Origin of the sequence: Alistipes timonensis JC136, from assembly GCF_900107675.1 — a bacterium.
GTDB classification, from domain to species: domain Bacteria; phylum Bacteroidota; class Bacteroidia; order Bacteroidales; family Rikenellaceae; genus Alistipes; species Alistipes timonensis.
The window spans coordinates 230,686-346,028 of record NZ_FNRI01000005.1; the positions used below are offsets into that span (position 1 = coordinate 230,686).

Below are 115,343 nucleotides of genomic sequence, written 5' to 3' on the forward strand. Positions count from 1 at the left end.
ACGGGCCTGGGAGCAGGTCCGGCACCGGATGGAGGAGCGCAAAGGGCAGCGCCGGCTGAAGCGTTATTCGCTGATGCTGCAAAGCGCCGCGAGCCTTGCGGCGGCGGTGCTGATCGCCTGCGGCGTCATCTACTACACGCACGTCGGGCGCCAGAAGCGGGTGATGGCTCAGATCGCGCAGATCAGGCCCGAGGGACAGCATGCGGTGCTCTATTTCGCCGACGGCGCGAGCATCGACCTCGGACTGCGGGATTCGCTGGCAGTCCGGACCGAAACGGGCGTCGATGTGGAAATGACCGGAGAGAACAGCCTCGCCTACAAGCCCCGGAAAACACAGACCCAAAAGCAGGAGGAGGTTCCCGAGGAGTACAACACGCTGGTCACGCCCCGCGGCAGCGAATACAGCCTTACGCTGGCCGACGGCACGCAGGTATGGCTGAACGCCGCATCGCGGCTGCGGTTCTTCACCTCGGACCGGGGCCGCGAACGCCGCGTATGGCTCGAGGGCGAGGCCTATTTCGAGGTGGCGCACGACGCCCGGCGGCCATTCATCGTCGAATCGGGCGGCCAGAGCATCCGGGTGCTGGGAACGCGCTTCAACATCAACTCCTACGAGGGCGACCGTGCCATATACACCACGCTGGTGGAGGGTTCGGTGGCCATAGCCCCGCTTGCGGGCGGCGGCGAAGTGACGCTCGAACCCGGCCAGCAGGCCGAATACAGCCGCCGGAACGGCGGCGCGATCGCCGTGAAGGCGGTCGACACATCGCTGGCGACGGCCTGGATGAGCGGAACCTTCATCTTCGAACACGCTTCCGTAACCGAGATCATGGAGAACCTTTCACGCTGGTACAGCTTCGAATTCGAGGTCTCGCCCCTGCTCGACGGCCTCCGGTTCAGCGGCCAGTTCCCGCGGTGCGAAAACCTCGACAGGATACTCTCGATCATCGCATCGACCGGAACGGGCATGCAGATAGACTACGACGGAACAAAGATCACGCTGAGATAGAAAATACCCATTTAAATCCTACGAATTATGACGAAACCTTTACAAACAAACGAACGGAAACTTCCGGGAGGGATTTCCGCGGTACGCCTGCTGCGGCCGCTGGCATTCCCGGCAGTCGTTTCGGTCATGCTATCCATGAGCCCATCCCCGGTGTTTGGACAAGGTAACACCCCCGGACACGAAGAGTTTGTCCGCGACAACTGCCGCACGGACTCCGCAGCGGCAGCCGAGGCCGGCTATTCGGGCGAGGAGCTGCGCAGGCTCCACCCCACCGACCTCGTGAGGGCCCTCCAACTGATCGATCCGTCGATCTGCGGCACCGACCCCGACGAACGATACGGTTCCGATCCCAATGCGGTTCCCGCCGCGATGAGCCTCCAGGGCGTAAAATCGTTTATCTGGGGAATGAGCGACGCCGACGCCCGGCCGCTGGTGATCGTCGACGGCCACAGCGAGTCGTTCGACCGGCTGAAAGATTTCGACATGCAGCGCATCGCGAGCGTCACGCTGCTCAAAAACGCCACGGCAACGGCCCTTTACGGCGTGAGGGCCGGGCAGGGAGCCATCGTCATCACGACGAAAGTCCCGGAGGCCCACCCCCTGCGGCTGACCTATAATTTCGACGGCACGTTCCAGCGCGCCGGCATGCGTGCGTTCGATCTGATGGACGCCGGGCAAAAGCTCGACTGGGAGAAGCGCATGGGCGCCTACGAGGGCAACGACGCGCTCTACCGGCAGCGCATGGCGGACGTGAAGGCCAACGGCTCGACCGACTGGCTCGACATGCCGCTCCGGACCTCGTTCTCGCACCGCCACCGCGTCTCGGTCTACGGCGGCGACAGCAGCCTGCGCTACCGCGGAGTGCTCTACATGAACCCCGTGAAGGGCGTGATGAAGGGCTCGAAGCGCACGATGTACGGCGCATCGGCATTCATCGGCTACACGACGCGCAGGCTGGAGATTTCGAACGAGCTGAGCGTGGACATGGCCGACGCTTCGGAATCGACCTACGGTCCGATGTACGAATGGGCACGGATGAATCCCTACTATGCCCCGGCCGACGAACGCGGCGTGCCCTACGACATATTGGGCGAAGGGACCTTCAGCGAGCAGTGGTCGCCGCTCTACGAGACTTCGCTCAACAGCTTCGCCGAGAACAAGATCGCACGGGTGAACAACAACCTCACCCTGCGTTGGAAGATCGACGAGCACTTCAGCGTGGCAGGCCAGTTCAACCTCACGCACGACCACGACAAGCGTTCGGAATTCACCTCCCCGATGTCACTCGTCTACAAGGATTACGAAATCGACGAAATCGACCAGAAAGGCAGCTACCGCATCCTCCGCAACCGGCTGGAAAGCTATCAGGAGAAGGTCTGGGCCGATTACCGCCTCGAACGCGAACGCCATACGCTGCGCGCCACGCTCGGCATGGAGGTCTACTCGGCGACGATGACCGACGACGCATTCCGCGGCGTGGGCATGTCGAGCGACCACATGGACTACATCTCCTTCGCACAGCGCTACGCGGCGGAGCGTCCCGAAGGCACCAAAACCTACGAGCGCGTGCTGAGCGGCTACGGCGTGGTGTCGTGGAGCCTGGACCGGACGCTGTTCGTCGACCTCGCGGGCCGCGTGGACAAATCCTCGATGCTCGCTCCCGACAAGCGCACGGCGGGTTCATACTCCCTGACGGCGGCTTACGACCTGAAAAAAGCCCTGCTGGACAATTCGGGATTCGTCGGACGGCTGATGCTGACGGCCGGGTACGGCAGCACGGCGGGTTACCAGTTCGACTACGGGTTCGTCAACCCGCTCTACGCCTACGACATCGACAACCCCTACTTCAACGGCATGGGATCGAATAATTACAGCAAGGGCCTCGTGTCGTTCTACAACATGAACAACTACAATCCGGCCCTGAAATGGAAAACGACGCGCAACGTGAACGTCGGCGTCAGCGGCCGTATCAGCACGGTGGATATCGCCGTGAAATACTACAACACGCTGTCGAAGGATCTGCTGACGCTCGAGGGACAGAACGTCGCCTTCGGATCGGGATTCCGTTATGCCAACAGCGGCGCGATCCGCAACTCGGGGCTGGAGTTCTCGGTGGCGGCGGGCGTCCTGCGCGACCGCAGCGGCCTCGACCTGACGCTCTTCGCCAAAGGCGCCGTCAACCGGAGCAAGATCACCGAGCTGCCCGACTATTCGGCAACGACGTTCAATTCCACGATGTTCGAATACGGATACCATTACGGCATGGCCGAGGGCGATGCCGCCGACGGCCTCTACGCCCTGCGCTCGGCAGGCATCGACCCGGCGACCGGGAAAGAGCAGTTCTACCTGCGCGACGGTTCGAAATCGTTCTCCCCGACCGCCGAAGACATGGAGTATCAGGGCAGCATGACCCCGAAACTGCGCGGTACGTTCGGCGTGACGGCCGCTTACCGCAACTTCGACTTCGCAGCGGTCTTCTCCTACTCGCTGGGCGGCAAGTTCTACGACCTCTACACCCAGCAGGCAGTGGACCTGGCCGGGTATTCGGAGAACGTTCCGACAGCCGCCGAGGGCAAATGGAATACGTCGAACAAAGACGCTGTCTACCAGGGTCTCGACAATTCGGGCGGCTACGCATCGTCGCGGTTCGTATCGACGCGCAACACCCTCTCGCTCTCGTCGCTGCGCATCGGATACGCGTTCCCGAAAAAAATCGCTTCGGTGATGCGCATGCAGGGGTTGAAAGTGAGCCTCACCTGCGACGACCTCTGGTACACGTCGTCGGTGAAGAGCCCCCGCAGCCTCTACTACCCCTACGCATCGAGCTTCATCCTCTCGCTTCAGGCAACCTTTTAAACACGCGAACACATGAAAAAAATCATATACACCGCATTCCTGCTCCTCGTTACCGTGTCATGCGACAAGTGGTTCGAGGCTGAACCCCAGGGAGGAGGACAGTCCGGGGCCAAGGTCTTCGACAACGAAGGCTCTTTCCGCGACTACATGAACGGCATCTATACCGGGCTTCGTTCCGCGGAACTCTACGGCTCGAACCTCACGCTGGGAGGCGTGGAATTTCTCGCCCAGAGTTTCAACCCCTATGCCGGGGCCGGGGCATGGGCCAAGATGGACTTCAACGACGACATGGCTCTGACAATCGCCCGGGAAGCATACACCAGGCTCTATGCAGCCATCTACCAGTGCAACGACATCCTCAGGCTCTTCGCTGAAAAGAAGGATGTGGACTTCATCGCCGGATCGCGCGAAATGATGGTCGCCGAGGCCCGGGGCCTGCGGGCGTTCCTGCACTTCGAGCTCCTGCGGCTTTACAGCCCCGCCTGCACGGTGGACAGCGGCGCGTCGAACATCCTCTGGATGGAGGGCACGCAGCCCAAAGGCGTGCAGATGACCACGGCGCAGCTGACCGACAAGATCATCTCGGAGCTGGAAGCCGCCGCCGCGGAACTCGCCAAATACGACCCCATCGTCACCGGCGTAGGATACGACGACTTGTCGCTGCTCGGGACCGCACCCATCGACCGCGTCTGGAAGCTCAACTACTACGGCTGCCTGGCCGCCGAGGCCCGTGCGCTGATGAGCCGCGGCACGGCCGAGGATTTCGGCAAGGCATACGGCCTGCTGACGAAGATCATCGGCGAAGGCGGATACGCTTTCGTGCGGACCGTCTCGGGAACCGACTACGAGTTTTCGGCGGAGTTCATCTTCGCGCTTCCCTCCCCCGAAACGGGATTCTGCGCCCTCTCGGAAGAGCTCTTCAACCCCGCCCCCGACGGCAAAGGCGTAACCCTTTCGGCACGGCTCGACATCGATGACCTGCACGCTGACGACCGTCGCCGCAACTGGTTCGACTCCGACAACACGATGCGCACGAAGTTCGCCCCGACGAGCAAGATCGACAAGTGGAAGACCGCACCGGCCATCCCGGTAATCAAAATCGGCGAGGTATACCTCATGGCCGCGGAGGCCGCCGCCAAGTCGGAGCAGCTACCGGCAGGTATCGGACAATTCAACGACTTCATGGTCCAGCGCAACAGCGAATCGCTGAAGCTGCCCGACACGGCCACGCAGGCACAACTGATGGAGGCCCTCGGCAAGCAGTATCAATACGAATTCCTGGGAGAAGGCGTGCGCTATCACTTCTGCAAGCGCCTTAACCTGACCGTTACGGCCTACGACGGCTCGCAGATAACCGATGTCGGCAAAAAGGCATTCCCCATTGTAAAATAACCTAAGATCGAGCAGATGAACAACATCACAAAACATATCGCCCCGGCACCGCGCAGCGCACGGCCTTTCAGGCTGCTGCGGATGTGCCTGCTGCTGGCCTTCCTGGCTTGTATCCCCGCCGGCGCACTCCGTGCGCAGGAGGCCAAAGTCACGTTCCAACTCCGGGAAAAGCCGCTTTCGACCCTGCTGGCCGAAATCCAGAAGCAGACCGGATACAAAATATTTTACAGCGACAACAACGTCGACGTTTCGCGCAAAGTGAACGTCTCGGCACGTCAGGTTCCGGTGAACAAGGTGCTCGAAAGCATCCTGCCCAAGCTGGGCCTCACCTACCAGTTCATCAACAACACCATCGTACTGTCGCAGGACCCCAAAGCCGCAGCCGCACAGGGAACCTCCGTCATGGCCAAGGCCGTTCCGGTACGCACGGTATCGGGTGTGGTCAGGGACGAAGCCGGCAAGCCGATGGTCGGCGTGTCGGTCATCTCGATGAAGGACAGGCAGCGCGGAACCTCGACGGCCGCCGACGGAACGTTCTCGTTCCGCGTGCCGGCCGACGAAACGCAGGTCACCTTCTCGATGATCGGCATGAAGACCCAAACGCTGCCCGTCGGCAGCGGGACGCTCGACGTCACGATGAAATCCGACGTCATCGAATCCGAAGCGCTCGTAATCACGGGTTTCGTACCCAAGGCCAAAAACAGCTTCACGGGTACGGCGACGCAGGTGAAAGGCGCCGACCTGGTGAAGGTCAACCCGACCAACGTGCTTCAGGCGTTACAGGTGTACGACCCCTCGTTCGTGATCTCGGACATCACCGGAGAATTCGGGTCGAACCCCAACCACATTCCCGACCGCATCGAGATCCGCGGCGCAAACAGTATGCCCGACATCTCGGAGAATACGCTCCAGACCTACACCTCGCTGCCGATCTTCATCCTCGACGGATTCCAGGTGGAGGTGGAGAAGGTCTACAACCTCGACATCAACCGCGTCGAGAACGTCACCATCCTCAAAGACGCCGCAGCATCGTCGATCTACGGTTCGCGCGCCGCCAACGGAGTCGTGGTCATCACGACCAAGATGCCCCAGAAAGGCAGCATACAGATATCCTACACGCTCAACACCAGCATAGAGACCCCCGACCTCTCGTCGTATAACCTGATGAACTCGAAAGAGCTCGTGCAATATTACGAGAAGATGGACATCTTCTCAGGGGGCTCGGGCTCTGTGGACCCCGAGCGGCGCAACCTGCTGGCAATGCTCAAAATGGAGGCCGCGAACGGCGTGGACACCTACTGGCTCGCACAACCCCTGCGCACGGCGTTCAAACACAGTCACTCGCTCGTCCTCGAAGGCGGAACGGATGTCGGCAGGCAGGGCAAGGACCGTACGCTGCGCTATCAGATCAACCTCAACGGCAACTTCTCGGACGGCGTGATGATCGGTTCGCTGCGCAACAACTACGGCGGCGGCGCGAAGCTGATCTACGACACCCACAAACTGCAACTGACCAGCGACCTGCAGGTGGGATTCACCGACACGAAGGATTCGCCCTACGGCGACTTCTCGACCTACACCCAGCTGCTCCCGGTGTTCCGCATCAAAGACAGCCACGGGGACTATTTCCCGAGCCTCTCGGCGAACAACATCCCGCTCTACGAAAACTACCCCTGGACCGGCATCGGCTCCAACGTCCTCGGCACCCAGATCAACCCGCTTTACGAGGCGAACAACCTGAACAACTTCTCGCGCGGCAACAACCTCAGCCTGACGTATCAGCTGGGCGCCAACTGGGAGATCGTCAGAGACCTGCGCCTGCGGGGAGAGTTCAGCTACAACCGGCAGGAGAAAGTCTCCGAAAGATATGTCTCGCCCTTCAGCTCGGCCATCACCGACGGGTTGGACAACAACTCCATCGAACAGCTCTACCGCCGCGGAAGCTATGACAAGAACAACGCCACGTCGACGAGCTACTACGGCAAGGCAAGCCTCTCCTATCAGAAGAGTTTCGCCCGCCACACCGTACAGGCCGTACTGGGCGGCGAAATCAAAGAGGACAACGCCGAAAGCGACAGCTATTCGGTGACGGGATTCCTCAACGACTCGCAGACCTATCCTTCCGACGGCGCGCAGTATCCGCTTTCGGGACGTCCCACCGGTTCGAGCAGCATCGTCCGCATGGCAGGTGCTTTCGCAACGGTCAACTACTCGTTCGACAACCGCTACATGGTCGACGGAAGCTACCGCGTGGACGGTTCGTCGAACTTCGCCAGCAAACAGCGCATATCGTCGTTCTGGGCCGTGGGCGTGCGGTGGAACGTGATGAACGAGAAATTCATGAACCGCAAGGTCTTCGACAACTTCGCCCTGAAAGCCAACATCGGCACCACCGGCAACTCGAACTTCGCGCTGAGTCAGATACTCAACATGTACAAGTACCTGACGATGTACGACGGAATCACGGGTGCGGAACTCATGTCGCTGGCCAACCCCGACCTCAAATGGCAGACGACGCTCAAACGCAACATCGGCCTCGAACTGGGATTCCTCCGGAACCGGATCAACCTGGAATTCAACTACTACTCGAACACCACGGACAACAACATCACCCGGGTAAATATCCTGCCCTCGACGGGATTCTCGTCGTACACGGCCAACCAGGGCGACGTCAGCAACAAGGGCTTCGATTTCAACCTCTCGGTAACGCCCGTCCGCACCAAGAACTGGCAGTTCAACGTCTTCGTGAACGGACAGCACAACCGCAACAAGCTGACCAACCTCTCGGAAGCCCTCAAAGACTACAACAAGCAGATCATGGAGGAGCAGACGACCACCGACAAGACCAAGATCGAGAACGTCTTCCTGTTCGAAGAGGGCAAGTCGCTCACGGCGATCTACGCCGTGCGGTCGGCCGGCATCGACCCCGGAACGGGACAGGAGATATTCATCACCAAGGACGGCAAACGCACATTCACGTGGAACTCGGCGGATCAGGTGGTCGTGGGTGACACGGAACCCGACCTGCGGGGCTATTTCGGCGTGAACCTCAGCTACAAGCGCTGGTCGCTGAACACCAGTTTCGAATACTCGTTCGGCGGCGAGATGTACAACCAGACGCTCGTGGACCGCATCGAGAACACCTCGATGAACAACTCGGTCAACCGGGTGGCCTACAACATGGACCGCCGGGCCCTCTACGACCGCTGGTCGGAGCCGGGACAGAGCGCCAAGTACCGCGGCATCAACGTCTCGGGCAAGACCTACGCCAGCTCGCGCTTCGTGCAGAAGAACAACTACCTGCGGATGAACTCCATACGCATCATGTACAACCTCAACAGCCCCGACAAGCGGCTGCTGGGCATGTCGATGCTCCGTATCGCGCTTTCGGCCAACGACCTGTTCTACGCCTCCACGATCCGGCAGGAGCGCGGACTCTCATACCCCTACGCACGCACGTTCACACTCAGTCTCCAGGCTAACTTCTAAAAACAGATCCCATGAAAATAAGATATATCGCAACCCTGCTGCTGTTGGCCGTCGGCACCGTATCGTGCAAAGACTGGCTCGACGTATATCCCCGTTCGGAAATCACCTCGAACAAGGTGTTCGAGAACGAGGACGGCTTCTACTCCGCGCTTGCGGGCCTCTACATCAAAATGGCCGACGACAAACTCTACGGATTCGACCTCACGTGCGGTTACCTCGACATGATGGGAGGCGCCGTATATACGGGCGGCGGCGCATACCTGACCTATTACGCCAATAACTTCTATAACGATCCGAGTTATGCCGTTACCGTAGCCCCGCTGCAATTCCCGGCGTTCAACCACACCCGGGGAGCGATCCGCACGGAAAGGACGGATGCCACGTACGAGGCTATCTGGACAAAGATGTACAACACCATCACCAACGCGAACCTGCTGCTTCAGGAGCTCAAAACCACCGACGTAGCGTTCGAAACGGGTGTCAAAGAGTTGCTGACGGGCGAAGCGCTGGCCGTGAGGGCTTACCTGCACCTCGACCTCGTGCGGCTGTTCCAGCCGCCCTACCTCTCGGAACAGGGCAGGACAGCCAAGCGCATCCCCTACATGGAGACGCTCGATGCCCTGAAATTCGTTCCCTCATCGACGACCGACGAGATCCTGGACAAGGTGGACGCCGATCTGGCCCATGCCGCCGAGATCATGAAGGACAACGATCCCATCAGCTCGAACAAGAGTTACCATACGCTGATGTTCACCACCAGCCGCCAGTACAAACTGAACTATTACGCCGTGAAACTGCTCCAGGCGCGGTCGTTCCTCTACCGCGGCAAGAATAAGGAGGCCTATGCGGCGGCCAAGGAGGTCATCGACAATGCCGCGGGAGCCGGCGTCCACTTCATCACCGAAGCCGAGCGCAACCGCGTCGACAGTTACGGAACTCCCGTGGACCGCAGCTGTCCGATGGAAAATCTCTTCGCCGTGCTGACGGACGATCTGGACGAAAACATGCAGGATGCGGTCAAGGCAAACGGCGGTACGAGATTGGGTGTGTTCGGCAAACTGGCGTCGAACAAATGGCTGAGTGCAACCTCCGGTCTGACGCCCGCTGCCTTCTTCTCGGCAGCGAGCGACATCCGCATCAATCTCTGGAAAAGGACGATCTACCCATCGGGAATGATCGGCAAATACATTCGTGAATCAAGCACGCCGGAAGACATCGCACTCTATCCGAAGCAGGCCGTGACGCTGCTCAAACTGGGCGAAGCCTACCTGATCGCCGCGGAAGCAGCCATCGAGGCAGTCGACCCGGGCGAAGGCCTGAGCATCCTCCAACAGCTCCAGACCGCACGGCAAGGCGGCATCTACAATTCGGCGGACCCTGAGGGGCTGAAAGCCGAGATCCTGCTCGAATACCGGCGCGAAACGCTCGGAGACGGGCAACTCTTCTATGCCTACAAGCGGCGCAACGAGGAGCGGCTGATAACGCTGTACCAAGTCCCGGAGTTGACCTACTATTTCACAATGGATGACAACAAGTATACGCCCGACATTCCCGACAAGGAGTACAACGCGGGCCGAACCTATTAAGAATGACAGCCATGAAAAAATACATTATTCCCATTCTGGCAATTACCATTGCTTTCGCAGCTTGCAAAAAGGAGGACATACCGGCATACGACTCGAAGCGCCCCGCGCTGAATTTCGTCAAAAACTATTTTCTCCCGACATTGAATGACAATGCAGAGCTGGATACACTGAGGATAAATACGGTATATTACACCGGACAGGACGAAATCGATTTCAAAATTCCGGTACGCCTGTCGGGAACCATTGCGGACCACGACCGGAAATACACCGTGCGCATATCGTCCGAAAAAAGCTACGGCAATCTGGTAGAAGGCGTGCACTACACACTACCAACGCAACAAATCCTCCATGCGGGACAGTATGCCGACTCGACGATCATACAAGCCAATCTCGCCAAACTGCGCGAAGATCATGCCATAGGCATGCTCGTCATCGAACTGGTCCCCGACGAAACCTTCATCGCAGGACTGGATACCTACCAGAGTATCGGAGTGGAAATGTCCGGAGGAGGATTTACGGTTCAACCTCCTTTTTGGAACAGAAATGATCTGAACACTTACGGCGGCACCTACTCCTCAATCAAAGCCGAGAAATACGCGGAACTGAACGGAGTCACGGACGACATGTGGCGCGAAAGCAATACGATCACACGATATGCATACGGCAAACGCACCTATGAATGGTTCCGCAACAACCCCACTTACGACAACGGAGTGCTGGTAGTGTTCAAAGGAACAATCAATTACGAATAAAGAAGAACAACCATGAAAATACTCAAATACCTGACGGTTATTCTGGCGGCCGCCCTCGCGGCAACGGGCTGCTACGACGACAAGGGCAGTTACTATACCGGCTCTTGGACCGACATCGCTGCGGTGGAGGGCATGAGCATACCCGGCATCGGAACGAACTACTACCTCAATCTGGTCGAAGAGGAGACACTGAGTCTCAACCCCACGGTCCGCTTCAAACCAGGCGTGGACGAATCGCTTTTCACCTACGACTGGGTCATGGGCGGCGACACCATTGCCTCGGGGCTCAAACTCAACTGGACGGTGATGCGTACCAACAAGATGGAATTCAACCAATCGGGACAAACTTCGTTCTGGCTGGCCATCAACAACAAGAAATCGGGCGAAAATTGGCGCTATTACCTCCAGAACGATGCAGGCAACCTCCTGAAAGTGACAATCGCCCAGGTCATGGCTCCGAAAGTCGGTGTTTTCGTCTATGAAAAGGAGGACGGAAGTGTCGAATGGGGTTCGGTCAAAGGGGCGAATGCGGCAACTCCGGAAGCCTTTACAACGCTCTACACAGACATATTTGCGCACTACAACGCCCCCTCCAGAATGGAAGGATCCGTAGTCGGGACCGCTTACGACGGTTCACAGCTCATCGTCTACACCAATCAAGGCCCGGATCACGGCGCGATGGTACAAACCTCAGAAGCGAGCACCAACCCATTGGGACTTTCCATCGGCACCGTCAGCAATCTGGTATTCGACGGAGTGCCCGAAGCCGGAATCAATGGACAGAGCTTCTACAAAGGAAACATGCAGGAAATGCTGGTCGGCAATTCGCTTTTCATCGGCCCGACCAATAATGTATATCAGATGATTCTGTCCGATGCCATTCCCACACAGGACGGCGTAGTTCAGATCATGGGCGCCAATCCCTATGCGAACCTGATGCATTTTTCGGTACAGCGCATGCCCTCGGGCGAACTCTGGTATTACCGCTACGACTCCAACCGGGGTTACCTGCGCCAAATACTGCCGGACGAAAACGGCACGGTGCTCAAAGCCGACCGGATCATCGGCGTATTCCGTCAGCCGACGTTCATCGACAAGCAGATCAAAATGTTCGTGGCCGTGAAAGCGGGCGCCGCCTATCAGCTCCACACCTATACGTATGAGCAGAAGACCAGCGGCAGCGACATTATCACCTACGTTGACAAGAAAGACATCACTTCCTGGGCCGGGGGCATGAGCGACGACTGCACGATGTTCACCAACGGCATCGAGGTCCCGCTCAACTACCTCTACATCGCCAAGGGACGCGACCTCTGGCGTACGAGCTACGAGTCGCAGGCCGACCCGCAGGTGGTAAAGAGTTTCCCGGCGCCGATCTCGGACGTCGAAGTGGTCATAACCTCCCCGAACAGGATCGATGTCGATACCAAGGAGTTATATACGGCGGTGTTCACGTACGACGCGGGGGCCAAAACCTCGAAAATGTACGTGCTGGACGCCAAAACCGACGATCTGAAAGCCTACTCCGAGGTGGAAACCGCAATCCCGGGCAAGGTGGTATGCTTCCGGGCCAACCAGTAAACACCCTATACGAAGGGATTATTTCCGGCGGTCCTGCACGGGAGTGCCGGAAATAATGCTTATCTTTCGATGATAATTCGCCTATGCAAACCATGAAAAGAATCCTGTTTATCCTGCTGCTCTTCGCCGCCGCGACCGGGTTCGCCCGGGAGCCGTTCCGGCTCGAGACCGGCGATCTGCTCTTTCAGGTCAACGGCCGGAGCGCCTACACCGAAGCCATCAAAAACGTTACCTCGGGCATCGAGCAGCTGGAATTTTCGCACGTAGGCGTCGCCTACATCGAGGACGGCGAGACTTATGTGCTCGAGGCCGTGCCCTACGGGGTCGTCAAAAGCAGACTGGACAAGTTCTTCCGCAACTCCCAGTTGGCCGACGGCAAACCGGTCGTGGTGGTCGGCAGGCTGAAGCCCCGGCTGCAAAAGAACATCCCGGCAGCCATCGAACGGATCAAAAAGCTGCTGGGAAAACGTTACGACTATGTTTTCGACCCCGATGACGACACCTATTATTGCAGCGAACTGATCTACGTCTCCTACCTCCGTCCCGACGGAAAGCCGATCTTCCGGATGAAGCCCATGACCTTCCGCGACAAGACGACGGGCGAGACGAGCCCCCTGTGGATCGAACATTTCAAACGCCACAAATGCGATATCCCCGAGGGCGTACCGGGCACCAACCCGGGTGACATGTCCCGTTCGAAGGCCATCCGCATCGTTCACCGCTATTTCTGAAACAACTAACTATCAATAGATTTATGTTCAAACAAGTTCTTACGCTTTCGCTCTGCGCCCTGATAGCCGCCGCGCCTCTCGAGGCCAAAAGCAAGAAAAGCAGCCGGAAAAAAGCCCAGACGACGCAAACCGCGGAGAAACCCAAGGAGAGCGCCTACGACAAGCTCTTCAAAAAGAAACACGAAGTGGCCGACGGCATGGTCAAACTGCACAAGGTCGGCGACAAGCTCTATTTCGAATTTCCGCAGGCGCTCTTCGGCCGCGAAATGCTGCTGGGATCGGTGATCTCGGAGACCTCGGACAACCTCACGGGAGTCCCCGGCTCGAAATCCTACACGCCGCTCCACATCACCTTTACCAAAACGGGCGAGAACGTGCAGATCCGCGAGATCAATGCCGACAACTACACGCTGGGCGTGGCCGGAAACATCCTCCGCTCGCTCGACCGGAACAACATCCCGACCATCTTCCGCAATTTCAAAATCGACGCCTACAACGCCGACTCGACGGCCGTGGTGTTCAACGTCACGGACCTCTTCGTGAGCCACGTCAAGGAGCTGTCGCCCTTCTCCTACCTCGGGGCTTACGGCGGTTCGGGGTCGCCGAGCCTCAGCGAGTCGTTCAAAAAGGAACTCTCGTCGCTGGGCGGCATCAAATCCTTTGCCGACAACCTCACGGTGAAAAGCACCCTGAGCTACACCTACTCGGTGACGCACCCCGTGACAAAGCAGAAGATCGTGGACAACGAGCCGCTGACGGCCGTCATGACCCGGACATTGGTGCTGCTCGACGAGGAGCCCTACCGCCCCCGCATCACCGACAGCCGCATGTCGGTATTCCCCACCGGGAAATACCTGTACAGCGACAAGGAGCAGCGCGTGAAAGCCGTCTACCTGGCCAACCGCTGGCGGCTGGAGCCGTCGGACGCGGAAGCCTGGAAGCGCGGCGAGCAGGTCGAACCCGTGAAGCCGGTCGTCTTCTACATCGACCCGGATTTCCCCGAAAAGTGGCAGCCCGCAGTCTATGAAGGCGTCATGCAGTGGAACGAGCTCTTCGCCAAGATCGGGTTCAAAAACGCCGTGAAAGCACTGCCCTACCCCGAGGACGATCCTGAGTTCGACCCCGACAACATCAAATATTCCTGCCTGCGCTACGCCCCGGTGCCCATCGCCAACGCCATGGGTCCCTCGTGGGTCGATCCGCGCAGCGGCGAGATACTCAACGCCTCGGTCTATGTCTTCCACGATGTCGTGAAGATGCTCAACCGGATGATCTTCGTGCAGACCTCGCAGGCCGACGAGCGCGTCCGCCGGGTCAACCTCCCCGACGAGGTGCTACTCGACGGGCTCCGCTACGTGCTGGCGCACGAGGTGGGGCACTGCCTGGGATTCATGCACAACATGAGTTCGTCGTCGGTGATCCCGGTCGATTCGCTCCGCTCGCCGTCGTTCACCCGGAAGTACGGCACGACCACCTCGATCATGGACTACGCGCGTTTCAACTACGTAGCCCAGCCCGGCGACCGGGAGCGCGGCGTGCAGCTCACCCCGCCCCGCTTCGGCGTCTACGACGAATATGCCGTGAAGTGGCTCTACACCCCGGTACCCGACGCCAAGACTCCCGAAGAGGAGTATGCGGTGACCTCGAAATGGATCACCGAGGCTTCGGCCGACCCGACCTACCGCTACGGCAAACAGCAGTTCGGGGGCATCGTCGATCCCAAGTCGCAGACCGAGGACCTCGGCGACGACGCCGTGAAGGCTTCAGAATACGGCATCCGCAACCTGCGCTACATCCTTGAGAACCTCGACGCATGGCTGGCGTCCGGCGACGACGACTATTCGCAGCGCAACGGCATGTACACGAACATCGTGAACCAGTATGTCACCTACATCCAGCACGTCTACGCCAACATCGGCGGCATCTACCTCAACGAGAAGCTGGAGGGCGATCCCGTGGAGGCCGTGGTGTGCGTGCCGCGCGAGAAGCAGCGCCGGGCATTGCAGTTCATCCTCGCGGAACTCAAACAGATGCAGTGGCTCGACAACGCGCCCCTGCTGGAAAAGGTGACCATCCTGGGTTCGCCCCGGGAGGCCGTGCGCGAGGCGGTCATTCAGGCCGTGGTCAACGCTCCGGCCAAGAAGACCCTGGCGATCAACGCCCAGTTGTCGAAAGACCCCTACACCCCCGAAGCCTGCTACAAGGACGTTTCGGACTTCGTGTGGGAGCCCACCGTGCGCAACCGCCGCCTGACCGAGGATGAAATGGCCATCCAGCGCGAGTTCCTCAAAGCCGCAGCCGCCAAGGCCGGGCTGAAGAACTACACCGCCGGGGGCAGCACGCCCAACGCATTCGCCGCGGACGACGCCGGATGGGAGGCTTTCAGCTCGTTCGCACGACCGGCGCCGCTGTGCAGCTGCGCAGGGTGCGAACACGGGATCGCGGCCGACGGCGACGCCGTGTCGGGATTCGGAGCTCCCCGGTTCCAGTACTTCACGCAGAAGGATATCTCGATGATCTACTACAACGACATCCTGCGCATCCGCAACCTGCTGCGCGGCAAAGCGGCATCGGCGTCGGGCGAAACCCGCATGCACTACCAGTACTTGCTGCACAACCTCGACAAAGCGCTCAACAAATAATGCCTTCAGCCATGAGAATATCCCTGAACAAGATCGGCGCGCTGCTGCTTGCCGCACTCCTGGCAATGACCGTACTGCCCGGCGGAGCGCACGCGGCGGCAAAGGGCCGCAAGGAGAAGAAAAAGAGCGAGACCCCGGCGCCCAAAAAGCTGTCGGCCTATGAAAAGCTCTTCAAAGACAAGGAGTCCAGGACGGCCGAAGGGCTTTTCAAACTCCACATCATCGACGGAAAGCTCTACACGGAAATCCCGCTCGACATCCTCGAACGCGAGTTCGTCATCAACACCTCGATCGAGGAGTCGTCGCTGGCCGACTACGGCCTGGCGGGCCAGCAACCGCTGCCGCCCTACCACGTGACCTTCTCGCGCCGGGATTCGGTGGTGAGGATGCACGAGGTGCCGCGCCGCACGCTCTCCGACGGCGACGCCGGCATCGTCCGGGCGCTGGAGATCAGCTCGGCGATGCCCATTGTCGCCAGCTATCCGATCAAAGCCTACAACGCCGATTCGACGGCCGTGGTGATCGAGAACACGGCGCTGTTCATGAGCGACAACGAGCACCTCAAAGCGTTCGAAGCCCGCGGCATGAGCCCGCTGCACATCTCCCGCGCCAGCTACAAGGCCGACCGCTCGCTGCTCCGCGACGTGGAGGGCGGAAAGGATTACGCCTCGGTCATCAGCGACATGACCTACGGCGTGACGACGCAGTATTTCATCTTCATCATCTGCAAAGACAAGCCTTTCACGGCCCGCGCACGACGCACGGTCACGATGCTCCCCGAGGAGTGCGCCCCGGCGCGCATCGCCGACCCGCGGATCGGCGTGCTGCCCGTGCCCTTCACCCGTTTCACCGCGGAACAGGGCACGCGTCCGGCCTATTTCGCCTCGCGGATCAACTTCCGCCCCGAGGGTGAGATTCGTCCCGTGACCTTCTACATCGACACCCTGTTCGCCCCGGCGTGGCAGCAGGGCATCCGCCGCGGCATCGGGCTGTGGAACGAAGCCTTCCGCCGGATCGGCATGGGCGACGTGCTGAAAGCCGAAGCCTACCCCGCCGACGGATTCGACAGCAACAATCCCGGGGGATTCTATGTGAAATACGTCGCGTCGACCAATCCGAAGATGACGGTCAACCTCTCGACCGACCCCCGCAGCGGCGAGATCACGGGCGGACGCATCCACCTGCCCGAAAGCCTGCTCGACGAGATTCGCCTGCGCCGCTTCATCGACCTCGCGGCCACAGACCCCGCGGCGCGCGACATGGTGCTCGACGACGAGGAACTCGCTTCGTCGCTGGCCGTCCACACGGCGCGCGGCGTGGCTCAGGTGCTCGGCCTTGCGACCAACTATGCGGCGGCAGCGGCCTACCCGACCGATTCGCTGCGCTCGGCGGCGTTCACCCGCGAAAACGGCATCTGCTCGTCGATCACGGCGCTCAACGACTACAACTACCTGGCACAGCCCGGGGACAAGGGCGTGCGGCTGGTGAACGACTGTCTGGGCAAATACGACTACTTCGCCGTCCGCTGGCTCTACGGCGACATCCCGGGAGCCAAGACCCCGGCCGAGGAGCAGAAAGCCCTTTCGGAGATGCTGCGCGAAAAAGCCGGCGACCCGGCCTACTACTACGGCAACTACTGGTACGACTACTACTTCGGCGACGTGCGGCTGGCCTATTACAACCTGGGCGACGATCCCGTGAAGCGCACCCGTTACCGGTTCGAGAACCTGCGCACCGTCGCACAACATGCGGCGGAGTGGCTCGAAGGACGCGATGCGGACGGAAGCTACCGTGCGGAGACCATTGCGGCGCTCTCGAGGGGCGTCCGGGAGGTGGTTTCCTACATGGCGGCCTACATCGGCGGCGTCTACTACACCGAGGTCACGGAGGGCGACGGGCAGACGATGCTCCGCGTCGTGCCCAAGGAGGAGCAGCGGCGTTATGTGAAGGAGACGCTGAAAGCCATCGAGGACCTCTCGTGGCTCGACACGAAGCTCACCGAAGGCCAGTTGGCCAACCTCCCGCAGTCGGTGCAGACGGATTGCCTGGGGACGCTGATGAAACGCATGGAGACCCTGCCCCGCTACCAGAACGGACTGGCGGGAGCCTACACGCCGGGAGAGATGGCGGCGGACATGGCCGACTACATCTTCCGCGACGTAAGGGCGGGACGCAAACTGTCCGACTACAACCGGCTGCTTCAGCAGGCGTTTACGGGCGTGGTCATCGGCGGCTCGAAGGTCCTTGCGGAACCCAAGTCCGCACGGGGCCGGGCCGCGGCATTCGCGGCGGCGGACGAAGAGGCCATGCAGCCCGTATTCCCCTACGAAGCCACGGCGACGCTGGCTCCGATCAGCGCATACGGCAAATACCGCATGACGTACTACGCCAAGGATTTCTCGGAGCACGTCTACTACGGCATGCTGCTGCAACTCCGCGACATCTACCGCCGGGGAGTCGCCGCGGCGTCGGACGCCCCGTCGCGCGACTTCTGCCGCTACATGCTCCGCAGGATCGAGAACTCGCTGAAAACGGAGTAACGACGGAAAGCCATTGAAACACAAGAGGCGCGGAATGTTCCGCGCCTTTTTTCGTATACGGGCGCAAGAGCGCGCCGCGGCTTTCCGCCCGGTAAAACCCGCTTTTAAGCGGGAGCGGGCATTTTGCAGAAACCGGAAAATAAGTTACCTTTGTGTGATGGCAAAAGAGAGTATGGAAAAACTGGAAGCCTGCGCCGCGGCGCTGCGGCGGCATCATTTCGACGCCGTGGCCGTCGGCAGTACGGCCGAGGCTTTCGACGTGATGAAAGCCGCCGCCGAGGCTTGTCGCCCGCGGCTGGCGTCGTTCGGCGATTCAATGACGATGCGCGCAACGGGCATCCTCGAATGGTTGGCCGGCAACGACGAAGTGACGCTGCTCGACGGATTCGACGCCTCGAAGCCCTACGCGGAACGGCTCGAAATACGCCGGCAAGCCCTGATGTCGGACCTCTTCGTGACGGGCGTGAACGCCGTGACCGAAGCGGGAACGCTCCACTGGCTCGACAAAGTGGGCAACCGCATCGCCCCGGTGGCGTTCGGGCCCCGCAAAGTGATTATCGTGGCGGGCCGCAACAAGGTGGTGGCCGACCGCGACGCAGCCGAAGAGCGCATCCGCCGCATCGCGGCGCCGCAAAACATCGCCCGTCACCCGGGATTCCGAACGCCCTGCGCCAAAACGGGCGTCTGCTCGGACTGCAACTCACAGGACCGGGTCTGCAATACCCGGATGGAGATGCTGCGCTGCTGGCCCGACAATCGGGTGCTGGTGGTACTGATCGACGAAGATTTGGGACTATGATGAAAGGAATGAAATACGGCGCCGTCATGCTGGCGGCGCTGCTGCTGGCGGCCTGCAGCGAATCGGAGGTGTTCTACACGGCCGTCTACCCCGTCGTACGCGTCGAGGCCGTAGTAACCGTCCCGAGCCCCGAACCGGAACCGGAACCGGAACCCGAACCGGAACCCGAGCCGGAACCCGAGCCGGAACCCGAGCCGGAACCCGAGCCGGAACCCGAGCCGACGCCGGAAAGCCGGGCGGACGAGGGCGAAACGACGGACCCGGTGGTCGAAGCGATCAAAGCCGGGATCGTCGCGTCGGCGCACGTGCAGGCGGGCGGGCGTTACACGCTCAATTTCTCGAAATACAACGGCGGACGCGCACAGATCGAGACCGCAACGGATGCCGGCACGGTGACGGCGGCTTTCTTCAAAACCCCGGGCACGAACGAAGTGCTGATCTACTGTCCGGAACCCGAAACGGAATACACGTTCACGCTCTCGACCTATCAGGACACGGACGGACGGAGCAAAACGGTGCTCGTCACCGACCTGACCGAAGCATACAAGGCGCTCTACCCCGACGCGGGAATCACGAAGGCCGAACGCCGGTCGTACACCTCGACAAACGCGAACTGAGATGGCAAAAGTCAAAAAGGCATATTTCTGCAAGAACTGCGGGTTCGAAGCCCCCAAATGGCTGGGACGATGCCCCTCGTGCGGCGAATGGAACACCTTCACCGAGGAGATCATCGCCCGTGAAAGCGGCTCGGTCGCCGCGACCGTGGCGGGGCCTCTGCCCACGGCCAAGCCCCAGCGGGTGAAGGATATCCGCGAAAGCGAACACGTGCGCATCGACCTCGGGAATGCCGAGGTCAACCGGGTACTGGGCGGCGGCATGGTTCCCGGATCGCTGGTGCTGGTGGGCGGCGAGCCGGGCATCGGCAAATCGACGCTCTCGCTGCAGATCGCACTGGCGGCCAACGGACTGAAAACCCTCTACGTCTCGGGCGAGGAGTCGGCCGAGCAGATCAAAATGCGCGCGGCACGGATCGGGATCGGCAACGACGAGTGCCTGATCTATCCCGAAACACTGTTGGAGAACATCGTGGCGCAGATCACCGAGCACCGTCCCGACCTGGTGGTGATCGACTCGATACAGACCATCTACACCGACCTGCTGGACTCGTCGGCGGGAAGCGTGTCGCAGATCCGCGAGTGCGCGGCGACACTGCTGAAATACGCCAAATCGACCGGAACGTCGATCTTCATCATCGGGCACATCACCAAGGACGGCGCGATAGCCGGCCCCAAGATACTGGAACACATCGTCGACGTGGTCCTGCAGTTCGAGGGCGACAGCAACAACATATACCGCATCCTGCGGGGCATCAAAAACCGCTTCGGCGCCACGTTCGAGATCGGGGTGTTCGAAATGCTCGACGCCGGGCTGCGGGGAGTCGACAATCCGTCGGAGATTCTGCTGACCCACTACGAAGAGCCCCTTTCGGGCATCGCCGTAGGAGCCTCGGCCGACGGCGTGAGGCCCTATCTGATCGAGGTGCAAGCGCTGGTGAGCGGCGCGGCATACGGCACTCCCCAGCGTTCGACGACGGGCTACGACGGACGGCGCATGAACATGCTGCTGGCCGTACTGGAGAAACGCGTGGGAATGAAGATGTTCCAGAAAGACGTTTTCCTGAATTTCGCAGGCGGGTTCAAAGTCGCCGATCCGGGGTTGGACCTCGCGGTCGTGGCGGCGGTCATCTCCTCCTACTACGACCGGCCCGTGGCCGAGGGGGTCTGCTGTGCGGGCGAGATCGGCCTTTCGGGCGAAGTGCGCCCCGCACCCCGCACCGAACAGCGCATCAGCGAGGCGGCGAGGCTGGGATTCAAACGTATCATCGTCTCGGGCTACCTAGCCAAGGGCGGCAAGCGTCCCAAAGGGATCGAGGTCGTGCCGATCAACAGCATCGACCAGCTCCCGCGGGCGCTCTTCCTGGAAGCCCTTTAAAAAATCTGCACCGAACGCAAATCCGGTAAAAACAGGCGGCGAATCACACCCGCATGGAATGGATTTTGCTTTTGTTCCGGTAAAAAACGGAACGAAATGCAAAAAAGAATAGTCATACTGGGCGGCGTGGGACTCATCGGCACCCACCTGTGCCTGCGTCTGCTGGACGAAGGGCACGAAGTCTTCTGCGTGGACATACGCGACATCGCCAATTCGCCGCTGCTGCGCGACATGCCCCCGCATCCGGGATTCCGGTATGTCCGCCACAACATCGTCCACCAATTCGGGATTCGCTGCGACGAGATCTACAACCTCACGTCGCCGTCGCGCGTGCGTTACAACAAGGCCCTGCCCGTCGAAACGCTCAAAGTCAACATGCTGGGTTCGATAAACGCCCTCGACACCGCCCGCACGGAGCATGCCCGCATCCTCTTCGCCTCGGCAGGCACCGTTTACTCCGTAAACTGCCGCGACACCTCCGAGGAGGCCGGCTCCTGCTCCACGCACCGCATCCTCACCGAAGGCAAACGCGCCGCCGAGGCGATGCACCTCGCCTATCAGACCGAATTCGGGGTGGATGCCCGCATAGCCCGCATTTTCAACACCTACGGCAGCGGCGCCGACCTGATGGACCAGCGCGTGGTGATGAAGATGATCGTCGCGGCGCTCCAGAACCGCGACATCGCCATCAACGGCAGCGGCGAGCAGCTGCGGACGTTCTGCTGGGTGGAGGACATCGTGGACGGGCTGATGCGGCTGATGGACGCCCCGCCGACCGAGACCACGCGGACAATCAATTTCGGCAGCAACCACGAGGTCTCGATCCGCGCGCTGGCCGAGAAGATCATCGCCCTGACGGGCAGCCGCTCGCAGATCGTGCACACCGACGCCCGCGTCGACGACGCCCGGCGCCGCACGCCCGACATTTCGGCGGCGCGCCGCGAACTGGGATGGGCGCCCCGCACGCCGCTCGTCGAGGGACTGCGCCGCACGATCAGCTATGTCGAGAAGGAACTCGCCGAAAAGGCCCGCGCGGGAATTACGTGGGTGGAGATAAGTTGAACCGAATGAAGCAGAGACTATGAAAGATTTCGACAAGATTATCTGGCGGGATGCGCTGACGCTGGTGGACTTCTTCGCCGTCTGGTGCGGGCCGTGCCGGGCGATGCATCCCGTGATCGACCGGTTCCAGAAGCAGATGAACGGCCGCGCGGATGTCTACCGCATGGACATCGACGACCCTGACCTGGCGGAGATCGTGCGTCGCTACAACATCATGTCGGTCCCCACGCTGATGTTTTTCCAACGCGGCGAAGTGCTGTGGCGCGAGAGCGGACGGGTGGATTACGAGCATCTGGTGAATGTGCTCGACGAGCTCGAAAAGCACGATTACGTGCTGCCTTAAGCCTCCAGGCGCCAGGCCAGCTCTCCGCGGAGATACTCCGCGGCAGGCAACGCCTCCAGCGAACCGGCTGCACGGAGCACCGCCAGCCGGTTTTCGTCGTTCAGGGAGCCTATGGCAGTTAGCAGCGCCACAGCGCCCTGCGCCAACAGCCGTGCGGCCGGGGCATCGTCTGAAGCGGCGCGGCGCACGGCTTCGACTGCCGGGACGATCCACTCCGGAGACGGATGCGGCGCACGGGCGGCGGCCATCAGAGCGGCATATTGTTCGAGGCAGGGAGCTCCCGGGGCGGTCCACGCTTCGAAGAGCGCGGGAAGGGCTTCCGAGCGGCTCAGCAGAGCGAAAGCGGCCTCTTCGGCCAGTTCGGAGTTGAGCAGTCCGCCGCCCCAGAAAGCAAATTCGGCGGGTATGAGGCGCGCCGGATCGGCGATATGGAACGCCGCGAGCCGCAGGCAGCGGACATCCTGCAAATACAGGTATTTGGCAAATTCGTGGTCGGTGCCCCCGGCACGCGCCAGCGTGCGGAGCGTCGGGAGGCTCACGCCGTAGTTCAGGCCGTAAGACTTGCCGTAGAAACGCATCGAGTCGGCCACGGCCCCGTTGCGCTCACGGCGGAAGGCCCCGAGCAGCGCGGCCATCCGAGAGGTGAAATCCATATCGGTACGGGATTATTTGCGGCGCGGCAGTGCGACGTTGATCGTGCGGCCGAATTCGAAGACCGGAAGCACGGCACGGGCATATTCACGGCCGCCCGAAAGGACGGTGCATGCCGAAGGATCGGCGACGCGGCACGCCACGACCGAAGTCTCCTTCGGACCGGCCTCGAGGTCGCATTTCGTATTGCCCGAAGGTTCGATCTGCAACAGCACGATGTCGCCCGAAAGGTCGCTGTCGGGCAGCAGTCCGGCCGCCGGACTGAAGCGGCAAACGATATATTGTTTCTTGTCGGCCTGCGGATAGACCACATAGCGGCGGGTCTCGGTCGAAACGGTACGCTTGCCGAGAAACAGTTCCAGATAGCTCTGCTCCATGCGGTCGATCTCGGCCAGAGCGGCTTTGAGGCCCTCGCCGAAGACGTTCTCGCCGGCTTCGCCCGTGATGAGTTCGATGCGGTGACGGCGCAGCGAGAAGATCTGATTGGCGGCGGCACGCGCGGCGTCTTCCAGCGCAGGGGTCGTCATGTCGGTCTTATCGGGCTGCAGGCGCGCAAACTCCTCGTCGGAGGCGGCATGGTTGAAGGTGCGCGTCGAAGCGGGTGCAGGAGCCCCGGCATTGAGGTAGGTATCGCGGTCCAACAGGGCGATCTGCGCCCCGGTGATGCTCCACGTCGTCTTGTCGGCCAGCGGAGCGCGCACGCCGAGGTATTTCTGCGCATAACGCGCATAAGGCCCCGTAAGGGTCAGGTCACGCTCGACCGTAACGTCCACGGCGAGAATCGTGCGCGGCTGGGCGATGGCCACGCCCGAGGCGGTCTCGTTCGCACCCTGCAGGGCGATGTATGGGTTCTGTGCCGAAACGCCGCCCGTGAGCAGCAGGGCAAATGCCAAAAGTCTGAGTTTCATGGTCCGGATCTTTTTATTGCAATACGACAAATGTAACTTTTTTTCGTGAGCCGTCAAAATTTCAGGTAAAAATCGCGGGTCAGGGCGCGGTATTCGTGGGTGTAGCACTCGTGTTCGCCCGTGCCGACAACCAGCTCCGAGGTTTCGGGCTCTTCCGTGCCCCCATCCGCGCGGACGAACTCCATCAGCGCCCGTTTGGCCGGACGGCGGGGCGTGGTACGCACGTCGGTACGCCGCGTGAGGGCCAGTCGCCCGGCACAGACCGCAAGGAAACGCGCAGCCTCGGGCGTGGGGAGGATCACGGCGAAGCGGCCCGCAGGGGCCAGCAGGCGGAGGACGGCGTCGCGCAGGTCATCGAAAGGCAGGTGCACGGCATGGCGCACCGCCGTGCGGCCTTCGTCGGGACACGTGAGCGAATCGACGAAAAAAGGCGGATTCGAAACAATCAGGTCGAACGTTTCCGGCGCTGCGAACTCCTGCACGGGACACCGCTCGAAGGCTACCCTGCCGCCCCACGGCGAAGCGTCGGCATTCTCGCGGGCCTGCGAAACGTCGTCGATGTCGACACCTGTAATATATGCCTCCGGGGCCCGCTGGGCCAGCATCAGGGCGATCAGCCCCGTGCCGGTGCCGATGTCGAGCATCCGCCGGTCGCAGGGCCGCACCCCGGCCCAGGCCCCCAGCAGAACGCCGTCGGTGCCGACCTTCATCGGGCAGCGGTCCTGACGAATAGAAAACTGTTTGAATCTGAACATACTACACTTTCAGATAGTTGTCAATCCCGGCGCCGAACAACGAAAAATCGTACCGCACGGGGTCCGCCGCATCGAACCGGCGGAGCGCAGCGGTGATCTCCTCCACAGCGCGCCAGTCGTTCTGGCGGCGGGCCAGCAGTCCCAGCGCACGCCCCATATTGCCGACATGGAGGTCCAACGGCAGGTAGAGGGCCGACATCGGAATACGCCGCCACATGCCGAAATCCACACCCCGGTCGTCGCGGCGCACCATCCACCGCAGGTACATGCAGAGCCGTTTGCAGGCCGCGCCCTTTTCAATCGCCGAGAGGTGCTTTTCGCACCGCGGAGCATGGTCCCCGGCGAAAAACGCGCGCCGGAAGTCGGCCAATACGGCAGGCATATCATGCGTCGCCTCGTAACGCTCCTCGAAGAAGTTCCCGATACCTCCGTGGCACTCCTCCATGCGCCGCAGGGCCAGCACGAAATCGCGCAAGTCCTGCCCGTTGAAAGTGCGGTGTACATAGGAGGAGAGCAGCGCCAGTTCGCGCTCCGAAGCATTGCGGACGAAATCCGCCGGAGCGTCGTCCATGAAGTGCATCATGCGGTGGCCGCTGCGGACGATGGCTTTGCGGTTGCCCCACGCGATGGTGGCGGAGAAGAAACCCGCGATCTCACGGTCGGCGCGCCCGGTGTAACGGTGCGGCACCGCAATCGGGTCGTCGGGGATAAATTCGGGACGGTTGTATTTGTCGTGCAGGGCTTCCAGCAACTCCCGCAGGTCGTCGTCAGAGAATCGTTCCATCGGACATGGTGATCTTCCGGTCGGCCATCGCGGCGAGGTTTTCGTCGTGGGTCACGATGACGATGGTCTGGCCCAACTTCTCACGCAATTCGAAAAACAGGCGGTGGATCTCGTCGCGGTTGTGCGAATCGAGGTTGCCCGAGGGTTCGTCGGCCAACAGCACCGCAGGCGAATTGACCAGCGCCCGGGCGATGGCCACGCGCTGCTGCTCGCCGCCCGAGAGCTGTCCGGGCTTATGGTCGCGGCGCGATGCGAGCCCCATCATGTCGAGCAGTTCGGCGGCGCGGCGCTCGACCTCGGCGCGGGGACGCCGGCCGATCAGCCCCGGGATGCAGACATTCTCGAAAGCCGAGAACTCCGCAAGCAGGTGGTGGAACTGGAAGACGAAGCCGATGCGCTCGTTGCGGAACTTCGAAAGGGCCTTGTCGCCCAGCGACGAAACATCCTCCCCGCCGATCTCCACACGCCCGCTGTCGGGCCGCGAAAGGGTTCCCATGATCTGCAGGAGCGTGGTCTTCCCGGCGCCGCTGGCCCCCACGATAGAAACCACCTCGCCCTGCGCCACGTCGAGCGAAACGCCTTTCAGCACTTCGAGCGTGCCGAAACTCTTATGTATGTCGGTAACTCGTATCATCGGCGGAACATGTTGAACAGTCTGACCGTATCGGCAGCTTCCCGCACATCGTGGACGCGCAGAATCTTCGCCCCCTGCCGCAGACACTCCCAGCCCAATGCGATGGTTCCGGCGAGGGATTCGGCGGGCGTCGCATCGAGCACCTTATAGATCATCGACTTGCGCGAAAGACCCGCCAGCACGGGATAGCCCAGTGCGCAGAGGCGGTGCAGGCCCGCCAGGAGTTCGTAGTTCTGCTCCGTGGTCTTGGCGAAGCCGAAGCCGGGGTCGAGGATGATATTTTCAGGCCGGATACCCGCCGCAAGCATCGCTTCGGTGCGCATGCGGAAATAGTCCACGACCTCGGTGGTGATGTCGCGCCGGTAGTCGGTCTGCGACTGCATCGTACGGGGATCGCCCTTCATGTGCATGGCGATATAGGGAACGTGGTATTTCGCGGCGACGGAGAGCATCGCGGGGTCGAGTTCCCCGGCGGAGATGTCGTTGATGACCAGCGGCCCGAACTCCTCTATGGCCTTTGCAGCCACCTCGCTGCGGAACGTGTCGACCGAAACCGTCATGCCGGAAGCCAGCCGCCGCACGGCTCCGACCCCCAGCGCCACGCGCCGCCACTCCTCGTCGGCGGGGACCTCGTCGGCTCCGGGACGCGAGGAGTAGCCCCCTACGTCGATCCACTGCGCCCCTTCGGCCACAGCCTCCCGAACATGCCGTTCGACGGCGTCGGCGTCGGGCATGCGGCTGCCGGCGTAAAACGAATCGGGCGTGACGTTCAGGATCGCCATCACCTGCGGTGTGGAAAAATCAGTATTCAGCTGCTTCATGGGTAAAAATGCGGTCCAATTCCGCAACGGTGGGTTCGAGATCGGGTTCGAAGATATTGACAAGGGTATAATCGGCCTTTTCGCTCAGCACATCGTCGTCCGACTGGGCGGCAATGCGGCGGCGGACCGCTTCGGGATCGCACTTGTCGCGGCGGCAGGTGCGTTCGAGGCGCAGCTCCAGCGGAGCGAGGACGGCAACGGTCCGGTCGACCGAGTCCTCCAGTCCCGCGTCAAAAAGGATGGCGCTTTCGAGGATCACATAACTGCCCTCCTGCCGTTCGGCCCATGCGGCGAAATCCGCGAGAACAGCCGGGTGGACCAGCGCGTTCAGGTCGGCCAGAGCCGCCGGGTCGGAAAAGACCTTTCCGGCGAGGTACGGGCGGTTCAGCGCGCCGCCGGCATAGGCTTCGGCACCGAAACGGGCCGAAACAGCGGCCCGCAATTCCGGGCTCTCCGCCATCAGCCGCTTGGCTTCGGCATCGGAGTCGTAGACCGCGACGCCCCGCTGTGCGAAAAGGCGGCAAACCGTACTTTTGCCGCTGCCGATGCCCCCTGTGATTCCGACCTTCATCATGGGTTCTCAGGGACGTTAATTTCGGGAATGTCCCCGACGGAGATAATCTTAATATCGCTGAAACGCGGTACAAGGGCATTCTGCAACGACTGCGGGTCGATGATGAGTTTTCCCTCGTGCCCCTCCTCGTGCGAGCGCTTCGTCTTGAGGTCCGTGAGCGGGATGCGCAGCGTCTTGTTCATGTAGACCCGGTAGCCGAAGAGGTTCGTGCCGACGCCCTCGACCACGCACGTAACCTCGAAAGGCTGTCCGTCGACGCTCACCTTCACGGTCTGTTCGGCGGTATACGTATAGCTCAGTTTGGCGATATACCACAGGATGAACGACGCGACCAGAAGTGCCAGAAAAACCGGCGACACGTAGCGGTGCTTCCATTTCAGCAAATTTTCCATAGTGCGGATAGATTCTCTACGCAAAGATAATACAAGCCGCGCGCAATGCCAAATTTATTTGGCCATTGCGGAACACTGCCGGCACCCTGCAAAAAAAGGACCGCCCTTTGCAAGAGCGGTCCTTATTCAAAGAAATTACCTTTGCGGATTATTTCTCCCCGTCGACCTTGGCTCGCTTGGCCATCAGGTCATAAGCGATCGGCGTTGCGAGGAAGATCGTGGCGGCCGTACCTACGACCACGCCGATAATCAGCGCGAAGATGAAGCCGCGGATCGTCTCGCCGCCGAAGAAGAAGATGGCCAGCAGCGTCACGAGCGTCGTACCCGAGGTGTTGATCGTACGCGACAGCGTCGAGTTGATGGCGTTGTTCACATTCTCCTTGAGGTTGCGCTTGGGATAGAGCCCCAGGAACTCGCGGATACGGTCGAAGACCACCACGGTGTCGTTGATGGCGTAACCGATGATCGTCAGGATCGCCGCGATGAACGCCTGGTTCACTTCGAGGTTGAAGGGCAGCAGTCCGTAGAACATCGAGAAGATACCGATGATGAACAGCGCGTTGAACGCCAGGGCCGCCGTAGCACCCGAAGCCCACTGCCAGCGCTTGAAGCGGAAGGTGATGTAAAGACCGATGGCGATGAGCGAGAAGAGCACCGAATAGATGGCGTTCCAGGTCATGTCCTTGGCGATCGAGGGGCCGATCTTGTCGGCCGTCAGGATACCGTTGGCGTCGGTCTGCGTATTGCGGAACTGCTCGAAGGTAATGTCATACGAGTAGAGCGGCTTCAGGGCGTCGTAGATGATCTTCTCGACCTCGGCCGTAGCCTCGTCCGACGTATCGTCGTAACGGTACTGAGTCACGATGCGCATCTGGTTCTCCTTGCCGTACTGCTTCACCTCGGAGCTGATCGACGAAGCGTCGGCATCGGCGAACTGCGAGAAAGCCTGCTCGATATTCTGGCGAACCTCTTCGGCCGAAACGGGCTGGTCGAAACGGATCACATAGGCACGGCCGCCGGTGAACTCGGCGCCGAGGTTCAGACCGCGGGCGAAGAACGATACGCACGACAAGACGATCAGGGCTGCGGAGATGTAGTAAGCCACCTTGCGCTTGGCGATGAAATCGACATGCGTGTTATTGAGGAAATTCTCCGACCACTTGCGCGAGAAGGAGATGTGCCCCCACTTGCCGACGATCCACTCGATCAGCAGGCGCGTGATGAAGATGGCGCTGAAGAACGAGGTGATGATACCGATGATAAGGGTCGTTGCGAAGCCCTGGACGGGACCGTTACCGAAGATGAACAGCACGATACCCGTGATGATCGTCGTCAGGTTACCGTCGATGATGGCCGAGTAGGCTTTCGAGAAACCGTCCTTGATGGCCAGCGAAAGGCCCTTGCCGCCGCGGAGCTCCTCTTTGATACGCTCGTAGATGATGACGTTGGCATCGACAGCCATACCCATCGTCAGCACGATACCCGCGATACCCGGCAGGGTCAGCACGGCGCCGAACGAAACGAGCACGCCCATCAGCAGGAAGACATTGGTCAGCAGCGCGATGTCGGACATCCAACCTGCGGTCTTGTAGAACAGACCCATGTAGAGCAGGACGAGGATAAAGGCGATCACGAACGACATCATACCGGCGTTGATCGACTCCTGGCCCAGCGAAGGGCCTACGACCGTATCCTGGATGATCTTGGCGGGAGCGGGAACCTTACCCGAGTTGAGCACGTTGGCAAGGTCCTTGGCCTCCTGGATGGTGAAATCGCCGGTGATCTGCGACTGGCCCTTGTCGATCTTCGAATTGACGCGGGGAGCCGAGTAGACATAACCGTCGAGGACGATGGCGATGCATTTGCCGATGTTCTCGCCCGTCATGCGCGACCACTCCGAGGTACCCTCGGCGTTCATGGTCATCGAAACCTCGGCCGTAGCGCCGCGCTGGGCATACTGCTCGGTAGCTTCGGTAACGACCGAACCGTCGAGCGGAGCCTTGCCGTCGGGAGTCGAAACCCGGATGGCATAGAGGTAGAAGCGGCCGTCGATCTTGTCGTCGCCTTTGACGCCCCATTTGAACAGGATGTCGGCGGGGAACAGCTCGCGCACGGCGGGCTGGGCGAGGTACTCGTTCACGGCGGCCATGTCGGCCTTGTAGGCGGCACCGATGGCGGCTCCGCCCGCAAAGCGGGGATTGAGAACGGCAAAGAGCGGGTTCTGCGCGCGGTCATAGCGCAGCTCGTCGCCTTCAACCTGAGCCGTGGCGGTCGAATCGGCGGCGCCGACCTCGGCGATCAGGTCGCCGGCAGCGGCAGTCTCGGCAGCGGCCTCAGCCTCGGCGGAAACGGTCTCGGGTTCCGTAACCACGGGAGCCTGCTCCAGTTCGGTCTTGATGAGCTTGTCGGCTGCAACCAGCGCCGGCAGCACCTCGTTGGCATCGTAGGTGGTCCAGAACTCCAGCGAAGCGGTGCCCTGCAACAGGTCGCGGACGCGCTGCGGCTCCTTCACGCCCGGAAGCTCGACCAGAATGCGGTGCGAGTTGGGCAGGCGCATGATGTTGGGCTGCGTAACGCCGAAGTGGTCGATACGGCTGCGCAACACGTTGAACGACGCGTTGATGGCAGCCTCGGTCTCCTTCTTCAGGATTTTCTCGACGTCGCCGTCCGGGCTCTCGAGCGTAATGTCCTTACGGTCGGGGCTTACGAAGATCTCGGCGATGGAACGACCGTTCGACAGACGCGAATAAGCCTTCACAAAGTCGCCGATATAGTCGCTCGACGTGCCCTGCTTCATAGCCTCGGTCGCCTCGGCAATGGCCTGGACGAAAGCGGGGTCGTTCTGGCTGTCGCCGGCGAGCGCCTTGATGACGTCCTCTACCTGCACCTCCAGCATGACGTTCATACCGCCCTTGAGGTCGAGACCCAAGTTCAGTTCCTTCTCCTTGCACTCCTTGTAAGTGAACTTACGGAAGCCCAGGTTATAAACCGACAGGTTTTGCACCGAATCGAGGTAGTGCTGTTCGGCCTCGGCCTGCTGGTCGAGGGGGAACTGCGCGGCATACGCAGCCGCCTTTTTCTCTACGCCACGCGTTTTGAACGTAAACGAGAGCTGGTAAACGCATGCGAGGCCCAGCAGGACCGCGATGAGTTTAATAAAACCTTTGCTTTGCATTTGAATGAAAAATAGTTGTTATTATTTGTTGTAATTCTTGTCATTACGCATAATAGCACGCAAAGATAGGAAAAAAGAATTAAATAACGCGGGTTCGGCAGGTGGAAATTAGCGTCAGAAGCCAAAAAATCCGTATTTTTGGAGCCGCATGACAAAATACCCGGAATACAAATACCACCTCGCGGCGCTGTTCACCGTCACGGTGTGGGGCGCGACGTTCGTCTCGACCAAGGTGCTGATCGCCAACTCGCTGACCCCGGCGGAGATATTCCTGCTGCGGTTCGCGACGGCCTACGTCTGCATCTGGCCTTTCGCGGCCCGGCGCATGTGGGCTGCGAACCTGCGCGACGAGTTGCTGCTGGCAGCGGCGGGACTGAGCGGCGGATCGCTCTATTTTCTCACCGAGAACATCGCCCTGGAGTACGCCCCGGCTTCGAACGTGTCGCTGATCGTCTGCACGGCGCCCGTATGGACGGCCGTGGCGATGAGCCTCTTCTACCGCGGCGAACGGATGTCACGGCGGCAGCTCGCAGGGTCGGCGCTGGCTTTCGCGGGGATGGTGCTCGTGGTCCTCAACGGCCATTTCGTGCTGAACCTGTCGCCGCGGGGCGATATGCTGGCGCTGTCGGCGGCGTTGCTGTGGATGGTCTATTCGCTGGTCATCAAACGCATCGGAGGCCGCTACCCCGCCATCTTCATCACCCGGAAAGTCTTTTTCTACGGATTGCTGACCATTCTTCCGTTCTTTGCCTTCCGGCCCTTTGCGGTGGAATGGGAGGTGCTCGCGCGCCCGGTGGTCTGGGGCAACCTGCTGTTCCTCGGGGTCATCGCCTCGATGCTCTGCTACGTGCTCTGGAACGCCGTGATGCACAGGCTGGGAACCGTGCGCACGACCAACTACATCTACTTCAACCCGCTGGTGACGATCCTCGTGGCGGCGCTCTGCATCGGCGAACGCATCACCCTTGCGGCGCTGGCCGGGGCGGCGCTGATCCTCTACGGAATGTGGCGGGCGGAGCGGGCCTAATGCACCATCTTCAGGCCGACGATGCCGATGAAAACCAGCGAGAGAAAGAACATCCGCCAGAAGGTCACGGCGTCGTGGAAAAAGACGATGCCCAGAATCACGGTACCCATGCCCCCGATACCCGTCCAGATCATGTAGGCCGTGCCCATCGGGATTGTTTTCTGCGCAATATAGAGCAGCCAGCCGCTCACGCCCATCGAAACGACGGCCACAGCCAGAAAAAGAAGATGATAGCGCGGATTGAGGTTCGCCAGTTTAAACCCCAGCGGCCACCCCATCTCGAAAAGTCCTGCCAAAATCAGATACAACCAAGCCATCGGAAACAGTTTTTTGTTGGCAAGATAACAAATTTTACGTCCCGGACAAAAAAAGGGCGCGGCCCCGTTTCCGGAACCGCGCCCTTTATAAGGGGGATAACGAAACGTATATAAAAGGATAGACAGAAAACAGACGCAAGTGTATTGTAATACAGTAAGATAAGCGTCAAACCCCGGATGCGCCGCAAAAAACGAAGCGTATAATTTCGTGTAATTTGGCTATAATAAACGCGGCAAATTCCAGCGGCCGCTATAATGTCTGTATAACTTTGAAGGGCGTAATCAAGCGATTTACGCCCTTTTTCGTGTAATATGGCCCCGGAATACGTCTAACGGGGATTTAAGGCCGCACAAAGGTCGTTTATATCACCTTCAAAGTGTGGTAAAACGCCCCTGTTCGGCCTTTCCATCGTGCCACTCCCAAAAACAGCAAAAAAGCGATTGGGGTTACTATTGGGGTTACACAATGGGGTTACATTTTTTTGGCAATGGGGTTACAAATCCCGGATTTTTACCCCCTCTAAAAAGCATGAAAATGCCCTAAGTTCGCTATATAACGCCATAATTCGGGCTTATAGAGGTAGGAAACTGCCCTGCATTACTTTGTGATGATATAAATTAAATGTCTATAAACCAGCATATTAACACAAGACACTGTGATAAAAAGTGTGCGCCCACCCTTTTGTGGACGTGTCAGGGCCTTAAAACAGCCTTTTCGCGCATCCAAGTACCTGCCACACTCCGGTAATGACAGCCTTTGGGATTTCGGTCGAATCGTAATTTTTATTGATAGGTTCAAGAAGTAAATTATCCGGATTATCGGACTTCCGAATTCGTTTGACCGTCCGGTATTCCTCAGTCATAATACCGTATATTTCCCCATAGAGGATGAAAGTCTGCCAGTTTTCGATCTTACGCAGGGCGATGATGTCGCCGTGGCTGATCAGTGGCTCCATTGAGTGTCCCGAAATATTGGCCCAACTGTCGGCTCTATTGTATTGAGGAAAATTAATATATCCAGTCGGGACGGCCGTTTGATCGTTCAGCATCATATCGAACCCGCCACAAAAATCAACGTCAAAATAGGGAACCCCCACGCCGTTCTGGTTGATGGTAGGGTCAATCTCCTTTTTCATTGGCCCATTTCCCGTAAGCAACCACTCTGCGGAAACATCGAGACTTTTCACGATTTTCTCCAATACGGGATACTTGGGGATAATCTTCGTCCTGTATCCTCTTATATTTGCTTCATTTTCACCGATTAAATCTGCGAATACCGTGTTTTTGCGATCCCCGTATTCATTGACAAGGACGCTTATCCTCTCGTGAATTGTCTCTATTTTTTGCATAAAAAAACGAAATATCTCACTATAAAATTTGTGAATATCGAAATATCTCACGATATTTGCAGCGTTGATACATTGTTGCAACGCTCCAAAGTTAAAGAAAATTCGATAAAAACAACTATGGTAAAGCAAATCTTACTTCCGACTCCGGTAAAAGCGGAAATGGTGCGAACCTTTAAGATCACCCGTGCGACACTCGACCGGGCCTTAAAATATACGATCAATTCATCGCACGCAAATATGCTCCGAGCTGCGGCTATCCAGCGGGGCGGTCGCCTGTTCACGGGGCAGATGGCCGAACCCGAAGTGCAGCGCGTTACCGAAATTTTCAGAGCAACCTGCCCGCACCGTCTCGATAAGAGCTGTTTTTTCCATAATGCGTGCGACATGAGCTGTCGCCACGGCCGCGCCTTCCTCACCGAATTAACCATAAACAAATAAAACCATGAAAAGCACACGGGCAAAAGCCTACATCAACGAAAGCCTCACACTCGAAATGAGCGGAGCGTTCGGAGTTTCCCAACAGGATGCCATCCGTGCGGTGGAAATCGCCGAGAACGATATGCTCGTCAAGCAATGTGACCGACACAAAGAGGACCTGCAATTCCTTGAAGGAATGCTTGATGATTTAGACAACAATCGGATGGAAATCTTGAGGCAATCTATTGATGATTGGCGCGATGAACTTGAGCGCATGATTGCAGAACTGAAACGAGAAATTAACGCATAAAGCTATGACACAGGAACAATTCAACGCCGCGCTGGAGGTAATCTCCCACCACCATTCGACAAAGGTAAGCATCAACCTGCCGGAGAATAACTTTGTCGGCCCTATCGGGACAACCAAATTCCGGCTCCACATCACCGAGTGCGTTCCTTCGGTTATCAACAAACTTATCGGCGAAGGTTTCATGCTCAGCATGACTCCCGACGGTCTTTGTGTCGATAAAATCCGATAAGCCATGAACAACCAACGACGCAATCAACTCCGAGACATCCAGCAAGAACTGCGCGACATCTACGCCCGCCTTGATGTCCTGTACGACGAGGAACAGGCAGCATACGACAATACCCCGGAATCCCTCCAAGACTCTGAACAAGGCGAGCAAGCTCAGAACGCAATCGACACCATCGAAACGATACGCGACCAGGTACTTGAGGCCGCAGACGGTATAGACGAAATTTTTGATTAACACAATCCCGATTGGCAAACACCCAGGCTCGCGTCCTGGGCGGGAGCGACAAATAACAGTATCATGGAGTACTACAATAACATACTTTGCATGACAGCCAGCGAGCTGACGGCTGTAATGACCCCGTCGAACTACAAGCAGCTGTCTGCGCGTGGCAAGATAACGGTCGCCCGCCGGGCTTGCCGAGGCCAGCGTGCGCTGGTTGTTGTTGACAGCCTGCCCAGCAAGTATAGGGAAAAGGTAAAGGAGGTTTATCCGGAAGGGGGAGCAATGAAATTACATGAGTGGTTCCGGAGCAATTACACCATCGACGCCGAGGCGCGCACGTTCTACTCCTCGACGTTCCGGTTCGAAAACGGCGATCCGCTGCCGCCCGAAAAACAGCTGGAGTACACGGTGAATGCTTCGGTGATCCGTGCGGTGCTGCGCCTGATGGCGAACACAAAGGCCCTGCGGCGTGCGCAGATGGGTGGCCGGGTGCAATGGGACGAAATGGCGGCCGCAGTCGCCTATTTCAAACAGGAATACGGGCACACTCTGCCGGAAAGCACGCTGCGCTTCCGCAAAAAGGTGTCCGAGTTCAACAAGCTGGGTTATGTCAGCCTTGTTTCGGGCAAGTTCCAGAATCAGAACTCCCGCAAGGTGAACTACAAGACCGAACGGTTGATCCTCTCTCTTGACAGCCTGCCGCAGCGTCCCTTCAATACGACTGTAGCCGAAATGTATAATCAGTTCGTGTGCGGCGAGCTGGACGTGTACGACCCCGAAACCGGGGAATTGTTCGACCCGGAGGACTTCACGGACAAAAACGGCGATCCGGTAGCACTGAGCGAAACGACCGTCGCCAACTATCTGAACAATCCGAAAAACCGGGCGCTCCGGGCGAAGCTGCATAGCACCGCTTGGGACTTCAATAACGAATACCGCCCGCACCATAACCGCAAAGCCCCGGTATGGGCTTTCTCCAAGGTGTCGCTCGATGACCGCGACCTGCCGCGCAAGATGGCTGACGGAAACCGTGTCAAGGCATATTACGCCTACGATGTCGCAAGCGGCTGCGTGATCGGCTATGCGTACAACCGTCTCAAGACGGCCGATCTGTTCCTCGACTGCATCCGCAATATGTTCCAGCTGATCGACCGCCAGGGCTGGAACTGTCCGGCCGAGGTCGAAGTAGAGCATCACCTGGTAAGCAATTTCGCCGACGGGCTGATCCGCGCGGGCGTCGTGTTCCCGTTCGTCCGCTGGTGTAACCCCGGCAACTCGCAGGAAAAACGCGCCGAGCATTTCAACCGGGCGAAGAAGTACGGTGTCGAGAAACGCACACAGGTCGGTATCGGACGCTGGTACGCCCGGCTGGAGACGAACCGTCCGAAAGTCGAGAAGGTCTACGACCAATATAACAACACCTATAAGGAGACGACCTACACCTATGAGCAGCTGGTGGCCGAGGATATACAGGCTATCGCAACATACAATAGCCAGCTGCACCCGAATCAGAAAATGTACCCTGGCCTCACGCGCTGGCAGGTACTCTGCGAGAATCAGAACCCGAACCTGTCGCCCGTCGGAAAGGCGCTGCTGTACCGCTTCATCGGTGAGCGCACCCGCACGTCGATCCGCCGCAATATGTACTGCACCGTTCGCGGCGTGAAGTTCGGCCTGCCGTCGCCGGAGCTGATTGCGCGGCTTGCGCCGAACGACTACACCGTGGAAGCCTTTTATATGCCCGATGCCGACGGAAATGTTTCGGAAGTGTACTTATACCAGGACAACAATTTCATCGCAACATGCGCCCCTATAGGGCTGTATAGCGAGGCTGCAGCTGAGCAGACCGAAGCGGATGCGCAAAACTACCAGGAGCAGTCGAAATACGTTGCGCAGTTCGACGCTATGATCCGCCGCGAGAAGATTCAGAAGGTGAAGATACTCCCCTGCGATATGCCGACCGAAAGGCCGGAGATTGTCGAAGCGGCCCCCGTCGTCGAAGCGGACCTGCCGGACGAATTTAGCTTCGACATCGATTACGCCCGCAAGGCCAAACAAGACCTTTAGAATGACAATATAACACTATTAGAATATGATTGCAGACGACATCAAAACCCGAATCGTGTTGGCGATATCCACCAACAGACAGAACTACGCAACCGACAGTAAGCACGCCGTCGCGCTCGGTATCACCTCCTCGGTTTACAGCGAGATCAAGAAGGGCAAGACCGATCAGAAACTCAGCGACGCCAAATGGATGTCCATTGCCCGCCGTTTGGGAGTGAGTCTCAACGACGAGCCCGAATGGAAGATCGTAAAGACCCCGACGTTCGAATATCTCTGTTCGCAGCTGGAGCTGTGCCGTAAAAACAGCCTTTCGGGAATGTTCTGCGATTTGCCGAACATCGGCAAGTCCTTCGCCGCTAAACATCACGCCAAAAGCCACCCGAATGTTGTGTATGTCGACTGCTCGATGGTCAAAACCAAGCAACGACTATTCCGGTATATTGCCCGTGAGTTTGGGCTGAACTCCGTCGGCAAGTACGCGGATATCTTCGACGATCTGGTATTCTACCTGCGGACCCTCGACCATCCGCAAATCGTCCTCGACGAGGTCGGCGACCTCGTATACGAGGCGTTCCTGGAAATTAAGGCTATGTGGAACGGTACGGAGGGGTGCTGCTCGTGGTATCTCATGGGGGCGGACGGCTTCAGAGCCAAGCTGGAGCGCGGTGTCGAGTTCAAAACGGTGGGCTTTGCCGAGATACGCAGCCGTTGCGGCGATAAGTACAACAGCATTACCCCGCCCGAAGGTGAGGAGAGGCGAAAGTTTTTGATGGGCCAGGCCGCGTTGATCGCCCAGGCCAACGTGCCGGAAGGAGTCGACTACAAACAGATCGCCCGCAAGAGCGACGGCAGCCTTCGCCGCGTTCACACGCTGATCACCAAAGGCGAGGAGGAGTAACCTATGCGGGCCTATTCACCGAAAGAGATTGCGCGGCTGCAAATTCCGGAACTCCCCCTGGAGGGGGAATGGCGGGCGGCGTTCGGCCGTCCTTCCCGGTATGAGCGGTGGTTCATCGACGGCGAGTCGACCAGCGGAAAGAGTACGTTCGTAATGCTCCTGGCAAAGGAACTCTGCAAGTTCGGGAAGGTCGATTACATCAGCCTGGAGGAAGGCGCAAACCTTTCGTTCAAACGCCGCACGATCCGGCTGCAGATGGATGAAGTTGCCGGAAGGTTCAAGGCCGTCACGAATATAACGATGGAGGAGCTGGCCGAGCGGCTGGCGAAGCCCAAGAGCGCGAATTTCGTTTTCATCGACTCGGTGCAGTATACGGGGATGACCTTTCCGAAGATCAAGGCCCTGCTGCTGGACCGCTTCCCGCGTAAATCGTTCATCTTCGTTTCGCAGAACTACAAGGGCCGCCCGAAAGGTAAGCCCGCGAACGACCTCAAGTTCGATGCGGGTGTAAAGATCAGCACCATCGGGTTTAGGGCCTATTGTCACGGCCGTTATGTCGACGGAGCCGGGGCCTATTTCACCATTTGGGAGGAAGGAGCATACAAGTATTACCTAAACAAATAGAGCTATGATTGAAGTCAGACAAAACAGCGTCATGGACGTATGGGAGGCTTACGTTGACGGGGGCCTATATCACTATGACGAAGACTTGCAGGCATTACTGCAGTACTTAGCGCGTCACGCGGATGATATACGGGACGAAATGTACCACTGATTATACATAAACAGATAAAACTATGACAGTAGCGGAATTGAAAGAAAAGCTGGAGGAGTTCCCCGGTGATTACGAGGTGATTATGCTCGTACAGGATGATACCTACGGGGTAGATGTCGTCCGAGAAGGTTCTTTGTGGAATATCATTTTAGAGTAAAGCTATGGGTAACTATTCAAGATTTTACGTCCTCATGAACCGCCTTCCGGTTCATGACGACGAAATGAAGGAGCGCCTTGTACGACAGTATACGGGCGGGCGGACGGCAAGCCTCCGGAAGATGTTCGAGGCCGAATATAAAACTATGTGCGACGCGCTGGACGGGTCGCTGAAAGACCCCAAGAGCGGACAGCGGGAGCTGCTCCGAAAGCGGCGTTCTCAAGCGCTGCACGTAATCCAGCGGTTGGGCGTCGATACGACCGACTGGCCGCGAATCAATGCTTTCTGCCGCGACAAACGAATTGCCGGAGCGGAGTTCTACGATCTCGGCCCGGAGGAGCTGGCCGCGCTGACCGTCAAACTTCGCGGCATCGAACGCCGTGGCGGGTTGAACCCCCAGCGGCCGGAGCCGAGGCTGTCGTCTCGGCCGGAGACGGCCAAAGAACAGGTTATTTATATGCCGCTGGAAGGCGGCCCGATTTGCTGACAATGGAAAAGAACCCCTACGAAAACCTGCGCGTCGATAATCGCACGCGGCTCCCGCAGCCGTGGGAGAATTATCCCGTGCTGCATCCGGGAGCATTCAAGACCGAGATCGTCTACATCGACGGATACGAACACGCAAAAATCCATCTGGGCCAACAGGACGGTGTTTGGACCGCGGGCTACGACTTCCAGGCGGGGAAATGCGGCGGGGGATGCTATCCTGGCCGTAAATGGGGCGACTTCGTGACGGAGCGGGATGCCAGGCTATGGGTACTCGGTGAATTTTTGACCTTCGACACCGAGGACAATCCACTCCCGGCGGCCATGAAGAAAGCCATTAACGTTCGCATCTTCGAAATCCGGCAGTTTACATTATTCTAATCAAATACAAACAAAATGAAAACACGAATTAAAAGGTGGATGTGCCGAATCTTCGGCCACCGCAACTACGAGGAGGTGTTTGCCGAGCGGACGATACGCTATTCTCCCCGGAAACAGAAGCCAATCTACAAGGTCGTGCGGGAGCTTCGATGCGACCGCTGCGGAGAGGCACACCGCGAAGAGCTGCGCTCCGGCATCCGTCGTTCGCAACTTCTGAAAGAAGGCTGGTTTATCGAACAGTAATAAAACATCAGAACAATGAAACAGGACCCTATTTTTTCAAGTGAAATCCCGATGCCACCGGGGAAGCTGCTCCGAGGCGCAGCGGGTAAGCCTTCGAAGGCCGCAGGAACTACAAAGCGTAAATACACACGTAAAGCCCCCGAAATCCCCCCCCCCCGACAATGGGGCTCCAGCTAACAGGACAGAGCCGAAATACACGCCTATATGCACCATTCCAGAGGTACAAATCAGCTCCTTCGGTCTGGAATACATCAAGGTTCTGACTGACCTACTGGCATTGATCGCCGAGCCCCAGCGAGCGAAGCTGGTCGATTTTATTATACAGGAAAAAATCATTTAACACCAAATTTATGGAACAGATAAAAACGGTACAGATGACCGCCGAGGAAGCGGCACAGTACGAGGCTTTCAAAGCCGAACAGGAAAAGAAAGCGGCGGCCGAGAAGGCCAAGAAAGACCGCGAAATTTACAGTCAACTGGTCGACGAGGAGATCGAGCAGGCTATTCCCATGCTGCAGGAGTTGAGCGGTGACATCCGGACCGTGAAGGAGAAGGTCATCGACAACTTTCGGCAAATCCTCGACATGAAGGCCGGGGTCCTCAAGCGAGTGAAGGACGGGCAGAAAAGCCACACCTTCACCAATTCTGATGGCAACAAACGGATCACCATCGGCCGTTGCGTCGTCGATGGCTGGCGCGATACGGTCGAGGACGGCATCGCCATCGTGAAGGATTCGGTCATCGGGCTGATCAAGGACGACGAAACGAAGGCGCTCGTCAATCAGATCATGCGCCTGATCGCCCGCGACCAGGCCGGGAACCTCAAGGCGAACAAAGTGCTGCAGCTGGATAAACTCGCAGCGGAGCTGAACAACGACCGTCTCAACGAGGGTATCGCCATCATCAAAGAGGCGCACATCCCGAACTTCTCAAAAACCTACATCCGTGCGGAGTTCCAGGACGAAAACGGTGTGTGGCGGTATATTCCCCTGGGCATGACCGAAGCGTAATAAACCGATCCGGCAGGCAACATGGGGAAGCACCATAAAAACACGCTGCGACGCATAAAGCTGGTCTGCGACATCGTGCAGCAGCATTATGAGCCGGGAAACTACGCCAAGAGCTACTATAAGGTCTGGCGGCAGTACGTGAACCCCGTGTACCCGTGTTGCTACCGGACATTACTCAAGTACATAAACACCCCCTTGGGCGATCTCAAGAGCGACGCCCCGGAGGACCTACGACAATTAAAACTTTTCGACGATGACACAAGCGAAACTGAATAAAATCGACAGGCAGAACCTTTCGGCGGGCATGAACGCTGTCGTTTGGCCGTTTCTGCTGTTCAGCCCTATGGGGTTCCGGGCGGGGATCGCCGCCAGCGGCTTCTGCGTACTGGTAACTGCGACCGTTCTCTTCATCCGCAACCGCAAGCGGTATGTAGGGTGCGACTGGCGCAGCCACCTGCTGACCTTCGTCCCCGGCCTCGCCTACTGGACGCTCGCTATTGGCTTACACCTTATTTTCGGATGATGGACGAAATAACAACCATCCTGCTGGACGTACAGGATCACCTCGGAAAGACCGTCCCGGAGCTTGCCTACGTCGATAAGGATTGGGGACAGCTCTCGCTGGAGAAACCCGCCGTAAAATTTCCGTGCGCCCTGCTCGACCTGAAGGATGTTTCTTTCACGCAAACGGGCAACGGCGGCCAGGTCGCCGATACGCAGATTACCGTTACGGTGGCGAATCTCCGGCTCACATCGTCCTCGCTAACGGCTCCGAAAAAGGAAGATGCCTACCGGATCATTGGGCTGCTTGCCAAGATACATACGGCGTTGCACATGTTTTCGGCGGGCGACTATGCGCCGCTGTTCCGGACGAGGTTGCGCAAGATCGTTGCAGACAGCTCGCGGGAGTGTTACGAACTGACCTACCAAACAGCCTACATGGTCGGCTTCGACACGGGAGGTTCCACGGCAAAGGTTACGAGCGTTAAGTTGGAGCTCAACTAAACAAAGGGCATGAGAAAGGCCGGGCAAATTGCCCAGCCTTTTTTACTTGAATATCCCCTGCAGGAAAATGTTGATACGTCGGCCGATTTGCTCCTCCAGCTCTTCGGCTTCACCCATGAACTGACGTTTCGGCATGTCGAACCCCGCACCGCGTCCGGCCCGGCCGCCCTCGTTGTGAACCTGAGCGTATGGGACCTTTTCATTCCCGGCCGCCCATACCACACGGTCAGGCGTTGCCTCGGCCGTGCGGACGCTGTTCATCAGCGCGGCGCTCTGCACCATCAGCGAACCACGTCGCCGCTTTCCAGCTTCGTCGACCTTGGCCCTGGGCCATGCCTTGCCATCGAACGCCTTACTCCGGAAGGCCCCCTTAAAATAGGACACCCCGGTAGCCGCTGCCAGGTTGGCAACCTCCTGCATATCCACACGCAGTCCCTCAAGCACTCCTTTCGGTATCATCACTCTATTTTTTAATCAGCAGCCCCCGGCGGTATCTCCAACGCGGGTCTGCGGTTTTCGCCAGCTTCGTCCCGGCGGACTCCGGCCCGATCTCCAGCCATGTGTCGACCTCCAGCGTTCTCCCATCGTGGATGCTGCACACGACATTGATGGCTTTCCCCTGGTAAAATTTGATGTAATTGTAGCAGTTAAACACCGTTTTATAGTCGTTCAGCCATACTTCGTCGGGATTCTTGAGTACATCCTGCAGACTGCCGAGCAGCGCGGCCCGCTTCGCCCCGTTTCCGCCCGTTGTGTGGGCTTTGAGCGTCGTGGCGGTCATGGCTACCGTTTTGCCGGAAAAGTCCGTCATTCGCCCGTTTTTGGCGAGCCATTCGGACGGCTTGCCCGTGAACTCCTGCAGGGACTTCGTCGCCCCGGCCAGACATTTGCCGAATGACGGCAGCCCATAGTGGCTGGAGTACAATTTGCCGACGAGGGACGCCGCCCGGTCGGGAAACTTGCGGATGTACATCTGATTCGCCGTGAACACTTCGCCCAACTCGGCGCGGTTCACGCCCCAGCCCTGGGCAGCCGCCCGCTTCCACTCGGACGTCGACATGAACTTTTGAACCTTCCCGCGCTCAGCATCGGTGTCCCCGTCGAACTCGTCGGCCATGATGGCGTCGACCCAGCAGCGGCAACCCCAATCGTTCGGCGGATATATCTCGCTCCACATTGGGTCGTCGGCCGAGAGCGTCAGCCCGTCGAGCGCGGCGTGTTCCGGGCGCACCTGTCCGTCGCCGACGGTACGGTAGACCCACAAGGGCAGCACCTTTTTGCTCGCCTGCAGCTGACGATACTGGCTTGCCGACTCGGCGACCTGCACGGCCGTCCGGTATTCGGTGCGCTGCCATGTATCGTTGAAGGTCGACGTGATTCCCTCGGCCCGGCCCTTGAAATCGTTGTAGCTTTTACTCTCGCGGAAAGCCTGGTTAAGTTCCTGCACTTCGGCGAGCGTTTTTGCCGCCGAAAAGTGGAATAGGTTCTGCTCCATTGCGGCGGTATAGACATCATCCGGAGCGCTGTACGATATTTCGTTTTTCGGCGTTCCGCGGCGGTGTTTGAACCCCTTTTGAAAGCCTTTCAAAAGGTCGTTTGCCAAATGCCGGAACAGGTCCGCGTCCCAATAGGTCGTCTTGCCGTCGGCGACGCGCTGGATCAGCTGCTCGTTAAGCGCCGTGAGGTCGCTGCCATTCGATGCCCCGGCCTGCGGGGCGTCCGGAAAAAAAGCGCGGCCCTCCCCCTCGTCACCGTCCCCGCCATCACCACCACCCGGCGGCTGCACGTCGAACGACTTTTTCCCAATCACCTCGATACCGAAGGTGTCTTTAATCCAAGCCGGGTCGACATCATAATACTGCGACGCTTCGTGTACCATCTTCCATAGCTTCTCAAGGTCGATCTCCTTAGTGATTACCAGGCGAAGGCCCGGTTTGAGAAATCCAATAGCGGCGAATGCGGGCAGGAACTTCCGGTTGAAAGACGACTCGATCAGGCGGTTGTCGGCCTTCACGACCGACTCGACGAGCTTGGTGCTGCTCTCCTCCTTCGAACGGTTGCCGTTCTCGGTGTCCTGGCCGACTACAGCCGCGAGGTTGAGAAGTGAGAGCTGCTGATCGCAGGTCGATATAAGGTTCTTGTAAACGTCGCCGTTGGTACTTACCCCCTGCGCAAACTCGAACTCCTCCGTGGTGTCGATGATGAAATAGGCGGCTGAGCCGATCTCCCGCATCATCGTTTCGGCACGCTCCAGCATGTCGTCGTCGGTGGTGTTCGTCTTCATCACGCGGGGCGGTATGCCGAATATCTCGCATAACTCGCTCCAGCATGAAAGCGCGAATTTTTTGATCAGCACATAGGGCACGGCCTTGTTCAATAGTCCGAGGTCGCGCTTGCGGGGATATATCTCGACGAGCCACTTTCTGAACTCCGGCAGTTCCCGGTAATCGAGTGTTTCAGTTCCGGACGTGTCGGGATAGAATTTCCCGACCTCCGGGGAGACATTCGTGCGCGGGATCAAATCCGCCTCCAGTCCGTCCGGACCATAGCTGAACTCGATCAGGGAGTGGTTGAAGAACTGCGACTCGATGATCAGTTCGACAAGGTCCTCGTACAGGCCGGAATCCTTGAGCTTCTGCGTTTCCTCGTCGTCCCGCTTCCCGTTCACCTGCAGTTCGAAGTTCGCCCCCTGGCTCTTGCCGATGCGGAGAACCGACACCTGCGACGTCATCAGGGCGTCGTCCATGATATCCGAGAAAAGGTTCTGCAGGAGTACCTGCTTCGGCTCGGTGGTGCTGGTCGCCTGTTGCCGCGCCCGTTTCCAATCGGCGATATCCTTTCGGGTAATCGACTCCTGCCGCTTGATAACGCGGCGGATTAGCCGGACGTCTTTACGGCTGTCCTTCTTCGGCTTCTCGGCGGCGGCCTCCATCCGCGCCGCCTTTGTTTTGTATCCGATCTTCTTCATTAGAATGAGTGTCTGAATTTAGGATTCGACCCAAACCGGGCTTTGATCTTCACTTCGCCTTTCTCGTCGGTCAGCAGCGGAAGGCTCGGCGTGCGTGTACCTTCGGCCACGCCCTCCAAGTACTTGATGACACGGTCGTAACGCTCCTTCCATATTTCGTATATAGTTTCGGCGTTCGACAGTTTGATGATGTTCCACACGGTTACGACCTTGGTATCTTCCAGGATCAGCGCGTTGCGGTCCTTACCCTCGGCCGCGAATATCTTGTCCGCGTCGTACCGCGGCCGCAGATATGAACGTACCTCTTCGATGGCCGCTTCGATAGCCTGTAATACGATCTGCTCGTCGCCCTCTGTAATTTCGTCGATGATATGGGCGTACATACTGCTGTGCAGTTCTTCCGGTTCTAAATACATACTGATATTGTTTTACCACCTGCGGCTGGCCCGCTGGCCCACCGCATAGCGGTTGTTCGTCTTGCGCACGGAATTACTCAATTTCCAGATTGCCCCCTCCAGCGCATCAGGTGCGTCGTCGTGGACCTTGCTGCCCTTTTCAAAGCAGAGAAGCTGCTCGATTAGAACCTGCATGCCCTGCGAGTCGCGCTCCAGTTCGTTGAAAATGATGTCCCCGCGTTCGAAAAGCGGCTGCAGGGCTTCGATACGGGCGAACTTGTCCGGCTTCTTGCGGGTATCCCCGACAATGGGTATCTGATATCCGACCTTCTCCCCGTACTTGCGGAACTCGTCCAGCAGAAGGTCTTGCATGAACCCCGCCTCCATTTCGTAACGGGTCGGGTTGTCACCAACGTAATCGTGGGCGTCGTAATGCCATTCGACCATCGTCGACACCTTCGTTTGGTCAGCATAAGCCTTCAACACATGGTATTTACCCTGTGGCGTTATGCCGACCAGCATCGTCGCTTTGTAGTCGGCCGTCGCCGAAGATTTGAAGGAGGGGTCGGTGTAGCAGATGATACCGCGATATTCCCGCATCCGCAACATTTTGCCAAACCGGATATACTTCTCTTCGAAGATCGTTCCCTCATTGACCGGATTGTTCATATATTCCTTTTGGAAGCGTCGCTCTCCCATCTCGACCCGGTTGTTGTGAATCTCCTCCAGGGTGTAGTTTTCCTTCCAGACAGGGCGTCCCCTGGCGTCGAGAGCGTTCACAACGGTATGATAGAAATGCGGCCGCTCGGCCATATCCCCCAGAACGGACTTGCGGCCGATGCGGTTCCCAACCAAGACAAAACGACCGCGCCCCATCTCCATCGTACCGTAAAGGGCCGATAAGCACCAGTCCACCGTGTCGCCGACGCGTCGGGGATTGCGGCACATTTCGTCATCGTCGATGTCGTCGATGCTGATGTAGTTAACACGAATACCGCGCTTCTTAATGCCTCGCGGTGTCTGCCCGCGCCCCAGAGCGATGAACATATCGCCGCTGGCAGTGACGAACTCACCATCAGTCCACAGGCCTTCGCCTTTTTGCGCTCCGAAGTCGTGAATGTAAAGGTCGTTTGACTCGAATTCCGCCTGCAGGTCACCGAGCAGACGCTTCGCGGCATCCCGGCTTTTGGACACAAGGACCATCACCATCGGCTGGCGGTTGTCCTGGATTTTCAGCCACAGGGGGATCATCAACGAAATATGGGAAGACTTCGCGTGACCACGCGCCCACTCGAACACGCAGCGAGCGCGGTCGTTCTTGAGAATGTAGCTCGCCGCGTCGATCTGGAACTTGCCGCAGGCTTTGACGGCCAAGTGTGGAAAGTACGTCTGCACAAAATAGGCATAGTCGGACTTCGCGCGCTTGATACGAGCCTGCTGATCCTTATCCTCGCCCTTGGCTGTCTTGGTCGTTGCGCTTTTGATGTCCTGGCAATGCAACACCCATCGCTCCCACGCTTCCTTGTATTTCTTGCTCGCCGCTGCCATTAGCTACGCCTCCTGGGCCGAGATATATTCGATGTATTTCTTGTGGTATTTGTTAATCGTCGAGATCAGTTCCGGAGTCAGCTCGTCGTCGGTCTCCATCCGCTGCATAAGCCATTGCTCCAGGTCGATGATTACGTCGATCACCTCGTCCTTCGTGATGCCCTTGGCGATACGTTTCGCCGAGGCCATGACTTTGGCGATATTGTCCGACAGTTTGGTGATTGCATCGATGTTGTCCGTTTCGCCCTTGTTCAACTTGGCGATGATCAGCTCTGAAATTTTCTTCGCGGCGAGCATCAACGAATTTACCAGGGCAATCGTCGAGGTGCTTTGTTCCTTTCGCTGCCGCTCCCAGTTGTCCTCGTTCGCCCACTTGCTGATGGTCGCTTCCGTCAAATCCGTTTTCGCGGCGATGATCTTCTGTGTTTCGCCGCTCAAATACAGGCGGAACGCATAGTCCCGGAGAACGTCCAGCTCGCGCTTCGTCCTCGGCTTCTTTGTCTGTTTAGCCATTCATATTTTCAAAAATTACCCGTCGGGGGTTGTTTGTCGATGCAAAAGTGGGGTCTTTCCCGCGCATTATAAAAATGTATGTAAGTTCTTTACACACATTTTGTTAAGACGTGAACCTTTGCCCAACTTTGCACTGCGGGGTGGAGCAGATGGCAGCTCGTCAGGCTCATTACCTGAAGGCCGGGGGTTCGAGTCCCTCTCCCGCATCAACCTTTCGTGTGGATAGCGAACTTTTTATGATGGACGGACATCGGCAGCCGAGTAGCAACGGTCGGTGTTCATTGAAACAATGGCGCAGCGGCGAATTGCTACCTGGTTAAGCCGCTGCAGGTGGAAAACAATGGAAAAAACATATATAGATTCCGTAAATGAAGTGCAGCGGGAAGCTGTGATGCGACTCTACGGCACAATCGGGCCGAAAGTAGACGGCGACTATTTCGCCCATGAACTCGCGTCACTCGACCGGGGTGACTTCGACCTTATTCATATCCGGATGAACTCTCCCGGCGGCAATGTCTTCCAGGGCATGAGCATCATTTCGGCGATTCGCTCCATGAACACCCCCGTCTGCGTACACATTGACGGTATCGCGGCGTCAATGGCTGCCGTTATTGCGGTTGCCGCGGACCGGGTATGTATGATGGATTTCGCCAAAATGATGATCCACGACCCCTACTTTTCAGGGACGAATGAAAAGGCGATGAGTGCTAAACAGAAGAAGGCCCTGGCCCGGCTTACCGATATGCTGCGCAAGGTTCTTATCCGCCGGGGCAAGGACGAAGCGGCGATGGCGAAGCTGATGCAGGAGGAGACCTGGTTCTCGGCCGAAGAGGCGAAAGCCGCCGGGCTGTGCGACGAGATCACCGGGTCCGCAAAGAACGAATACATGGGTTTAGAGCCGCTCCAGCTGGTTGCGGCTGTCGAAGCTGAATACCAAACCAATCAAGAAAAAATGGAAAAAATCAATCTGTCGGCCGAGGCCAACGCGGCGCTCGGCAGCAAGAACGGCCCGCTGGACGAGGCCGCCGTGAGTGCGGCGATTATCGCCACCATCGCCGCGAAGGACAAAGAAATCGCAGACCTCAAGACCGCAAGGGATGCAGCCGATGCAGAGGTCACACGGCTGAAGAAAGAGAAGGAGGACACCGTGGCCGCCGAGGCTGTTGCGTTTGCCGAGAGTCTCGTCAAAGCGGGCAAGATCGACGCAGATGCCAAGGAGGACGCTGTTGCGATGTACAAAGCCAACCCGGAGAGTGCCCGTAAGATTTTCAACGGCGTTCCGGAGCGCACGAAGCTCGCGGGCATGGTCGGCAAAGGCGGCGGTGACTCCGCGAAGTTCGCCGCCATGTCGTGGGACGAACTGGACCGGGCCGGGCTGCTCGCCGAACTGAAGGCCAACGATCCTGACCTGTACGAGAAGAAGTACAAGGAGATGTCCGCCGCCCTGCGTGTCTGCCGGGGATAACTGAAACCGTAAATTCTAAAACACATTACAAGAATGGCATTACAAGTTGAAATTTGGGTGAAATCCATCATCGAAGGGCTTTTCGCCAACAACACCTTTGCGGCCCGCTCGGTCGACCACAGCGAGTTCGTCAACAACAAGACCGTCCACGTCCCGAACGCCGGTGCGGCTCCGAACGTCGAGAAAAACCGCACGGTATTCCCCGCCAGCGTAACCAAGCGTGAGGACGTCGACCTGACGTATGACATGGACGAGTTCACCGTCGATCCGGTGCGCATCTCCCACGCCGAGCAGGTGGAGCTGTCCTACAACAAACGTGAAAGTATCGTTCGCCAGTCGCGTCGCAAACTCGCGCAGGACATCTACGATTCGATTATCTACGACTGGATTCCGGAAGGCGTGAAAGTCGTCGAAACGATCGGGGCAGCTGTCGCTGCTCACATCAAGGGGGCCACGGGTGACCGCAAGCTGATGACGAAGAAAACCGTCGAGGAGCTGCAGACGCTTTTCGACGAGCAGGACCTCCCGGAAGAGGGCCGTTGCATCCTGCTCGACGCCCGGATGTATAACCAGCTCATGAACTCGATGACCGACGCCGAGCAGAACAACTTCCTCAACTGTGCTGACCCCGCCCGTGGCGTGATCGGCAAATACCTCGGCTTCGACTTCTACAAGCGTTCTAAGGTGGCGAAGGTCGCAACCGACGGCACGGTCAAACCGTGGAGCGCGGCCGACGCTGCGACCGACTGCGCCGCAGGTCTGGCCTGGCACGAGGACTGCGTGTCGCGTGCACTGGGCGAGTCGGTTCTGTTCGACGACGAAGGTAATCCGCTGTTCTACGGGGATGTTATCTCCTTCCTGCAGCGTGCCGGAGGCAAGAGCATCCGCGCTGACAAAGCAGGTATCGTGCTGATCAAACAGGGAACGGCTGCATAGCGGGGAATGGAAACCTGGATTATCTACGTTATTGCGCCCATCGCCGTCGCCGTTGTTAGCTGGATGCTCGGTAAGAACGGCCGCCGGATCGATGAAACGTCCAAGCTGGTGGCTCTCCTGCAGGAGGAGATCGCCCGCCTGACGGCAAAGGTCGCCAAGCTGGAGGAAAAGGTCGAGGTGAAGGAACGCGAGTCCGAGCGTAAGAGCGGGATAATCCAGGAAGCCTTCCGCTGTAAGACACCGTCGGCCCGATGCCCCGTGTTACTCAAATTATTCGAAAACAACGAACGACAAGAAAATGAGCAGAGGACTGAGAAACCGCAATCCGGGGAATATCCGCCGGAGCGCGACCCGCTACAAAGGAGAGACGACGAGTACAGACCCGGCCTTTAAAGCGTTCGAATCGCTGGCATGGGGCTACCGGGCAATGTTCGTGCTGCTCCATACTTACCGGGTCAAGCATAACTGCCGCACCTTGCGGGAAATGATTTCCCGCTGGGCGCCACCCTCGGAGAACCATACGGATAAATACATAGTAACGGTGGCAACTCGCTCAAATGTCCCGTTCGATATGGAGATCAACACCCAACGGCGTGATATGATGATTCCGATAGTGGCAGCTATGAGCTTCGTCGAAAACGGAGTACCGGCCCGAATGGAGGATGTAACGGCAGGCTGGGAGTTGTTCGAAAGGTACAGGGTATGAGACGTGCCACGTCTATCGTCCTTATCCTGCTGGTTCTCTCCGGGTGCGGGGCTTCCCGCAAGACTATGAAGTCGGACACGGAGACAGTCCGCGAAGCGGCCGCTGCTGTTCATGCCGAGGCGGACACAACAGTAACCGAGCAGACAACGACGCACGCGGAGCTGTCGAAAGACGAGGAGATCATCACCGAGGTAACCGAGTTCGACACAAGCCGCCCGGTGGACCCGGCAACGGGGACGCCCCCGGTGAAGCGAAAAACCAAGCAGGTCCGGAGGGCAGCCACCCAGGCGCAGCAGGTTACTACTGCCAATACCGAAGCGGTGGGCTCGTCCACCATGAGCGCGGATGCCGCCGAGAAGGAGAACACCGCCACGCATTCGGAAGAAAAGGCCCGCCGTGGGCTCAACTGGTGGCAAACGGCACTTTGCGCAATAGGAGTTATCGCCATCCTGGCCGGAGCGTTATGGCTTTGGATACATAGCGTTACAAACCTTTGGAAAGGTAGAAAATAACAAATTAAAATTCAGAAATGACAAAACCGACACTTACACCGGAGGAAAAGGCCGCCAAAGCTGCCGAGAAAGCAGCCAAAGCCGCCGAGAAAGAAGCGGCGGATAAGGCCGCAGCCGAGAAGGTTGCCCGCGAGGCTGCCGAGAAGGCAGCAGCCGAACAAGCAGCCCGTGAAGCCGCGGAGAAAGCCGCGGCCGAACAGGCGGCCTGCAAAGCCGCGGAAACTGTGGAGAAAACTCCGCCGTCGCCCGCAACATCATACGCCGCCAGCCCGGCAGAGCTGGCCGCCCGCGAGACCACCGAAAAGGCTGCGGCAGAGGAGGCAGCCCGCAAGGCCGCCGAACCGAAGGCCGGGGGCAAGACCCGGCTGGAGAAAGAAGGCGAGCGGATTCTTGCAGAATATCCGGACGCGTCGGAAGTGTTTATGACCGCAAACGGATTCGGGTTCTTCAGGGAGGCTGATGCTCGCAACCACGCGGCGACGCTTCGGGACAAAACAATCACAAACGTAAAACGGAAATAGCAATGCTACCACGAGTAAAAATCATCTTCGCCAACGGCGCACTCGGCCAGGTCGAGGCTATGGCCGACGGCTGCCTGGGCTTCCTGGCGCTGGGCGCAAAGGAGGTCGAGGGAGACGCCAGCTTTAAGCTCGGCAAGGCGTACACGGTCAAGAAGCTGGCCGGGCTGGAGGCATTGGGCGTGACTGCGGAGAACAACCCGAACCTGTACCGGAACGTCAAAGACTTCTACGCCGAAACGGGAGACGGGGCAGAACTGTGGATTATGGGCTTCGCCGAGGCGTCGACCTTCGCGTCCGTCCTGGACAAAGACACGGCCGCCGGGGCCAAGGCCCTGATCCGGGCGGCAAACGGTAAACTTCGCGGGCTTATCGCTTTCAAGACCCCGGCCGAGGGCTATGCACTGACCGTGAAGAACGGACTCGACGAGGATGTGACGGCGGCAATGGTGAAGGCGCAGGGCTTGGGCGAGTGGGCCACCGACGATCTTCGCGCTCCGATCTTCACCCTTATCGAGGGCTACGGGTTTACGGGTGATGCTTCCGAGCTGCAGGCGCTTACCACAATGGAGTACAACCGCGTCGGAATTGTCATCGGCGACACCATGCCGAACAGTAAAAACGCCTGCATGGGCGTGGTGGCCGGGCGTATTGCCGTGTCGCCTGTTCAGCGCAAGATCAGCCGCGTCAAGGATGGGGCACTTAAGCCGCTGGCAATCTACATCGGCGACCAGCTGGTCGAACTGGCCGACGTGGAGACGATCCACGAAAAGGGATATATCACCTTCACGACCTTTGCCGGCCGCACGGGCTACTATATTGCCGATGACAACCTGGCGACCAAAGTCGCGGATGATTACCGAGGCCTTTCGAATCGTCGAGTAATCGACAAGGCGTATCGTATCGCCTACAACACGACGCTCGACACGCTGAACGACGAGGTCCCCATTGCCAGCGACGGCAACCTGTCGCCCGCCTGGTGCGCGGCCCTCAAGAGCGACGTTGAGCAGGCCATCATTTCGAACATGACGGCCAACGGCAACCTGGGCAACGACCCCGGCGACCCGAACGATACGGGTGTCGAATGTATCATCGACTACAAACAGAAGGTTCTTTCGACCTCGCAGATGGCGGTGAAACTTCGCGTGAAACCGAACGGATACGCCAAATACATCGATGTAGAACTCGGCCTTAAGGCCGCCTAAACCAGACAGCAAATGTTTGACAGCAGACAGTACGAATTTGCGGACACTACTCTTTTCCTGGGTAACCGTGACGTGACGGGCCTCCGCGCGATCAACTACACCGAAAAGCAGGAGAAGGAGGCGCTTTATGGAAAAGGGAATAAGCCCCTATCCATTCAGAAAGGCAACAAGAGCTACGAAGGTTCCATCGGGATACTCCAGTCGGAGTTGGAAGCCTTGGAAGTCGCTGGAGGAGGTTCAATCCTCGACTTGGAGTTGACCGCCGTGGTCAACTACGGTAATCCATCAAAAGGCGACGTGATAAAGACCGACGAGCTTATCGGCGTGCAGTTCACGGAAGCCCCCAGGGGGATGAAGCAGGGGGATAAATTCATGGAGATCGAACTCCCCATCGTGTTCCTGGACAGGAAACCTATTTTGTAATCAGCCGGACACACCCGGCACAACATCAATTAGAATATGTCGAAAACAGAAATTATCGGACAGGCCACCCCGGAGCAAATCCAGGAGTGGAAAGGCAAAAACGGTGGGGTCATCTTCAAGATCACCGTAACGGACAAGGAGGAGAAGAAACATGTGTGCTATCTCCGCAAGCCCAGGCGGAAGGATATTTCGGCCGCATCGGTTGCTGCACGGGTCGACCAACTCAAGTTCAACGAAACCCTGATGCGCCAATGCTGGCTCGGTGGCGACCCGGAAATCCGCACGGACGATGATCTGTTCCTGGCCGCATCGGGACAGGTGGCAGACATTGTAGAGGTAGCGGAGGCCGAACTGGAAAAGCTCTAAAGGCTACCGAGGTCGAGTCGGGAGAGTGGGTCCGGCAGCTGGATGCACAACTCCGCTACTATATGCACATCGACCCCGATAGCCTTACCGATGAAGAGTGGGCTATGCGTGTAAATGAGTTAATGTGGATTCGGGAAAAGGAGGCGGAGGCTTACAAATGACCGTCGACAATAACGATCAGCGCGATCAACACGTATAAGATTCCACCCATCCAATATATGGCTTTCGCCTGAATGGGGTGTTCCTCCCTATTGCGATAGGCTACTACAAAAGGCATCGCAGGCAGGCATACAACGAAAACAACCGCCGCGGGCAACTTCAATGCAAGTCGCAACAGTACCACGCAGAGGTAGTAGCATCCCATCAGGGCGAGCCATATTGTTATCATTGTTCCTATCATACGCTTCAAATATACGAATTTTTTTGTAAATGTCAAATATTCTCGAATATACGCTATCACTCAAAGACCGAGTTTCCGGGACGCTGACGAAAATTGGCATCGCCAACAACAAGCAGCTGGAGACCTGGGCCAAGGTGCAGCAGCGGGTTGCAGCTTCGGACGCCACGATGAAAAAGTGCGGCGTGTCCCTGGGCAGCCTTCGGGAACGTGTGGCAGCACTTCGGGCGGAGAAGGAATGGATACCAGCCAACAACATCAATGCCATCCGGCGGTCGAATATCGAAGTCAAGTCCTTGGAGGGACAAATCCGGCGGCTGGAATCGGTTAACGGTGGTCGGCTCAAGGCGTGGTTCGGCAACCTCAAGTCGGCGGTTCCGATGGCCGGAATGCTCACCAACCCCCTGCTTTGGTTGGGTGCTGCCATTTACAAGGTCGGCAACTACATCAAGGGATCGCAGGAGGCGTGGAATATTCAGATGCAGGGCGAGGTCAAACTTGCAACCGTCCTGCGCCAGCGCGTCAAGGCGACGGACGCCGAGATCGACAGCATCAAACGCCTGGCATCGGCCCAGCAGGCCATCGGCATTATCGGCGACGAAGTGCAGCTGGCGGGTGCGCAACAACTGGCGACGTTCATATCCCGGAAGGACAGTCTCGACAAACTGATCCCGTCGATGAACAACCTGTTGGCCCAGCAAAAAGGGCTCAATGCTACCGACCAGGATGCGGTGAATATCGGCAACCTGATGGGTAAAGTAATGCAGGGCCAAACCTCGGCACTTACCCGTGTCGGGATCACCTTCACGGCGGCCGAGGAGAAGCTGCTCAAATACGGAAACGAACAACAGCGTGCGGCTACTCTCGCCCAGGTCATCAACAACAACGTCGGGCGGATGAACGAGGCACTGGCGAACACGCCGGAGGGCAGGCTCAAGCAACACACCAACACGATGGGCGACCTGCAGGAGCGTGTCGGCCGTGTGTATTCGGTCGTAAAGGCTTCGCTGCTCCCGCTGTTTGATGCAATCGGCAACTCGCTGGAAGGCGTAATATCATGGTTCGAGCGCAACCAGGATACGGTTCTTACGGTAGTGAATACAGTCGCACGAGGTTTTCAATGGGCTTTTTCCGTAATTGGTAGTGTAATCGGTGGGGCAATCGGGTTCTTCGGAGGTTGGATCAATAAATTGCGGGAAGGCAGCGTGCCTGTAACAATAATTACCTATCTGTTGGGATCGCTTGCCACGGCAATGGCCTTGTTTACCCTCAAGGCGCAGGTCATGGCCGTATGGGCGGGGGCCGTGACAACGGCGAAATGGTTGTGGGCAGGGGCACAGAACGCGCTCAACCTCTCGCTACTGGCGTGCCCGGTAACCTGGATCGTCGCGGGCGTTGTCGCCCTTATCGGGGTGATAGCCTACCTCTGCTACAAGATCGAGAGCTGGGGATCGCTATGGAAAGGCGTGGTCGGGTTTATGAAATACACGTTCATGGGCTTTGCCGACTACGTCAAACTGTACTTCACCACGCTGATCAACGGCATTATGCTGGGCCTCGATATGATTAAACTCGGCTGGTACAAGTTTAAGGTGGCCTGCGGCATCGGCAACAAGGCTGAGAACCAGGCGGCCATCGCGCAGATCAACGCCGACGTGGCGGCCCGGCAGCAGGCCATCATCGATGGGGCCAAGAAGGTCGCAGAGGATGCCCGCAAGGCCAAGGAGTCGCTCGCTGGGATCAATATGTCCTGGAACTCCGACAAATCGATGTCCGATGTGGTCGGCGGTCTGAAGAAGAAACTCGGCATTGAAGTCCCCAGAGTTCCCGGTATAGCTGGTGGCAACGGCAACGGAGTGGCCCGCGGTGCAGGCGACGAGAGCGGGAATGGTTCCGGAACCGCATCGGCCATCGCCACCGGAGGCAGTAAGAATACGTCCATCACAATTAACCTCAAATCGCTGGTCGAGAATATCGTGTTCGAGGGCGGTTATGAGGGCAGCCGGGATGTGATGCAGCGGGATTTGGAAAGCGCCCTTATCCGGGTGTTGGAAATGGCAAATACAGCGCGGTAATGGGAAAGGTTGAATACGAATTGAGCCGTCTGGCTCCGAAGGTCGAAGCCGGATATAGCGGGAATCCGCTCGACCCGGCGAAGGTCTCCATTAACAAGGCTCTCGGTCGCTACGGGGCTTTCCCTCCGTTCTTCATTCCCGACAAAAAGGATATTATCACGCGGGTATATGATGCCAACGAAATCCTGGAGGACTACGCGGCCGTCGGGGTGATCCACTCGCAGATGCCGATGACAGTATCTTGGAAGGATGGGCGCGAAAAGTTCCTGCTGCCGTTCGAACCGCTGGTGTCGATTAGTGGTAAGAATGTGATCGCCCGCCGGAAGGTCGCCAAAGCGGACGGGAAGGGTACGGTAAAGGAACGTTGGAGCCGCGACGATTACGAAGTTACGATCCAAGGCGTGATGACCTCGGCGGATCAGTCGAAATATCCGGGCGATTATATGAAGCGGTTGGTTGCCCTGTTTAACGAGCGGCGGTCCATTGAGGTCGACCAGGGAGTGCTGGAGGTGTTCGGCATCCGCTACCTTGCTATTGAGAGCGTGAGCTTTCCGCATACCAAGGGGCTGAACAATCAGAACTACGAAATAAAGGCGTATAGCGACAACCCCGTCGACCTGCTGATTCCGCTTTAAAACGCTGTTCGAATGTATGCGATGAACTTTGACATAACGCTGGGCAAGTATCGGCTCACCACCTTGGAGAAGGTTTCCGTAAAACTCAGCGTCGAGAACTTGGCGGACACCGCTGTAATCGTCTTGCCCGGCTCAGAGAACAACAAGACGCTGGAGGTCGAAAACAAGCTTGCCGAGGGTGACCCGGTAGTCGTAAAATTCGGCTATGACGCGGACCTGCAGGACCTTCCCGTCGAGTTCGAAGGGTATATCGAAAGTATCGCCACCGACGACGGCTCGATCCGGATCAACTGCGAGGACGAGATATACCGCTTCCGAAAGGACCTGAAGGATACGGTGCTGTCGAACGTAACGGTGAAGGCGTTGCTTGAGCATGTTATCAAGGAGTTGGGCGGGTTCTTCCTTTCCTGCGACTACGACTTCAAGTACGATAAATTCACCATCTACCAGGCGACGGGTTACGACGTGCTGAAGAAGGTACAGGAGGACACGCGGGCGAATATCTACCTGAAGGGGAAAACGCTGCACGTACACCCTCAATATGCCGAGATCGGCAAAAAGGTGTTTTACGACTTCGCCGTGAACATCGAGAAGTCGGCCCTCAAGTACAAGGACGCCAAAAAGCGGAAGTTCCTGGTAACCGTCGAGGGCACGGACGCCGCGGGCAAAACGGTAAAAGTCACCAAGGGAACGCCGGGCGGAGATAAGTTCACGATCAAAATCCCCGGCGTGTCGGACAGGGCGACGCTGGAGAAACGAGCCGATGAAGAGTTGAAGATACGAGCCTATACAGGTTATGAGGGAAACTTCACCGGGTGGCTGATCCCCCGAACCGAACCGACGGACATCGTGGTACTGCGGGATGCCGACTATGAATACAAAACGGGAAACTACTATACGATTGCCGTTGAAACGACTTTTGAAGAGGGCGGCGGCAGCCGAAAAGTTACCATAGGGAAAAAGCTGGAATAATGGACACAACGACGAAAATACGCAACCTGCTGCGCTCGATTACCGGAACAGATCGGCCGACATTCGACTTCCGGCTGATGGAGGTGGTTTCCGTCGATGGGGACCTTTGCCGGGCCAAGATCGGAGACTTCGAAATCCCCGACATACGGCTTTCGTCGGTCGGAGGTGGTTCTGAGAACGGGCTGCTGGTCACCCCGGCCGTGGGCAGCGTGATATTGGTCGCCGATATATCCTGCGGCACGCTGCGGGAGCTGAACGCAATCGGCTACTCCGAAATCGACTCGATCCGGTTTCATCAGGGCAAAACCACCGTCGAGGCTACCGCCGAGAAAGTAACTACCACCGTCGGCGGCAGCACGGTCCACATTGAGGACGGGAAGGTCCGGCTCGACGGTGAGGACAACGGCGGTCTGGTGAAGGTCGAAGAGGTCCGGCGGACATTCCGGAGTTTCCAAACCTACTGCGAAACGATGAAGGCGGCCATCGCCCAGGGCATCGCCGCAGTCGGAGCCGGAGAGGCCGCCAATGGGGCCACCGGAGCTGCAGCATTCGAAGGGGCGATGGCCTCGGCGGAGATCACGATTGAGAACATGGAAAACGAGAAGGTTACACATTAATGCCAAAGGCCCTCGATATACTGATAGACCCGAACACGGGCGATCTGCAAGTGGATACCGAGCGCGACGCGCTCGGATTGATCGCCCAGGGGTTGGAGGTTGGAGATACGACCTATCAGAACCAGGCAATCATTCTGCAGTCCGTCAAGGGCGAGTTCAAGGAGTACCCGACTCTTGGCGTGGGAATTTCAGACATGGTGAACGACCACGAAACGACAGGCTGGACGCGGGAGATCTCCCTGCAGCTGGAGTCCGATGGTATGACCGTCAAAGAGGTAGATATTGATATAACAAGCGGTAAACTGACAATCGATGCGGAGTACAATTCATAGCAGGCAGTCGCTCCTGGACATCGCCATCCAGGAGTGCGGATCGTTCGAAGCTGCTTACGAACTTGCCGAGCGTAACGACCTGGCGGTAACGGACGACATGGAGGCGGGGGCCGAGCTGGAGTATATCCCGGAGGATGTTACGAAGAAACAGGTCGTCGCTCACCTCGCGGCGCGGCGGATCAAGCCTGCGACAGCCGTATCGGAACAGGACGTGTCGCTCGCTCCCTGTGGTGGCATCGGGTATATGGGAATTGAAATTGATTTTATAGTGAAATGAGAACGGTAGACGAAATAAAGCAGGACATTACCTCGGACTTCATGCGTAACGAGTCTGTTGCTGCCCTGTTCGGGTTCAAGGTCGGCGACAGCTTTACGGCACATTTCAGCAAGGTGTCCGTTGTCAGCGTGCTGTTCTACATTTTCGCTTGCGCAGCATTCGTGCTGGAGAGGCTATTCGACAGTTATCGGCAGGAAGTGGATGACCGTATCGAGGCGATCATCCCGCACCGCCCGAAATGGTACAGAGACCGGGTGCTGGCTTTTATGAAGGACCGGACGCTGATCCCCGACACGGACGAGTACGACACGGCGGACATGACCGACGAGGAGAGCACGGCCGCGCGGGTCGTCAAGCATGCCGTCGCCGACGAGAGCGACGACGCCTCGCTGCTGACGATCAAGGTTGCGGGGGAACAGGGCGGCCGCCGTTGTCCGCTCGACGCGCAGACCGAAAGCCAGCTCAAAGCCTACATCGCCGAGATCAAGGACGCCGGGGTGCGGACGTCGCTGGTGAACATCGCGCCCGACCGCTTCAACTGCGAACTGGACATCTATTTCGACCCGATGCTGCTTGCCTCGGCGGTCGAGAGTACCTGCCGCGAGGCGATACAGAATTACATCGAGAACCTGCCCTTCAACGGCGAATATACCAACATGGCACTCGTGGATCAGTTGCAGAAGATCGACGGCGTGAGGATACCCGAACTCCGGAGCGCAACCACCGTCGCCGCAGGGGAAAGCGTGGTTACTGCGATTGACGCCCGGTGTGTTCCGGCGGCGGGATATTTCGAGATGGGCGATGTCAAACTAAACATGAAGGTCTACAATGGGTAAGTACGACATCAACGTGAAACGGCTGGCCCTGCTCCTGCTGCCGACCTTTTGGCGCAGGCCGCTGCTGTCCGCGCTGACTTTCGCCGCCGTATCACCGTTACATATGCTTCATTCGCAGTTCATGCAATGGAAGTATGACACCGATTATCGGCTTCGGTATAACGGCCAGGTGTGTCACCTGCGGGCCGTGCTGAACGATATGTTCGACCCCATCGACCGACGCATTACGATCACGGATAATGCCGAGAACGTCGGATATATCATCCTGCACCACCGGGACACCGACCAAAGCGTTCGGTTCCCGGCCCGCGGTTCCGGCCGGGCCGTGATACTGAACCGCCGAGGTTATGGCGGCGTGAACGGCTACGATTTCTGGGTGAACCTGCCCGTCGCGTTGTACGGCAAGGTAGACCTCGCCCAAGTGACGGGTGTTGTGAACACCTATAAGCTGGCATCAAAACGATTTTCGATAAACTTCATTTGAAATGAAACAGATACACGGAAGATACCTCTTGCAGCCGAACAAGGACTTTCCCGCCGACTGCGAAATGCTCGACTACCTCCAAACCAACGCGCACGTCGTGTCGATCATCGGCAACTTGGCGGGCGACAAGGCCGTGCTGCTCGGATGCGACCCGATGGATAACGGTGCCCGCCGGGCCGAAGGTTACGTATTCCTGCACACGCGGGAGCACCCCGAAGGGGAGGTGCTGTATTGGGAAGGCGGCGCAATCGGCAGCGGCATGTACCTCAAGCAGGAGGTGATCTCCGTGCAGGCGCAGGGCTACGACTATCCGCAGGCATACGTGAGGCGGTCGCTCGCGCCCGGCGTCGGCGAGGAAAATTACCGCTGGGAAGATTTCCGCGAGGCCCAATCGCTGCCCGCCCTCGACGCGGAACTGGCCGCCCTGCGCAAGACGCTCGCCGACATGAAGCCGTCGCCGCTGGGCATGGTCGAAACGTGGGCCGGGCGCGGGGTTCCCGACGGGTATCTGCTCTGCGAGGGGCAGCAGCTCCGGCAGACGGAGTACCCGGAACTGTTCGCCGCCATCGGTGCGGCCTTCAACAACGGCTACGACTGCAACGGCCGCCAGCTCACGACCTCGGCGGGCTTCTTCCGTCTGCCGGACCTGCGCGGCCGATTCGTGGTCGGCTACTACGGCAGCGACGAGGACTACAAGACCCTCGGTGCGGTCGGCGGCAAGAAAACCCACCAGCTCACCGTGGAGGAACTCCCCGCACACGATCACGGGCTGTTCCTGCAACACGCGGGAAAACGCTTCACGGGCGGCGGCTCGGCGAATGCGCTCAACGAGGGCGACGGCCGCACCTATTCGACGGGCGAGAACAAGCCCCACGAGAACCGCCCGCCGTATTATGCGCTGGCTTACATCATGCGAACGAAATAACACGAGGACGCAATGGCAATTATCACACGGGCACAACTCCGCAAATGGTTCGGAAAAGGGAAATATCCCACGGCTGCACAGTTCTCGGACGCTTGGGATAGCTTTTGGCACAAGGACGAGGACAAGATCGACATCAGCGGCGTCGATGGTCTTGCGGAGCAGCTCAACAGCAAATTATCCGCGGCTGATGGGCAGAAACTCAAAGAAACCGTCGAGCAGACCGCGGGCGACCTCGCGCAACACAAAAAGGAGTCGGACGAGGCCATCGATCAACTCCGCGAACAACTGGATAACCTGCGGTCGGTCGTTGAGAACGACTGCGTGCAGCGAACTACCCGCGTAACCCTTCAAGGAGGGTCCCCGGCAGATTTGATAGGCAACAAATAAACACAAAATACAATGGAAGACAATCAAGCATTGGCGGCGTTGGAGCAAGTTTTGCTGGCGGCTCGCATCGCACACACAACCGGAACCGAGGCCGAATGGACCACGGCGAACCCCGTTCTTCTCAAAGGTGAAGTCGGATTTGTGGAGGGCACGTCCCCCGTGAAATTCAAGGTCGGCGACGGCACGAAAACTTGGTCAGCGCTCGGCTGGGGACAGCCGACCACGCTTGCGCAGCTCGCGGCCGACGCCACGCATCGGCTCGTGACAGACGCGGAAAAGTCGGCATGGAATGCGAAGGCCGATAAAACTTATACGGACAATGCCATCGCGGACGAAGCGACCAAACGCACGCAGGGCGATGCCGCAGCCCTCCAATCGGCCAAGAGTTACACGGACACTTCGCTGACCGAGGAGCGTGTCGTGCGCGAAAGCGGCGACCGTACAACATTGGAGTCGGCCAAGAGCTACGCGGATAAAAAGATTGCAGATGTAGTTAATGGCTCCCCCGAAGCGCTCGACACACTCAAGGAACTTTCGGACGCCCTCGGCGGTGATGCCAACTTTTCCGCTACGGTAGCGGGACAGATCGGAAAGAAAGTCGATAAGGTCACGGGTAAAGGGCTATCGACCGAAGATTACACAACGGAGGAAAAAGCCAAGTTGGCGGGTATTACCGCCGGAGCGAACAATTACACCCACCCAAGTACTCACCCCGCATCGATGATTACGCCGGATGCCACGCACCGCTTTGTAACGGACGCTGAGAAAAGCACATGGAGCGGCAAAGCCGAAAAGACCGTGGCCACCGCGTCCGCTGCCGGCCTGATGTCCGCGGCCGATAAACAAAAACTCGATGATCTGACAGGTGGTTCTCTCATCATCAAATGTTCGATTCCCGGAATGTCCTAACCGTAAACAACCACGATGAAAGGAAGATTGCAACTCCCGATGTACACCGCGGCGGCGTTGGCCGCCGCAAATCCTCTCCTGCTCAAAGGTGAGGTCGTGTACGAGTCCGACACCCGGAAGAAGAAGATCGGCGACGGCGTGACGGCATGGAACGAATTGCCGTATCAGGTCGGTGATCTGCCGGAGATGGTCCCCGCAGCCGGAGCTGATTCCGTGGCGAATTTCTTAGGGACGAGTGCCCCGATTACCGATGTGCTTCAAAAGGTCATTGCGGCAACGGCTATCGGCAAGGTCCGCATGGTCCGCTTCGGAGGACTGCAATGTATGGTGTGGTACATAGAGGGCACCACGACCGTTGGGGTTTTCGGGTTTGTAGCAGAAAATAATGCCATCGCTTTCGGCTCGGTGGATGATTCGGAGTTTCCGGCCGGAATATTCGAAAGCACAGATGAGGAGATTGCCGCGGTTGTTTCATACGCCTGCAGCTTTATAAGTTTAACGGCGATTCCGGCTTCGTATATTTCCACCAATACGTTATATCAGTTTGCGTCAGCAACCGAAAAATCGACGTGGAATAACAAGGCCGCCAAGGACCTGTCGAACGTATCGCTGACAAAGTTATTTTCGGAAAACGGATATTACAAAGCTCCGGACGGGTTGATGTTCCAATGGGGAGTCTTTAACGGCGTTGCTAATTCGACTGGCGCAACGGTTTATTTTCCGACCGCATTTGCATATACTCCATATTCATGTATCATAACACCCAAGAATGGAGCCGATAAAACCGTTGTTATGGGACGTGTGTATACGATGACCACATCTTATTTTAAAGCCACTACCGTTTGGTCCACCTCCAGCTCCAATTGGGGCGCCGAAGTATATTATTGGCTTGCAATAGGCCGCTGGAAATAGAAACACGAAAGATTATGAAATACTGGAAGCAAGGATTTTATGACGCCCCCATCGACGGGGCCGTGGAGATCACCGAGGAACGGTGGCATGAACTGCTCGACGGGCAGGCCGCGGGCATGATGATTACCGAGAATGAGCAGGGCCACCCGATTCTGACGGAGTGCGTCGATGCTACTCCGACACCGACTTACGAACAGAAGGTGCAATCGCTGATCTGGGAGCGGTACTCAATCGCCGACGAGCTGGCGATACTTCGCCAGCGGGACACGAAGCCGGACGAGTTCGCAGCATATTTTGAATACGCCGAGCAATGCAAATTGCAGGCAAAAACACAGATAGGATAATGAAAGGACGTATACAACACCCGATGTACACGGCAGCCGCGCTGGCCGCGGCGAATCCCGTACTATTCGCCGGAGAAATCGTCTACGAGTCCGATACAAGCCGTCATAAGATCGGGGACGGCGTGAAGGCATGGAATGCCCTCCCGTATGCCGGGGGGGGGATTTTGAGGGCAATATCCCCGCCGAACGAGTAGAGCAGGATGGCAGACACCTTTTTGTGTCTGACACGGAAAAATCGGCGTGGAATAACAAGGCTGCGAAGGACTTGTCGAACGTAACGCTTACAAAACTGTTATCGGATAACGGATATTACAAAGCCCCGGACGGACTGATGTTTCAATGGGGTACACGAGCGGGAAATTCAAACGGTACGCATACGGTATATTTTCCAATGACTTTTTACGCTACTCCTCCAATAGTACTTGCAGTCCCCACGGCCACAGATACAGCATACAGCGGTAGCATTTCCTGTTACATAACAGCCAAAACAACGTCTTATTTTTCGGCTATTCTCAACTGGAAGGAAGGCAGTTCACAGGGACGTTCCGGATGGCCTTTTTACTGGTTGGCAATAGGACGATGGAAATAGATGGAAACAAACACTTTCAATCATGGCAGATAATATCAATGGCCGGATACAGCATCCGGCATACAATGCGGCGACTCTCGCCACAAAGAACCCTGTACTGCTCAAAGGCGAAGTGGTCTACGAAGCAGACACGGGCAAGCATAAGCTCGGAGATGGTGCGACCCCGTGGAATGCCCTCCCGTATGCCGGGGGGGGGATTTTGAGGGCAATATCCCCGCCGAGCGAGTAGAGCAGGATGGCAGACACCTTTTTGTGTCTGACTCGGAAAAATCGACGTGGAATAACAAGGCAGCGAAGGACCTTGCGAACGTTTCGCTGGAAAAGCTGTTTTCAACCAATGGTTATTACAAAGCACCCGACGGGATACTGCTACAATGGGGGTATAACACCGGAGGCGACTCAACGGGGACCATAACCGTTTATTTCCCGATAACCTTTTACGCAGTGCCTTATTGTGTAATCACGACGGTGGCTTTCGGTGCTAAAACGGGCGTTGCATCCGCTTCCGTAAACAGCAAAACCGCATCATATTTCATAGCCCGAAAAAGTTATGCCGAGAGCGCAGGAGCACATCCGGCAGGAGAACCCATATACTGGTTCGCAATAGGCCGATGGAAATAGAAACATGAAAAATAGGGGCATGAAAAAAGCCCCCGGTCTGTTGTAGTATCTCACCACGTACAGCAGAACGAATGCGCCGTAACACATCCACCGAGGGCTAAAGCCTTCGGATGTGCTACGGCGTTTTTAGTACGTGGTGAGGTTGCAAATATACTCTTTTTTATTTGATTGAATGAAGAAACACCTTTACAATTCAGCCCCGTTGCCGTTCATGGGGCAGAAGCGCCGCTTCGTCGGCGAATTTAGAAAGGCACTCGGACATTTTCCGGGGGCTACAGTATTCGTCGATCTGTTCGGCGGCAGCGGTCTGCTGTCGCATGTGGCAAAGCAGGAGCGGCCCGATGTGCAGGTCGTGTATAACGACTTTGATGACTTCCACCTGCGCCTGCAGAACATACCTCGAACCAACGCTCTGCTGGCCGACATCCGGAATTTTGTGGGGGGGGGAATTTCCAGGAACCAACGACTGTCGGAGGCACTGCAAAAGCAAATCCTCGACCGCGTGGCCGAGGAAGAAAAAACCGGGCTTGTCGATTATATTACCCTTTCGGGATCGTTGCTGTTCTCCGGGAAATATGTGACCTCGTTCGACGAGTTGGCGAAAGATGGGTTTTACAATACAGTTCGGCAGACTGACTTTTCGGCAGAAGGCTATTTGGATGGGGTCGAGATCGTGAAGCAGGACTACCGCGAACTGTTCGAGCAATACAAGGACGTACCCGGTGCGGTATTCCTCGTCGATCCGCCGTATCTCTCGACCGAAGTAGGCCCGTATAAGTGCTATTGGCGATTGGCCGATTACCTCGATGTACTCAAGGTACTGCAGGGGAAATCATACGTGTATTTCACTTCCACTAAATCGCAAATCGTTGAGCTCATTGATTGGTTCACGCGCACGCAGTTCGACAGCAATCCATTCGAAGGGGCCGAGCGCCGGGAGTTCAACGTGACGATAAACCATAATTCCAAATATACCGATATTATGCTATATAGGCGGATATGACGAAAACAATAATAGTTAATAATTTAATGAATAAGTATTACGCGATTTTAGATAAAATACTTGCATTTGGCAGGGTTCAGAGTAACAAGAAAGGAAATATTAAATATCTCCTGAACGAGCAGCTATCCCTTACTCCGGGCGATCTGCTCGAAATCTTCGAGGGACATAATATCGCCCGCAAGAAACTCAAAAGCGAGTTGCATCTGTTCATGCAGGGAGAGCGTTGTGTGGAGAAATACCGCGCCGCCGGAATAAATTGGTGGGATTATTGCGGAGCCATTCTCGTGAACAGCTACCCGACTTATTTCGAAAAACTTCCGCCGCTTATTGCAAAAATCAACAAAGAGAAGCGGAACAGCAAAAACTACGTACTATTTCTGGGAGCAACCGACGCAGAAAGCAACCAAGCTCCGTGTTTGAGCCTGGTGCAGTTCCAAATTGACGAGGGGGAATTGGTATTGTCTGCATACCAGCGCAGCTCCGATGCAAATCTCGGCCTGCCTGCCGATATTTACCACTTATACCTAATGACAAGGCAAATTGACCTGCCTTTGAGATCAATTACGTTGAACCTTGGAAACGTACATATATACGAAAATAATATCGGGAAAACCCATGAATTGATCGAAGGTGAGGAGAATGTAAAGTTCGAACTGAACGTCTAAATAGAACGGCATTAGAAAGTAATTCTAACGCCGTTCTATTACAGTATGAAATGTCTTTAATGTGTACGTTTCGATTTTGGAAAATCATCGATTCGTTCTATTTTTGCCGATCATTTCGTTTTGCGGATTATACCTTCGCGTTATGTTTGACGGGGGTTCTCCCCGGAGGTTTTACTTAACCTCTTCGAACTCCACATCCTCGGGCTGTCCGTCGCCGCCGCCCTGCTGGCCGCCGGCGTTCGACTGCGACTGCTGGCCGGCATCGGCTCCGGGCTGTGCACCCTGGGCCTGCTGCTGAGCAGCGTAGATATCCTGCGAAGCGGCCTGCCATGCGGCGTTCAGTTCGCCCATCGCGGTGTCGATGGCAGCCACGTCGGCGTTCTTGTGCGCCTCCTTCAGCTTGCCGAGCGCCGTCTCGATGGCGGCCTTCTTGTCGGCGGGCAACTTGTCGCCATACTCCTTCAACTGCTTCTCGGTCGAGAAGATGTTCGAGTCGGCAGCATTGATCTTGTCGATACGCTCCTTCTCGGCCTTGTCCTTCTCCTCGTTGGCCTTAGCCTCGTCACGCATCCGCTGGATCTCCTGCTCGGTAAGGCCCGATGACGCCTCGATGCGGATCTTCTGCTCCTTGCCCGTGCCCTTGTCCTTGGCCGAAACATTCAGGATACCGTTGGCGTCGATGTCGAACGTAACCTCGATCTGCGGAACACCGCGCGGTGCGGCGGGAATGCCGTCGAGGTGGAAGCGGCCGATCGACTTGTTGTCGCGGGCCAGCGGACGCTCGCCCTGGCAGACGTTGATCTCCACCGAAGGCTGGTTGTCGGCAGCCGTCGAGAAGGTCTCCGACTTGCGCGTCGGGATCGTCGTGTTGGCGTCGATGAGCTTCGTCATCACACCGCCCAGGGTCTCGATACCCAGCGACAGCGGCGTAACGTCCAGCAGCAGCACGTCCTTCACCTCACCCGTGAGCACACCGCCCTGAATGGCGGCGCCGATAGCCACGACCTCGTCGGGGTTGACCGAACGGTTCGGGGTCTTGCCGAAGAACTCCTCGACGATCTTCTGGATCGCGGGGATACGCGTCGAACCGCCCACGAGGATCACCTCGTTGATCTGCGAAGCATCCAGACCCGCATCGCGCAGGGCCAGTTTGCAAGGCTCGATGGTCTTGCGGATCAGGTGGTCGCACAACTGCTCGAACTTGGCGCGGGTGAGCGTCATCACGAGGTGCTGCGGAATGCCGTTGACGGGCATGATATACGGAAGGTTGATCTCCGTGGTGGTCGAGGACGAAAGTTCGATCTTCGCCTTCTCGGCGGCCTCCTTCAGACGTTGCAAGGCCATCGGGTCCTGACGCAGGTCGATCTGATGCTCGGCTTTGAACGCCTCGGCCATGTAGTCGATCAGCACGTGGTCGAAGTCGTCGCCGCCCAGGTGCGTGTCGCCGTTCGTGGATTTCACCTCGAAGACGCCGTCGCCCAGCTCGAGGATCGAGATATCGAACGTACCGCCGCCCAGGTCATACACGGCGATCTTCATGTCGCTCGACTTCTTATCCATACCGTAAGCCAGCGCTGCGGCCGTAGGCTCGTTGATGATACGGCGCACCTTCAGGCCCGCGATCTCGCCCGCCTCCTTCGTAGCCTGACGCTGCGAGTCGGAGAAGTAGGCCGGAACCGTGATGACGGCCTCCGAAACCTCCTGGCCCAGATAATCCTCGGCCGTCTTCTTCATCTTCTGCAGGATGATGGCCGAAATTTCCTGCGGCGTATACTGCCGTCCGTCGATGTCCACACGCGGGGTGTTGTTGTCGCCTTTGACGATCGCATAGGGAGCGCGCGCGATGTCGGCCGAAACCTTGTCGTAGGCCTCACCCATGAAACGCTTGATCGAGAAGACCGTGCGCTTGGGGTTGGTGATCGCCTGACGCTTGGCGGGATCACCCACCTTACGCTCGCCCTCGGCCGTGAACGCCACGACGGAAGGGGTCGTGCGGTGTCCCTCGGAGTTGGGTATTACAACGGGCTCGCTGCCCTCCATCACTGCTACGCAGGAGTTCGTAGTTCCTAAGTCAATACCAATAATCTTTGCCATAATCGTAAATATGTTTTAATTGTTATCTATTTCCTTTTTCGCACTCCGGGTCTGCTTTCCAGCCCCGGTCGCGGGTTATGCCCAAGATTTGAACAAAGGTTGTACCAAACGGCAATCCCTGCCAAATTGTCAGCCCGATGGCAGAAAAATGCCATACGCCGGGTCACCGCACGGCATTTTGTCACCCGGCTAAGAGCCGGGATTTAGGATGCGACAGCCTGCCGAAATGCTTTCCATCCAAATTCTGCGCTCCCGCCCGCGTAAGACGCCGGTTTAGGGGCGAAGGTCTGCCGGGACGCTCTCTTCCGGTTCTACGCCTCCCCGTCATTGCGAGGCAGCGCAGGTGCCGTGGCAATCCGATTGAATGCCGCGACCTCACAACGCTTCCAACGGATTCCCACGCTCGCTTCCGTTCGCTCGGAATGACCTCCCCTACCCACGCAAGACGCACCTGCCGTATCCGATGGGGTGTTTTTGATTATCGCGGAACAAATTTCGTCATAACGCAGTTCGTCCCGGACGGGACATACAGAAGTATTTCCCGTTCGGGGCGGACAAGGCATGGCGAAAGGCACCCGTGAGAATCGAAAAAAAGCCTGCGAAATGCAGGCTTTCCCCGGCGGATGCCGGACTTAATCGCTATAACTTTACTCGCTCAGGATACGCATTGCAACGTCGAGAATCGTCGTGTCGTCCAACGTGACGACGCCCCCGTCCGGACCCGGTTCGAAATGCACACCGACACATTCTTTCGACTCGTGCTTGCCTCCGAAATAGTTCCGGACCGTGTCCACATCGATTCCCAACTCATCTGCAATGCGTTGCGAGCTGCCGCTGGGCAGCCTGTCCTTGATACGGCGCAACTCGTTAAATGTGATAATCATATCCCTTGAATTTTTGGTTGATGGTTCTGCACAACTAAGTTAGTACAATTTTGCGTATTTGCAAAATTTCTGCCTGAAAAAGTGGAATTAAAATGAAACACGCGCGAAAAAGAACGAAAGGCATTCCGGGGCAAAAGAAAAACCCCGCCGAAGCAGGGTTTTCCGTAGTCTGAAACCGTTGTGCGACACGCGGATCAATCCTCCGCAGGCTCGATGTAGAACTGGAAGATCAGCGGCGCGAAAGAAGGGATTTCCGTCGTCACGGTCGTCGTGGTCGAGGTTTCGCCCGTCGATCCGTAATCATAACCGTAACCGCCGTAATAACCGCCGCCGTAACCGTAGCCGCCCAAACCGCCGTAACCGTAATAATCGCCGTAATAACCGCCGTAAAGGCCGCTGTTGCCGTAATACATCTGCGAATAGTTCAGATAGTTCAGGTAGTCGTAATAGCTCGACGAATAGCCGTTGCCCGACGACGAGGTGGTCGAACTTCCGCTCTTGCCGCTCGTCCCGTAGGCGTTGGTCGAAGTGGTGACGAACGCCGCCCACTGGCCGTAACGCAGGTTGGGCACCGTGTAGTAGAAAGCCGTAATCAGCCCGCCGTCCTCCGGCTTATAGGAGAGCGCTTCGCCTTCGGACGTGACTTCACCGTAGATGATCTCTTTCACTTCGTCGATATTCGTATCGAAGATGAAACCGTCGAGGAAACGGCCGATATACCAGATCTTGGCCGTACCGTCGAGCCCGACCGAATCCGATTCGAGTTTGTCGACGCCCTCATAGGCCTTGTAGTCGTCGCCTTCGCCGTGGAAACGCTTTACCAAGACATCAGCAATATCTTTCTCCAGATCGGAACCATTATAAGGCTCGTAACCGACATTATAGGGCTTGTTGCTGACGTTATTCTCCGGGTCGGAGAACGTAAACGTGAACTTGTCCCCTGCCAGCGTCTTGGCCGGATCGTATTTGACATTGACATAGAGCTGCGCCACGGTGTCGCAGGCGGAAACCCACCGCTCGGTACGGTTGTACGGATGCTTCTCATCCTTTGGGTCGGTCGGACGCTTTTCGGTACCGTCCTCCCCGTCCTTGGTGTACATCACCATCCCGCCATTCCCCTTAGCAAAGGCGTCGACCAGCGAACCTTCGGCTTCCAGCGGATTTTTGTCGATGCCGACAACCTCCATCTCCATGATAAGGGGACGCTTGGCGCTGAGCGAATACTGACCCTCGTAACCGCCGTCGCCGCCCAGACCGCCCGAACCGACGACACGCGAAGGCATATAGAGACGCACCTTGGCACCCTCGCGCAGCAGGAATTCCCGGTCGAGATTATTGTCTTTTGCATACTTCTCGCCCAGATACAGCGTATTGCGCATGGCCAGGTATGTGCCCTCGATCAGACCGGCGTTCGCAGTGCCGCAGTAGCGGTAATAAGGCACGTAGTGGGTGTATTTGGTGAAGGTCCCGAGTTGGTAGGCTTCCGAAGCGCGGCGCGTGAGGGCGATGTTGCCGCTCAGGTCGCGGCCCGAGAAATCGAACTTCACCCAGCAGATCGTATCGTTCACCGGCTTGGCATCGGCCTTGCCGGGCTCGAGCACATCGACGTAATAGCCGCCCTCGGTCTGCAAATTTTCCAACAATTCGGGATGCTTCTGCGTCATATACGCCTCGAGGGCCTGGTCCTCGAACTTATCGTACGACTCGGTCTGCTCTTTGGCACAGGAGGCCAGCAGCACGATGCAGGCTGCCGGGAGGTACAGAAAACGGGTGATCAATTTCATATTTTGTTAAACGGTTCTTTTTCGGGTTTGTTTATTCGACGGATTCGACCCTGAAATACCACGCGACCGGGCTTTCCCGCGGGATCGTCGTGAAATATTTGTCGCCGAAAGCCTCGTTGTAAGTCATGTATGCCTCAACCTCGTCCTTCGCGCGACAACCAAGTAACGCATGCCGGAGCCCTTTTAGTATGTCGCCGCGCATATCGAGCGTCAGCGGCTCGAACGACCAAGCCCCGGGCGTCAGCCCCAGGTCCTCATAAGCCTTCAGCAACAGCGGATCGTTCGAGTAGAACGGAAACGTGGAGTCCGTAATGTTCGAATAGCTGAAGACGTAGGCCCGGAAAGTAATGGTGACTTTCGAATCGGCCGTAACCTCCGGATCGGACTCCCGGTCGGGACGGTAATAATTGACGATATACCGGTAGACCGTGCTGCCCGCCGTGGTGTAGAACGGCAGCTGCCCGTCCTCACCGACCGACGCCTCGGGGATGAGCGCCGGGGCGTGAGTCTTCTCGAGGTACGAGACGATCTTCTGGCGCTGCTCGGGAAGGATGTCCTTCTCGTCGGAGCAACCGCTCAACAGCACGGGCAGGGCCAGGCTCAACAGGGTGATAAGTCGTTTCATCGGCATATAATCGTGCAAATTTACATAAAACAATCCGATTTATGAACAAGAAACGAAAAAAAAACGTCCGCCTGGCATGCCGGCGGACAAAAAAAGAAGGAGAACCGGAATCCCGGCCGTCACTTCCGTCTGTAATAATCCTTGTGCGGGTCTTTGAGTCGCTGCAGTTTACGCTGTTTCCACGCGTAAACGAGCATCGTGAACACGATACCTGCGGCGACGACACCAAGGAGGATAAAAATAAATCCAACGGGAATTCCTTCCATAAACACAAAAAACTAGGTGAGGCAAAACATTTTGATTAGGCGGTGCAAATATAGCACAAATAATTCGCCCAAACAAAAGGAGGAGCAAATTCCGGCACACTTTCCCGCAAAAGGACTTTTTCGTGTTAAAGGCCGGACTTTTTGATCCTACAAGCGTTTGAGAGCCGCACGAATCAGCTCTTCGACCGAAGCCCGGGGAAGTTCGCGCATCACGGCGCGCAGGACCTTCTCGGCGGCGGCGCGGGCGAATCCCAGCATGACCAATGCGGCAAGGGCCTCGTCGAAACAGCCTCCGTCGGCTCCGGCCAGGGGAGCGTCACCCGCCGCATCGGCGCCCAGCACGGCCAGTTTGCCGCTCAGCTCGACGATGATCTTCTGCGCCGTTTTGAGGCCCAGCCCTTTGACGTTCTTCAGCAGCACGGCGTTGCCCGAGGTGATGATGCCCTGCAACTCGTGCGGCGAGTAGGTCGAAAGGATCATGCGGGCCGTATTGCCGCCCACGCCCGAGACGCTTATCAGCAGGCGGAACACCTCGCGCTCGACCTTCGTCGAGAAGCCGTAGAGCAGCTGGGCGTCCTCGCGCACGACGTAGTGCACATAGAGTTTTGCCTCGGCGGCGTGCTCGACGGCGGCATAGGTTTCGAGCGAAATATGGAGGTAGTAGCCTACCCCGCCGGCATCGATAACGGCATAAGCGGGAGCGACTTCGGCGACGGCGCCTTTGATGTATTCGTACATGAAAATCAAATTTTAATGCGGGTTGGACAAAAGTAAAGATTTTTTTTTACCTTTGTGACTCAAACGCAGAATAATTAACTTTTCAAATAGAAAAACGACATGAAAAAAACTCTCTTTCCGGCGCTGGCTGCGGCTCTCGTCCTCGCGGCCTGCGGCACGAAAACCGCAGAGCAGACCGGGGATGCGGCCGAAGCGGTTGCACAGCAGGTCATTTCGAGCGACATCGCATACGTCCAGGTCGAAGCCGTGCTGGCGCAGTGCGACCTCTACAAGACCGAAGGCGTAGCGCTCCAGGAGAAGACCGAGAAGGCGCAGAAGAGCTGGGCGCAGCGTGAAAAGGGACTTCAGGCCGAGGCCGCACAGCTGCAGGAGAAGTACCAGAAGGGACTTATCACCTCGCGCGACGCGCAGACCCAGCAGGAGAACATCCAGAAGAAGGCCGAGTCCTACCAGGCCAACGCCCAGAAAGAGGCCCAGACGCTCGACGAGGAGAACTACGTGTTCACCAACCGGGCCCAAGACCTGCTGCAGCGTGCCGTGCAGGAGATCAACGCCGACAAGAAATACAAACTGATTATCAACGCCACGGCGCTCATCGACGCCGACACGACGCTCAACATCACCCCCGCCGTGCTGGCGAAGGTCAACGAGCTTTACGCTGCGGACAAGAAAGCCGAGAAGAAATAGCCGCCGCAAAAATCGATATACCGGCTTCCCCGCTAAACGGAAGTCGGTATTTTTTTGTACCTTTAGTGCCGCAACGGCACTTTTTGGGGGTCGGAAGGTTTTGCCGGACCGGATGCGGTTCGGTTTTGGCTCCGGCCGATTTTTTTGTACCTTTGTAAACTAAATAACGCCGACAAACAATGGGATTCGTTCCGTTCACATTCGTCGATTTTATCGACATCATCCTGGTTGCCGTCATCATGTACTGGATATACCGCATGACGAAAGGCACCAATGCACCGTACATCCTCTCGGGAATCATCGCCATCTACCTGCTGTGGGTGGTCGTGCGGGCATTGAACATGGAGTTGTTGTCGACCATCCTCGGGCAGCTGATCTCGGTGGGGGCCATCGCGCTGATCATCGTTTTCCAGCCCGAACTGCGGCGCTTCCTGCAGATGATCGGCATGCGGCAGAAGCATTTCAACTTCATCTCGCGCATCTTCTCGACGGGTGAGGACACCGTGCAGACCAACGTGGCGCCCATCGTCACGGCCTGCCGCGAAATGTCGGAGACCAAGACCGGGGCCCTCATAGTCATCGGCCAGCAGAGCGACCTGCGGCTGATCGCCGAGGGCGGCATCGCCCTCGACGCCAAAGTCTCGACGGCGCTCCTGAAGAACATTTTCTTCAAAAACGCCCCGCTGCACGACGGCGCCGTACTGATCGAGGGCGACCGGATCGTGGCGGCCAAGTGCATCCTTCCGGTGACGCAGAGCGACGTTCCCAAGTCGTTCGGCACGCGCCACCGCGCAGCGATCGGCATGAGCGAAATCTCGGACGCCATCATCGTGGTCGTCTCCGAGGAGACGGGCGACATCTCGATCGCGCAGGGCGGCGAAATCCGCCTCGACATCGACCCCGTCCGGCTGCAACAAACCCTGCAGCGCTACCTGACGATCAATTCACGCAAACGCTCGAAAAAAGAGGTCGCAGAATAAACGCAGGCTTAAAAGCCTGTTCTCAGAGGCAACGGTACGACAAAGAGCTAACCACCCGGCCCACGCCCCTAATTTTGAGGGCAATACATCAAAAAATGCGGATTTCCCGTTCCGCGCTCCCGCAACAGCCCAAAATACCCAAAACATAAATTATGCTTTATCCATCCCAAACGGCCCGCCTCGCACTGCGCGCATGGCGGGAGGAAGACCAGCCGGCTTTTGCCGCCATGAACGCCGACGCGCGAGTCATGGAGTTTTTCCCCGCACCGCTGACGGATGCGGAGTCGCAAGCCCTGATGGACCGCATCCGCGACGAGTTCTCGACCGAGGGATTCGGCGCCTACGCCGTGGAACGCCTTTCCGACGGTGAATTGCTGGGCTTCGCCGGACTGCACCGCGTGACCTACTCCGGCGGCATGGAGGGGCAGGTGGAGATACTCTGGCGCCTGCGTCACAACGCCTGGGGACAGGGTTACGCCACCGAAGCCGCCCGGGCCTGCATCGCGCACGCCGCGAAACTCGGCATCCCGGAGCTTATCGCCTTCGCCTACGTCGGGAACCAACGTTCGCTGAACGTGATGAAGAAACTCGGCATGGAGTGCGTCGGGGAGTTCGACCACCCCGGCCTGCCGGAGGGCCATCCCCTGCGGAGACACGCCCTCTACTACATCCGGACCGAATAACGCAAAAGTCCGCGGCCCGAGGGGCCGCGGACTTTGCATTTAAAGGCTTCGATACAACTCCTTATCAATCGTGTACCGGACGCACGGTGAACCCGTATGCGTTGTTCGTACTGACACTTATGTTAATACTGCCGCTATTTCGATTATCCAGATAAAACAACAAGGACTGATAGGATTCCGTTCCATCCGAATGCGCAAAACCGGTTGTCGCCACGAACGTCACGTCAGCGAATGCGGGCCATGTCGTATCTTTATCCCGGCCCTCGGGAAAGGGCGGCTTCTGTTTTGACTCAGTATTAAGTCCCATGTCGCGCAGACCGGTCGCCGGAAAGAAAATCTCGGGACCGCCGTCGGTCTCGTTCAGGAAAAGCTTCCAACCGATCCGATACTTGTTTTCTGGATCGAAAACATTTTCGATTTTATAGGGCGAATTAATCTCAGAGAACTTAGTCGATCCGGCCTTGGGCCCGAATGCCGCAAAAGCATTGGGTGCAGGAATATGATAGCCGGCAGGGCACGGATCGTAAATGGTTTTCGTAACCGTAAATCCATTCGGAGCCGCAGCCGTCCCCGACGTAGAAATCTGATCGAGCTGCGAATTCCAATAGTTCATAATCGTTTTAAGACCGTTGGGCGTCCTACCCTCGCCGCTGTGCCAGTGACGTCGGAAATAAGATTCCTCCCCTTCCTCTGACTTCATATTGTGTTTAAAGAAGATATAAGGCCCCTTAATCGCTTCGCCGATCGTCGCTCCGATCGGTTCTCCGAGGTCATTCATGTTATCCTGCTGCCGGAACTTATACTTCTCATAATCGACGTAATAAGGCTTGTCGATCATATTGAACTGCGTGTCGCTGCTCCCGTCCGCCGCATCCCGAACCTCCTTGTTATAGATGCCCGGAAGCATGGGCTCCTTGCGGCCCCACTGGTAGTAAGTGTTGTCGCCCGCCATCGACGCAACGATCTCCGGCTGGGTGAATTCCCCTTCGACATCGACGTTTTTCGTCGTATTCTTCCCGTCGGGAAGCGTAAAGACGAAGCGGACGCGGAACTTGCGGGCGTCGTTGCCCTTGCGCGGCTCGCAGAAGCCCAGGTTGCAGGGTGCAAAGGCGACGCTCGTCGGTCCGTCGACATTTGGTTTGGATGTCGTCGCCGTCAGGTCCTTCGTCCCGTCCCAGATGTAATGGGTGGCCCAGATATGCCAGCTCCAAAGGATGGTTCCCGAGGCGTCGCGCACGGCGACAACGGCATTTCCCTGCGTCAGCCGCTCCTCGGCAACCCGGAAGCGGACCATCTCGTTCTCGTATTTCACATCGGTCACCAGTCCGGGAGCGTCCTGCCACACGAGCACGGCATCGGCCACACCCTCAATCTTGGGACCCGAAATCGGCTGGTCGTTATGATCGACGAAATGGGTCAGGATAAAAGCCTTTACTTTTTCGGGAATGTCCTCCTCAGAACCCGTATACTTATAGGATTTCTCCCCTGCCGTGCGGGCGTTGCCGTAGACCGTCGGCAGGCTATAGTAGCCGGGGCTGTGCACGAGGTAGCAGTTCGCGGTCTCGCCGCCTTTCGACAGATCGTAGGGATCGGATTCCGATCCGAGATGTTCCGCAAGCTGCTCTTTCGAGAAAGAGGCCCGCTGCGCCGTAAAGGAGGACTGCGGGTCCAGCTTCAGCCGTCCCGCGACCTTCGCTGCGGGATCGGCCCCATCCGACGGCGCCTTGTCGGGCACCCACCCGCCCTGGGTCCAGGTCTTGCCGTCGTCGGTGGAATACTGCACGACGTAAGGCAGCGCGACGGTGGCCTCCGGATGGTCTTTTTGCACCACGCGGGCATAGGCCGCAAGCTGCACGCCGGAGAGATAGCCGTTGATATGCACCTCAGGTTCGGAGGTTTCGATTTTAACGGTGGGTTCGATGACGATTCCCGTCGATGAAATCGAATAGGAAACCCGGCGTCCCGCGGGCCACTTCTTACCCCCGAGCGAAGCGGTCAGCGTGCGCTCCTTGCCGGTCAGGTCGTCGGTGAAAAAGACTTTCAGCGCAGCTTCGTCGGGCAACGTCTGCGGAAGCATCAGCAGGGTCAGTTTCCCGTCCACGAGAGGGGTTCCGGGCTTGGCATAGGCATTATCAGCGTTCTCGTCCGACTGATCCGGCAGTTCGACCGTGTTTACCACGGTGAACGTGCCCTTATCGCTGTGTCCGGACCAACTGCCGCTGCCGATAACGTGCGTTCCGGTGCGCCAGACGCCCGAGAACTCGACTTTCGTCACCGTGCCGCCGAGCATCGCATCGCCGGTTTTGACGGTGACGGAGGTCAGCACATGGCCGAACTTCAACTCCACGGGAGCGCTCCCGCTGCCTGCACAATCGGCCGTTGCGGCCATGATGTCGAGCTGGTCCTCCGTCTTTAAGGGAACGGTATAGGTGATGCGGGGCAGGCCGCCGTCGGCCTGCTGCACCTGCCGGAGAGCTCCTTTGAGCCGCTCGTCGGACGAATGGGGCGCATAGGCGAAAAACCGCAGGCGTCCCGAACCGGGACGGTAGAGTTTCTTCCCGTCCCACGAGCCCGAAGCGGTGCGGACCATCTCGATGTCGTGGGCGAAATTGGTGGTCAGGCCGTCGGTCGCCCCGTCCGCGGGAAAACTCCCCGTATAACAGATGCCCGAGAGGCCGAACGAATCGTGAAACTCGCCCTCCGAACCGATCTGCACCCCGCGGGTCGCGGCGTCGCTCCCGCTCTGCGTCTCTTCGGAGACGACAGGCTCCGACACCTCCGTCACGAGGTAAAGCGGCTGCATGCCGTCGGGACACGCCAGTTCATCGACGACGATCGTCTCCGCACGGGCCGGGCGGACGGGCGTACCGTCGACCCAGGTGTCGGGAACGCCGACGCCGAACGTCATGGGTGCGTTCGGATCGGGAAGCTGCCCGTCGAGCGCATCTTGCGTACACGACGTCGCCGCCCATGCCGCGCAGGACACGAGGACCCCGCACACCATGCGGGAAACAAAACGGCGACCGTGTGAATGTCGTATTTGCATGATCGGTAAATTCTTCGTTACGAACTGATTACAACGCCGTCCGGACACCCCCGAAGGAGCGTCCGGCACGGAGCGTCGTTCCCGGGGTCCGGGAACGGCAAATTTCAGCAGATTTACGGCACATTAGGAGTCTCCTCCTTATCCACACCGGCATCAGTCCACTCTTCCAAGGTTACTTTGAACGAAATCGGATCGTCCAGCACCGTATCGCCGGTTTCCTTATCGTCCGGTCTGTCGGTGATGATATTATCCCCGGAGGGGAACTCGCCGGGAAGAGTCGGAGGATAGATACCCGCACCGCTCTCGGCGCCGCAGAATTCGAGGTTATAGACGTATTTCTTGCCCGGCAGCCATTTGGTGTCGATGGGCACGCAGGTATAACCGTAAGCCTTTGAATTGTACGTATCGCTGACGGGGAAGAGCTGGTGATAATGGTATTCACCGTCGGAGATTACGGGATCGTTGCCGGCAGCGCCTTCGACCACGGGATGCTGCGCTCCGGCGTGTTTGATCTCGATACGGCACAGAAGCAGAATGTAGGCTCCGTTATTGCCGTTCGGCTTGTCCGCCTCCAAGTCCCACTTCTCCAACTCCTGAGGAATGAGCATAAGGCTGGAATTATCATTGTCGGCACCGATCAGCGGAACGTATGTGTGCGAAAGCGTAGCTTCCTGGCCATCGGCGTAAGACAGACCGTAATACGTCTTTTCGCCCTTCGCCGCCCACGACATATAGTTGTTGTCAACAGCATCCTCCGTAAAGGCAAGATTGCCCGTCGGCCTTACGTTGACGATCCACGCACCCTTGATTTTGACCGTTTTCGAATCGTCGCCGGACGCACCTCCGTTCTTGGCTTTGACGACGATCTGCGTAAAGGCATGATGGAAAGCGAGTTTGACATTCGAACCGCTTACGTTCGGATCATTGTGACGGTTGGCCGAAGTATAGGCCACGACAAGGTCCTTGTGCTCCTTGCCGGGATTGTCGACGCCCGATTTCGGCGTACAGCCGAGGAACTGCTGCGTCTGCGCATTGATCTGCACATGGTCCTTCATCTTATCCTCGGGGAAGATGTCGGCAGGACCGTAGGACCAGAAACGAATGGTCTCCACATCGTTCGGCCAATAGTAGTTCTTGGCGAATTTGAAATACTCGTTGCCTTCCTCTTTCTTGGCCACGTCGCCGTCGATAAACATTTGCGAATAATCCTTCGCATCGGCGTAAACCCTGATCTCTTTCAGCGTCGAGGTCGTCGTCTCGGTGGCCCGCGTCACGCGGGTATTGAAGACGATCTCATCGCCCGGATTACTCGCCACCATTTCATCTTTCGAACAGGAAACCAACATGAGTGACATCATGCCAGTCAGTCCCAACAATTTCATTTTTGAATTCATGATTGGATAATTTTATATGATTGTCATTCGTTTCAGAATCGTTCCGCCCGATCAGTTCATATTGATATCGGTCTCGATCACGCTGTCGTCCCAGTCCGAAACCGACGTATCCATGCCGCCCGCCGAATCGGGCAGCCGCAGGCCGTCGATCACGATATGCACGTTGTCCGGATCGGCGGCTCCGTGCACCTGATCCGTCACGTCGAAGTGGCTGAACCACTTCTCGGCCGTGTAAATCGACAAGGTGTGTTTCTCCGTACCGACGGGACAGTGGCCGAACGTCGCGAAGCGGGCCGAAAGCGTCCGGTCGTCGACCCGGGTCAGGTCGAGCGGTATCGTCACGGCCTCCTCGCCCATCTTCCCGTGGCACGGGCGGTAGGAGCCGGCAAGGCCGGTGATGGCGGCGCCGATATTGGACGTGGAACCGAGGTTCTCAATATGAAGGAAATCCACCGTATAGACGGCCGTGGCCCGTCCGGGAACGAGCGTCACCGACAGCTCCTCTCCCTCGGGAACGGCCAACCAGTCCACGGGGCCGTACTGCCCGCACCAAACCGGTTCGGGAGCATGACGCACGGGCTGTTCCTGCGCGTCGCCGGGACGGGGAGGAGCCTGTTCCCCGCCGCGTCCGATGGGAGCGAGCAACGCACGGGCGGCCGTAGTCACCTCGTAATCGTCGTAACAGGTTCCCCGCTCGACGACGTTCTCCATGTCGCCGTTGTGGAACAGCATCCGATAGGAACCGGCCTGGACGCGGATGACGCCGCCTTTCGGCGAGCCGAACTCATAACGGTTGCAATGGCTGCCGTCGGGAGTGAACAATTGCAGCACCATCGTCCGCGGCGCGGCGTCGGGACACTCCGACCAATCGAAATTCACCTTCACCTCCACGACATGGCTGTGGTCATAACACAACTCCTTGTGCTGGCAGGAGATCAATGCCGCCGGAACGAGCCAAACGAGCCCGGCGCGGCAGAGTTTGTAAATCGTCTTTCTCATCGCGCGCCTCCTTTCCCGCTGCGGCGTTCGCCGCCCAGAATCCACACCAGAGAGATCTGCGCCCGGGTAGGTCCGAACCAATGCCGGCGCCGGGTAGACTGCCATACATAGCAGCCGTCCATCGGGACATATTCCTTGTAACGGCCGCCGAAATAACCGACGCCGATCGAAAAGTCGAGATTGAGACGACGCGCCACCGGAAGCGAATAGCCGTATTCCAGGCCGCCGCCGTAGCTGAATCCGTCGCTCTGCCAGCCTTTTCCCGAAAACTCGAAATCGTAGGTGAGCATCGTTCCGTAGATGCCGACATGGTGCCCGGTGAAAGGCGTCGCGCCGAAATAGCGGCGCAGCGTCACCTCACCGCCGTAGCAACGCCAGTAGCGGTGTTTCCGGTCGTTGCTCCACCATGCGTGCATATAGTCCGCTCCCACCGACCAGCGGTCGGCAAAACGGAATTCGATTCCGACATTCGGAACGAGAAGCGCATCATACAGCAGATTGGTTTTGAGGGCCACCCACGGCTCCCGCATTGCACGTACGGCCGGTTCGGCAGCAGATTCGGCGACAAACGCGGATTCAGGGGCGTTTCCGGATTCGGACGCCAGCACAGAATTCCCTTCCGGCGCATCTTCCGCCGGAAGCGATGCCGACGCATCGGCATCCACGTCCTCCGTTACGGCATCCTCCGCTGCCGCAGACCGCTCCGACCGACGGCACGAATCCGCAGGAGCGGCAGCAGGCTGACGCACATTGTCGGAATAGGTTTCAGAGGAACGCTCGTGAGAGGGGGGGGGAAATTGCGGGCCGCCGCTTACGACCGCACGGATGTCGGCGCGCCGCAGAGCGGGAAAAGCCTCCTTATACAGATGGTTATACGGGATTCCGCCATGGAGCATCCCCAGGCGGCGTTTGCGGCCATCCACTACCCGACCGTTGCGGACCACCCAAACGGGCGTATTTTCGAGAATGCGGAGCACCTCCCCGCGGTCCGGAAGATCCGGGCATGCGGAAGCCTCCTCTGCAAGATGCTGCCAATCCACCCCGCCGCCCCCGGCCTCGAGCAACGAGTCGGGAAGAGCCGCACGATCGGCCAGATAGCGCACCACCCCGCGGGCACGGCTCTCGGAAAGACGTTCGTTCAGCCGGTCTGCACCTTCGGGTGAGGTCCACCCTTTTACCAAAATGCCGGAAACTCGGCCGTCGGCTGCGGCACACAAGGATTGCAGCCGATCCGCAAGGCTGTCGAGCCTGTACAGTTCGGAATCGGAAGTGACGGACGAAAAACCGGGAGCAAAATAGACCGACATGCACAAAGTATCCCTGCGCATCTCCTGCGCAGAAACCGTTTGGACAGCTATCGCTAATATCCCTATCAAACTATATACAACCCACATAGCTTTCTTTGTGAAAAAGCATGCACATAATATTGACCGCCCCCGAAAGCCGTACGAATTACGGTCATACCGCTAAGGGGGGGGGAAAGGCGATTTAGTACATATTTACCAAATTCGGAGACAATTTTACGAACTTTTTTCCAATTTCACACAATACGGACGAATAAGTATATCCAAAAAGCGGATATGTCAAATACGATTTTTCCGTCCCGAAAAGAGAATACCGCCCCGGATTGCGGAGCGGTATCTCAAAAAACATAACGATTACGGGATCACTTCAACTCGAAGGCCGCCGTGCCGCGGATATCGTCCGACGCGGCGCCCACATAGGCCGTGAACGCGCCCGGTTCGGCAATCCACGCCCCTTTAGCGTCATCATAGTATTGCAGCATATCGGGCGTGATTTCGAAAGTAACCGTCTGCGTTTCTCCGGGGTTCAGCGAAACTTTCTGAAATCCTTTCAGCTCCTTCACCGGACGCGGCAACGACGACTCTTCATCGCCGATATACAACTGCACCACCTCGGCGCCCGGACGCGTCCCCGTGTTGGTCACATCGGCCGAAACCCGGATGCGGCCGTTCGCCGCAAGCGTCGTGCGGTCGGCTTTCACACCGGCAATGTCGAACGTCGTGTAGCTCAGGCCGTGACCGAAAGCGAACAGCGGTTTGAGCTGCTCCTTGTCGTGCCAGCGGTAGCCCACGAAGATACCCTCGTTGTAGGCAACCTTGTCCGTACCGGGGTATTCGCCCAGTGCATGCGCGCTGTTGTCCTCCAGCCGCACGGGGAACGTAAAGGGCAGTTTGCCCGAGGGATTCACAGCCCCGAACACCACGTCGGCCAGCGCATTGCCGGCCTCGGAACCCGAGAACCACGCCTCCAGAACGGCCGGAACGCGGTCGATCCACGGCATCGCCACGGCGTTGCCCGAGACCATCACCACGGCCAGGTTGGGATTGGCTTCGGCCAGCGCTTCGATCACCCGGTCCTGCGCATAGGGCAGACCGTATTGCAGGCGGTCGGCGCCCTCGCAGTCCTGATGGTCGCTCTTGTTGAGTCCGCCGACGAAGATCACGGCATCGGCCTTGCGCGCCGCGGCAACGGCATCGGCGATGAGCTGGGCCTCGGAACGTTTTTCAGAGAGGTCCTGCCCGGTCTTCACGCCGTTGTAGTTGCCCGTCACGTCGCCGACATAACCGCGTTCGTAGATCACCTCGGCCCTATCACCCACGGCGGCACGGATGCCCTCCAGCGGCGTATATTCATGCCGGACTTTGAGCGACGAGGAACCGCCGCCCACGGTCATCATCTTCACGGCGTTCTCCCCCACGACGGCAATCGTCTTCGTTTTCCCCAGGTCGATCGGCAGTACCCCGCCGTCGTTTTTCAGCAACACCATGCCCTCGCCCGCAATGCGGCGCGCAGCGGCAAGATGCTCGGGAGAGTTGAGCGATCCGAAAGGCTTCTGCGTATTCATCGCCGTGCGGAAAATCAGGCGCAGCACCCGGCGCGCCTTGTCGTCGAGCGTCGCCGTCGATGCCTCGCCTTTGCGCAGCATGTCGAGATAGGGAGCGGCCAGATAGTAATTGTCATAGGCGTTGCTGGCTCCCCAGCTCAGGCCGTCGGTCCACGAACCGAACTCCATGTCGAGACCGTTCTCTGCGGCCTGCTTCGTGTCGTGAACGCCGCCCCAATCGGAGACGACCACCCCGTCGAACGCCCAGTCGCGTTTGAGAATGTCGTTCAGCAGGTATTGGTTGTGGCAGCAATGCTGGCCCTTATATTTATTATAGGAGCCCATGATCGCCCAGGCCCCGCCCTCGCGGACGGCCGCTTTGAAGGCCGGCAGGTAAATCTCGTACAGGGCCCGGTCGTCGACCTCGACGTCGATGCCGTGGCGGTGCTCCTCCTGGTTGTTCAGCGCATAGTGCTTCACGCAGGCGGCCACGCCGTTCTTCTGCACCCCCTGAACATAGGGAACCACCATCCGCGCGGAAAGGAAGGGGTCTTCGCCCATATACTCGAAATTACGGCCGTTCAGCGGCGTGCGGTAGATGTTCACGCCCGGGCCCAGCAGGATGTCCTTCTCGCGGTAGCGGGCCTCCTCGCCGATGGATTTGCCGTAGAGGGCCGACATCTCGGGATTCCACGTCGCGGCGAGGCACGTCAGGGCCGGGAAAGCCGTGCAGGAATCGTTCGTCCAGCCGGCCTGCTCCCACTCGTCCCACAGAACCTCGGGACGAATGCCGTGAGGGCCGTCGGTGCACCACACCTCGGGGATGCCCAGACGGGGAACGCCCGCCGAGGAGAATTTCGACTGCGCATGCAGGATGGCGACCTTCTCTTCGAGGGTCATCCGCGAAAGTGCGTCCTCGACGCGTTTTTCAATCGGCTGCGACTCGTCGAGGTAGACCGCAACGTCGCTCCGGGGCTGCTGCCCGCCGCCGCAGGCAACTGCCGCAAAGGTGCACAGCCCGGCGAGGGTCTTTATCAGGATATTGTTTGGCATTGGAATAAAAAAATTTGTTTGGTTTGCACGCGGAGTGCGCAGTCCGAGGGCTGCGCACTTCGCATACAAAGGTAATGATTATTTTTTGACGAACGTCAGGACCGGCGCATTTTTACCGCCCGTGCAATCGAGCGTCAGTTCGTAGTCAGCACCCTCTTCGAGCGTTACGTCCGCAGCCATGTTGATATTGCCTTTCGAGACATCCAGCAGCGCCTCCGTTCCGGGCGTGGAGGTGAGTGCGCCCAGATCGGCCCAGCCGCGTGCGCCGAAGAACTTACCGTCCCAGCCGCTTACGCGGAACCGCTGGCCGAGGACCGTGCTGCCCTCCTTGCCGGCCTGCGCCGTCATCTTGTAGATGCCGGGAGCGGCTTCGGGCACGCAAACGCCCTTCTCGGTCGTCCAGCCCGGCTCGTCGGCAGCCGCAGGCGACCCGATGCCGTAGCCGATGAAATAGACCGCCCCGTGGCCGTCGTCGCTCAGCGTCGCCAACCCCGAACCGTCGGCGTTAAGTACCAGCGCGTCGATCACCTTGGTCGCAAGGTTGGCCGAAATGCGATACTTGCCCGACACGGGAATCACTTTGGCGCTCGCCGCGGAAACTGCCTCGAAGAAGTCGGGATTGATCCACGCCGGGGTGAACATGTCCGCACCGCCGAAGGTCAACGTCTGTCCCTGCGTCAGGTCGAGGTCGAGCTGGTAGTTGTCCGCATCGAGCTGCGCCATCTTCGTGCCGTTGATCTGCAGGTCGGCGGCCGGAAGCGGCTGATTGCCGTCGTGCTCGACCGTCAGCACCGCGGCCATCGTGCCGCCCGAAACGTCGATCGTGAAGCGGTAGATGCCGCCCAGTTCGAGCGTCTTGCCCTCGGCAAGTCCCAGGTTGCCGCCGTCGGAAATCTCGATCAGATCGCTGGCGGTGGTCAGAACCCCGTAAGGATTGGCGAACGAGGCGTCCTCCTTACCCAGGAATTCACCCTTGTCCCAGTCTTTCGGCCAGAAGAATTTGAAGTTGAAGCTCGAAGCGTTGATCGAAATGCCGGCCACCAGCGTAATCTGGAACTTCTTGTCCGCAACGCGGGCCAGACACAGACCCGTGGAGGCCATATCCCAACCGTCGCCGTTCTTTATAACGGGTTTGCCGATACCGGCTCCGACCGTCCAGATCGCATTGCCCGAGCCGTCGGCGTTGAGCGACGCATACTCCGTGGCCGATTTCATGGCCTCGATACGCAGGTAACTGTGTTTGAAATTGGCCGTCACCTTATACATGCCCGACATCGGCAGGAAAGTCAGCGCCTCGGGATTCGATTCGTCGGCCCGCTCGAAGAAGTCGCGGTCGATGTCCCATCCGGCGAAGTCCGAAACGCCCGTCAGCGTATAGGTCTGGTTCTGCGTCAGCGTGGTAACGATGCTGTAATTGTCGTTGTCGACCATCGTCATCTCCGTATTGTCGAAGAGCAGTTTGATGAAGGGCGAACCCTCGAAGGTTTTCAAATTGAAGGTGACCGCGAACTCTCCGGCATTCGAATTGGCGAAGGGAATCGGTTCGGTCGAGTCGGAGACGATCCCGCCCTGCTCGGCGCTGTAACCGAACGTCACCACCGAGCCCTGCCCGTCGAGGTCGGGCGTCGTGATGTAACCCTGCGGCTTCTGCGGAAAATCGGCCGTCACGGCGTATTCGTAATCGACGCCCGTGGGCTCCATGCGGTACTCCTGCCCTCCGAGCACGAAGGTCAGGTGGTCGGGCTTGGGCCGCGTGACGTTCAGGGGCCGTTCGAGGGTGGTCACTCCGAAGCGGACGTTCTGCCCCACGAGGCGCAGCGTGGCCTCTCCATCGGGAATGTTCTTGTAGAAAGGAAGCGTCACGGTGCCCGAATAGGTTCCGTTCTCCTTGGTGCGGATCACCTCCTCGGCAACCATCTCGTCGTCGAAGAAGACCTGCGCTTTAAGCGTCGAGAGCGCATAGCGGTCGGTCATCGTCGCTTCGAAGCCGACCTTGCCGCCGAAGACCCCCGAAGCGTCGGACGAAACAGCCGTCATTTCGGGACCGATATCGGTAGTGAGCAGTTCCGGATCGTCCTGGCACGCCGTCGTGCAGGCCGCGGCGAGCAGCGACAATGCGATATATTTCAGCGTTTTCATGTTCTGCGAATTTTTAAAGGTTATTTTTCAGCCGCGGCGCCCCAGCGGAACGAGGCGATCGACTTGGCCGGGATGGTGTATTTGAACGAACGGTCGGCGCTTTCATACACGGCGACGGTCTGCTCGCTGCTGTTCCTGTTCAACGCCACGAAGGCTTTCGAGCCGTCGGGATTGGCGAACGCCAGGTAGGTGAGGCCCGGGGTCGTATAGCCCGACGTGCCGATGCGCACGGCTCCCGGACGGATGACCTTGGCGCACTGCGCCAGATCGTAGTAGTGACTGTTGTATTTGAGCGTCTTGTAGTCCGACGAGCTGATCTCGATGGCTCCGTAGCAGGTCGTACAGCCACCCGGACGGTTCGGCGCACCCTTATCGTCGAGCATCAGGTTCCACAGCAGGACGCCCTTGCCCATGCGGCTCAGCGTGCCGAGGAAGATCGATTCGAAATCGTCGATGACGCAGCTTTCGAAGTTGTAGTTCCACGTACCGATCGAAGCCTCCGTAAAATAGATCGACTTGCCGGGGGCCGCCGCGAGGATGTTGTCCAGTTCGGTCACCGAACCGCCGTAGTTGTGCCAGGCCGAACCGTCGACCCACTGCGAGGCATCGCCGTCGGCGTAGATGTTGAGCGGATAGCTCTGCTGTCCGGCGACATTGTCGTAGTTGTAATTGTGGTCGTAGCAGAGGATCTTGGTCGTGATGCCCGCCTTTCTGAACGCCGGGCCGAGCTTCTTAACAAAGGCCAGCTGGTCCTCCCACGGCATGTAGAGCGACATCGAATTGCCCTTGTTCAACGGCTCGTTCTGCATCGTGATCGCGTAGATCGGGAAGCCGTTCTCCTCCATCTCGCTCACCCACTGCACGAAATACTCGGCATAGTCGTCGTAATAGGCGGGATTCAGACGCCCGCTGGTCCACGAGTCATAGGGTTTCGACGGATCGGCGACCGTGCCTTTCATCCACTTGGGGCACGACCACGGCGAACCCATGATTTTGATTTCGGGATTGATCTCCAGCACCTCTTTCAGGACGGGGAAAATGCCCTCCTTCTCCACGGCCGGAATGCCGAAGAACTCGATACCCTCCTGGTCGCAGCAGGTGTATTCGTCCATCGAGAAGTCCGAACCGCCGATATGCACGCGGATAAAGCTGAATCCGGCGCCGGTCTCCGGGTCGAAGCACTTTTTGAGAATCGCCGTGCGGTCGGCCTGCGACATCTTCAGCAGGTTGTAGCACGTGGCCCCCGTCATGGCCGGGCCGAATCCGTCGACGGTCTGGTAGGTCGTCGCGGGATCGAGCTCCACCCGGTAGGGCGACATCGAAACCTTCGAATAGGAGAGCCCCTCCTCCGCAAACAGGCGGTTGCCGTTGGCCGAGGTGACCCAGGCGCGGACATCTCCCGCGACGGGATCGGTCCCCGGACCGGGATTGGGTTCATCGCTTCCGCTGGAGCAGCAGACCGCTCCGGCGAGCAGCAGCGAGCCGGTCAGCAGACGCAGGTTGTTATTGATCGTGAATTTCATGGTCGAATTGCAGTTTTAAATTTAGTAGCCCAAGTTCTGTTCGATATTGGTGTTGTCGTCCAGCACGCTGGTCGGAATCGGCAGCAGCACGCGGTTGTCGTTCATCGCACGGCGGTCTTTGAAATAAGCGTCGTAGGAGGACGAGCCTTTGACGTTGACGCCATCGCAGACCTCGATCAGTTTCGAATAATCGTTGCCGTAACGCATCAGGTCGAACCAGCGGAAACCCTCCATGGCCAGTTCGAGGCGGCGTTCGTTCAGCACGGCTTCGCGCATCTGCGTCTCGGAGGCGCGCTGCGCGTCGGTCAGCTTGCCGAGGCCCGCGCGGTCGCGGATCGCGTCCACGATGTCGGCGGCACCGCCCGGATCGCCCGAGTTGGCCAGCGCCTCGGCATGCAGCAGCCGGATGTCGGCCAGGCGCATCACATAGACCGGCGTCACGTTGGTCGGGAACTTGTGCATGAAGGCATATTCGTCGCTGGGATACTGGTACGACCAGCCGCACTCGTCGTAAACGACCGATGCGTTCAGGCGCTCGGTGTCGCCCTCGGCATTATAGGCCCTCGTAAGGTTGCGCGACGGCGTGCTCCACTTGGCCCACGAGAAGCTGTCGTTGGGAACGTAGGCGTTGCGGTGGAACATCATCCACAGCCATGAACCCGAAGTCTGGCTGGACCACTGCACCTCGAAGATCGACTCGCGCGTATTCATCGCGGCCATGCCCGTATCGCCCGTGGTGTAGGCCCAGAGGTCGCCGTAGCTGTCGCAAAGGCTGTAACCCATACCCTCGACCGCCTCACAGGCCGAAACCACCTTCGACCAATCGCGGAACTCGCGCATGGAGTAGAAACGCGCCATCAGGCCGTAGGCGAAGCCCTTGGTGATTTTGAACTTATTCGAAGCGTCCATGTCGGGAGCGTACTTGCAGGCGTATTCCTCGATATCCTTAACGATCTGCTCGCCGACGGTCTCCTTCGAAACGCGGGACGGGAAATAGAGCGGATAGACCTCCTCGATGTTGTCGGCATTGATGGCGGGCGGAATCTCGGTCAGCATCGGAATCTCGCCGAACATCTGCATCATGTTGATCCAGATGTAGGCACGCCAGCAGAGCGCCTCGGAGAGCCACTCCTGATACTCCTTCTCGGTGAGCGACGGATCGTTCTCCTTCACGAGGTCGATGTTGCAGATGACCTGGTTGGCATAGTCCACGGCGTTCATCGAATAGTTCCACATGGTGGCCGCAAACTCGTTGTCGCTGTCGAGCTGGTTCTGTTCGACGGCCATGGTCTTCGTTTCGCCCGGGCAGCCGTAGGCGTTGTCGGCGCGGCTTTCGGCCAGGACGATGAGCTGGTACCAGTAGTTCTGGAAGTCGCCCTTCATGTAGTTGTACATGGCCGTAAGCTGGCCTTCGAGCAGTTCGCGGGTGTTGATGGCCGTCTCGGCGTCACCCGTGCCGGAGGTGTTGTTCTCGGCATACATGGTCTCGGGGAATTTCTCGAGGCTGCACGACGAAGCCGCGACAACCAGCGAAAATACCGCAACGTATGATAATATCTTTTTCATGATCGGTTCTTGTTTTCCGGGATTAGAAAGTAAGGTTCAGCCCCACGACCACCGTGCGGACGTTGGGATAGGTTCCCCAGTCGATGCCCATTTGCGTAGCGCTCTCCGACTGGCTCACCTCCGGGTCATAACCCGAATAGTTGGTCCAGGTGATGAAGTTCTGAAGCGAGATGTAAGGCTGGATGCGCGTGATGTTGATGCGTTTGAGCTTGGGCGAGGTGATGTCGTAGGACAGGGTGATGTTCTTCACTTTGAGGTACGATCCGTCCTCCACCCAGTAGGTCGAGTTCTTCACGTTCCACGACGGATTGTCCGAGCGGAACACGTCGGTCTGCTGCCCCGGAATGCGCCAGCGGCGCAGTACCGCGGTGGTCTGGTTGTTGGCCGTGGTCATGCCCTCGGTCTCGATGCGCGAGGCGTTGAAGATGTCGTTGCCGTAGGAACCCGTGATAAGGATGTTCAGGTTGAGCCCCCGCCACGAGAAGTTGTTGGTCATGCCGAACGTGAACTTGGGATTGGCGTTACCGATCCAGGTTTTGTCCAGCGGCGTGATCTCGCCGTCGCCGTTGCGGTCCTCGTAGATCAGGTCGCCCGTCTCGGGATCGACCCCCTTGGAGACATATCCCCAGAACATCGAGAGCGGATGGCCCGGCGTCATGCGGATAACGTTGTCGTTGGTGGCGTCGGAGGTCTTGGCGTAATAGTAAACCTGTTTCAGGTCGAGTTTCTCGAGCTTGTTGCGATTGAGCGAAACGTTCAGGTCGGTCGACCAGTTGAAATCCTTCCGGGCGATGTTGACCGACGACAGGGTGATTTCGAAGCCTTGGTTCGACATCTCGCCGTCGTTGCGGTAGATGCTCGGATAAGGAGACGGCAGGGGTACGTCCATCAGCATATCCTTGGTGTACTTGTAGTAGTAGTCGAGCGACAGGCTCAGGCGGTTGTTCAGCAGCGCGAAATCCAGACCGACGTTGGTCTGCGAGGTGGTCTCCCAGGTCAAATCCTGATTTTTGATGTTTTTGCGTCCGCCGACGGTCGGCACGGCGTGGGCATTCTCGGTCAGCGTCCAGTCGTAGTAGTTCGTACTGTACTGCTGCATCCAGCCGTACTCGGTGAGGCCCGCCTGGTTACCGGTCTGTCCCCAGCCGGCGCGCAGTTTCAGGTCGTTGATCCAGCGCACGTCGCTCAGGAACTTCTCGCCCGAGATGCGCCATGCCGCCGAGAACGACGGGAAATAACCCCAGCGGTGGCCGGGAGCCAGTTTCGAGGAACCGTCGGCTCGGAAATTGGCCGTCACGAGATAGCGGCTGTCGTAGTTGTACGACACGCGTGCCAGGTAGGACATGATCGACCACTCCGACTTGCCGTAGCTTTGGCCGCGGACGCCGCCGTTGTTACCGCCCTCCAGATTGGGGATGGCGTTGTTGTTGGTCGACGAGAAATAGGAACGCGATCCCGACAGCTGCTCCCACACGGAGGTCGTGGCCGACGTGCCGGCCATCACTTCGAGGTTGTGGAGGTTAAAGGACTTGTTCCAGGTCAGGATGTTGTCGTAGACCATGCGCATATCGTCGGAACGGGTGTCTGAAGCGGTTCCGTGCTGCGTCCGGCCGTAGGAGGTGCGAATCGGGTCGAGGAACGACGACGAGTGGACCCAGCGGCGGTCCATCGAGACCGTCGACCGGAAAGTCAGCCCTTTGGCCAGGTAGAACGTCAGGCCGCCGGAGAGCAGCAGACGGTCGGTGACGTTGCGGTCATAGTCCGTGCGAGCCATGTTCTCGAGGGGCGAGGTGAGGTTGGCGCCGTAGAAGTTATTGTAGTACTGCTGAGGGTTCTCCGGGTCCCAGATCGGTGCATAGGTCGGGGTCGTGATGGCCGAAACGACCACGCCGGCGCGGTTGGCGCCCTGTCCCGAGATGATGGACCCCTTGGTGGTATAGTGCGAGAAGGTGGTCGAGGCGTTGGCCGAAACCCATTTGAAAATCTTCTTGTCGAAGCTGGCCTTCACGTTGTAACGCTCCGAAGAGGTGGTGTTGATGATGCCCGTCTCGTCTGTGTAACCGCCGCCGAGGTAATACGACGAATTCTCGTCGCCGTTGGAGATCGAGAACTGGTAGTTCTGGTTGACGCCCGTCGAATAGGTTTCGTCGAACCAGTCGGTGACATCGGTAAGCGTCTCGGGAAGTCCCGAAACGGCTCCGTTCTCCTCCATCAGTTCGCGGTACTGCCGGGCATTGAGCACATCGAAACTTTTGGTCACCTTCGAAACGCCGACGAAGGTCGAAAACGAAATCTCGGGTCCCATCTTCTTGCTGCCCTGCTTGGTGGTGATGAGCACCACGCCGTTAGCGGCGCGCGAACCGTAGATGGCGGCCGACGAGGCGTCTTTCAACACCTGCATCGACTCGATCTCGTTGGGAGAGAGGTAAGCGATGGCGTAATTGCCCTCGCCTACGGGAACGCCGTCGACCACATAGAGCGGGTCGTTGCTCGACGAAATGGATGAAGCGCCGCGCACGCGGACTACCATGCCCTGACCGGGCGAGCCGTTGGGCTGGATGACCTGCACACCGGCGGCCTTGCCCTGCAAGGCTCCGGAAGCCGAGGTGATCGGACGGCGCGCGAGGTCGTCGGTTTTGACGATCGACACGGCCGTCGTGAGGTCCTTCTGTTTGACCGTACCGTAACCGATCGCCACCACGGCGTCGAGGGCTACGGCATCTTCGCTGAGCTTCACGTCGACCTTTGTGCGGCCGTTGACGGCAACCGTCTGCGAGACGAATCCCAGCGATTGGAAAATCAGGTTAACAGAATTCCCCCCCCCTCTGAGTTTAAGGGTATAAGTGCCGTCTACGCCCGTCGTGGCCCCGTTGGTGGTGCCCTGCTCGATGACCGTAGCCCCGATAACGGGCTGTCCCGACTGGTCGGTGACCGTTCCGGTCACAGTCGCCCGCTGCTGGGCCAGGACCGGAGCAGAAACGATCAGCATAGCCACCGCAAGCAGCAGCATCCATCCTGTCCGGCAACCCGATTGCAGCTTGTTGCATAAATGTGCCATAGGAAATTAGATTTTAGGTTTTGATTATTATTATAAATAGGTAAAGTCGTTTTTTAAAAATTCGACATAAAACCGCCTTCGTTTCTTCTAAATAAAAGTAAACAACGTCTGTGACATGAAAAAAATTAAACTGAAAATTGTAAACCAAAAACCCCTTTATCAAAATATAATTTACTGATTATCAATATATTAATATTTTGACATTCTCAAAAAAAAGTAGACGGACCGGAATCTTCCAACGGGAAAGAATCCACCGGACAGGATATAAATAAAATATTTTAAATAAATCCGGAGCCCCCCGTACGCCGGCAAAACCACCCGTTCCGCCCGTATCATCCCCACCGGCTCTTCCGAGAAAGAAACGGGCAGCCCCGGAAGCCCGGTGTTGATTTTTCGGAGATTATTCCTATCTTTGGTGTCGGTGCCGCAACGGCACTTTTAAGGGGTCGGAAGGTTTTACCGTACGGCAATTCGTTTTTGGCCCCGACCGACTTTCGACTTTTTTGTACCTTATATACGTCCACCCATGAGAAACCTGCTGTTTACCGCACTGCTGCTCGCCATAGCACCCTTCGCCCTGGCGCAGAACGATCTGAAAAGCGTGCTCTCGCAACTCGACGCAACTCTTTCGCACCGCGACTCCTATATCGCCGGCCGCGAACAACGGATCGAATCACTGAAAAGCATCCTCGGCAAATCGGACTTTTCGGACGCCCAGCGTTACATCCTGAACCAACAGCTGATCGACGAATACACCCCTTATCAGGCCGACTCGACGATCGACTACCTCTACCGCAATATCAACCTGGCAAAAAAAATGCGCGACACGCGGCGTCTCGACGAAAGCCGCATCCAACTGGCCTACCTTTACAGTTCGGCAGGCATCTACCTCGAAGCCGCAACCCTTCTGCAACAGGTCGACACCACGAAGCTCGACCGGAAACAACTGGTCGATTACTACGTCGCCCGCCACAAGCTCAACGACGAACTTCAGCTCTATTCCCACGACTCGGTGCAGGGCACGCAGTCGTGGCACCTCACGGTGCTCTACGCCCAGCTGATAGTGGACAACACCGAACCGGAATCGACCACGCACCTCAATTTCCTGCTCTGGCAGGCGATCAACGACCGCAACTACGAGCAGGCGGTGGAGATCTCCGAGCGACTGTGCAGCACCTTGCCGCCCATCTCCCGCGACTATGCCGAAGCATCGTACATGCGGGCGTTGGTGGCCGACCTGATGAAAGACACCTTCACGGCACAGGTGTGGTTCGCCCGCTCGGCGATGACCGACATTCAACTGGCGATCCGCGACAATGCGGCGCTGAAAAGCCTTGCCAACACGCTGCTCGACGACGACAATATCCAGCGGGCGATGCGCTACATGCGGATCGTCATGGACGACGCCCGGTTCTTCAACTCCCGGCTCCGGCCCTGGCAGGATGCGCTGGCGCTGCACGTCATCGAAGAGGCCTACATGGCCCGGCGGAAGCGGATGGACTCCATGTACAATATCTTCGTGGCGTCGATCGCCTGCTTCATGCTGCTGGCCCTCGGGGGCGTGATCTTCGTCCTGCGCCAGAACCGCAAACTCAGCTTCGCACGGCTCGAACTGCAGCAGGCCAACAACCGGCTCAACATCTCGAACAACGACCTCCAGCGGATCAACAAACAACTGGCCGAACTCAACAGCCAGATTTCCGAGGCCAACGAAGTGAAGGAGGAGTACATAGGCATCTTCCTGACAATGTGTTCGGAGTATATCGACAAGATCATCGCCTCGCGGCGTCAGGTGCGCCGCCTGCTGCGCGACGGACGTATCGACGAACTAAAAAAGGAGTACTCCCCGAGCGACGGCGACAGCCGCGAACTGGAGGAGTTCTATCACAATTTCGACACGACGTTCCTGCAACTCTACCCCACCTTCATCGAGGATTTCAACTCGCTGCTGAACAAGGAGGCGCGCATCGAGCCCAAGAAGGGCGAACTGCTGAACACCGAGCTGCGCATCTTCGCACTGATCCGGCTGGGCATCAACGACTCGTCGAAGATCGCCGCCCTGCTGCGCTACTCCGTGAGCACGATCTACAACTACCGTTCGAAGATCAAAGGGCACACGCTCGTCTCGCGCGACAATTTCGAAGAGCGCATCAAAACCATCGGGGCATTCAGTCCGCAGCATCTCTGACCGGATCGGCGAAAGCACAAAAAGAGACCGCGGATTTTTCCGCGGTCTCTTTTTATTGTCCGGGCCGGTTCTCCGACCTGTCCTGTTCCGGCCCCTCCCGGCGCTACTCGGCCGACTGGTCGGCGGCGGGCTGCTCGGCGGCCGGAATCTCGGCCTGCGGCATCGGGGCGGGAATCTCCGACTCGAGCACACGCTCCTGCAGTGCCTTGGCGTCGTTCGAAATCTTCGTATTGCTCTCGATCACACGGCCCCGGTCCATAGTCAGCGTAGCCGCAAGGCTCAGCACGACGATGGCGATAGCCATCGCCCAGGTGAACTTTTCGAGGAAATTCGACGTCTCGCGCACACCCATGACCTGGTTCGACGCGCCGAAATTGGCGGCCATGCCGCTCTTGGGGTTCTGCACCAACACCGCGAGGATTACCAATACGCTCGCAACGAGTATCAGGGCAATGCAAATCGTGTATAACATATCCTATAAATTTTAATTATTGTTATCTATTTTGCCAATTAGCTCGGCAAAGTAAACACTTTTTTCGGGATTTAGCAAACTTAATTTGCGATAAATCGCCGCGGCCCGGTCCCGAAGCCCCTGGGCGAGATAGATTTCGGCCAGTTCCTCGGAAACCACCTCGTCGTCATCTTCCAGTTCGGGACTAATCTGCACCTCCTCTTCGGGTTCCCCCTCCCGGGCGACGATGCGCAGGTTGTCCTCCTGCAAAAAACGGTCGATGATCTCGTCGGACGAGAGCCGGTCCAGCGCCGAAACGTCGACGGCAGGCATGCGCAGCGAACTCTCGGCCCGCCACGGAGCCATCAGCGCCGCCCGCGGGTCCTCTTCACCCGTGACCATCCCGAGCAGGATGCGCCCCGGGATAAACCACGGACAGGCTCCGACCAGCGCCTCGGCCTCGTCGGCGGAGGGCAGCCCGGCGGTGCGGGGTGCGGCAAAGTATGCTTTCAGATCAGCCATATCCGGATTACCAATTGGAGGCCGAAGCCTGGAAAATGTCGGTCACGAGTTTATCGACGATCTGCGGGATCAGCGTTCCCTCGACCTCCGTCAGCAGTTGCGTCGATTCGTAGTCTTCGTAGGCGGTAAAGGTCTTGTTCCACGAAGCCTTCTCGTCGAGGGCGTTCGTGAAGCGCACTTTGACGGTGATCGTCAGCCGGTTGAGCAGAGCGTAGTCGTCGCTCGACACCGAAGCCGTCGTCGATGTGTAGTTGACGATCTCGCCCTCGAAAGCGAAATCGCCGCCTTCGTCGACCTGCATCAGCCGCGTGCGGCGCGAGAACATGTCGACCAGCGCCTCGGTGAGCGTCGAACTCAGGATCGGCGACACCATCGTCGCGTTGTTCGGGAAATAGGCCACCGAGAAAGTCCTGGCATCGGGCGGGATCGAAGCGCCCGACAGCGAGTATTTGATAGCCACGCCGCAGCCTGTGAGCAATGCGGCGCAAAGCGCCACTATCGTAAGTTTGATCTTCATAAGCTAAATTTCCTCTATACCTAACTCCTTTATCTTGCGGTATAGTGTGCGCTCCGACATAAACAATTCGGCGGCGGCCTCGCGGCGGCGGCCGTTGTTACGCCTCAGCGCACGGACGATCTGTTCGCGCTGCATGTCGGCCTTGGTCATCTCGCGGGGCGGCTCGTCGGTCACCACCTCGCTCTCGGCATAGACCGGGGCGGAGGCGTGCGGATAGGCGGAAGCCACCGGAACGACGGCCGGGACGAAACTGCTCTGCGTCGAGGTCGGCAGCAGGGCTTTGATGTCGCGGGCAGGTTCCGGACAGCGGCCCGTGCCCTGAATCAACTCGGCCATCATCCGTTTGAGGTCGTTGATGTCGGCGCGCATGTCGAACAGCACCTTGTAGAGCAGTTCGCGCTCGGTGGTCATGTCGTCCGGATGCGGCGCACCGGCGGCCATCGGCGCACCGCCGCCCTGCGGGGGCAGGTATTTGGCCAGCACCTCGGCGGAGATGACGCGGGTCTGCTCAATGGCCGAGATCTGCTCGGCGACGTTCTTCAGCTGGCGGATATTGCCCCGCCAGTAGTAGTGCATCAGCATCTCGCGGGCGCTGTCGTCGAGCGTCACGGCGGGCATGCGGTACTGCACGGCCACATCGGCGGCGAAACGACGGAACAGCAGCGGAATATCCTCGGGACGCTCGCGCAGCGACGGCACGAGGATCGGCACCGTACCCAGCCGGTAGTAAAGGTCCTCGCGGAAACGCCCCTTGGCAATGGCTTCCTGCAGGTTGACATTCGTGGCGGCCACGACCCTCACGTTGGTCTTCTGCACCTTCGACGAACCCACACGGATAAATTCGCCGGTCTGCAATACGCGCAGCAGGCGCGCCTGCGTCGAATGGGGCAGCTCAGCCACCTCGTCCAGAAAGATCGTACCGCCGTCGGCCTCCTCGAAATAGCCCTTGCGGGCTTCGAGGGCTCCGGTAAAGGCGCCCTTCTCGTGGCCGAAAAGCTCCGAGTCGATCGTTCCCTCGGGAATCGCCGCACAGTTGACGGCTATATATTTATTGTGTTTGCGCGCCGAATAGGCGTGAATGACCTGCGGGAAAAACTCCTTGCCCACACCGCTCTCGCCCGTGACAAGCACCGTCAGGTCCGTCGGGGCCACACGCAGGGCAACCTCCAGCGCCCGGTCGAGGAGCGGGGAGGTGCCGATGATGCCGAAGCGCTGTTTTACGGTCGTGATATCTGTCATTTATTCGTTTTGTTCGGGTTGTAAGGCTCCCTCGGAAGCCGTCGCAGCAGCCGTCTGCGCCGCCGGGACCTCGATATATTCCGCCTCGGCCTGCTTCTCCTTCGCAGCGCGCCAGTAGCCGAAGGCAATGGCGCCCGCGGCGATCACGGCGGCGGCAATCGCTATCCAGATGAACCAGTCGGCCCCGCGCCGCCGCGGGACGCGGTCGACATAGCGGCAGGCATCGGTATTCTTGGGCGGCTTGCCGTAACGCAGCCCCCGCACCGAAGGATCGGGATTCATCTTCGCGGAGGGCGACACGTGCGGCTCGGCGAAGGCCGTGCGGACCGCCTCGGCCAGTTTTCCGGGTTCCAGCTGCGACTGGCGGGCGGGTTTCTCATCCCCGGAAAGCGGTGCGGCGGCCCCGGGTTCATGGGTAAAGGCGATGGTGCCGTTGGGACCGGGTTTCATCACGCCGAAACCCTCGAGCGGATACTCCTGCCCGCGCTCCACGGCGTGACGCACCTCGAAAACGAAGCGGTCGATCTCGCCGGCGGCCTCCAGATCACTCGTACCGCCGTCGCGCAGGAGCCCCCGCAGGACCCCGTCGTCACGTTTGAGCAGTTCGGAAAAGACGACGCTCCGCTCCGGCTCTTTGACGATGAACGCGCCGAGCTGGGGCACGACCAGCCGCTTGTGCGCAGCCAGATATTGTTTTATAATGGGAATCAGCACTGTCGAACACGTTTAAATCCGGGTTCAAAATTACCTTTTTTCATAGAAAAAAGCAAAATATAATGCCCTTTTTCAAAATAATCGGACAAAGTGTTGGTTATCCGGAAAATATTCACATACTTTGCATCCCGATTTTTCGGAAAATCCAGGCGAGCTACTTCGGCCGAAAATTTGCAATGTAGCCGAGCCGGATTGAAAAAACCTTACCGAACGAGCCATGAAAGACAAGTACATCGACCTGATCGAACAATCGTTCGATTTCCCGCAGGATGAGTTCTCCGTCGAGGACAACGAGCTGAATTTCCACGACATTCCGTTGATGGAACTGATCAAACAATACGGAACTCCGCTCAAAATCACCTACCTGCCGAAGATCTCCCAGCAGATCAACCGTGCCAAGCGCATGTTCAACGTAGCGATGGCGAAGGTCGACTACAAGGGTTCGTACAACTATTGCTACTGCACCAAGTCGAGCCACTTCTCGTTCGTGCTGGAGGAGGCCATGAAGAATGACATCCACCTCGAAACCTCGTCGGCCTACGACATCCACATCATCAACGCCCTCTACGACGGCGGCATCATCGACAAGGACCGTTATATCATCTGCAACGGCTTCAAACGCCCGCAGTACGTCGAGAACATCGCCCAGCTGGTGAACGACGGCTTCTCGAACACGATCCCCGTGCTGGACAACAAGGAGGAGCTCGAGTTGTTCGAGGACTCCTTCACCAAGAAGTGCAAGGTCGGCATCCGCATCGCCTGCGAGGAGGAACCCAAGTTCGATTTCTACACCTCCCGGCTGGGTATACGCTACAACGACATCGTCGATTTCTACAAGGCCAAGCTCAAAAACAGCAAGAAGTTCCAGCTCAAAATGCTGCATTTCTTCATCAACACCGGCATCAAAGACACGGCCTACTACTGGAACGAGTTGTCGAAGTGCATGAACGTCTACTGCGAGCTGAAGGCCATCTGCCCCGAGCTGGACAGCCTCAACATCGGCGGCGGTTTCCCGATCAAGAACACGCTCAACTTCGAATACGACTACGAATACCTCACCGAGGAGATCATCAGCCAGATCAAGAACATCTGCGAGCGCAACGGCGTCGAGGAACCCAACATCTTCACCGAGTTCGGTTCGTTCACCGTGGGCGAAAGCGGCGCGGCGCTCTACTCGATCGTCAACCAGAAGCAGCAGAACGACCGTGAGAACTGGTATATGATCGACTCGTCGTTCATCACTACCCTGCCCGACACGTGGGGCATCAACCAGCGCTACATCATGCTGGCCGTGAACAACTGGGACAAAGAGTACCAGCGCGTACTGCTGGGAGGGCTCACGTGCGACAGCGAGGATTTCTACAACTCGGAGTGCCACACCAGCGCCATCTTCCTCCCGAAGCTCGAAGCGGGCAACACACAGTACATCGGGTTCTTCCACACAGGAGCCTATCAGGAGTCGCTGGGCGGCTTCGGAGGCATACAGCACTGCCTGATTCCCGCGCCCAAGCACATCATCATCGACCGCGACAAGTCCGACAACGAGTATTACACGCGCCTGTTCGCCAAGGAGCAATCCTACCGCTCGATGCTCCGCATACTCGGATATTGATCCGACGCGCTGAAAAACGCGTGTAATACTCAGCGCAGACAATCCTCCCAACCCTCCTTTGAGAAGGAGGGCTTCAACGGGTCGCTGTTCGTCAAGGAGCAATCCTACCGCTCGATGCTCCGCATACTCGGATATTGATCCGACGCGCTGAAAAACGCGTGTAATACTCAGCGCAGACAATCCTCCCAACCCTCCTTTGAGAAGGAGGGCTTCAACGGGTCGCTGTTCGCCAAGGAGCAATCCTACCGCTCGATGCTCCGCATACTCGGATATTGATCCGACGCGCTGAAAACGCAAGTCCTCCCCCCCCGAAGGGAGGACTTTTTTTAGTATTAGTACACGCGCGAGTGCCGGGATTGCGGAAAAATTCGTAACTTCGGCGTCAAAACATGAATTTCAGCCTCACGATGAAAAATATAATACGGACTTGGAAAACTGCAGTTCTTGCGGGAATCCTGGTTCTCCTGTCCGGAACGGTCGCGGCACAAACGTCTCCGGGCGGAGCTCCCCCGGCCGACGAAACAACGGCCAACGCCCCGGACAGCAACGCCTACCAGGCCGGCTATCGGGCAGGATACCGTGCCGGCTATGAGGCCGGACTGCGGAACCGCTCCGGATTCGACGCCAGCCGGGTCCCCGACGCCGGGAATACGGCCCGCAGCGGCAAGGCGCCCTCCCAACGCCGCTTCATGCACCGCCTCGGCGGCGAGTTCCGCCCCGAATACATCTTCCCGACCAACCCTTTCGTGCAGGGCAGCAACATGGCCGGGCAGCCCATCGACCTCTCGCTCTCGGGTCACCTCCGCTACTCGTTCCAGTTCCGTCCGGGATCGCTTCCCGACCGGATTTACGGCGGCGCCTATCAGGGTATCGGAGTCGCCTACTACGATTTCGGAAACCCCGACGAACTGGGCAACCCCATCGCGGCCTACCTCTTCCAGGGAGCCCGCATCGCCCGCATCAGTCCCCGGGTATCGTTCGACTACGAGTGGAATTTCGGACTTTCGTTCGGCTGGAAGCCCTACGACGAGGAGACCAACCGACTCAACATGATGATGGGATCGAAGATGAACGCCTTTCTCAACGTCGATTTCTTCCTCAACTGGATGGTCACACGCGAGGTCGATTTTTCGGCGGGCATCTCGCTCTCGCACTTTTCCAACGGCAACACCAAGTTCCCCAACGCGGGTCTCAACTCCGTGGGCCTGCGCGCCGGACTGACCTATAATTTCGGCCGCAATCCCTCCGAAGCCCCCACGAAAACCGTCTACCCCGCCTTCCCGCGCCATTTCAGCTACGACCTCACGCTGTTCGGCTCGTGGCGCCGCAAAGGCGTCGAGAATGGCGACATACAGGTAGCCGCACCGGACGCCTATACGGTCGTGGGATTCAACTTCGCCTCGATGTACAATTTCGGCTACAAGTTCCGCGCAGGCGTATCGCTCGACGGCGTCTACGACGGCAGCGCCAACGTCTACGTCGCCGACCAGATCGTGTCGGATGGCTATCGACCGGCCCTCATAGTGGAAAAACCCGGATTCGACAAGCAGGTCGCCCTGGGAGTTTCGGCCCGCGGAGAGTTCGTGATGCCCTATTTCAACATCGGCATCGGACTGGGCGTCAACGTCCTGCACAAGGGCGGCGACCTGAAATCATTCTACCAAATGCTGACCCTGAAAGTCGCCGTGACGCACAGTTCATACGTCCACATCGGATACAGTCTGCGCGATTTCCACATGCCCAACTTCCTGATGCTGGGCGTCGGCTACCGCTTCAACAACAAATATCCCCGGCACCGCTGACACGAAAAATCCCCGGCTGTGAAGCCGGGGATTTTCTTTTCAGGCGGTACACGTCACGCTCCGAACAGGAACACGAAAGGCTTGGCGCTCTTGCGGAATTTCGCCGTGGCATCGCCCGCGTAGTTCTTTCCGCCGACGAGCGTGAGGGTCCGCTCGCCGCTGCCCTTCGAAAAGTCGATTGCCGCAAGGTTCACCCAGAAGGTTTCCATCGCCAGCGTCGGCTCGAAATAGTAGACCCGGTTCTTCTGGTCGCAGACCGAACGCCAGCGCGTCGAGGAGATGTGCGGTTTGTCGGGCGTCGAGATGCCGTAAGGCACCGAAACGTTGCGCATGACCGACATCACGGCCGGCACGGCGATCTTCGGATCGGAGGTCTGCACGACGGCGTTGACGTAGAACGAAGCACGCACGAAACGGTCCGGGGCGCGGTTGGTTCCCGGCAGCATCGTAAGGCCTCCGATCTGCTGCCAGTAGTCGAGGATCGCCAGCTGGTCGGCGTAAAAAGGCGAGTTGGTCATCACCTGATACTGGCGTCCGTGATGGATTTCCAGTTTGCCGTCGCGGTATTCGAAGATCGCGCTGTCGCCCGAAGCGTCGGAAATCGCCAGGTGGAGCCGTGACTTCACGCCGTTCGGCAGGTCGGGGGCGTCGAGGCGGAACTTTTCTTTCGCAAGCTCGGTCACGGCCTCGTCCACGGTGGCGAAATTGTCCAGCACATACTGCGTCCAGATACTCAGGCCCATGACGGGGCGCGTGTCGCCGGGACGTTCGTAGACCGATTCGGGCAGGAACAGCAGGCTGGCGACCAGTCCGGCCTCGTTCATGCCGTCGGCGACGCCGATGTCGTAGCCTGCGGCCGAGAGCGAGCCGTATTTCGAGGTCCAGAAGACCGTATTGTCGCTGTTCGCACCGCGGCGCTCGATGCCGCGCGGGAAGATGTAGAGATTGGTGAGCGGGTCCTCGCGCCAGTCCATCGTGCGGCCCGTCACGGTCATGCCGTCGGGGCCGAGGTAAACGGCGCGGGTGCAGGCCTCGGCCTGGGGTGATTGGACGGCCAGCGCAGCAGCGCACAGCATCGTCAGAGCGGGAATTTTCATAAGCGGGTGTTTTTAATCCGGGTGTTTCGCTGCAAAACGGATGCAAAACAGGGCGGAAATCTGTCTTTTCGACAGCACAATATACAAAAAACAACCGACATCTCCAACCGACCGCGGCAAAGGTCCGCCGCCCGCCGTGATGCGCAACTCGCTGAAGATGGAGCGGACGGGAGGAAGGTAAAAACTTTTTCGTATCTTTGTAGAAAATCCAGAAACGATGCAGATTACCAAAGCCGAATTCAAATGCTCGTCGGAGCGCATTTCGCAGGTCCCGAAAGACGACCTGAAAGACATCGCCTTCATCGGGCGCAGCAACGTCGGCAAGTCGTCGCTCATCAACATGCTCACCGCCCGCGGAGGCTTGGCCAAAGTGTCGGGAACGCCCGGCAAAACCCGGTTGGTGAACCATTTCCGCATCAACGACACGTGGTATCTCGTCGACCTGCCCGGCTACGGCTATGCCCGCACGTCGAAGGCGCAGCGCGGAGAGTTTTCGAAGCTCATCACCGACTACATCCTCAAATGCGAGAAGATGCACTTCCTGTTCGTGTTGGCGGACATCCGCCTCGAACCCCAGAAGATCGACCTGCGCTTTATCGAGATGCTGGGCGAGAACGGCATTCCGTTCGCCATCATCTTTACCAAGGCCGACAAGCTCTCGAAAACCCAGCAGCAGAAGAGTGTGGAGCGGTTCCGGGCGGCTCTCGCCGAGCAATGGGAGGAGTTGCCGCCGATGTTCGTCTCCTCGTCGGAGAAGGGCACCGGACGTGAGGAAATCCTTGCCTTCATCGACGAATGCCTGCAACAAAACTGATTCAGGCCGCTCCGGAAGCGGGAACAAAACGCCCGATCCCGGGAGCGGAAACCGGCCTGTTCCTGAAAAGTTTAACCGATTGTTGAAAAATCGCGCCCGTAAGGGGGCGATTTTTCGCCGTATTGTCCTATATTTGCAACGTCAAAAAAAATCCTCGTAACCTATGGCTATCCACAAAATCAAAATCTTCACCGGACGCGGTTCGGAATACCTGGCCACCAAGATCGCCGCAAGCTTCGGCACGACGCTCGGGCAGTCGGAGGTCCTGCGTTTCAGCGACGGCGAATTTCAGCCCTGCTACAATGAGTCGATACGCGGTTGTACGGTCTTCATCATCCAGTCGACCTTTCCGCCTTCGGACAATCTCATGGAGCTGCTGATGATGATCGACGCCGCTCGCCGTGCATCGGCGCATCAGGTCGTGGCCGTGGTGCCCTACTTCGGCTGGGCGCGTCAGGACCGCAAGGACCGTCCCCGTGTGCCGATCGGCGCCAAGCTGGTGGCCAACATGCTGATGGCCGCAGGTGTCGACCGCGTGATGACGATGGACCTGCATGCCGACCAGATCCAGGGATTTTTCGACGTTCCGGTCGATGCCCTCTACGCCAGCGGCATCTTCGTTCCCTATATCAAAAGCCTCAACATCGAAGACCTCTCGATCGCAGCCCCCGACATGGGCGGCGCCAAACGCGCCAACACCTACTCCAAACTGCTGGGAACGCCGATCATCATTTCGCACAAGGAACGCGCCAAGGCCAACGTCGTAGGCAAGATGACCGCCATCGGCGATGTGGAAGGCCGTAACGTGCTGATCGTCGACGACATGATCGACACCGCCGGCACGATCTGCATGGCTGCCGACATGCTCATGGCCCGCGGAGCGAAGAGCGTCCGCGCCGCCATCACTCACCCCGTGCTTTCGGGCCCGGCCTACGAGCGCATCAACGACAGCGCCCTCGAGGAGGTGATCGTCACGGACACCATTCCGCTCAACCCCGACAAGGACCTGCACAAATTCACCGTCCTGTCGGTCGCCGACCTCTTCGCCGACGTCATCGAGCGCGTGCACAACTACAAGGAGATTTCGTCGATCTTCTCCAAATAGGAAAACCGACTCCCACCCAAAAACCCCCGGAACCTTATCGCAAGGTTCCGGGGATTTTCTTCATGCGGATGAGGCTTCTACCCTGCCTTCTCGCCCTTGGTGCGACTGCGGACATACTCCGTGGGCAGGCATCCGACGTGTTTCTTAAAACTCGTGGCGAAATACGACGGGGAGTTGAAGCCCACCATCGAACTGATTTCCGAAATCGAATATTTACGGTCCAGCAGCAGTTTGCAGGCATGGTTGAAGCGTATCTTGCGGATGAATTTCGTGGCCGACTCGCCCGTGATGGACTTCATCTTCAGGTGGAGGTTCGAACGGCTCATGCAGAGCGCCTTGCTGAAATCGTTCGACGAGAACTCCTCGTTGTCCATGTTCTCCTCGACGATGCGGATCGCCTTCTTCAGAAACTCCCCGTCCATCGAATTGGAGGTGATCTTGTCGGGATCGATCTCCGCGTCGTCCGAATAGTAGTGGCGCATCCGGTAACGGGCTTTCAGCAAGTTCTGGACGTTGGCCGCAAGCAGCGAGATCGACAGCGGCATCGGCAGGTAGCTGTCGGCCCCGGCCTCGATGCCCGTGATCTGCTCCTCGATACTGCCTTCAGTGGCGAGGATCACCACCGGAATATGGCAGGTACGGATGTTCTGCTTCACCGCCTGACAGAGTTTCAGCCCGTCCAGTCCCGGCAGGACACGGTCGGCGATGATGATGTCGGGCTCCAATGTTTTGAGCCGTTCGAGCGCGTCGTTGCCGTCGGCAGCCACCTCGACGCCGTAACGGGCTTTGAAATGGTCGGCGATGTAACGCGCGACCTCGGCGTTGGACTCGGCCAGCAGAATGGTGCCGCGCGTCTGTTCCGGAACCTCCTTGTCGGGAGCGAAATCGCCGCCCTCGCCCGACCACTCTTCGGGCAGGAACTTCTCGGCATCGCGGATGATCGAGGCCCGCACGTCGTGCTCTCCGGCGCGTTTCCCGGCCGGATAGACTTCGATATTGTCGGGCAGCGTGATGGTGAACTCCGAGAAACGCCCCGGCTCGCTGCGCAGCGTAATCGTCCCCTGGTGCAGTTCGACGATGCGGCGGACGATCGAAAGCCCGATGCCCGAACCGGCGTGGGATTCGTTGACCTGATAGAAACGCTCGAAAATGCGCTCCTGCTGGTCCTGCGGAATGCCGATGCCGGAGTCGCGGACCGTAAGGCGGAAGCACCCCTCGCCGCGCTGCAGGGCGACGCGGATGATACCGCCGTCGGGCGTGAATTTGAAGGCGTTCGAAAGCAGGTTGGTGAGCATCATCTCGAGGAACATCCGGTCGACGGGCAGCGCCTCGCCTTTCAGCTCGGAACTGAGGATGTAATCCATATCGCGGTTCTGGGCCACCTCCTCGAACATCGAGAAAACCTCGGCGACGATGGCGTCGACATCCTGCACGGCGACCTTCATTTTGAACATCTCCAGCTCGGCTTTGCGGTAGTCGAGCAGCTGGTTGATGATATGCAGCAGTTTGAGACTGTTGCGGTAGATGTAGTTGAGACGCGAGGAGACGTATTTGTCAACCGTGCCATGTTCGCGGATCTCCTGCAGGGGCGAGAGTATCAGCGTCAGCGGCGTGCGCAGTTCGTGCGAAAGATTGACGTAGAAGCGGATCTTCTCCTGGCTGAGCTGGCCGATGGACTCCTTTTCCAGACGCTCCACGCGCAGCTGCATCTTCATCTTCATACGGCCCAGCAGCGCCGCCACGACGCCCCCGACGAATCCCAGCGCCAGGAGCGCCCACAGAATCTTTGCCGCAAGAGTCTGCCACCACATCGGCAGCACGCGTATCTCGACCGTCGCGGGCTGTTCGTTCCAGCGTCCGTCGTTGTTCGCCGCGCGGACTTTGAAGACGTAGTGCCCGGGTTTGAGGTTCGAATAGTTGGCTTCGAGGTGCGAGGTCTCGTACCAGCGGGTATTGAAGCCTTCGAGTTTGTAGGCAAAGGTGTTGCGGCCCCCGGAGAGCGGATTGACCGCCACGAAACGCACCGTGAAGATGTTGCGCACCGACGGGAATGCCGCCGCCGTGACCCGGCCCGCCGAGTCGCGCTCGATGCGCACGCGGCGGTCGCCGTCCGAATCGGCCACGTCGACGCCCGTGATCTGCGGCTCGGGCGCAAAGGGGTTGTCCACCAGATCGTGGGGCCGGAACCACGTGATGCCGCCGATGCCGCCGAACCAGAATATCCCGTCGCGGCTCCGGCAGTAGGAGTAGATGTTGAACTGGTTGTTGGCGATGCCGTCGAGCAGGGAGTAGCGGCGGAAGGTGTTCTTCTGCGTATCGAAGCATGCCAGACCGCTGTTGGTCGAAATCCACAGCCGCGCCAGCTCGTCCTCGAGGATGCCGTAGACGAAATCGTTGGGCAGTCCGTCGGCCACCGTGAAACGCGTGAACGAATTGTCCGAGGCGTTGTAGCGGTACAACCCGTGACGGGTGCCGACCCAGATATTACGGTGTGAATCCTCCGTGACGCACATCACGGCGATATCCCGCCGGGGGGGGGAAATCCCCTCCTTCGCCGGATTGAGTTCACAGGTCATCACCTGCCGCACGTCGGGCTGCCAGAGGTACAGCCCGGCCCCGGTGCCGATCCACACGCGGCGTTTCGAATCGCGGAAAAGCGTCGTGATCTGCAACGACCCCAGTTTGGGCTCGTAATCGGCGCAGAGGTGGCGCGAGAACCGCCCTGCGGCGGTGTCGAACGACAGCAGGCCGTTGAGCGTGCCGACCCACAGCGAACCGTCGCCGCCGTCGAGCAGCGAATAACAACTGTTGTTGATCGGGATCGAAGCGTTGACCGGAAAGTGCCGGACGCGCCGCGTCGCGGCATCCATCGAGCTCAGTCCCCCGGCATGGGTGCCGATCCACACGCGGCCCCGGTTGTCGGGAAGCACGCATTTGACGTTGTTCGACAGCAGGGAGCCGTTGGCGGTGTTGAACTCCGAGAAACGCCCCGTGCGGCGGTCGTAGAGGTTCACGCCGTCGTCGTTGGTGCCGATCCAGAGGCTTTGCGACGAGGGGTCCTCGACGATACAGCTCACCGTGTTGTCACCCAGCGAATTGCGCGTCGGGTCGTGGCGCAGGATGCCGAAACGCCGGGCCAGCGGATGGTAATAGCTCACCCCGCCGTAGTAGGTCCCGAGCCAGACGCCCCGCTGGGCGTCGATGAAGATGGAGCGGATGGAGTTGTGGCTCAGCGACCCCTGCTCGGAGGTATGGACATAGCGTTCGAAGCGTCCGCTCCGCGGGTCGCGGATCGAAAGGCCGTCGAAAGTCCCGATCCAGAGTCGCCCTTCGGAGTCGGTTTTCAGCACCCGGATATAGTCCGAGACCAGCCCGGGATTCGACGCGGCGTCATAGCGGCCGGTGACCTGCAACGCGCCGTCGAGACGGTAGAGGCCGTTGCCGTGGGTGGCGACCCAGTATCCGTCGGCGTCGGCGACGATGCTGGCGATGTCGTAACGAGCCATCTGCGGCAGGATGCGCACGGCGTTGCCGTAAGTCGAAGAGTAGGTGTAAATGCCGTTGGAGGTCCCGACCAGGAATCCGTCGCGCGAAGGGCAGACGGCATGCACGCTGATCCCCGTGAGGTAGGTCCGGATTTCGAGTTCGCGGCTCTCGCGGTCGAAGAGCACGATGCCGAGGTCGGTGGCGAGGATCAGGTCGCCGTCGGCCGTGGCGGCGATGTCGGCAACCTGCATGTTGCGCCCCTCGAGGCGGAAATTCTCGAAACGCTGCGTCGAGGCGTCATAGCACGACAATCCCGACGCCGTGCCGATCCAGAGCAGTCCCCCGTCGGCGAACAGCGCATTGACCGAATTGTCGCCCAAGCTCTGCGGATCGCCCTCCATGCGGCGAAACACGGTGAACGAGTAGCCGTCATAGCAGTTCAGCCCGTCCTGCGTTCCCATCCAGATACGCCCCATCCCGTCCTGCGCGATGGCCAGCACGGTACTTTGCGACAAGCCTTCGTTGACCGACAGCGTGCGAAATTCGATCGCTGCGGAGGCCGTTCGGACAAAGGCGAAACAAGCGGCGAGCAGTAGAAGCGTAGGTTTGAGTTTCAGCATATCGTAGCGACTTGGGAGGATAAATATACGTTTTTTTTCGGAAAATCCGAGCCCCCGGGCTTTTTTTTCGGCCCCGGAAAAAGCGCCGCCGGGCGTAAAACACGTCCGGCGGCAGCTCTGGATGCGGCGTCAGCGCACCGAGGCGGGCACGACATCGACCAGCTCGCGGACAGGCTCGCCCCTGCGGCGTACGACGGTGCTGCCCCCGGTCTTCGACGCCGGGGTGTTGTAGAGCACGGCGTTGCCGCGGCGGTCCGTGACGGAGAGCGACGCGGGCTTCGAGGCGTCGAGCTCCGCGGCGACGGTCCATCCGCCAACCGTCACACGGCCTTTCGAATCGCGTTTCAGCGCCAGCGGCCTGCGTCCTTCGGGGGTAATGCGAAAGACGGCCAGGAAACGCTGCGCACGGCTCTTCGCCGCGGTCGTGAACTCCGCATGCCACTGGTTCACATACTCCTGCACTTTGCCGTCGGGTCCCGTGCGCTTTTTCCAGTTGATCGCCGGGGAGAAGAACCGGTCGGTGAGGTTCAGCGCCAATTCTCCCGAGGTGAAGAGGTCCATCCGCCCCTCGGCCGGCCCGTTGGAGGCCGCGACGGCGTTCGCTCCGGCCGACGCCATGCGGTTGTGGCTGTGCAGCAGCCACGTCCACGCGACGGGTTCGCGGGCCGCCAGCTCGTCGTAAACGACGATCACGTCGGGTTTCAGGAAGAGGAAATGACGGCGGAAGCGCGTGACGCCCGGATCGCCAAGTCCGTTCTCGGGGGTGTAGGCCACCTCCGATTTCGCCATGCGGTCGATCCAGAACGGCGTGCGGATCGAGTCGTAGGCGTGCGAGGCGTCGCCCAGCGTGTAGGTCAGCGCCTCGTTGTCGGCGAAGCGCGCCAGCCAGCCGTAGCCGTTCTCGCCGATGACCTGCGCCAACCCGTCGGCGAGGATCGTGTTGTGTCCCCGCGAACGGTAGTGCATCAGCGTATGCTTGTCGTTGAAATTCGAATAGTAGCCCGTGCCGCCGAACAACTGACGGCCGCCGTAATTGATCGTGAAGCCGTTGTGCGCGGCGTGGGCGTGTCCCGTCGAGCCGAACGGCAGGGCGAAGAAGGCCGCCATCAGGTCGTCCGAAGCGTCGGCCGGATCGGTGTGCATCAGCGAGAACCCCGCGTCGGGATAGAACCGCGAAGTGTTGCGGGCGGGGGCTTTCGGAGCCACCCGGTCGGCAGGCTTGTCGGTCAGGATGCGGTAGAGCGCGAACCCCTTCGAGCGGTAGAGGTTCGTCGGGTCGTCGCCGATGAGCCGGTCGGCATACCACCGCGCCTCGGGGCTCGGAAGCTCGCGGGCCAGCGCGTCGGCGAAGCCCATGTAGAGCTGCGACGGAGAGGTCATCTTCTCGTAGTCATCGCCGAAACCCGTGGCGTAGGAGCCTTTCGGAAAGGAGTAGACGAGGAACGACGGCAGGTTGCGGTACCACGGCAGGTCGAAGAAATCCGTACCCGTCAGGCGCGTAAGGACGAACGGCACGTAAATAAATGTCACGAGGTTGGCCTGCATGTAGCTGCTGCCGTCGTGCCAGCCGCCGTCGTCACCGCCAAGGATCGGGAAGCGCGCGCACCACACCTCATAGCAGTAGCGGAACCACTTTTCGGCTTCGGGCAGGTCGCCCAGCGTGGCGATCGACGAAAAGAAGAAGTTGCGGAACGTGTGCTGCCAGACGTGGTTGTCCATCGAGTGAACCTCGAAATCTTTGACATAGTGCCGGTAGAAATGTTCGCCCCGGACGCGGATGGCTTCCAGCACCGCGGCCCGCTCCTCTGGGGTCATGCGGTCGCAGGCCGTGTCATAACCCACGGCCAGTCCGTACATGATGGCCGAACGGTTGAAATCCTCCGACGTGGCATCGCTGTCGACGGGCAGCGACGCGGCGTGCAGGGCATGCCGCACTGCGGCGTCGCGGAACGGCTCCTCGCCCGTGAGCAGGTAGGCCGTCGAGAAATCCACGACAGGCTGCGTGACCACCTCGCCGAACTTGTGATACATGAAATTGACGAGCGACTTTTTCTGGAAGGGCGTCATCCCCGTCGTGTCGCGCGGACGCGTCGGGGCGACGGGCACGAGGTCCATATTCAGGTTCCTGCGGGCCTTGCGGAGCAACTCCCGCGCTTCGGGATTCCGCTGCGTCCGCGTGCGAAAGGCATCTACCCCGTCGCGCGAAACATAGAGCCTGTGATGCGGCATCGCGGCGACCTTACGCACCAACTCGGCACCCGTCGGGGTGGCGAACCGCCTGCACGAAGCGTCGACCGTGAAGGCGTTGACCTCCGACCAGCGTTCCGGGCAGCCGGGCTCCGAGACGGACCACTGCCAGTACCAGCGGCCCTCGGCCAGCGGCTCGTGGCAGGCGTAAGCCGCCCATTCGAAGGGTTCCGAGACCACCGCCCCGGCGAAGGTGCTGTCCTGAGACAGCCGCACGCGGTAAAGCGCGCGTTTCGAGTCGCCCGAGGCGGGCCAGAGCAGCGCGGGCGGATTCTGCGTCACCGTGACGCCGCCCGTCGGCCGGGCCCACTCGCGGTAGCGGGGCCGGAGCGACCGTTTGTCGAGCCGGATTTCGGCCGGAAGCTGCGCTTCGGCGCCGAGGGCCGCGAAAAGCGCGGCCAGGAGCAGGATTCGTTTCATCGTCACAGCATTTTATCCAGCACCAGCCCCGCGGCGCCCATGCACCCGGCGCGGTTGCCCAGCCGGGCGGCCACGAGTTCCGTGTCTTCGCCGCAGACCGACATCATCTGCCGCCGGACCCCTTCGCGGAGTTTCCCGAGGTAGAAATCCCCGGCTTCGGAGATGCCGCCCCCGACGACCACGCGCTGCGGAGCAAAGAGGTTTATCATCGAGGCGATGCCGTGCGCAAGGTAGTTCCAATGCTCCTCCATGGCCTGCACGGCTGCCGGATTCCCCTCCTTGTAGAAGAGCACCACGTCCTTGCCGTTGACATCGACATCCCGGCCGCCGTTCAGCTCGCAGAACCTCCGCACGAGCGCCGAGGTCGAGGCGTAATGCTCCAGGCATCCCCGCCCGCCGCAGGCGCACGCCTCGCCGTCGCATTTGACGGTGATGTGGCCCATCTCCATACCGCGGTTGCGGTAGCCGCGGAAAAGCCGGCCGCCGATCAGCACGCCGCAGCCGATGCCGGTTCCGACGGTGACGAAAACCACATCCGTGGCTCCTTTCGCGGCCCCGAACAGCGTTTCGCCCAGCGCCATCATGTTGGCGTCGTTGCCGGCCAGGGTCTTCAGTCCCCCGGCCTCCTCGATGCGGTCGGCAAGGGGGACGTTCTCCCACCCCGCGATATTCTCCGCACCGCCCAGCACCGTACGTCCGTCGGCCGACACGACTCCCGGCGTGCCGATGCCGACCCCGGCCAGCGTCAGACCTTCGCTCAGGGCATATTCCCGGCAGGCTTCGACGCCCTTAAGGACTTGTCCGAGCACCGCTTCGGCGCTCTCCTGCGCCAGGGCAGGGAGCTGACCGTTGAAAAGCACCTCCCCGGAGGAGGCGACCACGGCGTACTTCACCGAAGTGCCGCCGAGGTCTATTCCGATCGCATAGCGTTCCATCATCAGGCCCTTTCCACCCAGATCGGCGAACTCCAGCCCCACTGTCCGTCACGCTGGCGCACACGCACGTAATAATAATCGGTATCGCGCTGGGCCTTGTCGTCGACCATGTAGTGTCCGGCGCAGAAAGCCGCCTCGGGCTGCGCGCGTTCGAACTGCACGGCCTCCGAGAGCCATCCGCGCAGGAAATGCGCACGGGCGCCCCCCAGCAGCTCCCCGATGGAATGTTCGTAGGTATGGCCGTTGAACTCGGCGACGAGCTTCGCCGTGCGGGGAGCCGTCACGTCGAGGACCACGCCCTGCATGGCGGGGGTCATGACGTTGGGATTTTTCGACGAATACATGTCGAGCGTCACACGCTGCGCGTCGCGCTCCACGACACGGTTGACGCGCGTGTGGAACTCCGTCTCGCCCGGCTGCGGCGAGGTGAAGGCCGCACCGCGGAAGCAGGTCTGCATATCATCAATCGAGCCGTCCGTAAGGCGCAGCTGCCCCTGCCAATGCACGTACTCTTCCTCACGGTTCCAGCCGAAATTGACCTTGATCTTCGTGCGGATCACTTCGTCGCCGGGCGCAGCGGCGCGGTGCGGACCGTTCAGGCGCGCAATGCACTGCCCGTTCTTAATGAGGTCCACATAGTCGATGGCGTTCTGCCCCTCGACATTGAGGTATATCTCGCGCCGTCCGGCCCGGATCACGTCGCCCGAAACGCCGCCGTTGATCCGAAAGTCAATTTTGATCTTGTCGCCCGTGACGCCGCAGACGTGGCGTTTGCCCATGTTCTCCCAGATGACGTCGCGGTCCAAAGCCGGGGCGTAGACGCCGATGCGGCCGTCGCCGTAACTGCCCGGATAGCCGGCGTGCTGATCCGTGGAGCACATCAGGCCGAACTTGTGGCCCTGCTCCAGACCGTACTGGATCGAACCCTCCCAGATGCGCGGACCCATATCGTGCAGGTAGTCGTAGTCGCCCGTGTCACTCTCGGCAAGCCCGTGACGCGAGAACATCTCGACGAACGGCGTCTGCCGGTCCTCGCGGAAAGCCGCCCAGTTGTAACCGCGGAAACCCGTCATGTAGCCCATGTGGTGGGGCGTGATGTAGCAGTCGTAATCTTTGAGCTTCTCTTTGAGGTCGGGAACCGAGGTGCACTCCACCAGCGGGGCATTGAAGTCGCGGAACAGCGCCACATGGTCGCCGTGCTCCATGCTGTGACACTCGTAGGAGGGAAACGTCAGGAACTTGCCGGGGCGGTTGGCCGCCTCGACGGCCGCGAGGTATTTGTCGTAGCCTCCGGCGCGCAGGCGTTTGAAAGCCTCGGTGTGGTAGCCGATGACCCAGTCGAGGCGCGGGTCGTTCTCGCCCGGAATGTCGGGCCACAGGGCGTGGGGCGTCACCGAGACGAAATCCAACTGCTGCCCGGCGGCGGCCAGGGCGTCCGAAAGGTCGCCGTGTCCGTAGGTCACGTTGCAGTGATTGTGCAGGTCGCCCCAGAACACTTTCAGGTCTTTGAGCGAGGGAAATCCCTTTTTCAGCTTGTCGGGCAGCGAATCCTTGTCGCCCAGTTTCGCGCATCCGGGAATCGTCCCCGCGGCCGCCAGGCCGAGCAGGGTCCATCCCGAAGCCTTCAGAAAGTCTCTTCTATCCATCGTATGGTGTGTTTTAAGTTGTTTTTACAGTTGGTCCGCGCCGCGGAAAAATTCGTACTCCCGTTCGCAGGGGTCCGTGTCGCCGCACTCCTGCTGGAGCTTTTCGAGGCGCGCGTGCATGTCGCTGCGCACCGCGGCGTATTCGGGATCGTTGTAGACGTTGCACATCTCGTGGGGGTCCTTTTTCAGGTCGTAAAGCTCCCACTCGTCGACATCGTTATAGAAATGGATGAGCTTGTAATCGTTGGTCCGAATGCCGTAGTGCCGCTTCACGGAGTGCCACGAAGGGTATTCGTAATAGTGGTAGTAGACCCCCGTGCGCCACGCTTCGGGGGTCTTGCCGCCCGAGGTGAGCACGTCCTTCAGCGAACGTCCCTGCATGTCGGCGGGGACCTCCAGCCCGGCCATGTCGACGAACGTCGGAGCCAGGTCGATGTTCATGGCCAACGCCCGGGTGCGGACACCCGCCGCGACGGCTTTCGGGTAGCGCACCAACAGCGGCGTGCGCTGACACTCCTCGTACATGAAGCGTTTGTCGAACCACCCGTGCTCGCCCAGAAAGAAGCCCTGGTCGGAGGTGTAGACGATGATCGTGTTGTCCAGTTCGCCGATCTCTTCCAGATAATCCAGCAGACGCCCGACGTTCTCGTCGACGCCCTTTATCA

General features: G+C 58.6%; 107 protein-coding genes and 1 tRNA gene (2 of these 108 only partly in view). 67 read left to right on the forward strand and 41 right to left on the reverse strand.

Annotated elements, in window-relative coordinates; translation table 11 throughout:
• The 15 genes from BLU78_RS08575 to BLU78_RS08645 all read left to right on the forward strand — a co-directional run.
• On the forward strand, positions 1-1,009 hold the 3' portion of the coding sequence (locus BLU78_RS08575; protein ID WP_010260597.1) for a FecR family protein. The gene continues 170 nt to the left of window position 1, outside the view; 1,009 of the gene's 1,179 nt are visible here — the last part of the coding sequence; the start codon falls outside the window, past its left edge; it ends in the stop codon at positions 1,007-1,009.
• Positions 1,010-1,036: 27 nt separating this feature from the next.
• Complete coding sequence (locus BLU78_RS08580; protein ID WP_010260605.1) at positions 1,037-3,865, forward strand: TonB-dependent receptor plug domain-containing protein; 2,829 nt, start codon at positions 1,037-1,039, stop codon at positions 3,863-3,865.
• A gap of 12 nt (positions 3,866-3,877) precedes the next feature.
• Positions 3,878-5,257 (forward strand): RagB/SusD family nutrient uptake outer membrane protein, encoded by a 1,380-nt coding sequence (locus BLU78_RS08585; protein WP_074712060.1) that lies wholly within the window; start codon positions 3,878-3,880, stop codon positions 5,255-5,257.
• A 15-nt stretch (positions 5,258-5,272) separates the two neighbouring features.
• Positions 5,273-8,746: a SusC/RagA family TonB-linked outer membrane protein gene (locus BLU78_RS08590; RefSeq protein WP_010260614.1), complete on the forward strand. Its 3,474-nt coding sequence runs from the start codon at positions 5,273-5,275 to the stop codon at positions 8,744-8,746.
• Between the two features lie 11 nt (positions 8,747-8,757).
• Positions 8,758-10,332 carry a RagB/SusD family nutrient uptake outer membrane protein gene (locus BLU78_RS08595; protein ID WP_010260617.1) on the forward strand — a complete coding sequence of 525 codons (1,575 nt, stop codon included), beginning with the start codon at positions 8,758-8,760 and terminating at the stop codon, positions 10,330-10,332.
• 11 nt (positions 10,333-10,343) lie between these two features.
• A complete protein-coding gene (locus BLU78_RS08600; protein ID WP_176791130.1) occupies positions 10,344-11,084 on the forward strand; it encodes a DUF4843 domain-containing protein in 741 nt (246 codons plus the stop codon).
• Positions 11,085-11,096: 12 nt separating this feature from the next.
• On the forward strand, positions 11,097-12,665 hold the full coding sequence (locus BLU78_RS08605) for a hypothetical protein (RefSeq protein ID WP_010260624.1): 1,569 nt from the start codon (positions 11,097-11,099) through the stop codon (positions 12,663-12,665).
• A 92-nt stretch (positions 12,666-12,757) separates the two neighbouring features.
• Complete coding sequence (locus BLU78_RS08610) at positions 12,758-13,396, forward strand: YiiX/YebB-like N1pC/P60 family cysteine hydrolase (protein ID WP_010260627.1); 639 nt, start codon at positions 12,758-12,760, stop codon at positions 13,394-13,396.
• Positions 13,397-13,419: 23 nt separating this feature from the next.
• Positions 13,420-16,038, forward strand: a complete 2,619-nt coding sequence (locus BLU78_RS08615; protein WP_010260630.1) for a zinc-dependent metalloprotease — start codon at positions 13,420-13,422, stop codon at positions 16,036-16,038.
• 11 nt (positions 16,039-16,049) lie between these two features.
• Entirely contained in the window at positions 16,050-18,578 is a 2,529-nt protein-coding gene (locus tag BLU78_RS08620; protein WP_010260633.1) for a DUF5117 and DUF5118 domain-containing protein, read from the forward strand.
• Positions 18,579-18,750: 172 nt separating this feature from the next.
• Positions 18,751-19,377 carry a lactate utilization protein gene (locus BLU78_RS08625; protein ID WP_020693176.1) on the forward strand — a complete coding sequence of 209 codons (627 nt, stop codon included), beginning with the start codon at positions 18,751-18,753 and terminating at the stop codon, positions 19,375-19,377.
• Positions 19,377-19,994 carry a hypothetical protein gene (locus BLU78_RS08630; protein WP_231290747.1) on the forward strand — a complete coding sequence of 206 codons (618 nt, stop codon included), beginning with the start codon at positions 19,377-19,379 and terminating at the stop codon, positions 19,992-19,994. Before BLU78_RS08625 ends, BLU78_RS08630 begins: the two co-directional genes overlap by 1 nt.
• Before the next feature lies 1 nt (position 19,995).
• Entirely contained in the window at positions 19,996-21,369 is a 1,374-nt protein-coding gene (gene radA / locus BLU78_RS08635) for a DNA repair protein RadA (protein WP_010260639.1), read from the forward strand.
• Between the two features lie 96 nt (positions 21,370-21,465).
• On the forward strand, positions 21,466-22,431 hold the full coding sequence (locus tag BLU78_RS08640; protein WP_044106230.1) for an NAD-dependent epimerase/dehydratase family protein: 966 nt from the start codon (positions 21,466-21,468) through the stop codon (positions 22,429-22,431).
• A gap of 19 nt (positions 22,432-22,450) precedes the next feature.
• On the forward strand, positions 22,451-22,774 hold the full coding sequence (locus tag BLU78_RS08645) for a thioredoxin family protein (protein WP_010260644.1): 324 nt from the start codon (positions 22,451-22,453) through the stop codon (positions 22,772-22,774).
• Here the strand turns inward: BLU78_RS08645 and BLU78_RS08650 are convergent.
• The 9 genes from BLU78_RS08650 to secDF all read right to left on the reverse strand — a co-directional run bounded on the left by BLU78_RS08650 (position 22,771) and on the right by secDF (position 31,468).
• Positions 22,771-23,427, reverse strand: coding sequence for a hypothetical protein (locus BLU78_RS08650; RefSeq protein WP_010260646.1), 657 nt, complete (start codon positions 23,425-23,427; stop codon positions 22,771-22,773). The two genes, BLU78_RS08645 and BLU78_RS08650, sit on opposite strands and share 4 nt — an antisense overlap.
• A gap of 12 nt (positions 23,428-23,439) precedes the next feature.
• Complete coding sequence (locus tag BLU78_RS08655) at positions 23,440-24,333, reverse strand: DUF4831 family protein (protein WP_026020642.1); 894 nt, start codon at positions 24,331-24,333, stop codon at positions 23,440-23,442.
• A 53-nt stretch (positions 24,334-24,386) separates the two neighbouring features.
• A complete protein-coding gene (locus BLU78_RS08660) occupies positions 24,387-25,088 on the reverse strand; it encodes a tRNA1(Val) (adenine(37)-N6)-methyltransferase (protein WP_010260651.1) in 702 nt (233 codons plus the stop codon).
• A gap of 1 nt (position 25,089) precedes the next feature.
• Positions 25,090-25,872, reverse strand: coding sequence for a TIGR02757 family protein (locus BLU78_RS08665; RefSeq protein WP_010260654.1), 783 nt, complete (start codon positions 25,870-25,872; stop codon positions 25,090-25,092).
• Positions 25,856-26,506 (reverse strand): ABC transporter ATP-binding protein, encoded by a 651-nt coding sequence (locus tag BLU78_RS08670; RefSeq protein WP_010260656.1) that lies wholly within the window; start codon positions 26,504-26,506, stop codon positions 25,856-25,858. The genes BLU78_RS08665 and BLU78_RS08670 overlap by 17 nt, the downstream gene beginning before the upstream one ends.
• On the reverse strand, positions 26,503-27,327 hold the full coding sequence (folP, locus tag BLU78_RS08675) for a dihydropteroate synthase (protein WP_455692605.1): 825 nt from the start codon (positions 27,325-27,327) through the stop codon (positions 26,503-26,505). The genes BLU78_RS08670 and folP overlap by 4 nt, the downstream gene beginning before the upstream one ends.
• Entirely contained in the window at positions 27,308-27,898 is a 591-nt protein-coding gene (gene coaE, locus BLU78_RS08680) for a dephospho-CoA kinase (RefSeq protein WP_010260660.1), read from the reverse strand. The genes folP and coaE overlap by 20 nt, the downstream gene beginning before the upstream one ends.
• Positions 27,898-28,293, reverse strand: a complete 396-nt coding sequence (locus BLU78_RS08685; RefSeq protein WP_010260663.1) for a hypothetical protein — start codon at positions 28,291-28,293, stop codon at positions 27,898-27,900. The genes coaE and BLU78_RS08685 overlap by 1 nt, the downstream gene beginning before the upstream one ends.
• Positions 28,294-28,441: 148 nt before the next feature.
• Positions 28,442-31,468, reverse strand: coding sequence for a protein translocase subunit SecDF (secDF, locus tag BLU78_RS08690; protein WP_010260666.1), 3,027 nt, complete (start codon positions 31,466-31,468; stop codon positions 28,442-28,444).
• 148 nt (positions 31,469-31,616) lie between these two features.
• On the opposite strand from secDF, the gene BLU78_RS08695 reads away from it, so the two are divergent.
• Positions 31,617-32,495 (forward strand): DMT family transporter, encoded by an 879-nt coding sequence (locus BLU78_RS08695; RefSeq protein ID WP_010260669.1) that lies wholly within the window; start codon positions 31,617-31,619, stop codon positions 32,493-32,495.
• Here BLU78_RS08695 and BLU78_RS08700 read toward each other — a convergent pair.
• Both BLU78_RS08700 and BLU78_RS08705 read right to left on the reverse strand, forming a co-directional pair.
• Positions 32,492-32,812: a DMT family transporter gene (locus BLU78_RS08700; protein WP_020693171.1), complete on the reverse strand. Its 321-nt coding sequence runs from the start codon at positions 32,810-32,812 to the stop codon at positions 32,492-32,494. The two genes, BLU78_RS08695 and BLU78_RS08700, sit on opposite strands and share 4 nt — an antisense overlap.
• A gap of 701 nt (positions 32,813-33,513) precedes the next feature.
• Positions 33,514-34,161, reverse strand: coding sequence for a S24 family peptidase (locus tag BLU78_RS08705; RefSeq protein ID WP_143029379.1), 648 nt, complete (start codon positions 34,159-34,161; stop codon positions 33,514-33,516).
• A 30-nt stretch (positions 34,162-34,191) separates the two neighbouring features.
• On the opposite strand from BLU78_RS08705, the gene BLU78_RS08710 reads away from it, so the two are divergent.
• The 14 genes from BLU78_RS08710 (at position 34,192) to BLU78_RS08780 (ending at position 42,361) form a co-directional block, all read left to right on the forward strand.
• The gene (locus BLU78_RS08710) at positions 34,192-34,599 is read left to right on the forward strand and encodes a hypothetical protein (protein WP_231290749.1); all 408 of its coding nucleotides are present in this window, start codon (positions 34,192-34,194) and stop codon (positions 34,597-34,599) included.
• Positions 34,600-34,603: 4 nt separating this feature from the next.
• The gene (locus tag BLU78_RS08715; protein WP_010260681.1) at positions 34,604-34,888 is read left to right on the forward strand and encodes a hypothetical protein; all 285 of its coding nucleotides are present in this window, start codon (positions 34,604-34,606) and stop codon (positions 34,886-34,888) included.
• A gap of 4 nt (positions 34,889-34,892) precedes the next feature.
• Positions 34,893-35,117: a hypothetical protein gene (locus BLU78_RS08720; protein WP_010260684.1), complete on the forward strand. Its 225-nt coding sequence runs from the start codon at positions 34,893-34,895 to the stop codon at positions 35,115-35,117.
• A 3-nt stretch (positions 35,118-35,120) separates the two neighbouring features.
• A complete protein-coding gene (locus tag BLU78_RS08725; protein WP_010260693.1) occupies positions 35,121-35,351 on the forward strand; it encodes a hypothetical protein in 231 nt (76 codons plus the stop codon).
• 63 nt (positions 35,352-35,414) lie between these two features.
• Complete coding sequence (locus BLU78_RS08730) at positions 35,415-37,406, forward strand: helix-turn-helix domain-containing protein (RefSeq protein ID WP_026020644.1); 1,992 nt, start codon at positions 35,415-35,417, stop codon at positions 37,404-37,406.
• 25 nt (positions 37,407-37,431) lie between these two features.
• Entirely contained in the window at positions 37,432-38,304 is an 873-nt protein-coding gene (locus tag BLU78_RS08735; RefSeq protein WP_010260697.1) for an AAA family ATPase, read from the forward strand.
• 3 nt (positions 38,305-38,307) lie between these two features.
• A complete protein-coding gene (locus BLU78_RS08740) occupies positions 38,308-38,928 on the forward strand; it encodes a P-loop NTPase family protein (RefSeq protein ID WP_010260701.1) in 621 nt (206 codons plus the stop codon).
• A 173-nt stretch (positions 38,929-39,101) separates the two neighbouring features.
• Positions 39,102-39,236 (forward strand): hypothetical protein, encoded by a 135-nt coding sequence (locus BLU78_RS14300; RefSeq protein ID WP_261797737.1) that lies wholly within the window; start codon positions 39,102-39,104, stop codon positions 39,234-39,236.
• 34 nt (positions 39,237-39,270) lie between these two features.
• Positions 39,271-39,723 carry a hypothetical protein gene (locus BLU78_RS08745; protein WP_231290750.1) on the forward strand — a complete coding sequence of 151 codons (453 nt, stop codon included), beginning with the start codon at positions 39,271-39,273 and terminating at the stop codon, positions 39,721-39,723.
• Between the two features lie 2 nt (positions 39,724-39,725).
• The gene (locus BLU78_RS08750) at positions 39,726-40,103 is read left to right on the forward strand and encodes a hypothetical protein (protein WP_010260709.1); all 378 of its coding nucleotides are present in this window, start codon (positions 39,726-39,728) and stop codon (positions 40,101-40,103) included.
• Positions 40,104-40,118: 15 nt separating this feature from the next.
• On the forward strand, positions 40,119-40,346 hold the full coding sequence (locus BLU78_RS08755) for a hypothetical protein (RefSeq protein ID WP_231290752.1): 228 nt from the start codon (positions 40,119-40,121) through the stop codon (positions 40,344-40,346).
• A gap of 350 nt (positions 40,347-40,696) precedes the next feature.
• The gene (locus BLU78_RS08765) at positions 40,697-41,356 is read left to right on the forward strand and encodes a DUF3164 family protein (protein ID WP_010260714.1); all 660 of its coding nucleotides are present in this window, start codon (positions 40,697-40,699) and stop codon (positions 41,354-41,356) included.
• A gap of 253 nt (positions 41,357-41,609) precedes the next feature.
• Positions 41,610-41,879 (forward strand): hypothetical protein, encoded by a 270-nt coding sequence (locus BLU78_RS08775; protein ID WP_010260719.1) that lies wholly within the window; start codon positions 41,610-41,612, stop codon positions 41,877-41,879.
• Positions 41,876-42,361, forward strand: coding sequence for a hypothetical protein (locus BLU78_RS08780; protein WP_010260722.1), 486 nt, complete (start codon positions 41,876-41,878; stop codon positions 42,359-42,361). The genes BLU78_RS08775 and BLU78_RS08780 overlap by 4 nt, the downstream gene beginning before the upstream one ends.
• Positions 42,362-42,403: 42 nt before the next feature.
• On the opposite strand, the gene BLU78_RS08785 is transcribed toward BLU78_RS08780, so the two are convergent.
• From BLU78_RS08785 to BLU78_RS08805, 5 genes are read right to left on the reverse strand one after another with little or no spacing between them, the layout of a single operon-like run.
• Positions 42,404-42,820, reverse strand: coding sequence for a phage virion morphogenesis family protein (locus tag BLU78_RS08785; protein ID WP_010260724.1), 417 nt, complete (start codon positions 42,818-42,820; stop codon positions 42,404-42,406).
• A gap of 4 nt (positions 42,821-42,824) precedes the next feature.
• Positions 42,825-45,329 (reverse strand): phage portal protein family protein, encoded by a 2,505-nt coding sequence (locus tag BLU78_RS08790; RefSeq protein WP_010260728.1) that lies wholly within the window; start codon positions 45,327-45,329, stop codon positions 42,825-42,827.
• Entirely contained in the window at positions 45,329-45,745 is a 417-nt protein-coding gene (locus tag BLU78_RS08795) for a phage protein Gp36 family protein (protein ID WP_010260731.1), read from the reverse strand. The genes BLU78_RS08790 and BLU78_RS08795 overlap by 1 nt, the downstream gene beginning before the upstream one ends.
• Positions 45,746-45,757: 12 nt before the next feature.
• Positions 45,758-47,272: a hypothetical protein gene (locus tag BLU78_RS08800; protein WP_010260742.1), complete on the reverse strand. Its 1,515-nt coding sequence runs from the start codon at positions 47,270-47,272 to the stop codon at positions 45,758-45,760.
• Positions 47,273-47,275: 3 nt separating this feature from the next.
• Positions 47,276-47,785: a terminase gpP N-terminus-related DNA-binding protein gene (locus BLU78_RS08805; protein ID WP_010260746.1), complete on the reverse strand. Its 510-nt coding sequence runs from the start codon at positions 47,783-47,785 to the stop codon at positions 47,276-47,278.
• Positions 47,786-47,919: 134 nt separating this feature from the next.
• Between BLU78_RS08805 and BLU78_RS08810 the strand changes: the two genes are divergently transcribed.
• From BLU78_RS08810 to BLU78_RS08940, 28 genes are all read left to right on the forward strand, one after another.
• Positions 47,920-47,992: transfer RNA gene (locus BLU78_RS08810), tRNA-Met, on the forward strand.
• 133 nt (positions 47,993-48,125) lie between these two features.
• Positions 48,126-49,250, forward strand: coding sequence for a head maturation protease, ClpP-related (locus tag BLU78_RS08815; RefSeq protein ID WP_010260750.1), 1,125 nt, complete (start codon positions 48,126-48,128; stop codon positions 49,248-49,250).
• 33 nt (positions 49,251-49,283) lie between these two features.
• The gene (locus BLU78_RS08820) at positions 49,284-50,186 is read left to right on the forward strand and encodes a P22 phage major capsid protein family protein (protein WP_026020647.1); all 903 of its coding nucleotides are present in this window, start codon (positions 49,284-49,286) and stop codon (positions 50,184-50,186) included.
• 6 nt (positions 50,187-50,192) lie between these two features.
• Positions 50,193-50,579, forward strand: a complete 387-nt coding sequence (locus BLU78_RS14010; protein WP_010260757.1) for a hypothetical protein — start codon at positions 50,193-50,195, stop codon at positions 50,577-50,579.
• Positions 50,485-50,892, forward strand: coding sequence for a structural protein P5 (locus tag BLU78_RS14225; RefSeq protein WP_020693161.1), 408 nt, complete (start codon positions 50,485-50,487; stop codon positions 50,890-50,892). Before BLU78_RS14010 ends, BLU78_RS14225 begins: the two co-directional genes overlap by 95 nt.
• Positions 50,889-51,404, forward strand: coding sequence for a hypothetical protein (locus tag BLU78_RS08830; RefSeq protein WP_010260763.1), 516 nt, complete (start codon positions 50,889-50,891; stop codon positions 51,402-51,404). Before BLU78_RS14225 ends, BLU78_RS08830 begins: the two co-directional genes overlap by 4 nt.
• Before the next feature lie 17 nt (positions 51,405-51,421).
• A complete protein-coding gene (locus BLU78_RS08835; RefSeq protein WP_010260765.1) occupies positions 51,422-51,925 on the forward strand; it encodes a hypothetical protein in 504 nt (167 codons plus the stop codon).
• A gap of 2 nt (positions 51,926-51,927) precedes the next feature.
• A complete protein-coding gene (locus BLU78_RS08840; RefSeq protein ID WP_010260766.1) occupies positions 51,928-53,127 on the forward strand; it encodes a DUF2586 family protein in 1,200 nt (399 codons plus the stop codon).
• Between the two features lie 12 nt (positions 53,128-53,139).
• The gene (locus tag BLU78_RS08845; protein WP_010260768.1) at positions 53,140-53,550 is read left to right on the forward strand and encodes a hypothetical protein; all 411 of its coding nucleotides are present in this window, start codon (positions 53,140-53,142) and stop codon (positions 53,548-53,550) included.
• A 36-nt stretch (positions 53,551-53,586) separates the two neighbouring features.
• Entirely contained in the window at positions 53,587-53,916 is a 330-nt protein-coding gene (locus tag BLU78_RS08850) for a hypothetical protein (protein WP_010260770.1), read from the forward strand.
• A gap of 429 nt (positions 53,917-54,345) precedes the next feature.
• Complete coding sequence (locus BLU78_RS08860; RefSeq protein ID WP_010260774.1) at positions 54,346-56,388, forward strand: phage tail tape measure protein; 2,043 nt, start codon at positions 54,346-54,348, stop codon at positions 56,386-56,388.
• The gene (locus tag BLU78_RS08865; protein WP_010260775.1) at positions 56,388-57,023 is read left to right on the forward strand and encodes a DUF6046 domain-containing protein; all 636 of its coding nucleotides are present in this window, start codon (positions 56,388-56,390) and stop codon (positions 57,021-57,023) included. The genes BLU78_RS08860 and BLU78_RS08865 overlap by 1 nt, the downstream gene beginning before the upstream one ends.
• 12 nt (positions 57,024-57,035) lie before the next feature.
• The gene (locus BLU78_RS08870; RefSeq protein ID WP_010260776.1) at positions 57,036-57,995 is read left to right on the forward strand and encodes a hypothetical protein; all 960 of its coding nucleotides are present in this window, start codon (positions 57,036-57,038) and stop codon (positions 57,993-57,995) included.
• Positions 57,995-58,612, forward strand: coding sequence for a hypothetical protein (locus BLU78_RS08875; RefSeq protein WP_010260778.1), 618 nt, complete (start codon positions 57,995-57,997; stop codon positions 58,610-58,612). The genes BLU78_RS08870 and BLU78_RS08875 overlap by 1 nt, the downstream gene beginning before the upstream one ends.
• A complete protein-coding gene (locus BLU78_RS08880) occupies positions 58,612-58,944 on the forward strand; it encodes a hypothetical protein (RefSeq protein WP_010260779.1) in 333 nt (110 codons plus the stop codon). The genes BLU78_RS08875 and BLU78_RS08880 overlap by 1 nt, the downstream gene beginning before the upstream one ends.
• Positions 58,925-59,221: a hypothetical protein gene (locus BLU78_RS08885; protein ID WP_010260781.1), complete on the forward strand. Its 297-nt coding sequence runs from the start codon at positions 58,925-58,927 to the stop codon at positions 59,219-59,221. The genes BLU78_RS08880 and BLU78_RS08885 overlap by 20 nt, the downstream gene beginning before the upstream one ends.
• Entirely contained in the window at positions 59,218-60,057 is an 840-nt protein-coding gene (locus BLU78_RS08890; protein ID WP_010260783.1) for a hypothetical protein, read from the forward strand. Before BLU78_RS08885 ends, BLU78_RS08890 begins: the two co-directional genes overlap by 4 nt.
• The gene (locus BLU78_RS08895; RefSeq protein ID WP_010260784.1) at positions 60,050-60,541 is read left to right on the forward strand and encodes a hypothetical protein; all 492 of its coding nucleotides are present in this window, start codon (positions 60,050-60,052) and stop codon (positions 60,539-60,541) included. Before BLU78_RS08890 ends, BLU78_RS08895 begins: the two co-directional genes overlap by 8 nt.
• 1 nt (position 60,542) lies before the next feature.
• Entirely contained in the window at positions 60,543-61,466 is a 924-nt protein-coding gene (locus tag BLU78_RS08900) for a tail fiber protein (RefSeq protein WP_026020648.1), read from the forward strand.
• Between the two features lie 12 nt (positions 61,467-61,478).
• Positions 61,479-61,853: a hypothetical protein gene (locus BLU78_RS08905; RefSeq protein WP_010260786.1), complete on the forward strand. Its 375-nt coding sequence runs from the start codon at positions 61,479-61,481 to the stop codon at positions 61,851-61,853.
• A 12-nt stretch (positions 61,854-61,865) separates the two neighbouring features.
• Positions 61,866-62,762, forward strand: a complete 897-nt coding sequence (locus BLU78_RS08910; protein ID WP_010260787.1) for a hypothetical protein — start codon at positions 61,866-61,868, stop codon at positions 62,760-62,762.
• A gap of 15 nt (positions 62,763-62,777) precedes the next feature.
• Entirely contained in the window at positions 62,778-63,674 is an 897-nt protein-coding gene (locus BLU78_RS08915; protein ID WP_010260790.1) for a gp53-like domain-containing protein, read from the forward strand.
• A 14-nt stretch (positions 63,675-63,688) separates the two neighbouring features.
• Positions 63,689-64,018: a hypothetical protein gene (locus tag BLU78_RS08920; RefSeq protein WP_010260792.1), complete on the forward strand. Its 330-nt coding sequence runs from the start codon at positions 63,689-63,691 to the stop codon at positions 64,016-64,018.
• Entirely contained in the window at positions 64,018-64,212 is a 195-nt protein-coding gene (locus BLU78_RS14125) for a hyaluronate lyase N-terminal domain-containing protein (RefSeq protein WP_010260795.1), read from the forward strand. Before BLU78_RS08920 ends, BLU78_RS14125 begins: the two co-directional genes overlap by 1 nt.
• A 137-nt stretch (positions 64,213-64,349) precedes the next feature.
• Positions 64,350-64,607: a gp53-like domain-containing protein gene (locus BLU78_RS14350; protein ID WP_390620275.1), complete on the forward strand. Its 258-nt coding sequence runs from the start codon at positions 64,350-64,352 to the stop codon at positions 64,605-64,607.
• Positions 64,608-64,859: 252 nt separating this feature from the next.
• Entirely contained in the window at positions 64,860-65,228 is a 369-nt protein-coding gene (locus BLU78_RS14355; RefSeq protein WP_390620274.1) for a gp53-like domain-containing protein, read from the forward strand.
• Positions 65,229-65,400: 172 nt separating this feature from the next.
• Positions 65,401-66,231, forward strand: a complete 831-nt coding sequence (locus BLU78_RS08935) for a DNA adenine methylase (RefSeq protein WP_010260798.1) — start codon at positions 65,401-65,403, stop codon at positions 66,229-66,231.
• 26 nt (positions 66,232-66,257) lie between these two features.
• Complete coding sequence (locus BLU78_RS08940; RefSeq protein ID WP_010260800.1) at positions 66,258-66,896, forward strand: thymidylate synthase; 639 nt, start codon at positions 66,258-66,260, stop codon at positions 66,894-66,896.
• Between the two features lie 171 nt (positions 66,897-67,067).
• On the opposite strand, the gene dnaK is transcribed toward BLU78_RS08940, so the two are convergent.
• The 4 genes from dnaK to BLU78_RS08960 form a co-directional block, all read right to left on the reverse strand.
• Positions 67,068-68,990, reverse strand: coding sequence for a molecular chaperone DnaK (gene dnaK / locus BLU78_RS08945; RefSeq protein ID WP_010260802.1), 1,923 nt, complete (start codon positions 68,988-68,990; stop codon positions 67,068-67,070).
• A gap of 647 nt (positions 68,991-69,637) precedes the next feature.
• Positions 69,638-69,874 carry a hypothetical protein gene (locus tag BLU78_RS08950; protein ID WP_010260803.1) on the reverse strand — a complete coding sequence of 79 codons (237 nt, stop codon included), beginning with the start codon at positions 69,872-69,874 and terminating at the stop codon, positions 69,638-69,640.
• Between the two features lie 194 nt (positions 69,875-70,068).
• Complete coding sequence (locus BLU78_RS08955; protein WP_010260806.1) at positions 70,069-71,658, reverse strand: hypothetical protein; 1,590 nt, start codon at positions 71,656-71,658, stop codon at positions 70,069-70,071.
• 31 nt (positions 71,659-71,689) lie between these two features.
• Positions 71,690-72,283, reverse strand: coding sequence for a hypothetical protein (locus tag BLU78_RS08960; protein ID WP_020693153.1), 594 nt, complete (start codon positions 72,281-72,283; stop codon positions 71,690-71,692).
• 41 nt (positions 72,284-72,324) lie between these two features.
• Here BLU78_RS08960 and BLU78_RS14130 point away from each other — a divergent pair, with 41 nt between their 5' ends.
• Positions 72,325-72,588: a hypothetical protein gene (locus BLU78_RS14130; protein WP_155836575.1), complete on the forward strand. Its 264-nt coding sequence runs from the start codon at positions 72,325-72,327 to the stop codon at positions 72,586-72,588.
• A 108-nt stretch (positions 72,589-72,696) separates the two neighbouring features.
• Here BLU78_RS14130 and ruvA read toward each other — a convergent pair whose 3' ends face one another.
• On the reverse strand, positions 72,697-73,287 hold the full coding sequence (gene ruvA / locus BLU78_RS08965) for a Holliday junction branch migration protein RuvA (protein ID WP_010260811.1): 591 nt from the start codon (positions 73,285-73,287) through the stop codon (positions 72,697-72,699).
• Positions 73,288-73,386: 99 nt separating this feature from the next.
• On the opposite strand from ruvA, the gene BLU78_RS08970 reads away from it, so the two are divergent.
• The 3 genes from BLU78_RS08970 (at position 73,387) to BLU78_RS08980 (ending at position 75,637) form a co-directional block, all read left to right on the forward strand.
• Entirely contained in the window at positions 73,387-73,974 is a 588-nt protein-coding gene (locus tag BLU78_RS08970; RefSeq protein ID WP_010260814.1) for an OmpH/Skp family outer membrane protein, read from the forward strand.
• A 179-nt stretch (positions 73,975-74,153) separates the two neighbouring features.
• Entirely contained in the window at positions 74,154-74,954 is an 801-nt protein-coding gene (gene cdaA, locus BLU78_RS08975; protein WP_010260816.1) for a diadenylate cyclase CdaA, read from the forward strand.
• Between the two features lie 152 nt (positions 74,955-75,106).
• Positions 75,107-75,637, forward strand: coding sequence for a GNAT family N-acetyltransferase (locus BLU78_RS08980; protein WP_010260818.1), 531 nt, complete (start codon positions 75,107-75,109; stop codon positions 75,635-75,637).
• A 64-nt stretch (positions 75,638-75,701) separates the two neighbouring features.
• Here the strand turns inward: BLU78_RS08980 and BLU78_RS08985 are convergent, their stop codons facing one another.
• From BLU78_RS08985 to BLU78_RS09035, 9 genes are all read right to left on the reverse strand, one after another.
• On the reverse strand, positions 75,702-78,683 hold the full coding sequence (locus BLU78_RS08985) for a fimbrillin family protein (protein ID WP_081504089.1): 2,982 nt from the start codon (positions 78,681-78,683) through the stop codon (positions 75,702-75,704).
• 113 nt (positions 78,684-78,796) lie between these two features.
• The gene (locus BLU78_RS08990) at positions 78,797-80,077 is read right to left on the reverse strand and encodes a fimbrillin family protein (protein ID WP_044106237.1); all 1,281 of its coding nucleotides are present in this window, start codon (positions 80,075-80,077) and stop codon (positions 78,797-78,799) included.
• Positions 80,078-80,128: 51 nt separating this feature from the next.
• Positions 80,129-81,076, reverse strand: coding sequence for a DUF5119 domain-containing protein (locus BLU78_RS08995; RefSeq protein ID WP_010260825.1), 948 nt, complete (start codon positions 81,074-81,076; stop codon positions 80,129-80,131).
• Complete coding sequence (locus tag BLU78_RS14015; protein ID WP_176791132.1) at positions 81,073-82,383, reverse strand: DUF3575 domain-containing protein; 1,311 nt, start codon at positions 82,381-82,383, stop codon at positions 81,073-81,075. Before BLU78_RS14015 ends, BLU78_RS08995 begins: the two co-directional genes overlap by 4 nt.
• Positions 82,384-82,742: 359 nt before the next feature.
• Positions 82,743-84,977, reverse strand: coding sequence for a glycoside hydrolase family 3 C-terminal domain-containing protein (locus tag BLU78_RS09015; protein WP_010260835.1), 2,235 nt, complete (start codon positions 84,975-84,977; stop codon positions 82,743-82,745).
• A gap of 78 nt (positions 84,978-85,055) precedes the next feature.
• Entirely contained in the window at positions 85,056-87,116 is a 2,061-nt protein-coding gene (locus BLU78_RS09020; protein WP_010260837.1) for a DUF5125 domain-containing protein, read from the reverse strand.
• Positions 87,117-87,136: 20 nt separating this feature from the next.
• Complete coding sequence (locus tag BLU78_RS09025) at positions 87,137-88,639, reverse strand: glycoside hydrolase family 30 protein (protein WP_010260839.1); 1,503 nt, start codon at positions 88,637-88,639, stop codon at positions 87,137-87,139.
• 21 nt (positions 88,640-88,660) lie between these two features.
• On the reverse strand, positions 88,661-90,205 hold the full coding sequence (locus tag BLU78_RS09030) for a RagB/SusD family nutrient uptake outer membrane protein (protein WP_010260841.1): 1,545 nt from the start codon (positions 90,203-90,205) through the stop codon (positions 88,661-88,663).
• A gap of 22 nt (positions 90,206-90,227) precedes the next feature.
• Positions 90,228-93,263: a SusC/RagA family TonB-linked outer membrane protein gene (locus BLU78_RS09035; protein WP_026020650.1), complete on the reverse strand. Its 3,036-nt coding sequence runs from the start codon at positions 93,261-93,263 to the stop codon at positions 90,228-90,230.
• 526 nt (positions 93,264-93,789) lie between these two features.
• Here BLU78_RS09035 and BLU78_RS09040 point away from each other — a divergent pair.
• Positions 93,790-95,451 (forward strand): DUF6377 domain-containing protein, encoded by a 1,662-nt coding sequence (locus BLU78_RS09040; RefSeq protein ID WP_010260844.1) that lies wholly within the window; start codon positions 93,790-93,792, stop codon positions 95,449-95,451.
• A gap of 103 nt (positions 95,452-95,554) precedes the next feature.
• On the opposite strand, the gene secG is transcribed toward BLU78_RS09040, so the two are convergent.
• Genes secG through BLU78_RS09065 form a run of 5 tightly spaced genes read right to left on the reverse strand, consistent with a single transcriptional unit; the run spans position 95,555 to position 98,894 of the window.
• On the reverse strand, positions 95,555-95,923 hold the full coding sequence (gene secG / locus BLU78_RS09045; RefSeq protein WP_074712064.1) for a preprotein translocase subunit SecG: 369 nt from the start codon (positions 95,921-95,923) through the stop codon (positions 95,555-95,557).
• A gap of 12 nt (positions 95,924-95,935) precedes the next feature.
• On the reverse strand, positions 95,936-96,424 hold the full coding sequence (locus BLU78_RS09050; protein ID WP_010260851.1) for a hypothetical protein: 489 nt from the start codon (positions 96,422-96,424) through the stop codon (positions 95,936-95,938).
• 7 nt (positions 96,425-96,431) lie between these two features.
• Positions 96,432-96,941: an LptE family protein gene (locus BLU78_RS09055; protein ID WP_010260854.1), complete on the reverse strand. Its 510-nt coding sequence runs from the start codon at positions 96,939-96,941 to the stop codon at positions 96,432-96,434.
• Positions 96,942-96,944: 3 nt separating this feature from the next.
• Positions 96,945-98,180, reverse strand: coding sequence for a sigma-54 interaction domain-containing protein (locus BLU78_RS09060; RefSeq protein ID WP_010260857.1), 1,236 nt, complete (start codon positions 98,178-98,180; stop codon positions 96,945-96,947).
• Positions 98,181-98,894: a hypothetical protein gene (locus tag BLU78_RS09065; protein ID WP_010260861.1), complete on the reverse strand. Its 714-nt coding sequence runs from the start codon at positions 98,892-98,894 to the stop codon at positions 98,181-98,183.
• 217 nt (positions 98,895-99,111) lie between these two features.
• Between BLU78_RS09065 and BLU78_RS09070 the strand changes: the two genes are divergently transcribed.
• Positions 99,112-100,506 carry a type III PLP-dependent enzyme domain-containing protein gene (locus BLU78_RS09070; RefSeq protein WP_010260865.1) on the forward strand — a complete coding sequence of 465 codons (1,395 nt, stop codon included), beginning with the start codon at positions 99,112-99,114 and terminating at the stop codon, positions 100,504-100,506.
• A 407-nt stretch (positions 100,507-100,913) separates the two neighbouring features.
• Positions 100,914-102,308 (forward strand): acyloxyacyl hydrolase, encoded by a 1,395-nt coding sequence (locus BLU78_RS09075; protein ID WP_026020652.1) that lies wholly within the window; start codon positions 100,914-100,916, stop codon positions 102,306-102,308.
• A 53-nt stretch (positions 102,309-102,361) separates the two neighbouring features.
• Here the strand turns inward: BLU78_RS09075 and BLU78_RS09080 are convergent, their stop codons facing one another.
• Positions 102,362-103,405, reverse strand: a complete 1,044-nt coding sequence (locus BLU78_RS09080; protein WP_010260903.1) for a linear amide C-N hydrolase — start codon at positions 103,403-103,405, stop codon at positions 102,362-102,364.
• 217 nt (positions 103,406-103,622) lie between these two features.
• On the opposite strand from BLU78_RS09080, the gene yihA reads away from it, so the two are divergent.
• Together yihA and BLU78_RS09090 are read left to right on the forward strand one after the other, a co-directional pair.
• Entirely contained in the window at positions 103,623-104,219 is a 597-nt protein-coding gene (gene yihA / locus BLU78_RS09085) for a ribosome biogenesis GTP-binding protein YihA/YsxC (RefSeq protein ID WP_010260904.1), read from the forward strand.
• A 163-nt stretch (positions 104,220-104,382) separates the two neighbouring features.
• Positions 104,383-105,324 (forward strand): ribose-phosphate diphosphokinase, encoded by a 942-nt coding sequence (locus BLU78_RS09090; RefSeq protein ID WP_010260905.1) that lies wholly within the window; start codon positions 104,383-104,385, stop codon positions 105,322-105,324.
• Positions 105,325-105,401: 77 nt separating this feature from the next.
• Here BLU78_RS09090 and BLU78_RS09095 read toward each other — a convergent pair whose 3' ends face one another.
• The 5 genes from BLU78_RS09095 to BLU78_RS09115 form a co-directional block, all read right to left on the reverse strand.
• Complete coding sequence (locus BLU78_RS09095; protein WP_010260906.1) at positions 105,402-109,430, reverse strand: hybrid sensor histidine kinase/response regulator transcription factor; 4,029 nt, start codon at positions 109,428-109,430, stop codon at positions 105,402-105,404.
• A 129-nt stretch (positions 109,431-109,559) separates the two neighbouring features.
• Positions 109,560-112,097, reverse strand: coding sequence for a DUF4962 domain-containing protein (locus tag BLU78_RS09100; RefSeq protein ID WP_010260908.1), 2,538 nt, complete (start codon positions 112,095-112,097; stop codon positions 109,560-109,562).
• Between the two features lie 2 nt (positions 112,098-112,099).
• Complete coding sequence (locus BLU78_RS09105) at positions 112,100-113,035, reverse strand: ROK family protein (RefSeq protein WP_010260910.1); 936 nt, start codon at positions 113,033-113,035, stop codon at positions 112,100-112,102.
• Positions 113,035-114,678, reverse strand: a complete 1,644-nt coding sequence (locus BLU78_RS09110; protein ID WP_010260913.1) for a hypothetical protein — start codon at positions 114,676-114,678, stop codon at positions 113,035-113,037. Before BLU78_RS09110 ends, BLU78_RS09105 begins: the two co-directional genes overlap by 1 nt.
• Before the next feature lie 24 nt (positions 114,679-114,702).
• On the reverse strand, positions 114,703-115,343 hold the 3' end of the coding sequence (locus BLU78_RS09115) for a sulfatase family protein (protein ID WP_010260916.1). 1,030 nt of this gene lie beyond the right edge of the window; only the last 641 of its 1,671 coding nucleotides appear in the window; its start codon lies beyond the right edge, outside the window — the gene reads right to left on this strand; its stop codon occupies positions 114,703-114,705.

Coding starts and splice junctions, on each gene's coding strand:
- BLU78_RS08790 (WP_010260728.1), bottom strand. CDS start 45,329: ATGAAGAAGATCGGATACAAAACAAAGGCGGCGCGGATGGAGGCCGCC.
- BLU78_RS08840 (WP_010260766.1), top strand. CDS start 51,928: ATGCTACCACGAGTAAAAATCATCTTCGCCAACGGCGCACTCGGCCAG.
- BLU78_RS08650 (WP_010260646.1), bottom strand. CDS start 23,427: ATGGATTTCACCTCTCGGATGGCCGCGCTGCTCGGGGCCTTCCGCCGT.
- BLU78_RS08905 (WP_010260786.1), top strand. CDS start 61,479: ATGGCAATTATCACACGGGCACAACTCCGCAAATGGTTCGGAAAAGGG.
- BLU78_RS14015 (WP_176791132.1), bottom strand. CDS start 82,383: ATGTCGGTCTATTTTGCTCCCGGTTTTTCGTCCGTCACTTCCGATTCC.
- BLU78_RS08865 (WP_010260775.1), top strand. CDS start 56,388: ATGGGAAAGGTTGAATACGAATTGAGCCGTCTGGCTCCGAAGGTCGAA.
- BLU78_RS08860 (WP_010260774.1), top strand. CDS start 54,346: ATGTCAAATATTCTCGAATATACGCTATCACTCAAAGACCGAGTTTCC.
- BLU78_RS08725 (WP_010260693.1), top strand. CDS start 35,121: ATGAACAACCAACGACGCAATCAACTCCGAGACATCCAGCAAGAACTG.
- BLU78_RS08985 (WP_081504089.1), bottom strand. CDS start 78,683: ATGCAAATACGACATTCACACGGTCGCCGTTTTGTTTCCCGCATGGTG.
- BLU78_RS09090 (WP_010260905.1), top strand. CDS start 104,383: ATGGCTATCCACAAAATCAAAATCTTCACCGGACGCGGTTCGGAATAC.
- BLU78_RS09080 (WP_010260903.1), bottom strand. CDS start 103,405: ATGAAAATTCCCGCTCTGACGATGCTGTGCGCTGCTGCGCTGGCCGTC.
- BLU78_RS08820 (WP_026020647.1), top strand. CDS start 49,284: ATGGCATTACAAGTTGAAATTTGGGTGAAATCCATCATCGAAGGGCTT.
- BLU78_RS08895 (WP_010260784.1), top strand. CDS start 60,050: ATGGGTAAGTACGACATCAACGTGAAACGGCTGGCCCTGCTCCTGCTG.
- BLU78_RS08935 (WP_010260798.1), top strand. CDS start 65,401: ATGAAGAAACACCTTTACAATTCAGCCCCGTTGCCGTTCATGGGGCAG.
- BLU78_RS08775 (WP_010260719.1), top strand. CDS start 41,610: ATGACACAAGCGAAACTGAATAAAATCGACAGGCAGAACCTTTCGGCG.
- BLU78_RS08940 (WP_010260800.1), top strand. CDS start 66,258: ATGAATAAGTATTACGCGATTTTAGATAAAATACTTGCATTTGGCAGG.
- BLU78_RS08665 (WP_010260654.1), bottom strand. CDS start 25,872: ATGGAACGATTCTCTGACGACGACCTGCGGGAGTTGCTGGAAGCCCTG.
- BLU78_RS08705 (WP_143029379.1), bottom strand. CDS start 34,161: ATGCAAAAAATAGAGACAATTCACGAGAGGATAAGCGTCCTTGTCAAT.
- dnaK (WP_010260802.1), bottom strand. CDS start 68,990: ATGGCAAAGATTATTGGTATTGACTTAGGAACTACGAACTCCTGCGTA.
- BLU78_RS08800 (WP_010260742.1), bottom strand. CDS start 47,272: ATGGCAGCGGCGAGCAAGAAATACAAGGAAGCGTGGGAGCGATGGGTG.
- BLU78_RS14010 (WP_010260757.1), top strand. CDS start 50,193: ATGGAAACCTGGATTATCTACGTTATTGCGCCCATCGCCGTCGCCGTT.
- folP (WP_455692605.1), bottom strand. CDS start 27,327: ATGAAGCAGCTGAATACTGATTTTTCCACACCGCAGGTGATGGCGATC.
- BLU78_RS09020 (WP_010260837.1), bottom strand. CDS start 87,116: ATGAAAACGCTGAAATATATCGCATTGTCGCTGCTCGCCGCGGCCTGC.
- BLU78_RS08580 (WP_010260605.1), top strand. CDS start 1,037: ATGACGAAACCTTTACAAACAAACGAACGGAAACTTCCGGGAGGGATT.
- BLU78_RS08875 (WP_010260778.1), top strand. CDS start 57,995: ATGGACACAACGACGAAAATACGCAACCTGCTGCGCTCGATTACCGGA.
- BLU78_RS08745 (WP_231290750.1), top strand. CDS start 39,271: ATGAACCGCCTTCCGGTTCATGACGACGAAATGAAGGAGCGCCTTGTA.
- cdaA (WP_010260816.1), top strand. CDS start 74,154: ATGGGATTCGTTCCGTTCACATTCGTCGATTTTATCGACATCATCCTG.
- BLU78_RS09100 (WP_010260908.1), bottom strand. CDS start 112,097: ATGAAACGAATCCTGCTCCTGGCCGCGCTTTTCGCGGCCCTCGGCGCC.
- BLU78_RS08890 (WP_010260783.1), top strand. CDS start 59,218: ATGAGAACGGTAGACGAAATAAAGCAGGACATTACCTCGGACTTCATG.
- BLU78_RS08980 (WP_010260818.1), top strand. CDS start 75,107: ATGCTTTATCCATCCCAAACGGCCCGCCTCGCACTGCGCGCATGGCGG.
- BLU78_RS08585 (WP_074712060.1), top strand. CDS start 3,878: ATGAAAAAAATCATATACACCGCATTCCTGCTCCTCGTTACCGTGTCA.
- BLU78_RS08845 (WP_010260768.1), top strand. CDS start 53,140: ATGTTTGACAGCAGACAGTACGAATTTGCGGACACTACTCTTTTCCTG.
- BLU78_RS08900 (WP_026020648.1), top strand. CDS start 60,543: ATGAAACAGATACACGGAAGATACCTCTTGCAGCCGAACAAGGACTTT.
- BLU78_RS14130 (WP_155836575.1), top strand. CDS start 72,325: ATGAACAAGAAACGAAAAAAAAACGTCCGCCTGGCATGCCGGCGGACA.
- BLU78_RS08610 (WP_010260627.1), top strand. CDS start 12,758: ATGAAAAGAATCCTGTTTATCCTGCTGCTCTTCGCCGCCGCGACCGGG.
- BLU78_RS09050 (WP_010260851.1), bottom strand. CDS start 96,424: ATGGCTGATCTGAAAGCATACTTTGCCGCACCCCGCACCGCCGGGCTG.
- BLU78_RS08655 (WP_026020642.1), bottom strand. CDS start 24,333: ATGAAACTCAGACTTTTGGCATTTGCCCTGCTGCTCACGGGCGGCGTT.
- BLU78_RS08780 (WP_010260722.1), top strand. CDS start 41,876: ATGATGGACGAAATAACAACCATCCTGCTGGACGTACAGGATCACCTC.
- BLU78_RS08590 (WP_010260614.1), top strand. CDS start 5,273: ATGAACAACATCACAAAACATATCGCCCCGGCACCGCGCAGCGCACGG.
- BLU78_RS08755 (WP_231290752.1), top strand. CDS start 40,119: ATGAAAACACGAATTAAAAGGTGGATGTGCCGAATCTTCGGCCACCGC.
- BLU78_RS08785 (WP_010260724.1), bottom strand. CDS start 42,820: ATGATACCGAAAGGAGTGCTTGAGGGACTGCGTGTGGATATGCAGGAG.
- BLU78_RS08835 (WP_010260765.1), top strand. CDS start 51,422: ATGACAAAACCGACACTTACACCGGAGGAAAAGGCCGCCAAAGCTGCC.
- secG (WP_074712064.1), bottom strand. CDS start 95,923: ATGTTATACACGATTTGCATTGCCCTGATACTCGTTGCGAGCGTATTG.
- BLU78_RS08730 (WP_026020644.1), top strand. CDS start 35,415: ATGGAGTACTACAATAACATACTTTGCATGACAGCCAGCGAGCTGACG.
- BLU78_RS09110 (WP_010260913.1), bottom strand. CDS start 114,678: ATGGATAGAAGAGACTTTCTGAAGGCTTCGGGATGGACCCTGCTCGGC.
- BLU78_RS08670 (WP_010260656.1), bottom strand. CDS start 26,506: ATGATACGAGTTACCGACATACATAAGAGTTTCGGCACGCTCGAAGTG.
- BLU78_RS08715 (WP_010260681.1), top strand. CDS start 34,604: ATGAAAAGCACACGGGCAAAAGCCTACATCAACGAAAGCCTCACACTC.
- BLU78_RS08685 (WP_010260663.1), bottom strand. CDS start 28,293: ATGGAAAATTTGCTGAAATGGAAGCACCGCTACGTGTCGCCGGTTTTT.
- BLU78_RS08625 (WP_020693176.1), top strand. CDS start 18,751: ATGGAAAAACTGGAAGCCTGCGCCGCGGCGCTGCGGCGGCATCATTTC.
- BLU78_RS08645 (WP_010260644.1), top strand. CDS start 22,451: ATGAAAGATTTCGACAAGATTATCTGGCGGGATGCGCTGACGCTGGTG.
- BLU78_RS08815 (WP_010260750.1), top strand. CDS start 48,126: ATGGAAAAAACATATATAGATTCCGTAAATGAAGTGCAGCGGGAAGCT.
- BLU78_RS09055 (WP_010260854.1), bottom strand. CDS start 96,941: ATGAAGATCAAACTTACGATAGTGGCGCTTTGCGCCGCATTGCTCACA.
- BLU78_RS08870 (WP_010260776.1), top strand. CDS start 57,036: ATGTATGCGATGAACTTTGACATAACGCTGGGCAAGTATCGGCTCACC.
- secDF (WP_010260666.1), bottom strand. CDS start 31,468: ATGCAAAGCAAAGGTTTTATTAAACTCATCGCGGTCCTGCTGGGCCTC.
- BLU78_RS09025 (WP_010260839.1), bottom strand. CDS start 88,639: ATGAAATTCACGATCAATAACAACCTGCGTCTGCTGACCGGCTCGCTG.
- BLU78_RS08830 (WP_010260763.1), top strand. CDS start 50,889: ATGAGACGTGCCACGTCTATCGTCCTTATCCTGCTGGTTCTCTCCGGG.
- BLU78_RS08960 (WP_020693153.1), bottom strand. CDS start 72,283: ATGAAACGACTTATCACCCTGTTGAGCCTGGCCCTGCCCGTGCTGTTG.
- BLU78_RS08640 (WP_044106230.1), top strand. CDS start 21,466: ATGCAAAAAAGAATAGTCATACTGGGCGGCGTGGGACTCATCGGCACC.
- BLU78_RS09070 (WP_010260865.1), top strand. CDS start 99,112: ATGAAAGACAAGTACATCGACCTGATCGAACAATCGTTCGATTTCCCG.
- BLU78_RS09075 (WP_026020652.1), top strand. CDS start 100,914: ATGAAAAATATAATACGGACTTGGAAAACTGCAGTTCTTGCGGGAATC.
- yihA (WP_010260904.1), top strand. CDS start 103,623: ATGCAGATTACCAAAGCCGAATTCAAATGCTCGTCGGAGCGCATTTCG.
- BLU78_RS08695 (WP_010260669.1), top strand. CDS start 31,617: ATGACAAAATACCCGGAATACAAATACCACCTCGCGGCGCTGTTCACC.
- BLU78_RS08660 (WP_010260651.1), bottom strand. CDS start 25,088: ATGTTCAGATTCAAACAGTTTTCTATTCGTCAGGACCGCTGCCCGATG.
- BLU78_RS08885 (WP_010260781.1), top strand. CDS start 58,925: ATGCGGAGTACAATTCATAGCAGGCAGTCGCTCCTGGACATCGCCATC.
- BLU78_RS08765 (WP_010260714.1), top strand. CDS start 40,697: ATGGAACAGATAAAAACGGTACAGATGACCGCCGAGGAAGCGGCACAG.
- BLU78_RS08735 (WP_010260697.1), top strand. CDS start 37,432: ATGATTGCAGACGACATCAAAACCCGAATCGTGTTGGCGATATCCACC.
- BLU78_RS08605 (WP_010260624.1), top strand. CDS start 11,097: ATGAAAATACTCAAATACCTGACGGTTATTCTGGCGGCCGCCCTCGCG.
- BLU78_RS09040 (WP_010260844.1), top strand. CDS start 93,790: ATGAGAAACCTGCTGTTTACCGCACTGCTGCTCGCCATAGCACCCTTC.
- BLU78_RS14300 (WP_261797737.1), top strand. CDS start 39,102: ATGACAGTAGCGGAATTGAAAGAAAAGCTGGAGGAGTTCCCCGGTGAT.
- BLU78_RS09095 (WP_010260906.1), bottom strand. CDS start 109,430: ATGCTGAAACTCAAACCTACGCTTCTACTGCTCGCCGCTTGTTTCGCC.
- BLU78_RS08970 (WP_010260814.1), top strand. CDS start 73,387: ATGAAAAAAACTCTCTTTCCGGCGCTGGCTGCGGCTCTCGTCCTCGCG.
- BLU78_RS08795 (WP_010260731.1), bottom strand. CDS start 45,745: ATGTATTTAGAACCGGAAGAACTGCACAGCAGTATGTACGCCCATATC.
- radA (WP_010260639.1), top strand. CDS start 19,996: ATGGCAAAAGTCAAAAAGGCATATTTCTGCAAGAACTGCGGGTTCGAA.
- BLU78_RS08915 (WP_010260790.1), top strand. CDS start 62,778: ATGAAAGGAAGATTGCAACTCCCGATGTACACCGCGGCGGCGTTGGCC.
- BLU78_RS08950 (WP_010260803.1), bottom strand. CDS start 69,874: ATGATTATCACATTTAACGAGTTGCGCCGTATCAAGGACAGGCTGCCC.
- BLU78_RS09105 (WP_010260910.1), bottom strand. CDS start 113,035: ATGATGGAACGCTATGCGATCGGAATAGACCTCGGCGGCACTTCGGTG.
- BLU78_RS09030 (WP_010260841.1), bottom strand. CDS start 90,205: ATGAAAAAGATATTATCATACGTTGCGGTATTTTCGCTGGTTGTCGCG.
- BLU78_RS09060 (WP_010260857.1), bottom strand. CDS start 98,180: ATGACAGATATCACGACCGTAAAACAGCGCTTCGGCATCATCGGCACC.
- BLU78_RS08805 (WP_010260746.1), bottom strand. CDS start 47,785: ATGGCTAAACAGACAAAGAAGCCGAGGACGAAGCGCGAGCTGGACGTT.
- BLU78_RS08700 (WP_020693171.1), bottom strand. CDS start 32,812: ATGGCTTGGTTGTATCTGATTTTGGCAGGACTTTTCGAGATGGGGTGG.
- BLU78_RS08615 (WP_010260630.1), top strand. CDS start 13,420: ATGTTCAAACAAGTTCTTACGCTTTCGCTCTGCGCCCTGATAGCCGCC.
- BLU78_RS08595 (WP_010260617.1), top strand. CDS start 8,758: ATGAAAATAAGATATATCGCAACCCTGCTGCTGTTGGCCGTCGGCACC.
- BLU78_RS08880 (WP_010260779.1), top strand. CDS start 58,612: ATGCCAAAGGCCCTCGATATACTGATAGACCCGAACACGGGCGATCTG.
- BLU78_RS08630 (WP_231290747.1), top strand. CDS start 19,377: ATGAAAGGAATGAAATACGGCGCCGTCATGCTGGCGGCGCTGCTGCTG.
- BLU78_RS14225 (WP_020693161.1), top strand. CDS start 50,485: ATGAGCAGAGGACTGAGAAACCGCAATCCGGGGAATATCCGCCGGAGC.
- BLU78_RS08850 (WP_010260770.1), top strand. CDS start 53,587: ATGTCGAAAACAGAAATTATCGGACAGGCCACCCCGGAGCAAATCCAG.
- BLU78_RS08955 (WP_010260806.1), bottom strand. CDS start 71,658: ATGAAATTGATCACCCGTTTTCTGTACCTCCCGGCAGCCTGCATCGTG.
- ruvA (WP_010260811.1), bottom strand. CDS start 73,287: ATGTACGAATACATCAAAGGCGCCGTCGCCGAAGTCGCTCCCGCTTAT.
- BLU78_RS14125 (WP_010260795.1), top strand. CDS start 64,018: ATGAAAGGACGTATACAACACCCGATGTACACGGCAGCCGCGCTGGCC.
- BLU78_RS09035 (WP_026020650.1), bottom strand. CDS start 93,263: ATGGCACATTTATGCAACAAGCTGCAATCGGGTTGCCGGACAGGATGG.
- BLU78_RS14350 (WP_390620275.1), top strand. CDS start 64,350: ATGTTTCAATGGGGTACACGAGCGGGAAATTCAAACGGTACGCATACG.
- BLU78_RS08990 (WP_044106237.1), bottom strand. CDS start 80,077: ATGAATTCAAAAATGAAATTGTTGGGACTGACTGGCATGATGTCACTC.
- BLU78_RS08720 (WP_010260684.1), top strand. CDS start 34,893: ATGACACAGGAACAATTCAACGCCGCGCTGGAGGTAATCTCCCACCAC.
- BLU78_RS08620 (WP_010260633.1), top strand. CDS start 16,050: ATGAGAATATCCCTGAACAAGATCGGCGCGCTGCTGCTTGCCGCACTC.
- BLU78_RS08600 (WP_176791130.1), top strand. CDS start 10,344: ATGAAAAAATACATTATTCCCATTCTGGCAATTACCATTGCTTTCGCA.
- BLU78_RS08920 (WP_010260792.1), top strand. CDS start 63,689: ATGAAATACTGGAAGCAAGGATTTTATGACGCCCCCATCGACGGGGCC.
- BLU78_RS08740 (WP_010260701.1), top strand. CDS start 38,308: ATGCGGGCCTATTCACCGAAAGAGATTGCGCGGCTGCAAATTCCGGAA.
- BLU78_RS08750 (WP_010260709.1), top strand. CDS start 39,726: ATGGAAAAGAACCCCTACGAAAACCTGCGCGTCGATAATCGCACGCGG.
- BLU78_RS09015 (WP_010260835.1), bottom strand. CDS start 84,977: ATGCCAAACAATATCCTGATAAAGACCCTCGCCGGGCTGTGCACCTTT.
- coaE (WP_010260660.1), bottom strand. CDS start 27,898: ATGAAGGTCGGAATCACAGGGGGCATCGGCAGCGGCAAAAGTACGGTT.
- BLU78_RS08910 (WP_010260787.1), top strand. CDS start 61,866: ATGGAAGACAATCAAGCATTGGCGGCGTTGGAGCAAGTTTTGCTGGCG.
- BLU78_RS08995 (WP_010260825.1), bottom strand. CDS start 81,076: ATGAGAAAGACGATTTACAAACTCTGCCGCGCCGGGCTCGTTTGGCTC.